The sequence below is a fragment of the Pseudomonadota bacterium genome, assembly GCA_039193195.1.
In the GTDB taxonomy this organism is placed as follows: Bacteria; Pseudomonadota; Gammaproteobacteria; order Steroidobacterales; family JBCBZW01; genus JBCBZW01.
On the sequence record JBCCWS010000014.1, the window covers coordinates 1 to 115,343 of the forward strand.

81 protein-coding genes and 2 riboswitches (1 of these 83 running past the window's edge) are annotated in these 115,343 nt (G+C 64.9%); of the genes, 43 read left to right on the forward strand and 38 right to left on the reverse strand.

Annotated features, from left to right (window positions below):
- Positions 1-196: 196 nt before the first annotated feature.
- Positions 197-1,906: a toll/interleukin-1 receptor domain-containing protein gene (locus AAGA68_13080; protein ID MEM9385991.1), complete on the forward strand. Its 1,710-nt coding sequence runs from the start codon at positions 197-199 to the stop codon at positions 1,904-1,906.
- Here AAGA68_13080 and AAGA68_13085 read toward each other — a convergent pair.
- The 3 genes from AAGA68_13085 to AAGA68_13095 all read right to left on the reverse strand — a co-directional run bounded on the left by AAGA68_13085 (position 1,898) and on the right by AAGA68_13095 (position 6,067).
- A complete protein-coding gene (locus tag AAGA68_13085; GenBank protein ID MEM9385992.1) occupies positions 1,898-2,599 on the reverse strand; it encodes an NUDIX domain-containing protein in 702 nt (233 codons plus the stop codon). The two genes, AAGA68_13080 and AAGA68_13085, sit on opposite strands and share 9 nt — an antisense overlap.
- Positions 2,600-3,361: 762 nt before the next feature.
- Positions 3,362-3,940 (reverse strand): hypothetical protein, encoded by a 579-nt coding sequence (locus AAGA68_13090; protein ID MEM9385993.1) that lies wholly within the window; start codon positions 3,938-3,940, stop codon positions 3,362-3,364.
- A gap of 24 nt (positions 3,941-3,964) precedes the next feature.
- Complete coding sequence (locus AAGA68_13095) at positions 3,965-6,067, reverse strand: winged helix-turn-helix domain-containing protein (GenBank protein MEM9385994.1); 2,103 nt, start codon at positions 6,065-6,067, stop codon at positions 3,965-3,967.
- 114 nt (positions 6,068-6,181) lie between these two features.
- Here AAGA68_13095 and AAGA68_13100 point away from each other — a divergent pair, with 114 nt between their 5' ends.
- Positions 6,182-7,858, forward strand: coding sequence for an amidohydrolase family protein (locus tag AAGA68_13100; protein MEM9385995.1), 1,677 nt, complete (start codon positions 6,182-6,184; stop codon positions 7,856-7,858).
- A gap of 561 nt (positions 7,859-8,419) precedes the next feature.
- Here AAGA68_13100 and AAGA68_13105 read toward each other — a convergent pair.
- The gene (locus tag AAGA68_13105) at positions 8,420-9,238 is read right to left on the reverse strand and encodes a phytanoyl-CoA dioxygenase family protein (protein MEM9385996.1); all 819 of its coding nucleotides are present in this window, start codon (positions 9,236-9,238) and stop codon (positions 8,420-8,422) included.
- A gap of 144 nt (positions 9,239-9,382) precedes the next feature.
- Here AAGA68_13105 and AAGA68_13110 point away from each other — a divergent pair, with 144 nt between their 5' ends.
- The 3 genes from AAGA68_13110 to AAGA68_13120 all read left to right on the forward strand — a co-directional run bounded on the left by AAGA68_13110 (position 9,383) and on the right by AAGA68_13120 (position 14,382).
- Positions 9,383-10,786 carry a mercuric reductase gene (locus AAGA68_13110; protein MEM9385997.1) on the forward strand — a complete coding sequence of 468 codons (1,404 nt, stop codon included), beginning with the start codon at positions 9,383-9,385 and terminating at the stop codon, positions 10,784-10,786.
- Positions 10,787-10,959: 173 nt separating this feature from the next.
- The gene (locus AAGA68_13115; protein MEM9385998.1) at positions 10,960-13,089 is read left to right on the forward strand and encodes a M13 family metallopeptidase; all 2,130 of its coding nucleotides are present in this window, start codon (positions 10,960-10,962) and stop codon (positions 13,087-13,089) included.
- 252 nt (positions 13,090-13,341) lie between these two features.
- Positions 13,342-14,382: a LacI family DNA-binding transcriptional regulator gene (locus tag AAGA68_13120; protein ID MEM9385999.1), complete on the forward strand. Its 1,041-nt coding sequence runs from the start codon at positions 13,342-13,344 to the stop codon at positions 14,380-14,382.
- Positions 14,383-14,391: 9 nt separating this feature from the next.
- On the opposite strand, the gene AAGA68_13125 is transcribed toward AAGA68_13120, so the two are convergent.
- A complete protein-coding gene (locus AAGA68_13125) occupies positions 14,392-15,972 on the reverse strand; it encodes a sodium:solute symporter (GenBank protein ID MEM9386000.1) in 1,581 nt (526 codons plus the stop codon).
- Between the two features lie 245 nt (positions 15,973-16,217).
- On the opposite strand from AAGA68_13125, the gene AAGA68_13130 reads away from it, so the two are divergent.
- From AAGA68_13130 to AAGA68_13150, 5 genes are all read left to right on the forward strand, one after another.
- Entirely contained in the window at positions 16,218-18,653 is a 2,436-nt protein-coding gene (locus AAGA68_13130; protein ID MEM9386001.1) for a TonB-dependent receptor, read from the forward strand.
- A 95-nt stretch (positions 18,654-18,748) separates the two neighbouring features.
- Positions 18,749-19,693, forward strand: a complete 945-nt coding sequence (locus AAGA68_13135) for a zinc-binding dehydrogenase (protein MEM9386002.1) — start codon at positions 18,749-18,751, stop codon at positions 19,691-19,693.
- Complete coding sequence (gene gtfA / locus AAGA68_13140) at positions 19,683-21,140, forward strand: sucrose phosphorylase (GenBank protein ID MEM9386003.1); 1,458 nt, start codon at positions 19,683-19,685, stop codon at positions 21,138-21,140. Before AAGA68_13135 ends, gtfA begins: the two co-directional genes overlap by 11 nt.
- On the forward strand, positions 21,137-22,147 hold the full coding sequence (locus tag AAGA68_13145) for a Gfo/Idh/MocA family oxidoreductase (GenBank protein ID MEM9386004.1): 1,011 nt from the start codon (positions 21,137-21,139) through the stop codon (positions 22,145-22,147). The genes gtfA and AAGA68_13145 overlap by 4 nt, the downstream gene beginning before the upstream one ends.
- On the forward strand, positions 22,144-23,097 hold the full coding sequence (locus tag AAGA68_13150) for a carbohydrate kinase (GenBank protein ID MEM9386005.1): 954 nt from the start codon (positions 22,144-22,146) through the stop codon (positions 23,095-23,097). Before AAGA68_13145 ends, AAGA68_13150 begins: the two co-directional genes overlap by 4 nt.
- Before the next feature lie 130 nt (positions 23,098-23,227).
- On the opposite strand, the gene AAGA68_13155 is transcribed toward AAGA68_13150, so the two are convergent.
- From AAGA68_13155 to AAGA68_13165, 3 genes are all read right to left on the reverse strand, one after another.
- A complete protein-coding gene (locus tag AAGA68_13155; GenBank protein MEM9386006.1) occupies positions 23,228-26,125 on the reverse strand; it encodes a S8 family serine peptidase in 2,898 nt (965 codons plus the stop codon).
- Between the two features lie 791 nt (positions 26,126-26,916).
- On the reverse strand, positions 26,917-27,513 hold the full coding sequence (locus AAGA68_13160; GenBank protein MEM9386007.1) for a hypothetical protein: 597 nt from the start codon (positions 27,511-27,513) through the stop codon (positions 26,917-26,919).
- Positions 27,514-27,595: 82 nt separating this feature from the next.
- Positions 27,596-28,465 (reverse strand): hypothetical protein, encoded by an 870-nt coding sequence (locus AAGA68_13165; protein ID MEM9386008.1) that lies wholly within the window; start codon positions 28,463-28,465, stop codon positions 27,596-27,598.
- A gap of 356 nt (positions 28,466-28,821) precedes the next feature.
- Between AAGA68_13165 and AAGA68_13170 the strand changes: the two genes are divergently transcribed.
- From AAGA68_13170 to AAGA68_13180, 3 genes are all read left to right on the forward strand, one after another.
- Positions 28,822-29,793 carry a hypothetical protein gene (locus AAGA68_13170; GenBank protein ID MEM9386009.1) on the forward strand — a complete coding sequence of 324 codons (972 nt, stop codon included), beginning with the start codon at positions 28,822-28,824 and terminating at the stop codon, positions 29,791-29,793.
- Between the two features lie 166 nt (positions 29,794-29,959).
- The gene (locus AAGA68_13175) at positions 29,960-32,614 is read left to right on the forward strand and encodes an ATP-binding protein (protein MEM9386010.1); all 2,655 of its coding nucleotides are present in this window, start codon (positions 29,960-29,962) and stop codon (positions 32,612-32,614) included.
- Entirely contained in the window at positions 32,589-33,020 is a 432-nt protein-coding gene (locus AAGA68_13180) for a response regulator (GenBank protein ID MEM9386011.1), read from the forward strand. Before AAGA68_13175 ends, AAGA68_13180 begins: the two co-directional genes overlap by 26 nt.
- A gap of 24 nt (positions 33,021-33,044) precedes the next feature.
- On the opposite strand, the gene AAGA68_13185 is transcribed toward AAGA68_13180, so the two are convergent.
- The 3 genes from AAGA68_13185 to AAGA68_13195 form a co-directional block, all read right to left on the reverse strand.
- Complete coding sequence (locus tag AAGA68_13185) at positions 33,045-33,572, reverse strand: DUF885 family protein (GenBank protein ID MEM9386012.1); 528 nt, start codon at positions 33,570-33,572, stop codon at positions 33,045-33,047.
- A gap of 173 nt (positions 33,573-33,745) precedes the next feature.
- Complete coding sequence (locus AAGA68_13190; GenBank protein ID MEM9386013.1) at positions 33,746-33,874, reverse strand: hypothetical protein; 129 nt, start codon at positions 33,872-33,874, stop codon at positions 33,746-33,748.
- 27 nt (positions 33,875-33,901) lie between these two features.
- The gene (locus tag AAGA68_13195) at positions 33,902-34,102 is read right to left on the reverse strand and encodes a hypothetical protein (protein ID MEM9386014.1); all 201 of its coding nucleotides are present in this window, start codon (positions 34,100-34,102) and stop codon (positions 33,902-33,904) included.
- Positions 34,103-34,243: 141 nt separating this feature from the next.
- Here AAGA68_13195 and AAGA68_13200 point away from each other — a divergent pair, with 141 nt between their 5' ends.
- The 4 genes from AAGA68_13200 (at position 34,244) to AAGA68_13215 (ending at position 39,763) form a co-directional block, all read left to right on the forward strand.
- Positions 34,244-34,918 (forward strand): response regulator transcription factor, encoded by a 675-nt coding sequence (locus AAGA68_13200; GenBank protein MEM9386015.1) that lies wholly within the window; start codon positions 34,244-34,246, stop codon positions 34,916-34,918.
- A complete protein-coding gene (locus tag AAGA68_13205) occupies positions 34,899-36,329 on the forward strand; it encodes a HAMP domain-containing sensor histidine kinase (GenBank protein ID MEM9386016.1) in 1,431 nt (476 codons plus the stop codon). The genes AAGA68_13200 and AAGA68_13205 overlap by 20 nt, the downstream gene beginning before the upstream one ends.
- Positions 36,330-36,478: 149 nt before the next feature.
- A complete protein-coding gene (locus tag AAGA68_13210) occupies positions 36,479-38,347 on the forward strand; it encodes a DUF1800 family protein (protein MEM9386017.1) in 1,869 nt (622 codons plus the stop codon).
- 27 nt (positions 38,348-38,374) lie between these two features.
- Entirely contained in the window at positions 38,375-39,763 is a 1,389-nt protein-coding gene (locus tag AAGA68_13215) for a DUF1501 domain-containing protein (protein MEM9386018.1), read from the forward strand.
- Between the two features lie 61 nt (positions 39,764-39,824).
- Here AAGA68_13215 and AAGA68_13220 read toward each other — a convergent pair whose 3' ends face one another.
- The 4 genes from AAGA68_13220 to AAGA68_13235 all read right to left on the reverse strand — a co-directional run bounded on the left by AAGA68_13220 (position 39,825) and on the right by AAGA68_13235 (position 44,202).
- Positions 39,825-40,310 carry a cupin domain-containing protein gene (locus AAGA68_13220; protein ID MEM9386019.1) on the reverse strand — a complete coding sequence of 162 codons (486 nt, stop codon included), beginning with the start codon at positions 40,308-40,310 and terminating at the stop codon, positions 39,825-39,827.
- Between the two features lie 60 nt (positions 40,311-40,370).
- Positions 40,371-40,847 (reverse strand): 2,4'-dihydroxyacetophenone dioxygenase family protein, encoded by a 477-nt coding sequence (locus tag AAGA68_13225; GenBank protein ID MEM9386020.1) that lies wholly within the window; start codon positions 40,845-40,847, stop codon positions 40,371-40,373.
- A gap of 31 nt (positions 40,848-40,878) precedes the next feature.
- Complete coding sequence (locus tag AAGA68_13230) at positions 40,879-41,664, reverse strand: SDR family oxidoreductase (protein MEM9386021.1); 786 nt, start codon at positions 41,662-41,664, stop codon at positions 40,879-40,881.
- Between the two features lie 258 nt (positions 41,665-41,922).
- Positions 41,923-44,202, reverse strand: coding sequence for a TonB-dependent receptor (locus AAGA68_13235; GenBank protein MEM9386022.1), 2,280 nt, complete (start codon positions 44,200-44,202; stop codon positions 41,923-41,925).
- 169 nt (positions 44,203-44,371) lie between these two features.
- On the opposite strand from AAGA68_13235, the gene AAGA68_13240 reads away from it, so the two are divergent.
- Entirely contained in the window at positions 44,372-44,857 is a 486-nt protein-coding gene (locus AAGA68_13240; protein ID MEM9386023.1) for a 2,4'-dihydroxyacetophenone dioxygenase family protein, read from the forward strand.
- A 101-nt stretch (positions 44,858-44,958) separates the two neighbouring features.
- Here the strand turns inward: AAGA68_13240 and AAGA68_13245 are convergent, their stop codons facing one another.
- On the reverse strand, positions 44,959-46,002 hold the full coding sequence (locus AAGA68_13245) for a LuxR C-terminal-related transcriptional regulator (protein MEM9386024.1): 1,044 nt from the start codon (positions 46,000-46,002) through the stop codon (positions 44,959-44,961).
- Positions 46,003-46,350: 348 nt separating this feature from the next.
- Here AAGA68_13245 and AAGA68_13250 point away from each other — a divergent pair, with 348 nt between their 5' ends.
- Together AAGA68_13250 and AAGA68_13255 are read left to right on the forward strand one after the other, a co-directional pair.
- Positions 46,351-47,208 carry a hypothetical protein gene (locus AAGA68_13250; protein ID MEM9386025.1) on the forward strand — a complete coding sequence of 286 codons (858 nt, stop codon included), beginning with the start codon at positions 46,351-46,353 and terminating at the stop codon, positions 47,206-47,208.
- Between the two features lie 48 nt (positions 47,209-47,256).
- Complete coding sequence (locus AAGA68_13255) at positions 47,257-47,469, forward strand: hypothetical protein (GenBank protein ID MEM9386026.1); 213 nt, start codon at positions 47,257-47,259, stop codon at positions 47,467-47,469.
- Positions 47,470-47,535: 66 nt separating this feature from the next.
- On the opposite strand, the gene AAGA68_13260 is transcribed toward AAGA68_13255, so the two are convergent.
- On the reverse strand, positions 47,536-50,286 hold the full coding sequence (locus AAGA68_13260) for an SUMF1/EgtB/PvdO family nonheme iron enzyme (protein MEM9386027.1): 2,751 nt from the start codon (positions 50,284-50,286) through the stop codon (positions 47,536-47,538).
- Between the two features lie 292 nt (positions 50,287-50,578).
- On the opposite strand from AAGA68_13260, the gene AAGA68_13265 reads away from it, so the two are divergent.
- From AAGA68_13265 to AAGA68_13305, 9 genes are all read left to right on the forward strand, one after another.
- The gene (locus tag AAGA68_13265) at positions 50,579-50,881 is read left to right on the forward strand and encodes a hypothetical protein (GenBank protein MEM9386028.1); all 303 of its coding nucleotides are present in this window, start codon (positions 50,579-50,581) and stop codon (positions 50,879-50,881) included.
- A 19-nt stretch (positions 50,882-50,900) separates the two neighbouring features.
- A complete protein-coding gene (locus AAGA68_13270; GenBank protein MEM9386029.1) occupies positions 50,901-51,938 on the forward strand; it encodes a hypothetical protein in 1,038 nt (345 codons plus the stop codon).
- Between the two features lie 296 nt (positions 51,939-52,234).
- A complete protein-coding gene (locus AAGA68_13275) occupies positions 52,235-55,108 on the forward strand; it encodes a serine/threonine-protein kinase (protein MEM9386030.1) in 2,874 nt (957 codons plus the stop codon).
- Positions 55,109-55,196: 88 nt separating this feature from the next.
- A riboswitch (glycine riboswitch) is annotated at positions 55,197-55,287 on the forward strand.
- 1 nt (position 55,288) lies between these two features.
- Positions 55,289-55,393: riboswitch (glycine riboswitch) on the forward strand.
- A 96-nt stretch (positions 55,394-55,489) separates the two neighbouring features.
- Positions 55,490-58,375, forward strand: a complete 2,886-nt coding sequence (gcvP, locus tag AAGA68_13280) for an aminomethyl-transferring glycine dehydrogenase (protein MEM9386031.1) — start codon at positions 55,490-55,492, stop codon at positions 58,373-58,375.
- 131 nt (positions 58,376-58,506) lie between these two features.
- On the forward strand, positions 58,507-60,594 hold the full coding sequence (locus AAGA68_13285) for a TonB-dependent receptor (GenBank protein MEM9386032.1): 2,088 nt from the start codon (positions 58,507-58,509) through the stop codon (positions 60,592-60,594).
- A gap of 30 nt (positions 60,595-60,624) precedes the next feature.
- On the forward strand, positions 60,625-61,197 hold the full coding sequence (locus AAGA68_13290; GenBank protein MEM9386033.1) for a YfiR family protein: 573 nt from the start codon (positions 60,625-60,627) through the stop codon (positions 61,195-61,197).
- On the forward strand, positions 61,194-64,022 hold the full coding sequence (locus tag AAGA68_13295; protein MEM9386034.1) for a response regulator: 2,829 nt from the start codon (positions 61,194-61,196) through the stop codon (positions 64,020-64,022). Before AAGA68_13290 ends, AAGA68_13295 begins: the two co-directional genes overlap by 4 nt.
- Complete coding sequence (locus AAGA68_13300) at positions 64,019-66,157, forward strand: EAL domain-containing protein (protein ID MEM9386035.1); 2,139 nt, start codon at positions 64,019-64,021, stop codon at positions 66,155-66,157. The genes AAGA68_13295 and AAGA68_13300 overlap by 4 nt, the downstream gene beginning before the upstream one ends.
- A gap of 137 nt (positions 66,158-66,294) precedes the next feature.
- Entirely contained in the window at positions 66,295-67,317 is a 1,023-nt protein-coding gene (locus AAGA68_13305) for a winged helix-turn-helix domain-containing protein (protein ID MEM9386036.1), read from the forward strand.
- On the opposite strand, the gene AAGA68_13310 is transcribed toward AAGA68_13305, so the two are convergent.
- On the reverse strand, positions 67,314-68,627 hold the full coding sequence (locus tag AAGA68_13310; protein MEM9386037.1) for a lipopolysaccharide biosynthesis protein: 1,314 nt from the start codon (positions 68,625-68,627) through the stop codon (positions 67,314-67,316). The genes AAGA68_13305 and AAGA68_13310 overlap by 4 nt on opposite strands.
- Before the next feature lie 258 nt (positions 68,628-68,885).
- Between AAGA68_13310 and AAGA68_13315 the strand changes: the two genes are divergently transcribed.
- Positions 68,886-69,602, forward strand: a complete 717-nt coding sequence (locus AAGA68_13315; GenBank protein MEM9386038.1) for a DsbC family protein — start codon at positions 68,886-68,888, stop codon at positions 69,600-69,602.
- Between the two features lie 15 nt (positions 69,603-69,617).
- Here the strand turns inward: AAGA68_13315 and AAGA68_13320 are convergent, their stop codons facing one another.
- The 7 genes from AAGA68_13320 to AAGA68_13350 all read right to left on the reverse strand — a co-directional run bounded on the left by AAGA68_13320 (position 69,618) and on the right by AAGA68_13350 (position 82,725).
- A complete protein-coding gene (locus AAGA68_13320) occupies positions 69,618-72,323 on the reverse strand; it encodes a DUF2339 domain-containing protein (protein MEM9386039.1) in 2,706 nt (901 codons plus the stop codon).
- A 46-nt stretch (positions 72,324-72,369) separates the two neighbouring features.
- On the reverse strand, positions 72,370-74,574 hold the full coding sequence (locus AAGA68_13325; GenBank protein ID MEM9386040.1) for a molybdopterin cofactor-binding domain-containing protein: 2,205 nt from the start codon (positions 74,572-74,574) through the stop codon (positions 72,370-72,372).
- Positions 74,571-75,038 (reverse strand): (2Fe-2S)-binding protein, encoded by a 468-nt coding sequence (locus AAGA68_13330; GenBank protein ID MEM9386041.1) that lies wholly within the window; start codon positions 75,036-75,038, stop codon positions 74,571-74,573. Before AAGA68_13330 ends, AAGA68_13325 begins: the two co-directional genes overlap by 4 nt.
- A gap of 174 nt (positions 75,039-75,212) precedes the next feature.
- Positions 75,213-77,693: a serine/threonine-protein kinase gene (locus AAGA68_13335; GenBank protein MEM9386042.1), complete on the reverse strand. Its 2,481-nt coding sequence runs from the start codon at positions 77,691-77,693 to the stop codon at positions 75,213-75,215.
- Between the two features lie 191 nt (positions 77,694-77,884).
- Positions 77,885-80,875, reverse strand: coding sequence for a hypothetical protein (locus AAGA68_13340; protein MEM9386043.1), 2,991 nt, complete (start codon positions 80,873-80,875; stop codon positions 77,885-77,887).
- 264 nt (positions 80,876-81,139) lie between these two features.
- Positions 81,140-81,289, reverse strand: a complete 150-nt coding sequence (locus AAGA68_13345; protein MEM9386044.1) for a hypothetical protein — start codon at positions 81,287-81,289, stop codon at positions 81,140-81,142.
- 224 nt (positions 81,290-81,513) lie between these two features.
- Positions 81,514-82,725 (reverse strand): PQQ-dependent sugar dehydrogenase, encoded by a 1,212-nt coding sequence (locus AAGA68_13350; GenBank protein MEM9386045.1) that lies wholly within the window; start codon positions 82,723-82,725, stop codon positions 81,514-81,516.
- Positions 82,726-83,021: 296 nt separating this feature from the next.
- Here AAGA68_13350 and AAGA68_13355 point away from each other — a divergent pair, with 296 nt between their 5' ends.
- Genes AAGA68_13355 through AAGA68_13365 form a run of 3 tightly spaced genes read left to right on the forward strand, consistent with a single transcriptional unit; the run spans position 83,022 to position 88,420 of the window.
- Positions 83,022-84,569 (forward strand): hypothetical protein, encoded by a 1,548-nt coding sequence (locus tag AAGA68_13355; GenBank protein MEM9386046.1) that lies wholly within the window; start codon positions 83,022-83,024, stop codon positions 84,567-84,569.
- The gene (locus AAGA68_13360; GenBank protein MEM9386047.1) at positions 84,570-87,437 is read left to right on the forward strand and encodes a hypothetical protein; all 2,868 of its coding nucleotides are present in this window, start codon (positions 84,570-84,572) and stop codon (positions 87,435-87,437) included.
- Positions 87,438-87,484: 47 nt separating this feature from the next.
- Complete coding sequence (locus AAGA68_13365) at positions 87,485-88,420, forward strand: hypothetical protein (protein ID MEM9386048.1); 936 nt, start codon at positions 87,485-87,487, stop codon at positions 88,418-88,420.
- A 49-nt stretch (positions 88,421-88,469) separates the two neighbouring features.
- On the opposite strand, the gene AAGA68_13370 is transcribed toward AAGA68_13365, so the two are convergent.
- From AAGA68_13370 to proC, 4 genes are all read right to left on the reverse strand, one after another.
- A complete protein-coding gene (locus AAGA68_13370) occupies positions 88,470-88,835 on the reverse strand; it encodes a hypothetical protein (protein MEM9386049.1) in 366 nt (121 codons plus the stop codon).
- Entirely contained in the window at positions 88,832-89,101 is a 270-nt protein-coding gene (locus AAGA68_13375) for a hypothetical protein (protein MEM9386050.1), read from the reverse strand. The genes AAGA68_13370 and AAGA68_13375 overlap by 4 nt, the downstream gene beginning before the upstream one ends.
- Positions 89,102-89,427: 326 nt before the next feature.
- On the reverse strand, positions 89,428-91,914 hold the full coding sequence (locus AAGA68_13380; GenBank protein MEM9386051.1) for a DUF305 domain-containing protein: 2,487 nt from the start codon (positions 91,912-91,914) through the stop codon (positions 89,428-89,430).
- A 192-nt stretch (positions 91,915-92,106) separates the two neighbouring features.
- A complete protein-coding gene (proC, locus tag AAGA68_13385; GenBank protein MEM9386052.1) occupies positions 92,107-92,928 on the reverse strand; it encodes a pyrroline-5-carboxylate reductase in 822 nt (273 codons plus the stop codon).
- A 75-nt stretch (positions 92,929-93,003) separates the two neighbouring features.
- On the opposite strand from proC, the gene AAGA68_13390 reads away from it, so the two are divergent.
- Positions 93,004-93,441, forward strand: coding sequence for a hypothetical protein (locus tag AAGA68_13390; protein MEM9386053.1), 438 nt, complete (start codon positions 93,004-93,006; stop codon positions 93,439-93,441).
- Between the two features lie 244 nt (positions 93,442-93,685).
- Here the strand turns inward: AAGA68_13390 and AAGA68_13395 are convergent, their stop codons facing one another.
- From AAGA68_13395 to AAGA68_13410, 4 genes are all read right to left on the reverse strand, one after another.
- On the reverse strand, positions 93,686-96,409 hold the full coding sequence (locus AAGA68_13395; protein MEM9386054.1) for a hypothetical protein: 2,724 nt from the start codon (positions 96,407-96,409) through the stop codon (positions 93,686-93,688).
- 125 nt (positions 96,410-96,534) lie between these two features.
- A complete protein-coding gene (locus AAGA68_13400) occupies positions 96,535-97,080 on the reverse strand; it encodes a TetR/AcrR family transcriptional regulator (protein ID MEM9386055.1) in 546 nt (181 codons plus the stop codon).
- 124 nt (positions 97,081-97,204) lie between these two features.
- Positions 97,205-97,459 (reverse strand): hypothetical protein, encoded by a 255-nt coding sequence (locus AAGA68_13405; protein ID MEM9386056.1) that lies wholly within the window; start codon positions 97,457-97,459, stop codon positions 97,205-97,207.
- Positions 97,460-97,480: 21 nt separating this feature from the next.
- Positions 97,481-99,085: a cation:proton antiporter gene (locus AAGA68_13410; GenBank protein ID MEM9386057.1), complete on the reverse strand. Its 1,605-nt coding sequence runs from the start codon at positions 99,083-99,085 to the stop codon at positions 97,481-97,483.
- A gap of 360 nt (positions 99,086-99,445) precedes the next feature.
- On the opposite strand from AAGA68_13410, the gene AAGA68_13415 reads away from it, so the two are divergent.
- Positions 99,446-100,087: a DUF6436 domain-containing protein gene (locus AAGA68_13415; protein MEM9386058.1), complete on the forward strand. Its 642-nt coding sequence runs from the start codon at positions 99,446-99,448 to the stop codon at positions 100,085-100,087.
- Positions 100,088-100,345: 258 nt separating this feature from the next.
- On the opposite strand, the gene AAGA68_13420 is transcribed toward AAGA68_13415, so the two are convergent.
- Positions 100,346-100,828, reverse strand: coding sequence for an LEA type 2 family protein (locus AAGA68_13420; GenBank protein MEM9386059.1), 483 nt, complete (start codon positions 100,826-100,828; stop codon positions 100,346-100,348).
- Positions 100,829-100,943: 115 nt separating this feature from the next.
- Here AAGA68_13420 and AAGA68_13425 point away from each other — a divergent pair, with 115 nt between their 5' ends.
- Entirely contained in the window at positions 100,944-101,096 is a 153-nt protein-coding gene (locus AAGA68_13425) for a hypothetical protein (GenBank protein ID MEM9386060.1), read from the forward strand.
- A 182-nt stretch (positions 101,097-101,278) separates the two neighbouring features.
- Positions 101,279-103,831: an ATP-binding protein gene (locus tag AAGA68_13430; protein ID MEM9386061.1), complete on the forward strand. Its 2,553-nt coding sequence runs from the start codon at positions 101,279-101,281 to the stop codon at positions 103,829-103,831.
- Here the strand turns inward: AAGA68_13430 and AAGA68_13435 are convergent.
- Positions 103,828-104,247, reverse strand: a complete 420-nt coding sequence (locus AAGA68_13435; GenBank protein MEM9386062.1) for a MarR family transcriptional regulator — start codon at positions 104,245-104,247, stop codon at positions 103,828-103,830. The genes AAGA68_13430 and AAGA68_13435 overlap by 4 nt on opposite strands.
- A gap of 603 nt (positions 104,248-104,850) precedes the next feature.
- Here AAGA68_13435 and AAGA68_13440 point away from each other — a divergent pair.
- The 3 genes from AAGA68_13440 (at position 104,851) to AAGA68_13450 (ending at position 110,767) form a co-directional block, all read left to right on the forward strand.
- Complete coding sequence (locus AAGA68_13440) at positions 104,851-107,430, forward strand: TonB-dependent receptor (GenBank protein MEM9386063.1); 2,580 nt, start codon at positions 104,851-104,853, stop codon at positions 107,428-107,430.
- Positions 107,431-107,451: 21 nt separating this feature from the next.
- Positions 107,452-109,443, forward strand: a complete 1,992-nt coding sequence (locus AAGA68_13445; protein ID MEM9386064.1) for a sulfotransferase — start codon at positions 107,452-107,454, stop codon at positions 109,441-109,443.
- Between the two features lie 157 nt (positions 109,444-109,600).
- Positions 109,601-110,767 (forward strand): alpha/beta hydrolase, encoded by a 1,167-nt coding sequence (locus AAGA68_13450; protein MEM9386065.1) that lies wholly within the window; start codon positions 109,601-109,603, stop codon positions 110,765-110,767.
- A gap of 54 nt (positions 110,768-110,821) precedes the next feature.
- Here AAGA68_13450 and AAGA68_13455 read toward each other — a convergent pair whose 3' ends face one another.
- Positions 110,822-111,337, reverse strand: coding sequence for a hypothetical protein (locus AAGA68_13455; protein ID MEM9386066.1), 516 nt, complete (start codon positions 111,335-111,337; stop codon positions 110,822-110,824).
- A gap of 381 nt (positions 111,338-111,718) precedes the next feature.
- A complete protein-coding gene (locus AAGA68_13460) occupies positions 111,719-112,255 on the reverse strand; it encodes a hypothetical protein (GenBank protein MEM9386067.1) in 537 nt (178 codons plus the stop codon).
- 170 nt (positions 112,256-112,425) lie between these two features.
- On the opposite strand from AAGA68_13460, the gene AAGA68_13465 reads away from it, so the two are divergent.
- Positions 112,426-112,650 carry a YheU family protein gene (locus tag AAGA68_13465; GenBank protein MEM9386068.1) on the forward strand — a complete coding sequence of 75 codons (225 nt, stop codon included), beginning with the start codon at positions 112,426-112,428 and terminating at the stop codon, positions 112,648-112,650.
- A gap of 5 nt (positions 112,651-112,655) precedes the next feature.
- Here AAGA68_13465 and AAGA68_13470 read toward each other — a convergent pair whose 3' ends face one another.
- Positions 112,656-113,102 carry a DUF4440 domain-containing protein gene (locus AAGA68_13470; protein MEM9386069.1) on the reverse strand — a complete coding sequence of 149 codons (447 nt, stop codon included), beginning with the start codon at positions 113,100-113,102 and terminating at the stop codon, positions 112,656-112,658.
- Positions 113,103-113,255: 153 nt separating this feature from the next.
- Between AAGA68_13470 and AAGA68_13475 the strand changes: the two genes are divergently transcribed.
- Together AAGA68_13475 and AAGA68_13480 are read left to right on the forward strand one after the other, a co-directional pair.
- Positions 113,256-114,209: a polysaccharide deacetylase family protein gene (locus AAGA68_13475; GenBank protein MEM9386070.1), complete on the forward strand. Its 954-nt coding sequence runs from the start codon at positions 113,256-113,258 to the stop codon at positions 114,207-114,209.
- A gap of 103 nt (positions 114,210-114,312) precedes the next feature.
- Positions 114,313-115,343: the 5' portion of a serine/threonine protein kinase gene (locus AAGA68_13480; GenBank protein ID MEM9386071.1), read on the forward strand. Its footprint extends 292 nt past the window's final position; only the first 1,031 of its 1,323 coding nucleotides appear in the window; its start codon is at positions 114,313-114,315; its stop codon lies beyond the right edge, outside the window.

Genomic DNA, 115,343 nt, shown 5'->3' on the forward strand with positions numbered 1-115,343 from the left:
TGGGACGTCACGTCCTGGTCCTCGCACTCCTTCAGACGCTGCCGTGCCGCGCCGACGTCATCGGAGAGCCCGCCCACCGGCGCTCACCGTGGTGTACGGGGGCACACCAAACACGGGAGCAACGTACTCAGGGGCAAAAGTACCCGCGTATTTTTCAACGAACTTCTGGGACAGCACACTAGCTACTGGAGATACTATGCGCCCTGCCCAAGTCTTCTTGAGTTACGCCCGCATAGACGACAGGCGTGCATTTGGGAGCCTTACCAAGACGGCCATTCGCCTCATCGAGGAAGTCAACACAACGCACCCCGCAGAGGTGTTCGTCGACTACGGTAACCTGCACGCTGGCGATCACTTCCCGGAAAAACTGGATCGCAGGGTACGCTCCGCAGACATATTCATTGCCTGCATCAGTCCCGCCTACGTGAAGTCTGCGTGGTGCCCGAAGGAACTCGCCCTGTTCCAGCGCGCACAGCTGGAGCGCAAGCGTACGCGGGCGGAACAGCGCGTGCTCATCATTCGCCTGCCCGGCACGGGCGACGGCGTAATGGAGCAGCTCAAGCTGGATCATCTGCACCGGTGGCTCCTGTGGGAGGAGGTGCCATGGCTGTATCGGGTGGGATTGCAGCGCTCACTGCCGGAAGTGCTCCGGCACGCGGCCAACGACCTTAGGCGCCGAATCGACCAAGTGCGTCCAAAACCTGTGGGCAAGCCGGCAACACCACTTCCTCGGTCTTTCCAATTCCACTCCGCCCTAGACTCGGTTCGTACCCAGCGCGGCAGCACCAACCAGCTGCCCTTTGTTAGCGCGCGAGTGAAGCTTGGCTATTTGCTCGGGTACACCGCGGTTCTGCCGGAAGCTCAGGCGTTCGATTCGCTGGGTGCGATTCAGTGCGTGAGCGAGGCTGCGAAGGGCTGGTCTGCAGCGGCAGTGCGCCGTGTTCCACCATTTCCACCCTTCGAGTGGATACACTACAACGCGCGTTCGCCTCACCTCACAGATCGGGCACGCGAGCGCCTAGCGACGGAGCACTTCGAGTCGTCGGCGTGGTACGAACACGCTGAGCATCGCATTGGCAATGGAAGGGCCTTATCGCTCGCCGAGGTGGAACGGCTGGCAGAGTATCCACGGTTCCTGGAAGCTGCCGAGTTCCTGACGTGGTTCTCTGGCCGCGAGCTTGCACAACGCCCGTCCCTGGACCTCCTCGACCGACTCCAGCACCTGCGCGAGCGTACGGTCATCGAGAAGAAGGAGGGACCGCTTGTTCGCGGGCTCAGTTTGCTGGTCGCAAGAGGGAAGGAGACGCGATCGGAAATGTACGCCCTCGCCGATCAGTTCGGCGCAGAAGATCCAACCATGCCGGTGGAATCGCTCAAGGACTTGGTGGATCTCGCCTACAACCGCACCATCGCGGAGAGCGTTCTCCACGCGGCGTCGCCCGAGTTCATGGCGCGCTCTTTCGTGCTCACCGACCCCACGCCCTCTAGCGAAGCGGATGATGAGTCTGATGAGCTGACGACACTGGCACGCTGGCTCGCCGAGCAGCGCGCTGCGGAAGAAAGCGAGGCGTTCCACAGGGAAGTGTTCGGCGCCGCTGAGGCGACTGACAGCGAATCGCCCGCGGGCAGCCTGTCTTGGAGCACCCTGTTTGAGATAGTGGCGGAACCTGACTGGGGAGAGCGCTACGAGAGGCTGGTGGCGGCTCGCCGCAAAGGCGATATCAGGCGGCAGGGTGATGCGCTGAGAGAGCTCGCGAGCTGGGTGCGAATACAACTCTCTAACACCCATGTGCACCTCGAAGAGGGTGCGGATGTGGGAGGCGTAGCGCTATCTGACAATGGCGCAATTGCGACGTTGGGTGACGAGGTGATGGGCGTAGCGGCTACGGGAGCTGCCCTATCCTGAGCGTTCCGTCCATGCCTTCAGGCGCGCCAAGCCCGCTAGAGCCAAGGCGTCGGCTGAAGCGACCACAGCATCCTCCCAGTCAAGGAAGAGGATTTGCTCGATCTCGGCGCCCGGCGGTGTCCACCAGCGACCGCTAACCTTGGGGCTTGACGGACTGGGTGCGAGGAGGTCGTCGTGCATCTTCCGGCCAGTGGTGTCGCGCTCGCTGACCAACTCGACCTGCGCTTGCGGAACCGCCACCGCAAAGAAGTGCACGCCTTTGCCCGCGGGGAGATCGGCGACGAAGAACGCGCGGTTGCTTAGCGCTGGGGTGCCGGGTAACGCGTGCACGGTTTCACTCGCCAGGCCCACCTCTTCGAGTGCTTCTCGTTGGGCCGCGCGCAGGTGACTCTCGTCCCCATCGACGAACCCACCGATGGCGCCCCACACCTTGCTACCGGCATTCGGGCGCTGCTCCGCTATGAGACCGACCAGCAAGCGACCTTCAACCTTTACGTAGGGCAGCACGATCGCCCCGCCCCCGGCGTGCTCCGCGAACCACCAGGTATCGTAGCCTCCTGGGTGCCACCCGTAGGACCATGCGCCGAACACAGACTCAAGCCGCGCCATCCGGCAGCGCATGGGCGTACCGTCGACGATCAGCGTCCAGTCCGGCTCTGCATCGGAGGGTAGCTCGGTGAGAGAGGTGTTCATGCCCTTCCGGTAAGTCGATTGACCCATGCGCGCGCAGCCCCGGGCGGGGCCGAGGCCGAGGCTCCTTTCGCACCGTAAGCTGACCTGCGCTGGGGATCAACTGGCTACTGGCCCCGAGGAGCACCTCACGCCAAAGTGGCATGGTGCGGGTCGGCGCGAGGACGCCGTGTGCGCCGTGGCGCGTCTCACCCCGTTTCCTGACTCTAGCGGGTCACCAGTTGCAGTTATTTCGGATCCGCGAGAACGCCGCTTCCATTCCCGTCATTTCAACCGAGCTGTGATCACTCCGCCTTGAGGCGGTAAAGCGCGAACGGCCATGCGCTTCACCGTTTGCAGCTCTCTTGCGAACAAGTAGGGTTTTCTGCGCAGCTAGGCGGGTCCCTTTCCAGCGTGTCCATGAGCCAGATACTCAACACCATCTCGAAACGGCTATTGATCGTGCAACTTCACCTCAGCGCCCGTAGTACTCCGAAACGCCCATGTAGTGCCCCCATTCAAGCCAACCCTGCGTGCCGTTGTCCTTGCAGTAGAACGCTAGACCAACAGGGTTGGTGTTGGCGGCCCTCGACGGAATTGGCTGCAACGATGGCCCAGTAGCCCTCTCCCATAAGAGTTCGTCCGTGGTCGTCCCCTTTTCCCACCTGGCAGTGGCTGGCGAAACAGTCACCAGGCACAACACCGCTAGAGATACAGCGCGTGCTCGGGGCCGCTGGTATGCAGGGTCTTGCTCACGCGCCGTGCCACAGCACCGGTCAGCGTCTTCTAGATTCCTCGTTCAAGCACTCCACCTGCTTCGAGACGGCCCGCAGCCACTGCGAATCCCCCTGACGCCAAAAGTACAACAGCGAGGAGGGCTAAGTTTGAATCCAAGGTCGCCGAAAGGCCTGCACCGCCGATTGCCCCCACGTAGAAAAGCGCAAACCCCAAGGCCGCCGCCAAGGCGTGACTCGTCACCTGTCGGACCGCAACACGATGGATCCACTCGCGCAGTTTCGAATCATGCGGGTCGTGGACTGCCACGATCGACGGAACGAAGAGACTCGCTAGCGGAAGCCAGAACACGGTGACGATTCCGAAGAGCAGCGCCCCGAGAGACTTGACCATGATCAGACCCGATAAGATGAGTGTGCACTCGCGCAGATCGCGGCGGGCGATGGCGCCGCGAACGCGCGTCAGGGGCCAAGTGCGGTCAAGCGCCTCGAGCTTCTTGCGGTGTGCTGACTCGGCGACTCGCCTGAGCGGGGTCCAACCGGCAAGCCGCTCGCCCACCTGCAGGAAGAACATCGAAGCGGCTTGCGTGAGGACCCACGAAAGCAGAAACAGACCAGTTATAGATTTCATTGGGCAGCGACCTAAGCAAGCGAGCTATGGATCGATGCGCAAGCGGATCAGATCGGCGCTGAGCTGGCTCCGACTTGCGTAGAATAGGGTTTTTCCATCCGGCGCTATCGACAGGTTTGTTGATTCACGCAAGACCGGTTGATCGAGTGCAACGATGGTGCGACGTGATCCCGTACCGATATCGACCGCAACCACCTCGGCGTCGCCTTGCTGATTCCGCGCGAAGTAGATCTGATCGTCGTGCACGGTCCAGTTGCCCCAGTGTTCCGATGAAAGATCCTCTACGATGCGCTCCGCTACTCCGCCAAAGGGCAGTTTCCACAAGCCGGGTTGATCGCGGCGGCTGAAAATCAGGCCACGGTCTGCACGTGTCCGGTACTCCCGTTGAGCATAGGCGCCACCTGAGGTCAGCCGCGTCGTATCAGAATCGGCAAGTCCGTAGCGCCACACTTCCCAATCCCCGCTCCTATTCGAGGAGAAGTAGAGCGATCTGCCGTCGAGCGCCCACGAAGGCGTCCGATTGTCTCCGGGCACCGTCAACCACTGCGTTGAATCCGTACCCAACGTGTACAAGGCGATCTGACTCGTGCCTTTTCGGCGCACTTCAAACGCGATCTGTCGCGAGTCCGGTGACCACCGTGGCGACTCCACAGCGACGCCCTTTGGCAACTGCACAGACCTCACAACGCGGCCGCTGTCGAGGGATCCGATCCACAGCAACGGTGGACCAGAACGACTCGACACCCACGCCAGGTAGGCACCGTCGGGCGCAGGCGCTGGAGCGAAATCGTACCGATTCGAAGAAAACAAGCGGTTCGCCGGGCCCGTGGCTTCCGCCAGCGCCCGCGAGTAGATATCAGCATCAGCGGTCCACTGTTCAGCGATCACGACGCCACTCGCCGATACCGCAGGTTGCCGCACAATGCCGGAAAAGCCGTGGTGGGTGACCTGGGGTTGACGGCCGGTCGGCAGGCGCCACAGCGAATAGCCGTTGCCCTTCGCGTTGGAAAAGAACACCAGATCCGCTTTGGAGCCCGTGCCGACCCAAACCAAACCGGTCACTTCCGCCGGCTCGGCGGTCAGTGTTCTTAACATCCGCGTCTCATCGCGATAGCCACCGTTGATGGGCGCGGCATAGACACGACCGATCCCAGGGGTGACGTAGGTCGATAGGGTGGATATCCGGTCCGCGCGAAAAAACGCAAGCGTGCGACCGTCTGGGGCCAGTGCCGGAAACAGATCTCCAACGGAGTGTACAGGCGGCCGCGTGACGGTGGAGATCGGGCCGCCCTCGGCAGGCACAGAACGGATCTCAAAGGGACCTGCGCCCGGACTGCCAAGGTCCGAATAGAACAGATGCCGACCGTCGACGGACCAGGCAAGGCTACCGTCGTTGCGACGATGGCACGGCGTCAGCAGATCGTGGGATCGGTCTTCTAAGTGGAAGACTCGAATTTCGCAGCCTGTCCCTTCAGTGGCCTGATAGGCGATCCGTTTGCCGTCCGGGTGTACCGCGACACCCTCGCCGCCGGCGGACAGCAGGACGTTGGACGTAAGGCTGTCCACGTCCTGAACACACAGGCCCGGTTGCTCGCTGTCCGCCGTACTGCAGCTAAAGAACACTCGTCGGCCGTCCGGGTGGAAGCTGGGGTGAGTATCGAAGCTTTGCTGCGTACTGAACGGCTGGATATCCACCAACGTCGCTTGAGGACCGGAGAGTCCAGTTCGCCCCAGTACCCACAACACAGCGAGTAGACCGACGCCTACAAACCGCAGCGCAATGCCAGGGAACCGCGGGCCGTCTCGAGTCTGATCGGCCGGGGGATCGACCAATCGGTACCCCACCTTTCGAATGGTCTCAATCGGTTCGAGGCCAGGTTGCAGCGTCCTGAGCGCCTTTCGCACATCGAATACGGTGCGGTTTAACGCGTCATCGGTCACTTCGGCGGAACGCCAGACTAAGTCAAAGATCTCGCGCCGGCTGACCACCGTGCCGCGCCGCTGAAGCAGCAAATGCAGAACCTGCATGGCACGGGGCTCCAGCGAGAGAGAGCGGGTGCCACACGTTAGCCGATTGGTCGACGGATCGATATCGATCTTGGCAAGTTGGAAGCGCTCAGTGGTCATCCCCAATGCATTCCCAAGCTGATCCTAAGGCTCCTGTCGTTGGATTAGGTTAGCGTCGATTCGTTCACAACGGAGGTGGCGAGACAAATGAGGCGGGGCTTTTCTATGAGCTCGATGGCGCTAGCCAGCTTCTGCCTCAACCCGAGCAGCGGGCCTATCGATGTCGAGCTCGTCGTGGAGAATGTCGCCATCGTGGATGTCCGCTCGGGAAAACACATCGAGCACCATGTGCTCGTGGTCGACGACGGGGTCATTCTCGATGTGGTGCCCGAAGCTTCGGCTGCAAGCTACGTTGCTGAGCGGATCATCGACGGCGCCGGGGGATATCTGATACCCGCCTTGGGCGATGTTCACGTCCACTTGCAAAGCTACGCGGAACTGAAAAGCTACCTTCGCTACGGGGTGACGGCCGTCTTCAATATGTCTGGGCGCCCGGAGCACCTGAGGATGAAGGCGTCGACTTCGAGGGGCGATGTACTCGGCCCACGGATTTTCAGTGTCGGGCCGACGCTCGATGGTCTAGAACCCACCAATCCTCTCTTTACTGCCGTCACTCCCGACACGGCCGACGAGATCGTCGCGTGGATTCAAGCGCAAGGCTATGACGCGATCAAGGTGTATCAACGGATCGAGCAGGATGCGCTCGCCGCTGTCGTGTCGAGCGCCACGGCGCGCGGTATGATCACGACAGGGCATGTATCTCGCCTCGCCGGCATCGATGGGTCCCTGGCAGCAGGTCTCAGGTACATCGCACACGGCGAAGAACTGGCCTTCCCTTACTACGACAGCGAGAGCCGTGGGTACGTGCCGATGGGGCTGCCAGCGCTCGCCCGATTGCTTCGCGTTGCCGGTGCTACCGTAACGCCAATGGTCGACTATCTGGAGAGCATTCCGCCGCAGGTGCTCGATCTCGATGGCTATCTCGACCAGGCACCCATGCAGCTCGTACCAGCCGCGGTGAAACTATCCTGGGGCGAGCGTCAAGGCTACTACTCGAACCGCCGCAATCCGGTGCAATACGTCGCACAGGTCAGGGCGCTGGCGGGGTTCGTTGGGGCCCTGACTCACGTCCTACAGGACGAGGGGGTCCCGTTGCTCTTGGGCACGGACGCGAGCTTCGGCGGCGCCATTCCCGGCTACAGTGTCCATCAGGAGCTGCTAAGCCTGGTCCGGGTGGGGCTTACGCCGTTGCAAGCGCTCCAGGCCGCGACAATCAACGTTGGCGTCTATCTCAACGATTCCGGCGTTCTGGATGTTGCCTGGGGCGAGATCAAGGCAGGTTACGCCGCCGACTTTGTGCTTCTGCGGCGCGATCCGCTGGCCGACATCTCGGCAACACAGGATATTGCGGGTGTCGCCAAAGCGGGGGCATGGCTCGGTCAACTCGAGCTGGCAAACATCGAATCGGCTCTGCGGGTGGAGCAGGACGAGCTGTACGACAAGACCCACGCCGTGGAGGCGCATATCGCGGAGGGGGACGCCGCCGCACTTCGAGCATTGGTCGATGCGTATCGAGCGCCTGGCGTTGTAGATCCACTGATCCACCCGGACAACTGCATCTTCCTCGGCTATCGGCACTACTACGGTGGCCGCCGTGCTCTGGCGGGCGAGCTGTACGAATCCTGCGCACTGATGAGCCCACGTCACGCGCCACTATGGATCCACGTGGCACGCGCGCGCGAGGCGAGTGGCGATGAGGCTGGGGCACTGGAGGCGTATCAGACAGCCGAGTCTCTAAACCCATGGTACGGCAGACCGCGCCAAGCCGTTAATCGTCTCGAACGGGAGTGAGGACCTGACATGTCTTCTGTTCGAACCAGATGTACCTAACTCTCGAGCGAGCAACTCCTATGGCCGAAGGAGCAGAGCGCTGGGGTGAAGAGACCATGGCACGTCCTCTCGAGGACTACCCTTACACTTAACCTTCCTCCTGGTCATTGAAAACCCAGGCCACGCTGAGCAAAGCGCCAGATCGACGTTGGATCTCTCCTTCCTCGTAGGAGAGCGGGCGGTCGAATGGACTTACGCACCGCGCACTGCGGTGAATGGAAGAACACTATCCGGATCGCTAGCTGGTGAGCGTGTACTCAACGAGCAGTACATCTTCTGCAATTACTTTTTCGCATGGGCGAACCGGGCGCCGATCATCGAACATGTCTACAACGTCGGTCCCGACGGCCGCGCCGGCACGGCCCCGCGCTCCCCCAAGTGCGTCAGGATTCGCTCGATCATGGTGAGCTCCTCGACCGCGGCGATCACCTTCATCAGTGGCACCGCAGACGGCGCCGTCGGTGTACCAGGCGCCGAGCGGCGTAGTGGCGGGGCAAGACCCCGACGCGAGGGGCCCGCCCCCTAAGGGCCCTTGGGGCGCGGCCAGACGATCGGGTAGCGAACACCGCGCAGAGCGGCGCCGTCGCTGAGGGCCGCGTCTTGCAGGTAGGGGCTGGTGCCCGGCCCGTCGTAGTAGGTGCAGTCTGACGCGCAGTAGCGCACGGCGTAGCCGCGACGGCGGGCCTCGCCCTGGTTGGCCCGCGCGCCGTGAACGGTGAGGGCGTGGAACGCGACGAGGTCGCCGGGGGCCATGTCCCACGCGATGAGGTCCTGCACCGGTACCATCGCCTCGATGTCAGGCATCGGTACGTAGTCCGGGTTGCGCGCGTAGGCGGAGCCGCCCGGGGCGAAGGGCTCGGGTTGGAACCAGCGCTGCCAACGGTGCGAGCCCCTCACGAAGCGAAGGCCTCCCGTCGCCGGCGTCACCGGATCGAGGGTGAGCCAGAGGGACAACACGTGCGCCCCGCGCATCGGCCAATAGGGCTGATCGTTATGCCACCGCGTGGGCGCGTCGGCACCCGGCTCCTTCACGAAGAGTTGATCGTAGTAGAGGCGAAGCTCCGCCACGCCCAGCAGTTGCACCGCCAGCGCAGGCAGGCACGAGTCGCGACAGAAGGTGGCGAGGGCATCGTCGTGCTCCCACAGTCGCATATTGCCGTGGAAGCGGCCCTGCCCCGACGATACCTGATAGCCGTGATAGCAAGGCCCGGGCGATTCGATGTCGCGCTCGATGGCAGCGGCCAGGGAGGCGAGCCAGCACGCGTCCACGGCGTTGCGCAACACCACGACGCCATCCTCGCGAAACGCATCGATGGTGGACGATTCCAGCGCCTGTTCCATGCGGGTAAACGACTCGGGCTTCCTGGGAAGCACACATCATAACGCTCGTGACGAAAGAAACTTCCGCCGCCCCCTCAACTTCCAAGGGCAGCTCCACTAGGCTTGAGCCTGCGCATCGTTACCATTCCCACCCCGGAGACCGCGATGGAAACCTTCGACTACCTGATCCTCGGCAGCGGCCAGGCCACCGGCACCCTGCTCGGCGACCTGCTCCCGCGCGGCGCCCGGGTCGCCGTGGTGGAGGGGAACCAGGTGGGCGGCAGCTGCGTGAACTACGGCTGCACCCCCACCAAAGCCCTCGTCGCCAGCGCCAAGGTGGCGCACCAGGCCCGGCGCAGCGACGACTTCGGCGTCAGCAGCGGTCCCGTCTCCGTCGACTACGAGGTGGTGAAGGCGCGCATGGATCGGATCCGCTTCGCGAGTCGAGACGGCCTGACCGAGTGGATGGAGGGCAGCGACCAGGTCAGCCTGGTGCGCGGCTGGGGCCGCTTCGAGGGCCCGAAGACCCTGCGCGTGGGCGATCGCCGGCTCACCGCACCTACCATCTTCATCAACACCGGCACCCGCCCCCGCACACCGACGCTGGAAGGCCTGGACATCGTCCCTTGGCTCGACAGCGCGCGCCTATTGGATCTCGAGGCCGTACCGGAACACTTGCTAGTGCTTGGCGGCGGCTACATCGGGCTGGAGTTCGCGCAGGTCTACCACCGCTTGGGGGCGAAGGTAACCGTGATTGCGAGCGGTGATCAGCTGATGCCGCGGGAAGACGCAGATGTGGCCGAGGCCCTGCAGCAGATCCTCACGGAAGAGGGGATACGGATTCACCTCAACGCCAGGGCCAACGCGGTCTCCCCGATCACCGATCGGGGCGTGACCCTGCAGTACCGCGAGGGCGATCGACCCGCCACCGCCGTCGGCTCGCACCTGCTCATCGCCACGGGGCGCGCGCCCAATACGGATCAACTTGAGCTCGACGCGACGGGCGTGACCGTCGATGCGCACGGTTACATCGAGGTGGACGACTGCCTGCGCACGCAGGCGGAGGGGATCTTCGCCCTAGGCGATGTCAACGGTCATGGCGCGTTCACCCACACCTCCGTCAACGATGCGGAGATCGCCCTCGATCACCTGTTCGAGCGGGGCGATCGACGCCTGTCGAGTCGCGTGATCACCTATGCCTTGTTCACTGACCCACCGCTCGGCCGCGTTGGCCTCACCGAGAAGGAAGCACTCAGCCAAGGCCATCGCGTGTTGAAGGCCACACGGCCCATGCGCAACATCAGCCGGGCGCGCGAGATGAGCGAGACCGACGGCTTCGTCAAGGTGCTGGTGGATGCGGACGCGGACCTGATCCTCGGCGCCTCCATCCTGGGGGTTCACGGCGATGAGGTGATCAACATGTTCGCCACGCTGATCGCCAGTCGCCTGCCCTGCCGCACCTTCCGCAAGACCGTGCTGGTGCACCCGACCGTGTCGGAGCTGATGCCCTGGACCTTGGATAATCTGTCGGAGATCGAGTCCGATCCCCCTGAGGAAAGCCGCATGTGAGCGCGCGTGCCCCTAGCCGGCGGCACCGGCCGATGCGTTCTCAACTGCCTGACGGCTGCGCGCGGCACGCACGCGACTCAGCAATCGGCTGGCGCATCAGGTAGGGTGCGCGTCTGCCAAGGGCGGTTCCAGCGCCGCCCACCACCCTACATTGAGTGCCCGTGAGGTCTTCTGTGACTACCGCCCTGCGTCCCCGCACCTCGACCCTACCGCGCCGCAGTGCCCTAGCACTGCTGCCCGCCTTCGCAGCCCTCCTCGTCGCCTGCGGGGCGAGCGATCCCGAGCCTGCCCCCATCGAACCCGCCGACGGCGGCGCGACCGAGGTCGCGTCCGCACCAGCTGCGCCTGCGGCTGAGCTGGGCGCCTGGGGCGTCGACCTCACCGCTCGCGACACGGCGCAGCACCCGGGCAATGACTTCAACCTGTACGTGAACGGGCACTGGCTAGACACCTTCGAAATCCCCGCCGATCGCGCCCGCTGGGGGATCTTTGACGCCTTGCGCGAGCGCTCTACCGAACAGGTACACGCCATCCTCACGGACCTCGCCGAAAGCTCCGCCAGCGCGGGCTCCCTGGAGCAGAAGGTGGGCGACTACTTCGCCACATGGATGAACGTCGAGCAGATCGACAGCCTCGGCGCCGACCCGCTGCGCCCGCATTTGGAGGCCATCGACGCCATCGCCGACAAGGACGCCCTGCTCGTGGCCATGTCGGACATCCACGCCACCGCGCCCTTCGGCGTCGGCATCATTCCTGACCCGGCTGACACGACGCGCTACTCCGTGTTCGCCAGCCAGGCCGGCCTCGGCCTCCCCGATCGCGACTACTACCTGCTCGATGACGAGCGTTTCGTCACCTTCCGGGCTGCTTATCGCGACTACATGATCAAGGTCCAGGAGCTCGCCGGCCTCGAACAGCCCGCCGCCCGCGCCGATGCCATCATCGCGTTGGAAACTCGCCTTGCAGAATCCCAATGGTCGCGCGCTGAGAGCCGCGACATCCAAAAGATCTACAACCCCATGACCGTGGCCGAGATGACCGAACTGGCCCCGCAGATCACCTGGGGCGTGGTGTTCGACACCTTAGGGTTGGGCGGTGTGGAACCGGTAGTGGTCGCTCAGCCAAGCGCAATGACCGCCGCCGCCGAACTCTTTTCTTCGGTGCCCCTAGAGACATGGAAGCAGTACCTCGCCTTCCACTTCATCCGCACCAACGCCCGGCTTCTGAGCAGCAACTTCGACCAGGCCCACTTCGACTTCTACGCCAAGACGCTGAACGGCATCGAAGCCCAGCGCGATCGCTGGAAGCGCGGCGCCGATCTGGTCAACGCCAACCTCGGGGAGGCCGTCGGCAAGCTCTACATCGATCGCCACTTCCCGCGCGAAGCCAAGGAACAGATGGACGAGCTTGTCGCCAACCTCGTCGCTGCCTTACAGGAACGCCTGGGCGAGAACGAATGGATGGACGATGAGACCCGCGACGCCGCCCTGGTCAAGCTCGGTACCTTCGAGCCGCGCATCGGCTATACCACGAAGTGGACCGACTACAGTGACCTCGAAATCGTCGCTGGCGACATGCTGGGCAACGCCCGTCGCATCGACGACTTTGCGTGGAAGCAACAGGTGGACCGCTTAGGCGGCGCCGTGGATCGCGAGATCTGGCCCTACCCACCTCAGACGGTCAACGCCTCCTATAATCCGCTCCTGAACCAGATCACGTTCCCCGCCGGCATTCTGCAGGCGCCGTTCTTCGATCCGAACGCCGACCCCGCGGTGAACTACGGCGCCATCGGCGCGGTGATCGGCCACGAGATCGGCCACGGCTTCGACGACCAGGGCCGACGCTTCGATGAGGTAGGCCGCATCCGCGACTGGTGGACCCTCGCCGCCGACGCCCGCTTCAAGACACGTTCCGATGCCCTGGTCGCCCAGTACGACGAGTACTCACCGATCGAGGACATGAATGTCAACGGCCGCCTCACCTTAGGCGAGAACATCGGTGATCTCGGCGGCGTCGAGATGGCCTACGCGGCCTACCAGCGCTACGTGGCGGAGCACGGCGAACTGCCCGTGCTGGACGGGTACACGGGCGAGCAGCGCTTCTTTCTCGGTTGGGCCCAGGTGTGGCGAGGCCTGATGCGCGAAGACGCGTTGCGTGAGCAATTGCTAACGGATCCGCACAGTCCTGCCGCGTACCGCATCAATGGCGTGGTGAGAAATGTGGATGCGTGGTACCGGGCCTTCGAGGTGAGCGAAGAAGACGATCTCTACCTGGCGCCGGATGCGCGCGTGTCCATCTGGTAGGAGCCGCCACTCCTGTTGGGTCGCTGTTCACGAGGCGGCGACCCACGCGCCCGCCGCCTCGGCGATACCCTTACGTTCAATGGGATCTCGCGTGAAAAGCGGCGCGCACGCGCCGGGCGCCCCATAGCACTGTCGCACAACTCAGCTGACCGCTACACTCCTCACACGACACCCTTGACCCGGCCCGGCAGCGCGTCAGGCGCATGCCTCGTTCCGCAGGGCACCGACAGGCCAGGCAGAGACGTATAGCGAATGGCGCGCAGACCCAGAAAGACCCAGGCGTCCGACATGCGGATGGAGGACATCGCCAAGATGGCGGGGGTCGCCAAGTCCACCGTCTCGCGCGCCCTCGCCGACAGCGACCAGGTGTCGGCGTCAACGAAGGCGCGCATCCGCCAGATCGCCAGCGAATACAACTACCGCCTAAACGTGGCAGCCCGCGATTTCCGCCTGCGCCAGACCCGCACCGTCAAGGTCATGGTGCCCCTCGGCGCCGCCGGCCTGCCGATGTTCACCGACCCGTTCGTGATGGAGCTGACCGCCTCGCTGGCCGACACGCTCAGCGAGCGCAACTACAACATGCTGCTCTCGAAGATCGCCCTCTCCTCTCCCGAGATGATTCGCGACGCCTTCGACACGCGCAACGTGGAAGGGCTGATCGTGATCGGCCAGCGCCGCTTCCACAACGATCTGAACGAGATGGCCCAGAGCAAGGTGCCGCTCGTAGTGTGGGGCGCTCAATTCGATGATCAGCTGTATTGCACGGTGGGCGGTGACAACGTGGCTGGCGCCCGCCGTGCCACCGAACACCTGCTGAAGCTCGGCCGGCGCCGCATCGCCTTCCTCGGCGACTGCAAGGACGCCGAGCCCAACCTACGCTTCGACGGCTATCGCTCGGCGCTCGAACGTGCCGGCGTGCCCTTCGACGAATCGCTAGTGATCCCGACGGCCTACGATCGCCTGGCTGGGCACGCCGCGGTGAGCCGTCACATCGAGGACGGCCCTCCGTTCGATGCCCTCTTCGGCACCACTGACCTGCTCGCGATGAGTGCCATCTCTGCCCTGCACGACCATGGCGCGAACGTGCCGTCCGACGTCGCCGTGGTGGGCTACGACGACATCACCCTCGCCAGCTACTTCAGCCCAGCGCTCACCACCATCCGTCAGGACATCTCGCGCGCCAGCCAACTCCTGGTGGATAAGGCCCTCAGCATGATCGCCGGGGAAAGCGCCGAGTCAGAAACGCTCCCGACCGAACTGGTGATTCGCAAGTCCTGCGGCGCCATGGGGTGAGCGAGGCGCTCACCACAACCACACCACCAGCGCCGCCGAGATCAGCACGATCGCGCCGGCCTGCAGGCGATAGTTCGCATACCACGGTACGCCCGCGAGTAAGGCGGACTCCTCGGCGAACTTCTTCCGCGTCCAGAGGTAGTCCTGGATAGCCCCCGGCGAAGGGGCTTGCGTTGCCAAGCTTACGAAAACCATGGGCACGCAGCAGATCGTGAAGATGATCGGCGCAACGAGCAGGAAGTGGATGTTCGTGACCGTCATAATCTCGTTCAACGCAAACAGCACGACCGCACTCACCAGCCCTGTGACGATTGCCGCGAATGCCCCCTGCGCATTCGCGCGGGCCCAGAAGGTGCCGAACAGAAATAGACACACTACCGGCGGCACCCCGTAGGCGAGCACCTTTTGCAGATACTTGAAGAGGGAGCCGAAGTTCTGGATCTGCGGCGCCCACAGCACGGCGAAGAGCATGAAGAGCACGGTCACGTAGCGGCCTACTCTAAGCAGCTGCTCGCCTGAGAGGTTTGGTCGATAGCGGCGCACGAAGTCCATCGTCACTAGCGTGGAGGCGGAGTTCAGGGTCGAGTCGATCTGCGACATCAAGGCAGCCAGGAACCCGGCGAGCACGAGGCCGAGAATGCCTACCGGCAGCAGATCGAACATCAGCACCGGGAACACGAGATCGGGTCGCTCTAGCTCCGGGTAAAGCACGATTGCCGCGGTCCCCGGCAACACCATGAGGAATAGGACGGGCAACTTCAAAAGGCCCGCGAACAGCGCTCCCCAACGCCCGTGGTTCACATCCTTGGCCCCTAACACCCGCTGCACCATGAACTGGTTGGTGCACCAGAAGTAGAACCCAAGCAGGGGGACCCCCAGCACCAGCCCCAGCCAGGGCATGCTCGGGTCGTCCATGGGTCGAATCAGGCTGAGGCGCTCAGGGTCGACCATCGCCGTGATGTTCTCCCACCCCCCAGCCTCAGCGAAGGCGAAGGTCGCGATCAGCAGCGAGCCGATGATCAGCAGCACCGCCTGAATCACGTCCGTGATCATTACCGCCGAGAGGCCACCCACGATCGTGTAGAGCCCCGCCACCAGGGCCAGGCCCGCAATCGTCTGCCAGATCGGCAGGTCCGGCCAGATCAGCTGCATGATGAGCGCCCCCGCGTACAGGCTGCCGGCCGTGTCCAGCACGATATTCAAGAACAGCGTGAGCAGGGCGAAGTAGGTGCGCGCCCGACCGTCGAAGCGCCGCTCGAGGTACTCGGGCATCGTGTAGACCTGGGACTTCAGGTACTGCGGCAACAAAAACACGGCGAAGAATGCCATTAGCACGGCGGACATCCACTCGTAGTTGTAGACCGAGATGCCCGTGGCGTAGGCGTCGCCCGCAAGGCCCACCAGGGTGGTGCTCGAGATCTGCGAGGCGAACAGGGAGAAGCCTACGAGGGGCCAGACCATGCGCCGACCGGCCAGGAAGTAGTCCTGGGCGTTCTCGTTCTTGCCGGCGAAGGCGAGACCCACCCCGATCATGAACACGAAGTACACGGCGATGATCACCAGATCGATCGTATGCAGTGCGAAATCCATAGCTCCCCCGTCAGCCTTTCCCCGTCCCTGTGGCGCCCCCAATCGGATGGCGAACAACCCCCACGATCCGGCCTCAAGGTAACACATCGACTCGCCGATGTCGCAACCGATTGCGTTATATAGAACAGTAAGTTATATAAGTTTTTGACAATCGTTGCGCAGATTGCAACAATTTCTCCCGCCCGGGGGAAGTTGCAAGGGCAACCAGGTCGCAGCGCGTCGACCGCAATCAAGTGGGGGAACTCATGTTCAACAAGCTAAGTCGGCGACTGCTCGGGTCGCTCGTGGTGCCAGCACTGCTGATCTCGCCCGCCGGGGCCCAGCAGGGCGGCGAGGAGGAGCCGGAATCGATCCTGGAAGAGGTGATCGTGACCGGTGTGGTGCGTCAGGCCGTCAAGCTCGAGACGAGCGTGTCCATCTCCAGCCTCGACGGCGATGAGATCGGCAAGTACTCGCCGCGCGGCATCGCCGAGCTCTATCGCAGCCTGCCCGGTATCCGCTCCGAACCTGCCACCGGTGAAGGTAACGGCAGCATCGCCGTGCGCGGGATCCCGCTCGCCACCGGCGGCTACAAGTACGTGCAGCTGCAGGAAGACGGCCTGCCCATCCTGCAGTTCGGCGACATCATCGTGGGCAACACTCCGAACTTCGTTCGCGCCGACTTCAACCTGGAGCGCATCGAGGCCATTCGTGGCGGCAGCGCCTCCACCCTCGCCAGTGATGCGCCCGGCGGCATCATCAACCACATTAGCCGAACGGGGCGTGACGAGGGCGGCTCCGCCGGCCTTAGCTTCGGCCTCGACTACGACGAGCTGCGCTTTGACTTCGGCTACGGCGGGCGCATCTCGGACAACTGGTACGGCTTCGTCGGCGGCTACTGGCGCGAGGGTGAAGGCGTTCGCGACGTCGGATACAACGCCACCACCGGCGGCCAGATCAAGGCCAACATCACCCGCGAGTTCGATCAGGGTTACATCCGCTTCTACTTCAAGCACCTCGACGAAAACCTGGCGACCTACCACAACTTCCCGTCCATCGCCCAACCGGGCGGCGGCTTCGAGCCCTTCGGCGATTGGGACGGCAGCAGCCAGTCGGCTGGCACCATCTTCCGCACCAGCAAGAGCGTGACCGACGCCAATGGCACGCCGATCGTGCGTCGCCCGCGCGACCAGATCGAATCGCGCGTGGATGCCTTGGGCGTGGAGTTCTCCTGGGACTTCACCGATCGCCTGTCCCTGATCAACCGCTTCCGCGTCTCCGACGTGAGCGGCGGCCAGATCTCCGCCCTGCCCTTCGGCGCCGGCGATCTCGGCGTGGCCACGGACCTGGCCGCAGCCATCTGCAACTGCGACAACCCCTCCGTCGTGCTGGCCGCAGGACCGAACGCCGGTGACGCCTACGACGGCCTCGCCCTGCAGTACCTCGAGCTCGACTTCCTCAACGAGAGCCTCAACTTCGTCGTCAACGACCTGCGCGCGAGCTTCGCTGCCACGGACGCCGTGACCCTGACCGGTGGCCTCTACTACTCCCAGCAGGAGATCCGCCAGAACTGGCCCAACTGGGACCGTTTCATCACCACCTTCGATGGCGACAACGCCGTGCCGCTGCTGATCACCGATGGCGACACGGGCGTGGAGTACTCCGACGCCAACGGCACCTTCAGCCGCGGTCTGCTTACGCGCCTGGTCGACCTCGAGTACACCACCATCGCCCCCTTCCTGGACCTCACCGTGGACCTCGACCGCGTCAGCTTCAACGCCAGCGTGCGCCGTGACGAGGTGGACGTGCGCGGCGTGGCCGCCGGCGCCGGCGGCTTCCTCGGCGACACCCTGCCCTGCGACAACAACGGCGACGGCGACACCACCGATCCCCTCGACGTCTGCAGCGTCTCGGACCTGAGCAACGGCACGGTGCACGACTACGACCCCGGCTACACCTCCTGGTCCATCGGCGGCAACTTCAACATCGGCGATAACCAGGCCGTGTTCGCCCGCGTGAGCGAAGGCGGTGTGATCGTGGCCGACCGCCTCTTCGACGGCGGCGCCGATCGCGTACTGGCTGCCAACGCCGGCATCAGCGACGGCATCGACGACGTGCTCCAGTACGAAATCGGCTACAAACTGAACCACAACCTATTCGATCTGTTCGTAACCTTCTTCCGCGCCGAGACCCAGGAGACCCAATCCGAGGTCACCACGGGCAACGTCTTCGTGCAGGAGTACGAGGCCAACGGTGCGGAGATCGAAACGGTGTTCAGCATCGCTGACGTGCTCGACGTTAACGCCAACTTCACCTGGACCGACGCGGAGATCGTCGACAGCGACACGGCGCCCGAGAACATCGGTAACCGCCCGAATCGCCAGGCCGACTACATCTACACGGTGAACGCCGGCTACAACAACGACCGCTTCTCCGGCGGCCTCACCTTCGTCGGCAGCGGTGACTTCTTCATCGGTGACACGGAGACGATCCAGCAGGACGCGTACACGCTGATCCACGCCTACGCCACGTTCTTCGTCACCGACAAGTTCTCCCTCTCCCTGAACGCCAACAACCTGACCGACGAGTACGTGGCCAGCTTCGGCGAAGGGGGCATCGTGGAGTTTCAGGGTCAGAGCCTCTACGGCGCCGAAGTGCTGAACGGCAGATCGATCAGCGCCTCCCTGCGCTACGACTTCTGACCGACCCCTGGCGGGAGCACCGCGCCTGCGAAAACCAACTTCCCCTGGACTGGTAGACGCGGTGTTCCTCCTTACAAGACCGACGGAGACTTTCGATGCAGGCAGCGATGCTCGGCAAGGGCGGCTTCACCCTAAATCAGCGCGACATCCCCCAGCCCGCCGCCGGCGAGGTGCTAGTGAAGACCATCGGCTGCGGCGTCTGCGGCGGTGACCTCTTCACCTACCGCTCCCGCGACCGACTGACCCAGGGCGAGACCCTGCTGGGCCACGAAGGCACCGGCACGATCGTCGCACTGGGCGCGGGCGTCACCGAATTCGCCGTCGGCGAGACGGTCACGGCGCTCGGCGGCGCCTACGCGGACTACTTCGTCGCTCCCATCGACCTGCTGGCGAAGGTGCCGGCGGAGATCGATCCGATCGCCGCGCTTGGCGAGCCCGTCGCGTGCTGCGTTCATGCCAGCGAGCGCTTCGGCGTGCGCGAGGGCGACCGCGTCGCCGTGGTGGGCTGCGGCTTCATGGGCTTGATCTGCCTGCAGCTCGCGCGCAACCAAGGGGCCGGCGAGATCACCGCCATCGATCCGATCCCCTACCGCCGCGACATGGCGGCTCGCCTCGGCGCCCACCGCACCTTGCACCCCGATGAGGTGGTGGTGGCAGATCGGGCTACCGGATTAGCGCAGGTGGTGATCGAAGCCGGTGGCGTGCCGGCGACGCTCGAGCTGTGCACGGATCTCGTCACCCAACACGGCCGTATCATCATTATCGGTTACCACGAGTCTAACGAGGGCATGCGCAACATCGACATGAAGCTGTGGAACTTCAAGTCGATCGACGTGGTGAACGGCCACGTGCGGCGCGACGAGGAAAAGCACACGGCGATGCTCGCCGGCCTTGAGATGCTGCGTGCCGGCACCCTGCAGACCACGCCGCTGATCACCTCCTACGCCTTGAACGAGGTAGAGCAAGCCTTCGCCGATTTCGGCGCCGCTAAGGAAGGGCTGTTCAAAGCAGTGTTGGTCACCGGTGACGATGTCACATGAGGTGCAGCTGATCGCCTACGGCGATCGCCTGGGTGACGGGACCCTAAAGGACCTGAAATCCCTCCTGGAAGGCCCGCTGGCGGGCCTCTTCGGCGGTCTGCACCTGCTTCCCTTCTACGATTCCATCAGCGGCGCGGACGCGGGCTTCGATCCCACGGACCACCTGGCGGTCGACCCCGTACTGGGGGACTGGGGTGACGTGCGTGCGCTCGCCGCGAAGACGAACCTGGTGGTCGATCTAATCGTCAACCACATCTCTTCTCACTCGGCGCAATTCCAGCACTACCTGACCCACGGCGCTCACTCACCCTACGCCGGCATGTTCCTCACCGAGCAGCAGGTGTTTCCAGGCGGGATGAGTGACCCTGATCGGCAGGCCCTATTCGTGATCGGCGCCGATGATCCGTTCGTCGAGTGTGAGCTTGGCGACGGCACGAGCGAACGTCTCTGGGCCACCTTCACGCAGCGGCAGATAGACCTAAACCCGGACCATCACCAAACCGAGGTCTACCTGGACGCAGTGCTTACCGCGCTGGCCAAGTCCGGCGCGCGGCGGGTGCGCCTGGACGCCGTCGGCTTCACCGTGAAAACCCGCGGCACCAGTTGCTTCCTCACCCCCGCCACCTTCGCCTACATCGATCGCCTGAGCCGCAAAGCCCACGCGCTGGGGCTCGAGGTGCTCGCCGAGACCCACACGCACTTCGAACGCCAAGGCGACGTCGCCCAACATGTTGATTGGGTGTACGATTTCGCCCTCGGCCCCCTGCTGCTGCACAGCTTGTTCGAGGGCAACAGCTTGAGTCTGAAGCGATGGCTCGCTGCACGTCCGCGCAACGCCATCACCGTGCTCGACACGCACGATGGCATCGACGTTGGCGACGTGGCCGCCGACAAGCTCCCGCCCCACCGCCCCGGGCTGCTGGACGACGCAGCCGTAGACGCGCTGGTCGCTAGGATTCATCGCCATAGCGGCGGGGTCAGTGCGCGCGCCTCCGGCGCCGCCGCCGGCAACGTCGACGTGCACCAGATCAATTGCACCTACTACGATGCGCTGGGGGCCGATGACGAGGCCTACCTGGCCGCTCGCCTCGTGCAGCTGTTCTCACCAGGCATCGCGCAAATCTACTATGTGGGATTGCTAGCAGGCAGCAACGATGTGGCGGGGTTCGCGCGCAGCGGCGTGGGGCGCGACGTGAATCGCCGCTACTACACGCAACCAGAAGTGGAGGCCGAGCTAGCGAGGCCCGTGGTGCGCAGACTCATGGGCATGATCCGCTTGCGCAATCACCACCCTGCCTTCCGCGGCACCTTCGAGGTGCGCCCCTCGCCTACTCATACGCTACTCTTGAGGCGAGCATGCGAGGCTTACTGGGCCGAGGCCCACGTCGACTTTCGCGCGCGGTCCTTCACCATTCGTTGCTCGCACCCAGAGACCTTCTCGCCATGACCCTGAGGATAGGACTGCTCGGCGCATCGCGCATCGCACCGCAAGCCATCCTGACGCCAGCCGCCACGATGGACGATGTGGTGGTCACGCGGGTGGCCGCGAGTTCGCCAGCACGCGCCGAACAGTTCGCCGCCGAGCATGGGATCGCCGACGTCGAGCGCGACTACGCCGCGTTGCTCCGCAGCGATCAGGTGGATTTGGTGTACAACGCCTTGCCCCCGCATGCGCACCTGGAACTGACCCTTGCTGCCGTCAGTGCGGGCAAGGCGGTACTGTGCGAGAAGCCCTTCGCCATGAACGCTGCGCAGGCCGTGCGCATGGTTCACGCCGGACAGAGCGCCTCGCAACCGGTGATCGAGGCCTTCCACTACCGCTTCCATCCCCTGATGGATCGCACGCTGGAGCTCCTGCGATCAGATACGATCGGCAGGCCCACCCAGCTCGAGGCGCACTTCAACGTCCCCATTCCCTATCGCGCAGGGGAGCTGCGCCATACGCTGGAGCTGGGTGGCGGGGCCCTAATGGATCTCGGCTGCTATCCCGTGCATTGGGTGCGTGCGGTCATGGGCACTGAACCCAGGGTGCATACCGCACACGCTGAGCAAGGCCAACCGGGCATCGACATCTCCATGCACGCGACGCTCCACTTCGACGGCGTCCCCGCCACGGTCTCCTGCTCTATGGACACGCGCCTTGCGCCGGGGATCAGCGCTCGCCTGCACGTGATGGGCACCCACGGTCATCTCAGCATCGACAACCCGATCGCCCCTCAGTCCGGACACGAGCTACGCTGGCAGGTAAGGAGCGGCCCGACGCAGACCGAGCGAGTGACCGGCAACTCGACCTACTGGCACCAGCTGCGCCACGTGAAGGCCGTGATGGACGGCACGGCATCTGCCATCACGGGCGGTCAAGACGCCATAGCAAACATGGCGGCCATCGATGCGATCTACAGGGCCGCCCGAATGCACCCGCGCGGTCGGACCCAGGAGCTGCCCGCGCCATGAGTATCGCCGTCGTGGGTGAGGCCCTCATCGATTTCATCGCGACAGGCGCTGGCAGCTACCAACCGCACCTGGGCGGCTCGCCCTTCAACGTGGCCATCGGCCTTGCACGCCAGGGCATGGACGTGAGCTATCTCTCGCCCTTGTCGGACGATGGCTTCGGCCAGCAGCTGCTGGAGGCCCTTCACCACGAAGGCGTAAAGGCAATCAATCCACGACGTTCGCCGTGGCCGACGTCACTGGCCTTGGTCACGGTGGCTGCGGACGGTATGCCGAGCTATCGCCTCTACCGAGAGGGCATCGCCGACAAGGACACCACCTTCGAAGCGCTACGCGACCTGCTCCCGGCGTCGCTTCAGATCTTTCACACGGGATCCCTGGCGATCACCCCGAGCCAACTGCCGAAGCTAAGGCGGCTGTTCGGCTTGCTCAGGGAGCGTGGGGTGCTGATCAGCGTGGACATCAACATTCGCCTCGGCGCAAGCGTCGACACCCAGGCTTACCTAAGCGGTGTGCGGTCCTTGTTTTCATGGTGCGACCTCATCAAAGCCAGCGACGAAGACCTCGACGCCATGGATCTCGCACCCACTGCCCGCGAGGCAGCGGTTCGCGTACACGAACGGATGCCTAACGGCGGTATGGTCGTGCTGACCGAAGGCTCCGGCGGCAGCGTCCTGATCGATGCTCAAGGGCAGCTCGAGTGCCCTGCCTACGCCGTTGCGCGGGTGGAGGACACGGTCGGGGCGGGAGACACCTTCCACTCGGCATTTCTCGCCGGTTTGGTGCGTGCAGACGCGCTGCCTGGAGGCCGAGTGCAGCTGAGCCGAGAGGCTCTCGCCGACCTCCTGGATGCTGCGTGCGCCGCCGCCGCAATCAACGTATCCCGGCGAGGATGCTCGCCGCCGACGGCGGACGAGGTGGCTCGCTACCAAGAACAAGCGCGCCGCGACTGAACTCGTCCGCTTGCCCAATCCCGCGGCCTCAGGTACAGCTGGCGATCACTCGTCGCCCGTACGCGCAGGCTTCGCGGCCGCGGGCGGGAACATCACTGCTGCCCACCCGCTGACCGCCGCAGTCGGTCACTCAGTCGTCCGCAAGACTACTCCCCATCGCGCCCGCTGAATTCAGCGGCACCAGGTCACGAACCGCATCGGACCACAGGTACCCATCGGACCACAGGTAGGCATCACTCCACAGATACCCGTCACTCCACAGGTAGGCATCGGACCACAGATAGCCATCGCTCCACAGGTACGCATCACTCCACAGGTACCCATCGCTCCACAGGTAAGCGTCGGACCAGAGGTAGCCGTCGCTCCACAGGTAGGCATTCGACCACGCTGGGTGTCCCCAAAGGGCGGCCGTGTTTTCGATCAGGGCCGTGGCACCATCGTTGCTGCGCGCAAGGCGCGGCGACAAGGCCTGGCCTGAGATCCAGCCGCTCTCGTCCATCGCACCCTCGATGTCGAGCACGCCAGCGCCGGTCTCGAGAATGGTGCCCTGCACCTTGCGCGCGGAGCGCATCAGCCGCGCCTTGACCGTGCCAGGGTTCAGCTGCGGATCCTTCGACAGCATGAGCACTACCGCACCGGAGGCCATCGCGGCCGCCATGCTGGTGCCTGACAGTTCCAGGTAATCAGACCCGTTGCGCCGATCGAGGTAGTCCACGTAAAGCTGCGAGTACGCACCGACGGAGGCGACCACTCGATTGCCCGGCGCCAGCAGATCAGGTTTCAGGTAGTGATCGACCAGCGTGGGCCCACGCGAGGAGTAGGTGGACACGTAATCATCGCCAAGCTCGGGGGTATTCTGATCGGTGATGGAGCCAACCGTGATCACCTTCGGCGAGTTGCCTGGGCTGGTGATCGTAAAGTTGCCGTCGCGACCGTAATTTCCTGCCGAGGCCACGACGACCAGGCCCGCATCCCAGGCGGCCTCTACCGCACGCACCAGTGGATCGGTAGACGCGCTCTCGAGCACGGCCTTGCCAAGGGATAGGTTAACCACGCGAATTTTCTCGTCATCGGCATTCGCCAGCACCCAGTCTAGTCCGGCGATGACGTCTGAGGTATAGCCACGTCCTTCGCCGTCGAGCACGCGAACGGAGACGATTCCCGCGCCAGGCGCGATGCCGCGATGGTCGAACAAGGTGGTCGGCGACGCGGCGACGATGCCTGCCACGTGCGTACCATGCCCCTTTTGATCGTAGCCATCGACGTCACTGGCCGTGACATGAATCTCCAAGTTGTCGATGCCCAGCATGCCTTCGCGATTGGGATTGCCTCCCGGCCCCTCAAGGCTCCCAGGCGCCAGCACACGGAAGCGCAGCTGGGTCTGCTCGCTGGCGTAGGGCAGCAGATCAACGCTGAGGGCCCTGTCGTGGACGACCCGGTCCATGACGAAGGTCTCGAGCGTTGACCAACCTGCGCCGCCGTCCGATGACGCCTCCAGCGCGATCGTGCCACCGAGCGTATGCGAGTAGGTGAAGCTCAGCTCCGCGCCGGCGGCGCCGGCAAGATTCATCTTGCGCACCACCGCATCGTTCGCATCGCCAGTCTCGACCTGGAGGCAATCACCGCTCAGACATAGACCGAAATCGTTGTCCACCTCTAGGAATCCGCGCAGAGCGCCATCACTCTCGCCCACCTCGATCCAGCCGGACGCGAAGCTAAGGGTTCCGTTGTTATTGCTAAACACGCGGGACGTGAAGATGTCGCGAAGGGTGCCGCTCTCGGCATCCTGCACACTAGCACCTGCGGCTACACAGGCTTCTTGGGGCAGCACCGCATCGATACGGAGGTTGTCGATGCCGAGCACGCCGAAGCCAGAACTCGCATCAGAAGACGAGCGCACGATACGGGCACGGACCGTCGTATCAGCGCTGGCAAAGCGCGAGATGTCCATGCTAACGCCGGTCACGCCATTGGCCTGCTCGAGGCGATAGCTCTCGAGAGTCTCGAAGGCGTTTCCATCCGCCGAGATCTCGACCACCACCTCACCCGTGCCAGCGGCGTTGCCCACCATGTAAGAGAGCGTGGCATCACCCGCCCCGGCGATATCAAAGCTGCGGCTGGCGCTTCTGCCCACCTGGCGAGCCTCTAGCTCCAGGCAGGCGCCCGCAAGACAGGCGCCGTAGTAGCTGTTGACTTCGATCGACCCGTTTCTGACGCCGTCGGACTCACCGCCCTCGACCCAAGCTCCGTTCCAGGCGTGATCACCGTTACTGCCGTCGAAGGCCCGCACGTCGAATCGGTCCTCGATCGAACGGGTGGCGCCGCGTGCGCCGGCGGTGCAGTCGGCTCGAGCCGTGACGTTGAGGTCTTGGTGATCGGAGACGCCGGTGTCGAGGACGGCGACACGCACATCATCAGCCGGACTGTAGTTATTGGGGGATAGCAAGCCCGGGCGACGCACCGCGTGACGTTTGATCCACGAAGCGCCGGCAACCGGCTCATCGAGGGCAAGCAGATCGATATCGCTGCGAAGGCTCAGCTGCGCAAGCGCACTCGCGGGCAACTCGAGTTCCGCGATGCCAACCGCGGGGAAGTCGCGCAGAACCCGCGCGTTGATAGCGGCGAGGGCCGCTTGTTGTGGCAGAGCATCGTAGGCACTGAGCACTCGGACCAACCCGTCGCCCCCCTGCCAAGCCAGCGCCGCCACCGCGTTGCTCATCTTGCTCGTCTCACCGGGCACGTCGGCACCGGTGGGCGGTCTTGGCAGCGCCGGCGACTCCGTATCGCTTGCCTGAGACCAGGGGAACCCTTGCGGCATTGGTACGGTCGTGACAGCCGTGGCCGCAAGGTGCGTATCGGCTTCCTCGTTGCTGGCCAGCACGCGGGTTGAATCAGGCGGCACCGCCGCTACCGGCACCGGGGCCGGGCGTGCGCGCTTTACCGAATAATTTTGATCGCTAGTCGCGAGCCATGTCGCGGGAACAGCAAGGGTTACCAGCACCAAGGTGGTGGCAGTGCGTATGCGCATCGTCTGTCTCCAATTCCGCTGGCTGCCACGGGCAGCTGTAAAGGCATGGAGAGTATTTGAGCAGCTCGTGCCCTGGACACGCTGGCGATCTAAGGTCGAGTTCGCGCGCGTCCACGTGAAGTAGCTCACATAGTTGTCGGGTTAAATTCGCCGGATCGACTAAACATGTGCGAGCGTCGAGGCGCGCGCGGTTACGCCCCAGTGAACATCAACCGCTGCTCCCCCGCCCACCTAGTGTGCTGCCCCAGAAGTCCGTTGAAAATACGCACGGGGCCTTTCGTTCCTGGGTGCGGCGCGACGACGAGCGTGGCAGGCCCCACGGGAGGAGGAGCAACGTACTCAGGGGCGAGAAGTACCCGCGTATTTTTCAACGAACTTCTGGGACAGCACACTAGCGCCAGCGGATCGAGTTGCTGACGCAGTGATGCGTCGATAGCGCAGCCGAAGATCGGCAGCGACTCAGTCCCATATCCGGTGGTTAACGTTGCCATGATCTGCTCACCACGCGCGACGCTTGCGGCAGGATGATCAAAATAGCCCCCCAGATAGAGCAGCTCGCCGCGCCTGTCTGTGACCAGCAAGGCGTACGGGGAACTGACACCCCGGACACTGGTCGGGCTGAGCGAGGTAAGCCGCCAGTGCCGGGGCACCACCGGGAAGAGGGGAGTACAACCCCGTCCCTGGGGGTGTGGATATTCTTCCCTCGCAGACGCACCGGCGCCCACGTATCGCTATAGGCGTGGGCCGCTTGAAAACCGGCTCACCGCAGGCGCGGATTCGCGCACCCACGGCTATTGAAGAAACTGCTCCCCGCCGTAGTCAGGGCATTGCTCCACCGGTGTCGGCAGGTCCGTCACCGACGCTGTGGGCGTCCAGCATTCATCGAAGACGGAGCAAAAGCACACGTCCACGTCGATCCGCTCGCGGTTGCCCAGGATGAGCTCAACCACCTCAGGATCGCGCGACTGGAACACCTCGATGAGCTCACCTGAGCGAACCAAGCGCCCAGCGATCTGGCTTTGACCGTAACGGTAATCCGCCTCGGCACCGAGCGCCGTCAGCATGGCTCCCCAGTCAGTCTGTGCCACCTCGTCTACCCGGACCCGCATCGCGCGCACTCGGGCTGGACCGATACCGTTATTCACCGCCAAAAAGGTGAAACGCGCATCCTCTCCCGCCTCGTTGTAGCTCTGGGCGAACACGAGATCAGGCAGTACGCTCGCCAACTGCTGCTTGCGCACGGCATCGGTTTCCGTCAACGCCGCCCACAGGGCGACCGCGCCGGTGAACAAGCCCGCTAGGGCGAGGATCGTTTGCAGCACGGAGATGCGCACGAAGATCCCTTCGGCGCGTGACAGGGTCTGCTCGGGCCTAGACTCGTTGACCATAAAGGTACCGTAAGGGCAGAGACGATGCTCGCCAGCTTACGGCAGTCCTTTCGCGGGCCCAACCCCGCCTAGGCACGGTGCATCAATGGTGGAAGTTGGTCGGGATCTGATCGCCATCCTGAGGCTCGAGGAAGGCGCTGAAGAACAGGTTCTGACCGCAGCCTGCCGGCACCCCGGCCCCGTAGTAGTCGTCTTGGTCGATGTCCACAGTGGTCGGAAACCACGGCTCCGGCCCGGCGTACATGAGATCCGAAGGACTATCGCCCACGTGCGAGGGCGCCGCCGCGTTGTAGCGCGGTGCACAGGGATCGACGAAGGCGAGGATGTGCAATACCTCGTGGGCGGCGACCCATTCCCAGAAGCCCGGCGTGTCATCGGCGCCAGCGAAGCGGCTGCTCTCGCAGCCGCGGGTGCCGCTTGGGGTCCCCTTGAGGTACAGGGCGGCGACAGGGTCACCGGTGCCCAAGGCGGGGCCGCTGCCGCACGCGGCGTTGTTGGCTCCCTCGTAGTACACCAGGTAGGCCTTTTGCGCGTCGGTGAAGCCGGCGCTGAGGACATCCGTCTCGAGCGCGTCGCGCGCGAAGACGCCCTGCTCCGCGTAGAACGCATCCTCCCGTGGCAGGGCCAGGTAGGTCACATCGAGTTCGCCTTCGAGATTGAGGTCATAGCGAATCGTCTTGCCGCCGCTGGCGTCCTCGAAGAAGCGGTTCGATGCGGCCGCGGTGCCGGCGATCGTGCCGTCGCGGTCGAGTTCCCGGTCAATGCCGTCGGCAGGCACGGCGTAGATCACGTGGACTTGATAAGCATCGACGATCAAGTCGGGCTGGTCGGCGGTTTGCCGAGCGGCAAGGACCGGCGGCGGCGGCGCAGGCGGCTCAGGTTCGTCCATGAGCGATGCGCTCGGTGCTGCACCGCCGCCGCACCCCACCAGCATGGAGGCGCAGATAAGCATCGTGACTGCGCGTAAGCCCCTGCCCCAAAGTGCATCGCCCGGGGGAGGGATAGCCGGCATGGTGGCGGCCAATGAGGTCGTATCGGCTCGAGTAACAGGTAGCAACACGCGCTTGCCTCTCTAATGGAAGTTCATAGGCCAGTCAGTGTGTTCTGGCGCGCATTCCTCTCACTCAACCATCGACATAGGCACCCATCAGCCACAGCAGCACGGGGCGCGACCGCCCAATCGGCTCTGGCGGTCACCCTCAGGGTTGCCGCGACGATCGCCGGAACCGTTACTATCCGAGCTGCTGGCCCGAAGAAGGGCATCTCACGCGGTCTCCGACATTACGGATAATCTAAGGAGTCAGTCTCATGAAGTACTACTCAGCCATCGTAGTTTCGCTCTCCGTCGCGCTAGGGCTCGCCCCTGCCCTCGCCCACGACATCGCCGCCGACGACCGCGGCTGGTATCGACGGGGCCTGCACAACCCCACCAATATGAACTACCTCACCGGGGATGCGGTCTCCGGAGACCCCACCTATAGCTTCTTCGTCTTCAACCTGGACGGCGTAAGCGAGGAGATCGTCGGCGCGAGCCTGCGCTTGCGTCTAGAGGACAACGGCCTGGTCAGCGATCAGGGCTTCGAAACCCTCGCCCTCAATGAGGTGACTACCGACATCGACGCACTCATCGGCGGCACCGGCGGCATGGCTGGGTTCGAGGACCTGGCAGACGGCCCGCAATTCGGCGGCGTCACGGCGAGCGGGCGCGATCGCGACGCCACCATCACGGTGCCCCTGAACGCCGCGGGCTTGGCCGCCCTAAACGCCAGTCGCGGTGAGCGGATCGCCATCGGCGCAAGCCTCGTAAGCGCAGATAACGAGGAGAGAATCGAGTTCCTGTTCGGTTTCTCAGGATCGGTGAGCTCGGACACGCGCCTGATACTCGAGACCGCCGACGCAAGCGTCGGCGGCAGCGTTGCGGGGGGCAATGCCCTAGTGGCTTTCTGCGAGAACCTCAGCGACCCGCAGTCCGTGGTCATCCCCCTGGCCGAGAACATGGCGGTTGAAGCGTTTGACTGCGAAGCCGCCGGGCTCAACGTGACCCCAGGGGATCAGCTGCGCATCCTCGTGCGCGCCAACGTGCCCGGCAACGAAGGCAACCGCTTGAACGGCACGGTGACGGGCCTCAGCGTGACCGACCCGGTCGTCTGCGCCAATGACACGCGCGACGAGGTGTCCGGTTGGGTGGTGACGGGCATCATCTGGGACTGCGTCCGTTCGGGAATCCCGCTCATCGGGAATGACTCAGTCCGACTGGTAATCACCGGCACGGCGAACTGAGCGGGCCCGAGCCCTGAGCTCCGAGCGCAGGCGGCCGCCACCACGGGCGCCGCCTGCGCTTGGCCCTCGTAGACACGGGACGGTCTGCTCGCCGATCATGGCGGGCTGATGCGTCGCGGCGCCGTTCGATGCCGCACGCGCTCGCGTTTACGAGGACCCCCCGACCGTGAGCCAAGACCCAGTCTCGGGCCAAGCCCTGACAGACGCCGAGCTTCGTGAGGCCATCGAGCGCTGCGATCGCGAACCCATACATATCCCCGGAACGATCCAGCCCCACGGATACCTCTTGGGGCTTGATGAGCAGCGTACGGTTCGCTTCGTCAGCGCCAACTGCGTAACGCTGTTCGAGCGTGAGCTAGCAGATCTCATCGGCCTTTCGGCATCGGTACTCTTCGCCGAGCAAGACCTGGAGGGCCTGGAACAGGCCCTGGCCGGCGCCCTCGCCCCCGTACGCTACCGGGAAGTCCAGCCGCGCAATGGGCGCGGCAGCTTTCACGCAGTTATGCACCGCAGCGGACCGGGTCTGATCCTCGAGCTGGAACCTGCGGGCGAGACCCAAGCCAGCGGCGCGCCAAGCCCGCAGGATCTGTTCGCGCGCGCCGCCCAGTTCGCCACCCGTCTGCAGCAAGTAGAGAGTCAACACCAGCTGCAGGCGTACGTGGTGAACGAAGTGCGCGCCCTGACCGGCTTTGACCGAGTCAAGCTGTATCGCTTCGATGAGGATTGGAACGGCGAGGTGATCGCCGAGAGTCGCGCCACCCACATGGTGAGCTACGAGGGTATGCGATTTCCCGCGTCGGACATCCCGCGCCAGGCCCGCACCCTGTATGCGAGGAACTTCCTGCGCCTGATCCCCAACGTGAGCTACGCGCCAGTCGCCTTGGTGCCAGGCGATCGCTGGCCGAGCGAGTCCGAGCAAGTCGATCTCACCCACTCGGTCCTACGCGCCGTCTCGCCGGTACACCTCGAGTACCTAGCCAACATGCAGGTGGCCGCCTCCATGTCGATCTCCGTGATGCAAAACGAGAAGCTGTGGGGGCTGATCGCTTGCCATCATTCGCAACCGCTACACGTGCCCTATCCCATGCGCATGGTGGCCGAACTGCTGGGCCATACCTTCTCCGCCGTGCTCAGCAATAGCGCCCGGCACGCTGCCCAGACCAGCACAAGCCATCGCGAAGCCACTGTCCGCGAGCTCACCGCCGCCCTGAGCCCAGACGAATCGCTGTTGAAGGCCATGAAGTCTCAGCACCAAAAGATGCTGGATGCGGTGGACGCGGACGGCATGATCCTGCGCGTGTCGGGCAAGTACCTTGCCTTCGGCCAGATTCCCGAGGTGTCCTTCACGCGCGAACTCATCGCGTGGCTCGAGGCCCACCACGACAAGCGGGTGTTCGTCACCGACTCGATTGCGCGCGATACGGCCCTCATCACCGCCGCGCAGCCCTTCGCCAGCGGCGTCCTCGCGGTGCCCGTTAGCGCCTCGATCGAGGACTACGTCATGTGGTTTCGCGAGGAACAATCCGAGCAGGTCAACTGGGCGGGGCGCCCGGAGAAGCGTATCAGCCGCGATGCCGCTGGCTTCCACCTCTCACCGCGGGCGTCCTTCGGTCGCTGGCGCCAGGTAATCCGCGGGCGGTCCCGGCCCTGGGAGCCAATGGACATTACCCTAGGCACGCGAATCGCTGACATCGTGCTCGGCAAGCGACAGGAAGCGTCCCTACGCCAAGCACGCTATGATTTCCGTTCGGTACTGGACAACGCCAACGCCTACATCTTGATCACTGACCCGCTGGGCAACATCATCAGCCTCAACAGCCGCACGGTGGAGGAGTTCGGCCTGGACGGACCCTCGATTACAGGCAAGCCGCTAGGTGAGGTACTGCCCGAGGAATTCGCCAGCGCCCTGGATGAGCACCGCGAGACCCTGCGGCGCGAGCCGCAAGCTGTGAGCTTCGCCGTGAGCTTCCGCTCACGCTCATGCAACGTTCACCTCATCGCCTCCCAATTCCCCCTCTACGATGCCTACGATGAGATCTACGCGATTTGCAGCATCGCCAACGACATCTCCGAGTTGCGAGCGACGCAGCTAGAACTGGAACACGCCAACACCGAGCTCGAGCAGTTCGCCTACATCGCCTCGCACGACCTACGCGCCCCCATGCGCAGCATCGACAGCCTCGCCGAATGGATCGCCGAGGACCTGCAGGGACAAACGCCTGAAGAGGCCACCGACAAGCTCGACATGCTGCGCGGTCGCGTCCAGCGGCTCGAGGCCCTGCTCGATGACATCCTGCTCTACTCGCGCGTCGGCAAGATGAAGGAAGCACCCCGGGAAGTTGATGTGGGTGCTCTGCTCCGCGAGGTGATCGCAGAGGTGGCTGCGCCTGAGGATTTCACGATTTCCGTAGCTCCGGAAATGCCCACGCTACAGACAGCTGCCACGCCGCTACGGCAGATCTTTGGCAATCTCATCTCCAACGCGGTCAAGCACCATGACAAGATCGCTGGCACCATCGAAATCGCCGCCGCTGACAGCACCAACGATGAGGTCACGTTCTCGGTCACCGACGATGGGCCTGGCATCGACCCTCGCTACCACGAGCGCGTGTTCAAGATGTTCCAGACGCTGAAGTCGCGCGATGTGGTGGAGGGCTCAGGCCTGGGACTTTCTATCGTACAGAAGCTCGTGCGATGGCAGGGTGGGCGCTGTTGGATCGACTCGCAAGCCGGACGACGCGGTACCGGCGTGCACTTCACGTGGCCGAGGCACTACCAAACGAAAGGAGCATCCGGTGGCACCGCAGGCAACAGGGAGTAAGGAGGTTCACATCCTCCTGGTGGAGGACGATCAGCTGGATGTAACGCTGCTCAAGCGCTCCTTCGAAAAGGAGAAAATCGCCAACCCTATCTCCGTCGCCGCCGATGGCATTGAAGCCCTGGAAATGCTGCGAGGAGGTCTCATTCCCAAGCCTTATCTCATCCTCCTCGACATCAACATGCCCCGCATGAACGGCCATGAGTTCCTGCAGGAGGTCCGTCAAGATTCCGATCTGCACGATGCCATCGTTTTCGTGCTGACCACCTCCAACGATGAGGAAGATCGCTTCCGTGCCTACGATCGCAACGTCGCCGGCTTCCTCGTCAAGCAACACTCGGGCCCGAGCTTCCTCAACGCAATCAGGATGATCGATGCCTACTGGCGCGTGGTGCAGTTCCCTAGCTAGGGCGAGCGGGCCTGGTACGCAGCGTCAGTTCCCGCCCCACGCACCAAGGCTGAGCAGCGCCCACCACATCGTCGCCACTTGGTTGTCACGGCCGGTCATCTCCCAGCGGATGAGCGAGATCGGAATCTGCTCCGATGCGCGAAAGCGATCGTGGAAGGCACCCAGATCGAAACGCCTACCGCGCTGCGACGCCACCTCGGCCAGCAACGCTTCCAGCTCAACCTTACCCATGTAATAGCCGATACCGTAGCCTGGCTGGCGCAAGTAAAGCTCTAGATCGAAGCGGGCGATCGCATCGTTCGGCCCCATCCAGTAGGGCGTTCGGGTGGTGAGGGAGTCGAGGGCCTGGGCGTAGGTCCACGCGTTCTTGTGCATCTGAAGCTCCGGCATCACGCGCGCGGCACGCTTGGCTTGCAAGATGTAGTGGATCTCGCGAGTCTTCGGCCGATCGCTGAGCAAGCCCGTCTGCAGGATCATCTCCTCAAGGTACATGGCCCAGCCTTCAGCCCGGATGCCGCTGATGAAGTACAGGCGGGGATCGCCACGGATCAGACGTTTGTCGCGGCGCTGCTCTAGTGTCCTGAGTTAGAAGTTCGTGGATGAATTCGCGGCACCCTTTCGCCCCTGAACGCGTTGCTCTTCCTCCCGTGGGGCCTGCCACGCTCGTCGTCGCGCCGCGCTCAGGGATAAAAACTCGCGTGCGAATTCATCCACGAACTTCCAACTCAGGATACTAGGGAATCGAATAGGTGCCCTGGCACGTTGTGGGCGCGCAGGGGAATCGGCCAATCCTGATCGTCGATCGCATCCAAGCCGGTGCGAAGCTCGATCAGTGCTTGGTGCTGAGCCCGCATCGCCGCCAGCGAGTAGTCCGCGACTCCCTAGTGCCATTCGCCCTGCGCCAGCGCGCGAAAACGCTCGTAGAGGGTGAGCAGCTGCCGATAACCCGCGTAGCTCTCACCGACATCGGCCGCAGCCGCTCGCGTGGGCAACCAAGGTGACTCCGGCTCTGCCCACACGGGCGACGAGCAAGCCCCCGCAACAAGCAACACAGCAAGCGTGCGGCCCCAGTTCCTTCGCATCGCGCCTGCCATCCCCGCATGATTGAACTCAAGCGGCAGTCTACGTGAGCACGCGGTCGCCATGCGCACCGGAGACCTCACAAAATCGTATGACACGCCCCTGGCGGCGGTGACTTACCATCTTCCCATGAGAGATGCGCCATGAATGTCCTGCTGATCGAAGACGACGACCAGACGGCTGCGTTCATCTGCCGCGCCCTAGAGGAGGTCGGCGAGAGCGTGACGCGATGCTCCAGCGCCCACGAGGGCTTGCTGAGCGCGGTGGATCCGGCGATCGACATCATCATCTTCGATCGCCTGCTGCCGGGCATGGATGGCCTGGACGCCGTGCGCGTGCTGCGCCAGTCGAACGTGAAGACCCCGATCCTCATGCTGACGGCCCTCTCGGGCATCGACGACCGCGTCGACGGTCTGAACGCTGGCGCCGACGACTACATGGTCAAGCCCTTCGCCTTCTCCGAGCTCCACGCGCGCCTGCGTGCACTCCTTCGCCGTCAACCCATGGTGGATACTCAACTGCAGCTGCGGGTGGGCGCGCTCACCCTCGATCGCACCACCCAGCAGGTGGCCCGAGACGGCACACCGATCGATCTGCCGCCCCGCGAGTACCGCATCCTTGAATACCTCATGGACCACGCCGGTCAGGTGGTCACGCGCACGATGCTGCTTGAGAAGATCTGGGGCTTTCGCTTCGACCCGAAGACCAGTCTGGTACAGACCCACGTGAGTCGTCTGCGGGCGAAGGTGGACAAGCCCTTCGGCCACGACCTCATCAAAACCGTCCGCGGCGCTGGCTATGTCATCTCCGACGCGTGAGCGGCTGCTGCACTCGGCCGTGTTGCGCCTCACGATGCAGGCGGTGGCGGCGTTCATCGTGGTGGCCATTGGCCTGGGCGCCCTGCTCGGGGCCTGGCGACTGGCCGCAGTCGATCGAGACGAACGCGAAGACCTGGAGGCTACCGCGCACTTCCTACGGGAGGTCTACGAGGAGGCGGGCGTCGCGGGCCTGATCGAGGAGCTGCGCGACGACGAGGGGCTCCTGTGGAGCGAATGGCACACCTTGCTGCGGGTGTGGGAGCACGAACCGATCGCCCTCCTCCTCGACGAGAACAGCCCCCGCGTCGGGTATGCAGAGCTCGATGACGTGGATGATTGGGCGTGGCAGACCCTGGCGCTAGAAGATGACGACGGCGGCGACAACACCGTGCGGGTGCGCACCCTCAACGTACCGCTGGCGCGAGATCTTCACGTCATCGTCGCGGCCGCGCGCGGATGGCACTACGAAGCCTATCGCGATGGCCTTAGGGCCGGCCTGTTCTGGCTACTCGGCATTGCGCTCCCCCTGTCCCTGATCACCGGCTACACGATCAGTCGCCTGGTGTTCGGTCGGCTCCAGGCACTCTCGGCGGTGGCCGCGCAGATCGGTGAGGGGCAGCTCCACCGGCGTGTTCCCCTGCGCGAACCAGCTGATGAATTCGATCGCTTGGGGGCGAGCTTCAATCTCATGCTCGACCGCCTCGAGGCCTTGCATCGGAACATCCAGGACGTGTCCGTCGGCATCGCTCATGACCTCAAGACCCCGGTTACCCACTTGGATCAACGCTTGCGCCTGCTCGAACACGATCTAGACGAGCGTGATCTGGCGCTCGAGCATCTGGAGCAAGCGCACTCGGAGATCGCCAGCCTCCTGCGCACCTTCGAGGGGCTCTTGCGCCTAGGTGAGATCGAATCGGGCCGGCGGCGTACAGCGTTCACGCGTGTCGATCTCTCCCAACTGCTGATCGACCTTAGCGAGAGCTTCGAGCCGGTCTTCACCGAACACGAGCGAGCCCTCGAGCACTCGATCATCCCCGGCATCACGATCCAGGGCGATGTGGACCTGCTCACGCAGATGGTCACCAACCTCCTGGAGAACTCCGTGGAGCACGGCCGCCCCGGCGGCCGCAGCTGGCTACGCCTGCAGACCTCTGCCCGAGGCGCCGTGTTGCAGGTGGGTGATGATGGCCCAGGCATTGCGCAGGAACATCACGCGCAGCTATTCGACCGTTTCTATCGCGCGGACAAGAGTCGTTCCACGCCGGGCAACGGGCTGGGGCTGAGCATCGCCCGCGCCGTCTGCACGCTGCACGGCGCGCACATCGAGGTGCAGCCGGGGCAGCCAGGCGCGGTGTTCGATATCCACTTCATCGAACCGGGATCGCCCACGCCGCATGCGCGTGTCGCCTAGCGCTCTACGGTTCGCGCCAGCGCGTAATCCATACGATTCCGTAAGCTCGCTGCCGCCGCTTCGTAAACCAATCTCTCCGCGCTTGTTGCTAGAAATACTCCAGACGAGTCGCTGACCGCACCGGTCGCCCCTGAAGGAGTACAACAGCCATGTCCACGGCAAGCGTTCCACGCCCCCGCTGGCGCTCTCTCATTCCCACCCTACTGCTAACGGCAGGCTTGGGTGCCTGCGGCGGCGAGGACTCGCCACTGGCCGAAGCGCAGGTGAGCGCGCCTGATTCGCTCGACACCGCGGCAGTGACCCTCGACGTATCCAATACCGATACGCAGGAGATCGACGATTTCGGGCCGGCCGGACCACCGGACGGCGTGTTTGCCAACGAAGCGCTCACCGCACGCTTTTTCACCCAAGCTACCTTCGGACCCTCAGCGCAGGAGGTCGCGCGCTGGACGAACCAGAGCGCCTCGCGGTGGCTGCGCGGGGAATTCGCCCGCCCGCCAAGCTTAGTACTGCCCCAGCTGCGCCGCTTCCTCGCCCTGAGTGGCGCCGAAGACGAACTCACTCTGTGGGGTTCTCAGACCAACAACTTTCCCTTCTGGACCAACGCCATCAGCGGCCGCGATCAGCTCCGCCAGCGCATGGCCTTCGCTCTGTCTCAGATCCTAGTGGTCTCAAACGGCGGCGGCGAGGTGCTCACGGATATCCCAGACGCCGTTGGCTACTACATGGACATCCTCAACACCCACGCCTTCGGCAACTACCGGGAGCTCCTGGAGGCAGTGACCTACTCGCCCGCCATGGGCCACTACGTCACTTACATGGGCAACCGAAAGGCGGACCCACAGACAGGCCGCATGCCCGATGAGAACTACGCCCGGGAGATTCTGCAGCTGTTCACGGTGGGCCTCGTGCAGCTGAACCCGGACGGCACCGCGGCCCTAGATGCCCAGGGGCAGCCGATCGAACTGTACGGCAACGCCGACATCACAGGACTGGCTCGCGTTTTCACCGGCATCGATATCGATGCAGAGGTCATCGATCCCGTGGACGCAGAGAACACAGACTGGGCCAAGCCCATGATCACCCGCGCGGAGGAACACTCGCGGGAGGAGAAGCGCTTCCTCGGCACGGTCATCCCCGAGGATACGGGACCGAAACAAAGCGTAAGCCTCGCCCTAGACGCGATCTTCGCCCATCCCAACGTCGGCCCCTTTATCGGTCGACAGCTGATCCAACGCTTCGTGACTAGCAATCCCCAGCCCGCCTACGTGGCGCGCGTTGCCCAAGCCTTCGGCGCGGGCACCTTCGAGCTACCCGACGGCACGAGCGTCGGCACGGGTCGACGGGGCGATTTAAAGGCGACGATCGCCGCGGTGCTCTTCGACGCCGAAGCTCGGGAGGCCGCCAACCTCACCAAAGCCGACTTCGGTAAGCTACGCGAGCCCGTCCTGCGCTTCACCCACTGGGCCCGGGCCTTCAACGCCAGCGCCGTGACCCCCGAGTACACCTTGGAGCTGTGGGAGGCGGAGTCTAGCGAAGCGCTCAACCAACACCCCTACCGCGCCCGCTCCGTGTTCAACTTCTACCGACCCGGCTACATCGCCCCAGGCACGCAGTCCGGCGAGGCAGGCATGACCGTGCCGGAGCTGCAGATCGTCAACGCGGCCAGCGTACCAGGCTACGCCAACTTCATGACCTTCTTCGTGAGCGGCGAGGCCCGCTACGCCGACTTCCGCGAGCTTCGCGATCTGTTCGAAGAGGCGGACGTGGACCTGGACGCGCGCAACGCCAGGCGCAGCTTCGTGCCGGACTACTCGCGTGAGCTCGCCCTAGCAGGCGACCCCGACGCGCTCGTGGATCACCTCGACCGACAGCTGCTCTACCGCTCGATGAGCCCCACCACGCGACGATCCATCGTCAACACTGTGAGTGCGATCGACGATGAGGATCCCGAGGACCGGGTGAACATCGCGGTTCTGCTCACCATGACCTGCACCGACTACCTCATCCAACGCTGATCCCGACGAGCCAAGGAGACCCCGCTCATGACCACACGACGAGACTTCCTGCGCAGCGTCGGCAGCACCGCCCTAGTCGCTAGCACGACAGGCCTGGCCAGCACCCTCGCCGCCTTCCCCACGCGCGCCGCCAGCCTCAGCGGCGAGTACCGCGCCATGGTGTGCGTGTTCCTCTTCGGCGGCCTCGACAACCACGACGTGGTGCTGCCCTACGACCAGGCGTCCTACGGCCAATTCATCGCCGCGCGCCCCACGCTGATCGCTGCCCAAGGCAGCCAACGCCAGCGAGAGAACCTGCTAGCCATCTCGCCCCTCAACGGCGAAGACTACGGTACGCGTCAGTTCGCCCTGCCGCCGGAGATGCCGGGGCTGCACGGCTTGTTTAACCAGGGCGATGCGGCCATCGTGGGAAACGTCGGCCCCCTTATCCAACCCACCACCTTCGAGGACTTCGAGAACGAGTCCGTGCCCCTGCCACCGCGCCTGTTCTCCCACAACGATCAGCAGTCCACTTGGCAGGCGAGCGTCCCGGAGGGGGCGCAGTTCGGGTGGGGTGGGAAGTTCGCCGACGCCGTGTTGGCCGGGGGTGCCAACGGCGCGGCGCAGTTCACCGCCATCAGCAGCGCCAACGCCGATCTGTTCCTCACCGGGCAGGTCGCCCAGCCCTACCAGGTGAGCGTGAGCGGGGCGGCCACCATCGACTTGCTCGACGACCTGGCCGAGGAGGACCCCGCTCTCGCCACGGCCCTGAAGGCGCACTTCCGCGCGGAAGCTTATGCAGGCACCAACCTCATCGGCCAGGACATCGCCGCCAAGCAGCGCCAAGCGCTCGACTCGAACGAGATGTTCAACCAGGCCAAGCAGGCGGCTATCCCCTTGGGCACGGAATTTCCCGAGTCCGAACTCGGCGCACAGCTGCGCGCCGTTGCCGAGGCCATCTCCGTGCGAGACCTGCTGCAAGCGCAGCGCCAGATCTACTTCGTCGGTCTCGGTGGCTTCGACACCCACTCGGAGCAAGCCCCACAGCTACCGGCTCTGCTGGGTCAGATCGACGGCGCCGTCTCCGCCTTCTGCACCGCGATGGGCGAGTTAGGCCTGGGCGACAAGGTCACCCTGTTCACGGCGTCGGACTTCGGCCGCACGCTCGCGGTGAACGGCGACGGTACGGATCACGGCTGGGGCGGCCATCACTTCGTAGTGGGGCAGGCCGTGAATGGGAATCGGATCTTCGGTGATATCCCGCCGCCGGTCTTTGGCCATGCGCAAGACTCGGGCTCTGGCCGGCTGATTCCGACCGTGGCCGTGGAACAGTACGCCGCTGCCCTAGGCAGCTGGTTTGGCCTAAGCGAGGGAGAGCTCCTCGCCTCCCTGCCGAATCTGCCCAACTTCTCGGGTCGACCCAGCCTGTTCGGGTAATGCCGAGTGCACCCGTGACCCCCTGCCCCGTCCGTATGGGGCAGGGAGCCACGCATTCGCGTTAGGCGCGCTGGGCGCCGGCGAGATGGTCGAAGGCGTTGTTCGCTTTCGCCGCGTCTACCATCCAATCGACGTCTACAATCCCGGCGATGCGTCCGTCCTCGTCGTAGCCTGCCACCGCGCCGTGACTGAAGCCGAGCAGTACGCAGCCATCCGGGTCGACCTCTGGCGCGTGGTCTATCCCACCGGCTTCGACGAAGAAGTCACCGGCACGAACGCCGCCCTTCTCATAGCTGAAGCCCCCTTGCAGGATGTACGCGTTGGCGGCACCGATGTGCTTGTGTGCGGCTTTCGGTGCCTGCGGCGTGATCTTCAGCAGGAACACCCAGTACGCGTGGTTTTGGCTGTAGTCGAGTAGCTTGAAGTACGTGCCCTCGAGCGCCCACCGCGTCCAGGGGATGCGCTCCGCGCGGACGACGAGCGATCCGTCGTCCCACACTTCGTGTGCCTGACGCTTGGGATAGCACCCTTCATCTTGCGCTAGCACTGGAAGCTCCTTCGTCAATCGAGGCCGCGCGATTCATGTTCATGACCGCCCTAGACCGCACTACTGCCGCACGTGCGCTGCCACGCCATGCTCATTCGCCATCTGCAGCATGAGCTTGGCGTCGACAACTCCAACCATTGCGCCCGCGTCGTCCAGCCCCGCGATCGGCCCGTAGAACACGCAAAACAGCTCGCAGCCATTGGGAGACTTAGGTTCGTGGATATCCCCGGCGGGCTCGAAGATGTAATCGCCCGCGCCGCCCATGTCCTCGGGCGTGTAGCAGATGTCGCCCGACACCACGAAAACTTCGATGCCCCCCATGTGATGGTGCACCGGGGCCTTGACCTCGGCAGCCACCCGCAGCATGCAGGTGAACCCGCCGCTACGCTTGTCCACGCTCATCAACTTGTACTCAACCCCTTCCATCACCCAGGGGCGGTAGGGAATCTGGGCGAGCTTGGTGAACGTGGGATACGGCTGGGTGATCAACGCCTGAACGGGGGCGTCATCTGTGGTGAGGCTGAGCGTGCTTACCATCGTAGTATCCTCTTCTTCAGTGGGCCAAAAACTAGTGGGCTAGGGTGAACCCGCCGTCCACAGCGAGCGACTGACCGGTGATGTAGCGCGATTCATCGCTGGCCAGAAACATCACCGCATTAGCGATATCGATTGGCTCCTGGAACTCGTCCAGGGGAATTTCACCGCGGAACTTGGCGGCGAAGTCATCGAGACTCGTGCCCGCCGCCTGCGCCATACGCTCGAACAGCCCGTCGAGCATCGGCGTACGGACCTGCCCTGGATGAACGGAATTGCAGCGGATCCGGTAGCCCGCGCGGGCGGCGTACAGGGCGATGGACTTACTCAGATGCTCTACGGCCGCCTTGGATGCGCCGTAGGCCGTGATGAAGGGCGTAGGGACGAGGGAGGCCACGGAGGACAGATTGATGATGGCGCCGCCTCCGGAGCGAGCGATCAGCGGCAGGCAGGCCTTGCAGCCGAGGAAGGTGCCCGTCACGTTCACGTCGAAGATCTCCTGCCAGTCCGACAGCGGCGCGTGTTCCGGGTCCTTCGGCGCGTCACCGGCGCCCTCGATCCCCGCATTGTTGACCAACAGATGCAGCGCCTGTGCGGAGGTCTCGATACTCTCCACCACCTGGCACCAGTCGGACTCATAGGCGACGTTCTGGACGAGAAAGCTGGCGCCAATCTGCCGCGCGAGCGCTTCACCTGCCTCGCGTTTCACGTCGGTGATGAAGACGGTGGCTCCGGCTTCGCGAAAGCGGCCCGCAATCGCCGCGCCAAGCCCCTGGGCGGCACCGGTGATCAGGGCCACGCGCCCATCGAGGCTCGTCATGATCTGCCCGAACGGGTGCGACCGCGCACCGCTAGTCCGGGTGCAGCGCCAGGCTGCGTAGCGACAGCCGCCCGCTGCCAAGGGCCAGGGGACACCACTAGTGCCCTGCCCTGTTAGTTCGTTGAAGAAGTCGCACGGGGCCTTTTGCTCCTAGGCGCGGCGCGAGGACGAGCGTGGCGGGCGCCACGGGCGGAGGAGCAACGTGCCCAGGGGCAAAAGGTACCGGCGAATTCTTCAACGAACTAACCTGACAGGGCACTAGAAGTTCACCCTCAGCTGCACGCCCGTCACCCGCGGGTTAGCGAAGACCTGCTCCACCAGACCGTTGCCAGGGAAGGTGATGTCGAAGGCGTACTGCAGCTGCTCGTCGTTCAGCAGGTTGCGGCTGAAGACGGCGAGGTCCCACTTGCCGCTACCGGGGGTGAAAGCAACCCGAGCGTTGACGTTCCAGTAGTCGCCCGCGGCGGTAACCGGCGCGTTGGTGAGCTGGGAGAAATAGTCGCCCACGTACGTCGTATCGGTACCGAAGCGCAGCTCGCCACCGGCGACGCGGACGCCTTGCGAGAGCCCGACATTGAGTTCCACATCCGGAGTTTGCGGCGCCTCGCGGTCGAGGGGCGTACCGCCGATATCGATGTCTTTCACATCGGTCTCAAGCAGCGTGAGGCCCACGCGGCCCGCGAAGCCGCTGTCGAGGCTCACGGTGAGTTCGCCTTCGAAGCCGTAGATCGTGGCATCCGTGTTGGACAGTATGAAGCTGACCCCGCGCTGATCGAAGGCTTGGTAGTCGTTGTAGTCGTAGTAGAAACCGGCGACGTTGAGCCGCGCCCGGTTGCCGAAGAACTCAAGCTTGCTGCCGAGCTCGTAAGCGTTTAGCTGCTCGCCGTCGAAGCGCACGAACTCGACCTGGGCGGCGCCGGCGAAGCCGGCGTTGTAGTTGAAGGCCTTGTAGCCGCGGTTGTAGCTGCCGTAGAGCAGCCAGTTGTCCGTGGCGCGATAGTCGAGCTGCAGGCGAGCAGAGATCCCGTCTTCATCGTGATTGTCCGTCACCACGCCCGCGCCCGCGAGGGTCTCAGGGTCCGCGGGCGGACAGGCCAGGGGCGAGCCGACCAAGCTCTCGCAGAAGTTCTGGTACCGGTAGTCCTTCTCATCGTGGGTGAATCGCAGGCCCGCAGTCAGCGTGAGCGGTTCACTCACATCGAAGGCCGCCTGGGCGTACACGGACCAGGACTCCGTCTCCACCGCGTAGTCGGCGAACTGGTTCTGACCAAGGGGAATCAGGATCGCCCCCGGCGTGCCGCCCGGGAGGGCCTCGCTGGGCGCACCTAAGGCCTCATCGAAGTTCCCGAGATTGTTGATCTGGAAACCCTGCACGTAATCGCCGTCGATATTGAGGTAGTAGAGCCCCGAGGTGATCCGTACGCCGTCGAGATCGACGCTCGCGCGCAACTCCTGCGAGAACGTCTGCTGCGCCGTGGTCTGGTAGAACTCGGTGACATCGAAGGGTGAGAGGTCGTTGTCTTCGAAGTAGTCAAAGTCGATGTCGTTGAAGGCGCTGATCGACTTCAGCTGCCAGCTGTCGGCGTCGTAGGTGAACTCGGCGGCGAGATTGAGCTCTTCGCGCTGAAACGACCCGTCTTGGTTGAAGGAGCCGCTGAACACATCCCCGTCTGCGTCGATGTAGCCGGTATCCGTATTGCCCGACGGGCGGAACTGGCCGAGGGTGTCAGGCCCCGCGAAACCGCCCGTGGGGAAGGTGCCGCCGATGGCGTCGGACTCGTTATCGGCAAACTCGCCGGTCAAGCGCAGGCTCAGCTTATCGCTGAGGTCGAGGTGCAGCTTGGCGCGCAGGCCGTAGGCGTCCATCTCGCCGGAATCGGCGCCGATGTCGTTGGTGACGTAGCCGTCGTTGTGGCTGCTGTAGCCGGCTAGGCGGAAGCGGGCGTTCTCGGTCAGCGGCAGGTTGACCGCGCCTTCGGCAATCACCGTGTTGAAGGCAGAGATCTGAAGATCGGCGTAGCCGTCGAGCTCGTCACCGGGATCGTTGGTGATCACGTGGATGAGGCCGCCGGTGGCGTTGCGGCCGAACAGGGTACCTTGCGGCCCCTTTAGCACTTCGACCCGCTGGACGTCGTACAGACGGGTGAGGTTGCCGCCGTTGGACGGTCGGTACACATCATCCGTGTAGAAGATGTTGGCGGATTCTAGGTGTGAGGCGAAGTCGTTCTGAGCGACGCCACGAATGGCCACCAGCCCCGCGAGGGGCGAGCCGGGGCGGATCAAGGACAGGCCCGGTGTAGTGTTCGACAGGTCGTCGGTAAGCACCACGTTGGCGTCGCGCAGCTGCTCGCCGCTCAGCGCGCTCACGGAGACGCCTATGTCCTGCACGCTCTCGGCGCGTCGGGTCGCCGTGACGATGACCTCTTCGAGGCTACTGCTCGAGTCGCTTTGCGCTAGCGAGGAAGCCGCCGCCCCGAATGCCAACGACCCGACGGCACCCGCTCGAACAAACCTGAAAATCCCTTCCGTGATCTGCATCCGGCCCCCAACGTTTCCTGACTTGAGATCGATGTCACGCAGGCTAGGGCGATGGGCACGACGCGGACAATAGTGATTTTTTACTAGTGCGGCCGAGGCGGTGCAGCGTTAGCGTTGTGCTCGCGTGGCACCCACGCCTTTGTTCCGCCACACGAGGAAGGGCGATTCCATGTCGACTCAACCATCACACGCCATACCCGTTCACATCACCCGACCGTATCGTTCAGCGTTCATCGATCCCGACACCCTCGAGTGGGTGCCCTGGGTGATGGAAGGCACTTGGTTCAAGCTGCTGAACGTGGATTCGAAGACCGGCGGCTTCTCCATGTTGCTGAAGGTAAGCCCGAACAACGAAGCCCCGATTCACGGCCACCTTGGCGATGTGGAAGGCATCATTCTGAGCGGCGGCTTCGGCTACGTGGACGACGATGGCCACGCAGGGTGCTACGTGCTCGAACACGGTGGGATCAACCACAAACCGCACACGGGACCAGATGGCATGGAGATGTTGGCGATTGCCCACTCTCCGCTGGTGGGCTACGACGATGACGGATCCGTCGCCCTCATCGTGGACGCCAAGATGATGTACCGCCTAGCGCGCGACGGCGGCGGTGCGGATCACCTGCACCCACCTGCCCAGTGGACGGACCTCTAACGCAGCGCCCGTCATAGGGCGCGCTACCCGAGCAGTGTACGTGATCGTTTGGCGCGGGCTGCAGGCCGCCGGAAGCGGCGCGGGGTGATCGCGGGCGCGCGCTACGCGGCCGGGGGACTGCGGTTCCAGCCCGCGGCGAGCGCCGTGCGACTGTTGACGCCGAGCTTGTGGTAGATCGTGCTCAGGTGATTGACCACGGTGTTCTCAGACACGCCTAGGCGATCCGCCACCTGGCAGTTTCGCGCCCCATTCGCCACGAGCCGCGCCACCTCGAGTTGCCTGGGCGTCAGGCATTCCCAGGCCAGCGCATGGTCCTCCTCAGGACGCAGCAAGGTCACCAGCACATACTGATTGAAAGCCTCGATCTGCCGTAAGCGTAAGGGGATCGAATGCTCACCATCCTCGAGCACGAGTTCCTGTAGGCGCGCCTCGCCGAGCAGGAACTCGTCTATCGCACGGCGAAACGCCGCGGTCCGTGCGCTAAGCTTACGGAACATCTCATGGTCTCGCGCCGACTGGCTGGCATCGAGGACATTGGCCTCCTTATCGACCAACAGGAGCGACTGCCGGGAGACCTTGCTGATAAAGGTGTTGGTGACATCCAGCACCGCCCGCTCGTCCTGCTTGAAGTGCATCCCGCGGAACGACTGACGTAATACAGGCGCTAGGTATTCCCCAACCTGGCACTCATCGGGGGTGAAGTCTTTGAACGAGGCGTCGCGGTGCATCGCGATCAGCAGCCGCTCTTGCGCCGCGCCGCCGAGGGGAATGGACATGACCATCATGTGCTCGACGTTGGCCCAGCGCAGGAAGTCCACGAAGTCCGTGTCGATCGGATCAGAGAGATCTGACAGGCGGAACACGCCGCAACGATCGAGCACGTTGGTTCGCCAGTGCATCAACACCGGATCGTTCTGGCGGTAGTGAGCGAAGTAACGCTGCAGGGTGTTTTCCGGTTGGTTCACCACCACCATCGCCTCCTGCCAACCTTCGTTCTCCATCTGGTTCTGCGACAGCATGAGCAGGCTGCTCGCCTCGAAGGCGTGCATGAGCGGCGTCACCGAACTCGGGCCAAGTTCGGTAAGGGCCTCACATCCGCAAATCGTCGAAACTGAACGAACCACATTGAGTGCATCGACCGACATGATCCCTCCCCACCAAGGTCAGCGGATTTCGAGGCGCCATTATGCAGGGCCGACGCCGGCGTTGTGACGACCACGCTGCCACTCACCATCATGCGCGTGCGGGTGGCGGCGTCGCCAGGCCCCAAGCGGTGTTTCGCGGTGGTGCTTTGCAGCAGCGTACTCGCCCCTACCGCTTACAGCCCAAGGGTCCGTGGTCTCGGCGGCCCTGTGTCGCGCCTGGCGTCGAGCCATGTCGGGATTCCTCCACGCTTTCCGTAACACCCAGTAGGCGCGGGCAACAGCCGCGATTCTCCCTCCGCGAAACATCTACGGCGACGCGGCGCCCACGGAAGCCAAGGAGATAGGGAAGTGCTCAACCACCCCATGCTGATAACGCCCCATACCTCGTTTGCCGTCCTCGCCCTCATCGCCCTGAGCAGCCACGGAGCGAACGCCGAGGAGGCCTCTCCACGCAACTGCGACACCCCCTGGGCCAACCACGGCGTGTCCGAAGCCACCATCGTGTACGGCGCAGACGAGCTGATCCCCCCGGGAGAAGGCCCCTTTCTGCCGATGGACGAGGTGCGCAACACGCCCGCGTATCGCGCCCTCGCCTTCGACTTCTTCGAAGCGCGCTTCGGCGTGGCCTTCGACGTCAACAACCCCGGCATCCAGATCGCCGTCGACGCCTCGGGACGCGTCGCCGAGATGCAGCCCATCAAGTTCGGCCTAGGATCCACCCACCAGGTGTACGCCATCGATGCGCAGCGCATCCCTCGCTGGCGCCACCGCATGCCGATGACCAACGTGGCCCTGCGCGATGACGGCTACTTCGTGTTCATCGGCGCGGACGGCTTCGAGGTGAACGGCACCTACGGCGGCGAGGCGGGCGTCACCTTGCCCGCGGGCACGGTGGTGCTGCTGGGTGAGTATCGGATGTTCGACGAGAACGATGAGCTGATGGATACGCTGCGCTACTTCTCGGATCAGCCGGCCTTTGCCGTGGTCGATCCGGGGGCGCCGCTGCCGACGACGCTGTTTACGATCACCTGCAAGGTGCAGAGTGAGATCTTTGGGGAGGGCCAAGTGGGCGCGCTAGGTCAGCTCGTTGCGCTCGAGGATGGGTCAACGGATTTGGACTTTCGCTACACGCTGCGGTTTCCGGCGCGGATTAGGGATTCGGGCTTGATTCGGCCGCGGTGTAAACCGGCGCGGGCGTTGGAGTAGAGATCGCTCCGTTGGCTAGGCTTCGTTGTGTTCCCGAGCCACCGGCGGGTGAAGGCGCGCAAGGTCCGCGCCAGTCACCGCCACCTCCGAGCGCGCCTGTCGGACTATCACGCGGGGAAAATCAGCTTCGCGGAGTTCGATGCAAGCGTGAAGGGCTGGGTCAATCACGTGAGCCAGGCAGAGACCTGGGGCCTGCGGCGGCGTGTGTTGGACTCGCTCGTCATGGAGCCGCCCCGAGATGAGAAGGAAGTCGAGCGGTAGCGTGCCGCCGCGAATCCAAAATCCGCGTAAGGCGGCGCTGGCGCGCCGCCTGTCAGGGGGCAGAGGTCAAGATGGGGACGCTAAACACAAACGAAAACCCACGACGTAGCTACGGTGGAACGGATCGCTGGGGACGCGGTCCTCGGACAGCGCGAGGTTCCGGTTGTTGTACCAGGACCCACCGCGCAGCACGCCAACCGAGCGGTCCTCATCGGGGCCTGGCGCGCACCATTCGAGAACATTACCCGTCATGTCGTGTACCGCGTACTCGGTGCAACGGGCGCGGGGAAAGATCCCAACCGCGCTGGGTTGCCCCAAGCCCGCCTCAGAAGTGTTGCAAATGCCTGATTCCCAATCGTCGCCCCAGGCGTACGCGCCTCCTCTCGCGCCACGTGCAACAGCCTCCCACTCCGTTTCGACGAGTAGCCGACCCCCTGCCCACGCCGCACATGCTTCGGCTTCGAAGTAGCTCACGCCAACCACAGGTTGATTGGGCGAATTGAAGCGAGACGCCGCTACATACCGAGGCGATTCCAGCTTAGTGCGCTCCAGCCAAGCCCACCCTGGTTCCGACCACCACTTGCGCTCGCGATACCCCCCCTCCTCAATGAACTCCGCAAACTGGCGGTTCGTTACGGGATAGCGCGCTACCCGAAGCGGCTGATGCAGCGACTTGATCTTCTTGACGACTGCCTTGGGCAGGTTGACCACCGGTATCTCCACGTACGCAGCAGGGTCCCCCAAGGAAAGGACACGAGGATCCCCCATGCGCCCCATGGTCAGCGCCAATGCCTGTCGGCTCGATAGGGCAATCTCACCCTCTATCGCTTGCAGCGCAAGCTGGACGAACGGCGCCTTGATCGCCTCACTCACCGCGCGCCCCTTCGCCAACATCAAGTCGAGCATCTCCGCCAGTAGGTGCGCCCGCGCTGGATTCTCCTCTACTTCCTTACGTTGCAGCTCACCCAGCCGTTTCTGAAAAAAGCGCACGACCCAGTCCGGCCGCTTTATCTCCAGCAGTGCAGCAAAGAGAAACACTAGCGTAGGTCGCCACTCGGCGACTGCGCCCCAACGCGCAAAGGCCTCGTGGGGCTCGTCGCTGCGGCAAAGGTGCTCCGCTGCCAGGTACTCCTGGAAGCTGAGGTGGTAGAAGGCGACGTCGGCGCCACGGGGCAGCAGCAGCCCGGACTTCTCGAGCAGCGTCTCGCAGCGCTCGCTCGGTTCCACCCGCGCATCCTCTTGGCTCCATCCCTGGTTGCCCATGTCGAGGAGCACTCGCTCGGCCTCGCGACGCGGCACCTCCGGCGCCGGCACCTGCCGCGGCTCATCCTCCGTGCCCTCATGCATCCCCAAGGCAATGGCTTCCAGGCGCGCGTTGATCGGGTCCGTCTCACGCTTGCCGCCGGGGAAACGGTTGAACAGCACGTTCTCCACAAGCCGCTTGTAGAGATGATAGCGATCCTCCGGCAAGCGTCCCCCGCCGTCGTAAAGGATGCATACGGAGGTGAGCAGCATGGGGTTCTCAACCAGCGGCTCCAGCTCGGCACGCTCATCAATAGCCTGTATCGATTCGTCGGCGAGATGCTCCTTGCGTAGCGTGTGGAACCAACGCTTGACGAATAGCTGCTGTAACTCTCGCGGTAACGGGGACAGGGTGACTTCAGGCAAGCCCAAGCGGTGCAGCCGGGCGCGTTCCATGCCGCCCGGGCGCCCCGTGAGCAGCACCCGATTGCCGACGCCCAGCCAGCGCGGCATCGCGTCTGCGAGGCCGGTCAACACTAGCTCACGCGGATACGCGGTGGAGCCCTTTCCCTGGGCGGATTCGGGCAGCTCGTCGAGGCCGTCGATGAGTAGTATTGCCGTGCCCGCGCCTAGGTGCTGGCGCAGCTGATCGCCACCGAGGCTCGAGATGGCCTCGTCCACGTAGGCCGCTAGCGCAGCCTCCAGTTCTTCCATGCACCACTCCCGGGCACCAGGGGGGAAGTGCGTGCGCGGGCCGAACTCGCGCAGCGGCACGAGCACCGGCAAGTGCCCCGCGAGCGACTCGGGGATCGACTCGCGGCACTCATCGGGCGTCGGAACCGGGTGGTCGAGGGCCTCATCGCCCAGGCACTGCAGCATGACCCACCGACAGAAGGTGGACTTTCCCGTGCCCGCCTGCGCCAAGATGTAGCAGGAAGACTCGCCCAGGCGGTTGAGCAGGGGCTCGAAACGTGGCCCCTCTTGCTTGTCCTCGCGGCCTCGCGCCAACGCCATCTCGTCCTGGCGCGCCGCCGTGAGGGCGGGCACGTAGACGTTGTCGAGCTGGAAGGCGTGGCTCTTTTCGGCCTGTTGGCCGAGGAGATCGACGTTGGTGTACTTGTCCTTCACCCACTTGACGTACTCAGGGGGCACTTCGGGGGCAGCTGGCGTCGGATCGCCGGCCAGCGCCCGAACGGACGCGACCAACACGTCGTAACCGTCGTGCTGCTTCGTCGGCGTCCACCCAAACAGGTCCGTGTAGTTCAGCAGATCGTGTTGCACGGGCGTCGTCACGTCCTGCAGCTTGACCGGCACGAGTTTCTTCGCCCGCAGCGCACGGCTCGCCTCGGCGGGCACCCAATCGCTCTGCAGGGCAGCGTCCGACCAGAGCACGACGACACACGTCGCGCTATCGAGCTCCTTGTCGATGACTTTATCGACACGTTGGCCGGCCAGCATGGTGACGTCTCGGAACACGCTCCACCCAAGCGCCTTGAGCGCTTTATGGAGCTTGTCGGCGATGCCGTCGTCTTCTCGCGCGTAGGAGATGAAGATGTCGTGTGGTTTGTCGCTCATCAAATGCCTTTCTTCTTCCCCGAAGGACGGGTGCGGTCGACGCTGGCGTACCTCGCGCGAGGGCCCCACCCGGTGATTCCTCCCCGAGCAAGCTTACCCATTCTCAAGGCGACCTAGCCAACTCCCCGCGGGCGTCCAGCCACGAGAGATCGTCCTTGCCGTGAAGCCGCCTCGACCGGACATTCGCCCGCGCGCTGCAAGGTCCTATCGGTGCCTATGTCAGATGCGCCGCGCTCCCCACGAACTCCTCCGCATGGTCCTTGTAAAGTGCGACACTGAAGGAGAACATCGCATGGCCTCGCCGTACCCGCCAGCACGTCCGTTCCAAACCTTCTGCAGTGGATTGACCATCGCCGCCATCCTCCTCCTCGGAGCCGCACTACCTGACGACACCGAGGCGCACGACAGCCAAAGCACCTCGGTGCGTACGGATCGCCCCGTGTTCCTGCAGCACGGCGGCGAGGGCCGATTTGACGGGGATCAGGCCTTCGCACTCGATCTGAAGCCACCCTCCTCGCGGACACCCCAGAGCCGTCGGCGCAGGCCGCATCCCTATGTGCCCGGCGCAACGTTCGCCGATCACGCGACACGTTAGGCCACGCTATAGGCACTCCATGCGCTTACCTCACATTTGCCCCCTCGTCGCCGCCGGCCTTGCCGCCACGGCAGCGGGCTGCATCAGCATCCATAGCGCCGATCTCGACATTCCCACCCGCGGTCCGGAGGCGGAGGTCACACTCGCTGTGGTGGCAGAGCGCGACGCCAATACGGCCGCTGACTGGCCAAACGTCTCCGTGGAGGCCACGCTCTCTTACACCGCCTTCCGTACCTGGCCCGAGCCCGCTGACCGGACCGTCGAGCTGCAGTTCGTGCGTCCCGAGGCGGGTGGGCGGCGCGGCCTGTTCGTGATGAATGCGGACGATAGGCGGGTTTCAGACACCTGCCTTCGACACGTAAGCGCAGAGGTCACGACGAGGTCATCGGGAATCTTCACTATCCCTCAACGGACCACAGTGACCACGGACGTAAGCTTGCCTGAGCAGGAAGTGGACAACCCGCGCTTCGCGGGTACACCGCAGACCTTGGTGCTGGCGATGACAGGGGCGATTTCCGCTCCCGATTGGATCGACCACAGACTGAGCGGCTTCTACAGCTACGCGGTGAGCACCGACTCGGACTATACGTTGACGATGACCGTGCCCTGCCCGTTCCCGCAGGACACGCCAATCACCCTCGCCGCCACCGTGGATGTGGCCGCCTGCCCACCGAGAGATCCTATCGCTGATCTGAACTTCTGCGAGGCCCTGGCGATCGACGTCGACGTGGACCGCTCCGGCATTCAGACTGCCCGCACCGTCGTCCTGCCCGCCGGGACGACGTTCCTCGACCTGCCAATCGAGATCCCTACTCGACGAGAGGTGTACGACAGAACGTTCTGGGACGATAACGCACACCTGATCACATCCCTTCGCGCGACGATGCTCCATCGCGATCAGCTCGTCGAGGAAGACATCGTGATCTGCCCCATCGACGCGGGTACGCGCGTCCTACCGGATTTCTGCCCTCTCTACACCCCGCCGGCGGTCGACTCCTTCGAGTGCCGCCCGATCCAGTGTGGTGTGCAGACCCTACCGCCGCCTCCGGAATCGTGATTTAACTCACCAAAAACTCAGCAGCTCGCCAATCGCCTTCGCGACCCGCTCGAAGGCTGATACAGCGTCGCGTGTTCATACGCCATGGATGAGTGGGACTGAGAACACCTCGCAGTTGGCTACGGACCCGTTTGCCTAGCTCCCGCGGCGCCAAGCGTTCGCCACACGAACGCGGATGACGACCCTAAAGTCTATTAGCGCCTGAGCCGAGTGGGCGCGACCGATGATGTGGCCGTGTCCGGTCAGCCATCCACCTGCCGCCCGCGCGAGGCACCACCATCCAGCGGGAGGGCGTTGTGACGTCGTCTGCGAATACCGATTACGCCGAAGTCGAATCCACCGTCGAAGCCCTGCTCGCGCTCTGCGCAGCGGAACGGGTGGCCCGTCTCGCCGCGCTGGCCGAAGAGGCACCCGCATTGGCGGCGCGCGTCGACGCCCTGCTCAAGGCTGACGCGCGCCTGGGCGATGCATCCTTCCTGGCAGAACCGCTAGTCAATCCCCTGGCTAACGATGACGTCCGCACAGACGAGCCGATACCCACCCCGCTGCCGGAGTCTATCGATCGCTACCGCATCCTCAAGCACCTCGGCAGCGGTGGGATGGGGGCGGTGTACCTGGCGGAACAATCCGAACCGGTGCAGCGTCAAGTGGCGATCAAAGTGACCCATGCGTTCCAGTCGCAACGCGATCGCACCCGCTTCAGCCTAGAGGCGCAGGCGCTCGCGAGCATGCAGCATCCGAACATCGCGGCACTTCACGACAGCGGCACCACTGAAGACGGCATGCCCTTCGTGGTGATGGAGCTGGTCGAAGATGCGATGACCATCCTCGAGTGGTGTGACCACACGCAGGCCTCCCTGGAAGAACGCTTAGCCTTGTTTCTCCAGGTGTGCGCTGGCGTCGCCCACGCCCATGAGAAGGGTCTGCTTCACCGCGACATCAAGCCCGCGAACGTGCTGGTCACGCGCGTCGGCGGCAAACCCCTGGTCAAGGTGATCGACTTCGGCATCGCGCGGACATTCGTCGATGAAGACGGACGCGCCATCTCTGAGGCCTCGGTGGCAGGCTCGCCGGTCTACATGAGCCCAGAGGCGATCGGGGGCGATGGCAAGGCGGGCTTGGATACGCGCAGCGATGTCTACTCGCTCGGCCTGTTGCTGTGCGAGCTGATCAGCGGCGACCTGCCCTTCCCACCCGACGCATCGCTCGGCGCCCTCGTCGAGCGCATTCGCAGCGAGCGGGTGACGGCGCCCGCCGAGCGCCTCGCGAGCCAAGCGTTGGACCGCCTGGAGGCGATCGCGGGCGCCCGGTCCCTCTCCGTAGCTGGCCTGCGGCGGGCCGTCTCCGGCGATCTGGACGCGATCGTGATGAAGGCGATCGCGTTCGATAGGGAGCTTCGCTACGCTTCACCGCGCGACCTAGCGCGCGACGTGGAACGCCACCTCCAGCACCAACCGATCGAGGCACGCCCCCCGCATTGGACCTACCACTTGCGCCGGTTCATCCGCCGCAACCGCGCCGCCGCAGCCGCCGCTACGCTCGTGTTCGGCACGATGGTGGCCTTCACGATAACCACCTCGGTACAAGCCGAACGCATTGCGGCAGAGCGCGACCGCGCCAACCGGGAAGCGCAGGCCAAGGGGTTCGTCGCCAACTTCCTCACCGAGCTGTTCTCCAAGGCCGACCCTTACTCGACATCGGGTGAAGCGGTCACCGCACGAGAGCTCCTGGACCGCGGAGCCGAGTCCATCGGCACCGCCTTCGACGCCCAGCCCGACGTCAAGGCAGCGCTCCTCGACAGTATGGGTACCGCCTACCGCATGCTCGGCATCTTCCCGCAGTCCGAAGCGCTATTGCAGCAGGCGCTAGCCACACGAAGGGAGCTGTTCGGTGAGCAGCACCTGCTGACGCTGGAGTCCATGGGCGCGCTGGGCGCACTCTACTACGAGAATGCTCGCGTGGAAGAGGCGGAATCGCTACAACTCGCTGCCGTGGAGGGATTCGAGAGCGCGCTGCGAGGCGATGACCTTCGCGCCGCCCAGGCCCAGGGTCGACTGGCGCGGGTCTACGCCCGCCAGGGCCGCTACGAGCTGGCGGAGCCGCGCTACATCGCCTCGATAGCACAGTACGAACGGCTCCTCGGCGCTAGCGCGGAGGAAACGCTGGTGGCCAAGGCTGCCCTCGGTGCCGCCTACATGCGCCAGCAGCGCCTCGACGAGGCGGAGCCCCTCGTGCGCGCGTCAGCCGAAGGACTGGAGCGGGTGAGCGGCAAAGGCGATCCGCGCACTCTGGACTCCCTGAATCTGCTCGCGGTGCTGTCCGCCATGCGGGGCGACTACAAGAGCACCGAGCCCCTGTTCGTCGAGCTCCTGGCGCGCTACGAGGAGGTTGCGGGGCGGGACCACTTTGCCACCCAGGCGGCGCGCAACAACCTGGGCGTGTTGTACAAGGACACGGAGCGCTACGAGTCGGCAGAGACGCTGTTTCTGGAGAACCTGGAGAGCCGCCGTCGCTCCTTGGGCGACGAACATCCGGAAACGCTCAACGGCCTGCTCAACATCGCCCACATCTACCAGAGCACCGGCCGTCGCGACCTCGCCATCGAGACCTACCGCAACGTGTTGACCGCGCAGCGGCGAGTGCAAGGTGCGGACCACCCTGAGACGATGGAGGTGGTGATGGCGCTTGGCGACGCGCTGTTCGCTCAACAGGAGACTGCGCCCGCGGCAGCGCTCTACCAGGAAGCGGCGAAGGTGTACACCGCCTCCGTCGGTCAGGACAACCCCCTGACGATCAAACCCGTTTACCGAGTGGCCTTGTCACAATGGCGCCAGGGCAACGCCGCACTTGCCGCCCCCCTGTATCGTGATGTCATCGCGCGGGCGAAACGCACCTACGGCGAGAAGCACCTGTACACCGCACACATGCTATTCGACTACGCCTGCGTATTGGCAATGCTAGGCGAGCAGGAGCAGGCTACCGCCGTGTTGACAGAAGCGGTCGACGCAGGGTTCTTCGACGTACCGCGCATGCGTGAGCAACCCGAACTTGCAGTCCTTAGGGGTGATCGCTTCGATCAACTCGTGGCCGAGGCAGCGGCCAATCCAGACGAGCTGCCCCCGGATTGGCGCTACGGGCCGTTGGTGATCCACGAGGCCGCAGCCCCGTGACGCGGCAGATCGCAGGTGCGCCCACGCACACGTTGCGCACCGCTCGCGTAACAACGCTTGACCGGCTCCCCCATTCGTAAGAGCATCATCGCGCGTCGTGGGAGAGACCGGCCCTGCGGCCGGCGCCGAAGGAGCAACCGCCCCGGAAACTCTCAGGTACCGAGGACCGCGACGCACGAACACTCTGGAGAGCGGTGAGCCCGCGGCTCACCCACCGAAGGGGCCAAGGTGCAGCCCGCACGCTGCGGCGCCACACCCGAATCTTTCAGGTCACGTGACAGAGGGGGCAAGACACCCGGCGGGCGCTCACAAGGTGCTGGCCGGCTCTCTTGGCTAGCCGCATCCTCTGGAGCCCACGTGAGCACGACGCGCCCCATCGACATCGACCTCACCGCCAACCCCGCGGACGAGAGCACGACGCCCCATTACAAGCCCTACGACTTCGCCAACCGCCGCCACATCGGCCCGTCTCAACCCGAGATGGACGCGATGCTCGACGCGCTGGGGGTCGATAGCCTCGAGGGGCTGATCGATCAAACGATCCCCGCCAACCTGCGCCTGCAGGATCCCCTGGACTTCGGCCCCGGCATGGCGGAGGGCGATGCCCTGAACTACGTGCGCGAGACCGCGCGCAAGAACCAGGTGCTGCACTCGATGATCGGCCAGGGCTACCACGGCACCACCCTGCCCCCGGCTATCCAACGCAACATCCTCGAAAACCCTGCGTGGTACACAGCCTACACGCCCTACCAGCCGGAGATCAGCCAGGGCCGCTTGGAAGCGCTGCTCAACTTCCAGACCCTCGCCTCGGACCTCACGGGGCTGGACGTTGCCAACGCGTCGCTCCTCGACGAGGCCACCGCCGCCGCCGAGGCAATGGGCGTGGCACGGCGAACCAACCGGGCCAAAGTGAACGCCTTCTTCGTCGACCAGGACTGCCTGGCGCAGACCATCGCCGTGCTGCGCACCCGCGCCGAACCTCTGGGCCTGCGAATCGTGGTGGGCGATCCGTACAAAGACCTCGACCCCACGCAGGTGTTCGGCGCCCTCTTCCAGTACCCCGGCGTTAACGGCCTGATCCACGACTTTGCGGCGCCCATTGCTGCCTTGCACGAGCACAAGGCGCTGGCTGTGGTGGCGGCCGACCCGATGGCTCTGTGTCTGCTCAAGCCACCCGGCGAGATGGGCGCTGACATTGCCGTGGGCTCCATGCAGCGCTTCGGCATGCCCATGGGCGCTGGTGGACCGCACGCGGCCTATATCGCTGTGCGCGACAAGCTCAAGCGCGCCCTGCCCGGACGCCTGGTGGGCGTCTCGCGCGATGCGCGCGGCAACCGCGCCTACCGCCTGGCCCTGCAGACGCGCGAGCAGCACATCCGCCGCCAGCAGGCCACCTCCAACATCTGCACCGCGCAGGTGCTACCAGCGGTGATCGCCTCCATGTACGCGGTCTTCCACGGCCCGCAAGGCCTTCGCGCCATCGCCCGCTCCATCCACAAGCGTGCGGTAGTGATCGCCGAGGGCCTGGAGCAGATCGGCTTTGAGGTGCTGCCGGAAGCATTCTTCGACACGCTGACGGTTCAGGTCGACGCTTACCAGGGCCTCATCGTACGCAACGCTCTGCAGGAAGGCATCAACGTGCGCCGCGTGGGCCACGATCGCATCGCCCTCACGGTGGATGAGACCACCCGTCGCCCGCACATCGAGGGCATCTGGCGCGCCTTCGGCGGCTCGCGCGTGAAGGTGGAGGAAGGCTCTGGTCTGGATCGGTTGCCGGAGGATATGCGCCGCACCAGCGAGTACCTCAAGCATCCGGTGTTCCACATGAACCGCGCCGAGGCGGAGATGACGCGCTACATGCGCCGCCTCGCCGATCGTGACCTTGCCCTCGATCGCGCAATGATTCCCTTAGGCTCGTGCACGATGAAGCTCAACGCCACGGCACAGATGCTACCCATCACCTGGCCCGAATTCTCGAATGTCCACCCCTTCGCACCCGCCGACCAGCGCGCTGGCTACGCGGAGCTAATCGAGGACCTCTCCGAGAAGCTCTGCACGATCACCGGCTTCGACGGCCTCTCCATGCAGCCAAACTCCGGCGCCCAGGGCGAGTACGCGGGGCTCCTGACGATCCGCGGCTACCATCACGGCCGCGGCGATAAGCAGCGCGACGTCTGCCTCATCCCCTCCTCCGCACACGGCACCAACCCTGCCTCGGCCGCCATGTGCGGCATGCAGGTGGTGGTGGTGAAGACCGACGACGCCGGCAACATTGACATGGATGATTTCCGCGCCAAGGCGGAGACTCACGCCGACCACCTCGCAGCGGCGATGATCACCTACCCCTCCACCCACGGTGTGTTCGAAGAGACGATCAGCGAGGTGTGCAACATCGTCCACGCACACGGTGGCCAGGTGTACATGGACGGCGCAAACTTGAACGCCCAGGTAGGCCTCGCCCGCCCCGGCGACTTCGGCGCCGACGTCTGCCACCTAAACCTACACAAGACGTTCTGCATCCCCCACGGCGGCGGCGGCCCGGGCATGGGCCCGATCGGCGTGAAGGCACACCTCGTGCCCTACCTGCCCGATCACCCGGCCAACGGCGGCGCCGAGGGCAGCCCGACCGTCTCGGCCGCGCCCTACGGCTCACCGGGGATCCTGCCGATCTCGTGGATCTACTGCCTGCTGATGGGCGGCGACGGCCTCACCCAGGCCACCCGCGTGGCGATCTTAAACGCAAACTATATCGCCCAACGACTCTCTAAGGCTTACGACATTCTCTACACGGGCAGCGATGGGCGAGTCGCCCACGAGTGCATCGTGGATACGCGCCCCTTGAACGACAAGGCCGGCGTGACCGTCGACGACATCGCCAAGCGCCTGATCGACTGCGGTTTCCACCCGCCCACCATGAGTTGGCCCGTGGCGGGTACCTTCATGATCGAGCCCACCGAGTCGGAGTCGAAGGCGGAGCTCGATCGCTTCTGCGACGCCATGCTGGCGATCGCAGAGGAGGCCGCGGCCATCGAACGGGGCGAGGTCGACCGGGAAATCAATGCCCTCAAGAACGCCCCGCACACGGTGGAAGACCTGGTGGGCGACTGGGATCGACCCTACTCGCGAGAGACCGCCTGCTTCCCCGCCGGCGCCTTCCGCATCGACAAGTACTGGCCACCCGTGAACCGGGTCGACAACGTGTACGGCGACCGAAATCTGGTCTGTGCGTGCCCGCCCCTCGAGGACTACGCCAGCGACGAGGAGTAGCCGCCCCCCCCCACCGGCCGGCGTGCGTCCCTTGCCACGCCGGCCCTATGTCCAATCCTCGACTGTGACTCAGTTCCCGAGGTGTTCAGCCCCCCCTAAACCCCACGAGGTCCGTGCCGACATGACCCTGGATGACAGCCATCCAGGACGACCTCCGCATGACCTCGTGTCGCTGGCAGCTCGCCGCCTTCGCCAGACGCCAAGCCAGCTTGGTGCGGGCCGGGCTCCTCGGTTTCGCCATGGCGCTGAGTTCGACGGCACACGCCGGCGATGACCTGTTCGACCTCAGTCTCGAAGAGCTGGTCAATCTGGAGGTCACCTCCGTGTCGCGCAAGAGTGAGCGACTCAGCGACGTCAGCGCCGCTGTCTTCGTGATCACCCAAGCGGACCTTCAGCGCCACGGAATCCGCAGCATCCCCGAAGCGCTACGCCTGGCCCCCGGCCTGGCCGTCCTGCAGATCGACGGCAACAAATGGTCCATCAGCAGCCGCGGCTTCGGCGGACGCTTCGCCAACAAACTGCTTGTACTAATGGATGGACGCGTGCTGTACACACCGCTCTTCTCCGGTGTGTTCTGGGACGTGCAGGATACCTTGATAGAGGAAATCGAGCGCATCGAGGTGATTCGAGGCCCGGGCGCTGCCAGCTGGGGGACCAACGCAGTTAACGGTGTCATCAACATCATCACGCGAAAGGCTAGCGCCAGCGACAAGCCAATGTTGATCGGTGGCCTAGAGCCGCAGCAGGCACAGTTTGCTGCCGGGCGCTTCAGTGGGCAGCTAGGCGACCGCGGCGCCTTCCGCGCCTTTGCGCAGTATCGCAACGGGGAAGGCAATGTCGACCTTGCGGGCGACCCTACGGGCGATGAGTGGGAGCAGCTGCGCGCCGGCGTACGTGCCGACTGGTCGACGAACCGCTTGGCACTGCAGGCCACGCTCGAGGGCTACGAGGGGCGCAGCGGACAGACCCAGCCCATCTTTCAGAGTGCGCCACCGTTGCAGCGACTGGAGGAGACCAGCGCCGAGGTCGGCGGTCTGTTCGCCATCGTCGGACTCTCTCGCAGCAGCGGGGTGAACAACACCAGCGCTCAGCTCACCTTCGACTACACCGATCGCGAGACCGTCGACTACGTTGATCAACGCACGATGGTCAGCCTCGAGCTCCAGCATAGACGTGGCTTAGGTCGCCACACGTTGGTCACAGGTGGCCTAGCGCGAGCGGACGTTTTCCGCCTCGCCGCCTCGGGCGTGATCGAGTTCTCAGATGCCTCGAGCACTTACGCCGTGGCCAGCGCCTTCATCCAAGACGATATCTCCCTGACTGAAGATAACCTAACGCTTACGCTCGGTGCGCGCATAGAGTCCAACGAACTCTCTCCTCGTGATCTGGAGTGGATGCCGACGGCGCGGCTCGCCTGGAAAATCAACCCGCGCCACACGGCCTGGGCCGCGCTGACGCGGGCGGTACGCACACCGTCGCTCGGTGACCTGACCTCGCGCGTGCTTGACGTACTGCCGCCCACCCCAGTGGGCGATCCGACCAACCCCTTCCCGGTGCCCTTCCGCGTCGCCACCGCACCCAACCCGGAATTTCGCTCTGAAACGCTGCTGGCGAGCGAACTCGGCTTGCGGGGGCAGCTGTCCCCACGCTTGACCTACGATCTCGCGCTGTACCGCATGGATTACGACCGGCTGCGCGATCTCGACATGGTCGGGGAGACCGTGTGCCTCCCGTCAGGCGTGTCCCTTGCGGCCGACCCGACTTGCCTCGCCCTCGCCGACAGCGTTGCCACCAGCTTCCCCTTCACCAATGGCGCACAGGGCACGGTCACGGGCGGTGAGCTGGTCCTCGACTGGCAAGCCCAGGAGAACTGGCGCCTTCGCGGGTCCGTGTCCTACGCGGACGAGTCCATCGACGATGTCCTGGCCCGTAGCTACCCCCTTTGGCAGGCTAGCTTGCGTACCGAGTGGTCGCCGCTGGACAGCATCGATCTGGCGATGTGGTGGCGCTACGTGGGAGAGGTCGAGGCGACGAACACCAGTGCCTTCACCCAAGCCAACCTGCACCTGCGCTGGCGCTACGGGGACCACTGGTCGATGTCCTTGGGCGTGAGAAACTTGCTGCGATCGCAGACCCTAGAGTCCGTATCCGAGTTCAGCGATGTGGTGCCGACAGCGATTCAACGAACGGCGTTCATCAATGTGCGCCACGCGTTTTAGCCGAGCGCCTCAGCGGTTCCGCTGCTCCCTATGCACCTATTTGCGAAAACGAGCGGCGCATTCGCCACCGTAGCAGCACCGCTGATGGTGCTCATCGCCCTCTTATCTCGCGATGTGCTCGGCGCTACGGCCTCCGCGGAGGAGATCCAGCTGGCGGTGGTGTACCGGTTGGCCAAGTTCGTCACCTGGCCAGCCTCGCAGGCACACGGCGGACACACGGGTTTCACCCTTTGCATCGATGACAGGAACACCTTCGAGGTAGCACGAAGGCGCCTGCAGGGCCGATCGATTCGAGAGCAGACGCTGCGCTTTACGCTCATCGATCCCGCCTCGCCGCTACCCCACTGCGACCTGCTCTACATCACCGAGCGTCGCATCAATCGCGCCAGCGATCTACTCGACCAAGTAAAGGGCCTCCCGGTACTCACGGTCGGTGACTCGCCCGAGTTCACTAAGTACGGCGGCATCGTCCAGCTGCTGAATCGAGATAAGCGCATCCGTATGCAGATCAACGTGGAAGCGGCGCGACGGGTAGAGCTCGACTTCAGCTCTCAGCTCCTGTCCCTAGCTGAGCTGGTCGATGACCAAGGGAGCCGTCTGTGATCGCCCTGTTCTCCCAGCTGAAGCTTGAGCGCAAGGTGCAAGTGCTCATCGTGAGCGCGGCCTCGCTCGCCTTGCTGTGCGCGTGCTTACTGGTGCTCGTCGGCCAGACGATGGAGGCACGCAGCGAACTCACCGACCGCCTAGACACCCTTTCGGAGGTGATCGCCAGCAACAGCGTCGGCGCTCTGAGCTTCGAGGACGACGAGCAGGCTGAACGGGTGCTCAGCTCTTTGCTGGCGCAGTCCAGCGTCACCTTCGCTGCCCTGTACACGAACGAGACGAAAGCGCTCGCCGAGTACGTTCGGTCCGCCAACCGCTCCGAAGCCATCGCTGATCCTGGGGGCTGGTTGCACAGGCTCCTCGCCGACCCTAGCCCCGGGGAAAACACCACGCGCTACAGCTGGCACGCGGTGGAACTGGTACATCCGGTCGTCTTCGACGGAGAACACATCGGCACGCTTTACCTACGCTCTACCCTCGCCCCGATCATCCAGGGCGTGCTGCGATCGACGGTGTTGATTGCGCTGGCCCTGACCGCCGGCACCGTGGCCGCGCTGTTCCTCGCCTCGGTCCTCTCGCCCGCTCTCATCGCACCGCTCATGCAGCTCTCGCAGATGGCGCAGTCCGTCTCGCGGGACAACGACTTCTCCCTGAGGGCACAGGTCAAAGGCAACGATGAAATCGCCGCCCTCGCCCATGCGGTCAATGAGATGCTGCGCCAGCTAGAGCTCCGCGATCAGCGGCTCGCCGCCCACCGCGAACGCCTAGAAGCGGAGGTAGTAGAACGCACGCAGCGCCTCGCCGATACCAACGGCCGTCTCGAGTCGCTGGTGGAGGAACTGCGCGCTGCACGCGATCGTGCGCAAGCCGCCAGCACGGCCAAGAGCGATTTCCTTGCCCGCATGAGTCACGAGATTCGCACCCCCATGAATGGCGTTCTCGGCATGACCGAGCTACTGCTGTCCTCGGAACTCGAGCCACGCCAGCGCCGCTACGCCGACAGCATCCACCACTCGGCCGAAGCGCTGCTCAGCATCATCAACGACATCCTCGACTTCTCGAAGATCGAAGCCGGCAAGATGGAACTCGACCATGCCCCCTTCGACCTGCGCGAGGCCATCGAGGACGTCGCTGAACTGCTCTGCGAGCGCGCCGACAGCAAGGGCGTGGAACTGCTCTGTGATATCCCTACGGACCTGCGGGTGCAGCGCGTCGGCGATGCGGCGCGCATTCGACAGGTGTTGATCAACCTGGTGGGTAACGCCGTCAAGTTCACCGAACAAGGTGAAGTGGTGGTTCGCGTATTTGCCATTCAGCACGAAGGCGATGAGCAGCTGCGGATCGAGGTGAGCGATACCGGCATCGGCATCTCCAGCGAGAGCCTGACCAAGGTATTCGACTCGTTCTCCCAGGAAGATGGAACGGTGACGCGCCGCTTTGGTGGTACGGGGCTTGGCCTCACCATCTCACGACAACTGGTGGAACTGATGGGGGGCGAAATCGGCTGTCGAAGTCAGGTGGGCCGAGGCTCCACCTTCTGGTTCCACATCCCCCTCGCGTGCGCCACGCAGAGCACTGAGCTGCAGCGCGATCGCCTCACGGGCGCGCGGGCGCTGATCGTCGACGACAACGCCAGCAACCGGGAGATCCTGCATCGCCAGCTGAGCGCCTGGGGCATGGAGGTGCTCAGCGCCCGCGACGGCGAAGGCGCGCTCAGCGCGGTTCGCAAGGCCAGCGATGATCCCTTCGACATCGTGCTGATGGACCTGCAGCTGCCGGACCGAAACGGCATCGACATCACCGAGTCGCTTCGCGTCGTCCCCGGCGGGGATATCCCGTCCGTGATCCTGCTGAGCTCGATCTCCGGACACGTGCGCGCCGAGGACCGTCTGCGCGTGGGCATCGAAGCCACGCTCACCAAGCCGCTGCGCCAACATCAGCTTCTCGATTGCCTGGTGGGCCTGCTGCAGGGCAACGAGGGAAGCGCCCGCTATCGCGCCAGTAGCGCGCGACAGGACGCTCGGGCTATCGGTGAGATCGGGGCACGGGTGCTGCTGGTGGAAGACAACGAGGTCAACCAAGCGGTCGCTCTGGGCATGCTGGCGCAAATCGGATGCACTGCCCAATGCGCCAACAACGGCCGCGAGGCCGTGGAGATGCTGGAGGCGTCCTGGGACAGCGTCGATGTCGTGTTGATGGATTGCCAGATGCCGATCATGGACGGCTTCAGCGCCACCCAGGCGCTTCGCAACATCGAGGCGCTCGAGTCTCGCACGCCCCTGCCGATCATCGCCCTCACCGCCAACGCCATGGAAGGTGATCGCGAGAAGTGTGCGGCGGCAGGTATGTCTGATTACCTATCTAAACCTTTTACCCTGAATCAGCTTCGTGAGGTACTGCTGCGCCAACGCAAGACACCCACGACCGAAGGGCTGCCCCAGCCGGCCCTCGACGCCCGCGCCACCCTCGACACCTCGGTGCTCGCGGCGCTGAGCGCCCTCCCGGTAAGCGGCGCCGAGGGCACGCTCATGGAGCGGGTGGTGAAGCTGTACGCAGAGAGCTCTCCAGCGCTCCTAGAGCGCCTCATCAACGCCAATAGCTTCGACGAGGCCCGCAGCACTGCCCACGCCCTACGTTCGAGCAGCGCCAACGTGGGAGCACAGCGCGTCAGCGCCCTGTGCGAGCAACTCGAAGCGCTCCCAGCAGAAGCTGAGTCGGACGCTCAATGGCGTGCGATGGTCGAACAGATATCGAGAGAGCATGGCGAGGCGCTGCGGTCGCTCAACGCGTTCCTGCTGCCCCGAGATCAGCGGGACAGCGCATGAGCGTGCAAGAGCAGCCTCTCGTACTGGTCGCCGACGATGATCCGACCACCCGCCTTCTGGCAGAGGAGGTGCTGAGCAGCGGTGGCTTTCGCGTCGTCGTTGCCGAAGATGGTGATCAGGCACTGGCCCTGTTCCGTCAACAGCCCATCGACGCGGTTTTGCTAGACGCCCAGATGCCGAAGATCGACGGATTAGAGGCGTGTCGGCGGCTACGCGCAGCGCAGGGCCAGGCCCTTCCGATCATCATCATGACGAGCACGGACGACGCTGAGCGTGTGCGCGCCGCGTATGCCGCCGGCGGCAGTGACTTCATCACCAAACCGATCCAGTGGCTCACGCTACCGCAGCGTGTCAAGCACTGCATCGAGGCCAGCCGCATGGCCAACGATTTGGCAATCAATCGCTCGCGCCTGCAAACCGTGCTCGCGGCCATGCCCGATGCCCTGTACCTGATCGATCATCGTGGCCTGCTTCTCGAGCACCTCAACAAGCGCCCTGACAGTGCGCCGGACCAAGATCCGATCGGCCTCGAAGATCTATTGCCGGAAGCGGCCTACCGGACCGCTCGCAAACACCTGACCGACGCCCTGGAGAACGGTCAGGCACGGGGATTTGAGTACCGCTCAGCGCGCGGCGATCGCGTGTTCGAGGCGCGCTTGGTGCCCGAGGATGCGCAGCAGGTGCTACTAATCGTCAGGGACATCACGCAGCGCCATGAGTCCGAACAGCAAATCCGGCGCCTCGCCTACTTCGACTCGGTCACGGAGCTGCCCAATCGCCAGCTGTTCGTGCGAGAGCTTCGTCGGGCCATGCGCCACAGCAAGCGCACCTGTCAAAGCGCCGCCATCCTCTACATCGATCTCGATCGATTCAAACGCATCAACGATACGCTGGGGCACAGCGTAGGTGACTCGCTGCTGCGCTCGGTCGCCCGGCGCCTCGAAGCGTGCCTACGCCCAATGGACTTCATCGCTGTGCATCAGGAGGCGGGAATCGACAGCGGCAGGGACCCGTCAGAGCCTGAGCGCTCACGCCAGCTCGCCCGCTTCGGCGGCGATGAGTTCGTGGTGCTGCTGAACGAGCTCGATGTGCGCGAGAAGGCGGGCATCATCGCCACCCGCGTACGCAAAGCACTTGCCGAACCCTTCACCTATCAGAACCGACAGTTCGTCGTGACACCGAGCATCGGCATCGCCACCTACCCGGAGGACGGCCAGGACGTGGAGACCCTCCTGCGCCGTGCCGACACGGCGATGTACCAGGCCAAGAGCGCCGGGCGAAACGCCGTGCGCTTCTACGAGAAGACGATGGACGACAGCGCCCTCGATCGCCTGGAGCTCGAGGAGGAGTTACGCGGCGCGATCGCTCGCGACGAACTCCAGCTGCACTATCAGCCGAAGGTGCGCCTGGCCGACGGCAACGTGGTGGGCGTCGAAGCGCTCCTGCGCTGGCAGCACGCTAGCCGCGGCTGGATCAGCCCCGGACAGTTCATTCCCCTGGCGGAGGAAACGGGACTCATCGTCGACCTCGGAAGCTGGGTGCTCGACCGAGCCTGCCGCCAACTCGGCGCTTGGCAACGGGCGGGACTCGAGGTGTCCATGTCCGTGAATGTATCGGCGGAGCAGGTCTCGCGAACGGACGTGGCCGACACCGTGTTGCGCTCGATCTGGGAACACGGCGTCAGGCCCCAGGGACTGGAAGTGGAGATCACCGAGAGCATCCTGATGCAGAGAGCGGAGACGGTGCAGGCCATGTTCCAACGGCTTAAGGAATCGGGCATTCAGATCAGTATGGATGACTTCGGTACGGGCTATTCGTCGCTCAGCTACCTCCAACGCTATCCCTTGGATGCGCTGAAGATCGACCGGAGCTTCGTTCACGATCTGCACACGAACCCGGACAGTGCCGCGATCTGCTCGGCCATCATCGCCATGGCCAGCCGCCTCGAACTTCGCGTGGTGGCCGAGGGCATCGAGCTGGAAGAGCAGCGAGACTTCCTCGCCAGCATGGATTGCGATGAAGGACAAGGCTTCCTGTTCGCCCGCCCCCTGCCCGCCGAGGAGTGCGAGCAGCTGTTGCGAGACGGTGTGTCCAACGGACGATCCACACAGCATGCCAGCGACCGCCGCGCCTGAGCGGCCCGAGCGGTGCAGCGTTGGCTTGCGCCTTCGTTGACCGCATCGCCAGGATCCCCCACTGGCGCGTCCACGGAACGTTGAGTCGACAGATGACTCAAACGGGGAGCAAGCCATGCAACCTGGGGAGAGTTGCCGTGAGGGAGTATCGATTCGCCGAGTGGCGCTTCGACGCGCTGCGCCTCGAACTGCGTAGGGGCGATGAACTGGTTGCCTTACGCCCGAAAACCGCCGTGCTTATGGGCGTGCTGCTCGCGCACACGGGGCAAGCGGTGAGCAAAGCGGACCTGATCGAACGGGTCTGGCAGCGCAGCCACGTGCAAGACCAGAGTCTGTTTCAGGCGATCTCGGAGCTCCGCGCAGCCCTCAAACCGCTCGACGCCATTCGCACCCACCCGAACCTGGGCTACGCCTGGGTGCACCCGCTCAACCAGGAGGTCGGCCCCACGGTGAGGCCGCGGCTGGCCTACGCGGCCGGCCTGGCGCTGATGGTGCTGGCCAACGCTGCGGCGTGGCTCGGCCTCGTCGCCCGCCCTGTGGCGTCGACGCCAATCGCGGGGCACGTCGAGGCCACTCCCATGCTGCCCGCGCTGCAGGCCTTTTCGATCGGCATGGAGCACCTGGAGCAGGATCGCTTCAGCGCCGCCAGCGAGTTCTTCGCCCTCGCCAGCCAAGAGCACCCGGCCTTCCTGGAAGCCCAGCTGATGGCGGCAGAGGCATCCCTTGCCGAAGGCAATATCGCCGCGGCCCGCGAACAGGCCAACACGCTCATGCAGCTGGCGCAGTCCCAGGACGACGGCTACCTGCTGGTCGCCGCCCTAGATGTGCTCAGCCGAGCAGCCCTGGCGCAGGGGCGCCAGGGCTGGGCTCTGGACTTGGCGAGGAGCGCCGCAGGGAACGCTAGAGAGGCGGGTTACGCGTGCGCAGCGATGGCGATAGAGGCGCGTGTGGAGTCCATCGCCATGGAGCTGGGGCTTGAGGCTCCCGGCGAAGCGAGCGCTGTAGGTCGTCCTAACCCTCCGGCGCTCGCGGACGATACGGTGCCGACGCACTGCGCAGCGATCACTCCTCGCACGAGCCAACTTGGGCGCGATGACCTGTGCCTGGATCCCATCCTGCTGCCGACCCCGTATCGCCGGCGCGAGGACTGGCTGGCCTAGGCGATTTCCTGCTGCCTGAGGGCACGTAGCGCCGCGCTCCACAGCAGTATGCTGGCGGAGACGGCGTAGGCGAGCATCGCCAGGCCCACGCCTTCCGCGCCTCGCTGGCCTGCCATGGTGGCGATACCCACCACCAGGATCGCGGTGGCCGCCGCGCGGCACAGGAACACCTCGCGCGGGCGACTGAGGGCGAACAGGGTAGACTCACAACACAGCCCGAGCGCCAACACGCCACCGGCGATCAAGAACATCGTGAGCACCATGGCAGCTTCGCGATACTCGGCGCCGAACAAGCCACCGAGAATCTGCTCCGAACCCAAGGACCCCACGAGCACGACGGCGCCGATGATCGCCGCGGCCGTGGCCGTCAAGCGGAACAGCATTGCGCGCAGGCGCGCCACGTCGCCGTCCGCTCGAATTCTCACCGCCTCCGGATAGATCACATCACCGAGCAGCTGCGCCGGCTTGGCCAATACATTCGCTAGCTCTTGACTCACCTTGACGTAGGCAGCGGCAGAGGACGACACGAGGCCCCCGCTCAAGATTACCGGCGCATTGAGGGCGATCGCCGCCACCGTCGACTGCAGGTTGGCCCAGGCGATGAAGGGCCAGATGCCCTCGTGGTCCTTGCGGCGTTCACCGCTCATCCAGTTCAGGTTGGGCATTCGGCGGTTGAGCTCCCGCCAGCCGAGAGCGATCAGCACGAGGGACGCGGTCGCATCGCTCACCAGCCACACGCCGATGAAGTAGAGCAGGGGCCAATCGAAGTACCAACCCACGGCCACGCCGATCGTGCGCATCACCGGCACCACCAGCGCTTGGCGAGCGAGAATATCGAAGCGGTCGAAGGTGCGTAAGAGCCCGATCGGCGTCCAGCGCAGGGCGATCAGGGACGTGACGCAGTAGATGAGGGCCATGCGCTGGTACTCGGCCTCGATGCCGAGAACGCCAGCGAACAGCAGGATGGCCACCACGCCGGCCGCAGCTCCGAGCACCGCGCCCACCATATCGAGCGCGCTGGTCAGGCGCAGCAGGTGGCGCAAGCGCGGAAGGTCGTCGGCCTTCAGGTAGGTGGCGCCGTAGTTGATCAGCACCTGCCAGGAGCGGAAGGAGGCAATCTCGCGGATCGTCACCACCACGCTGTGGGTGAGCAGTACGATGCCGAGATCGGCCGCACCGAGGGCACGCGCCGCCAGGGACAGGTACAACAGCCCAAACACGGCGCCCGCACCTTTCGCACTCACCAGGAACCCGGCGTTGCGGCCGATGCGCCCAAGTACGGAGCCTTCGCGGGGGCTTGTCTCGCTCACCGGCGGTTTAGCTCCTGAAGCGGATTGAGGGGACGCGGCGCCTTCCAATCAGGCCGCGCCGCAGCGGGCGCACCTGGGCGAGGCGCACAGTGTAGTGACCGCGTCCCATATGTCCAGCCGAGACGCGTGAAGGCGAGAGGCCATCCCCACAATGCGTGGAATTGAGATCTTTTTAGGTCCTTTTCGCGTGAATTTAGCTGCTACAGCGACGGGTTTAGCTGGATACTCAGGCCACAACAAACGGCTCAGGAGCCCACGATGAAACACCTCCTCACCCTGCTACTCGCCTTCAGCGCCCTCGCCAGCGTGGCCCGCGCAGCCCCCGATCCGCAGGCCCTGGAGGCCGCCCTCGCCGAGCTGTTTCCCAACTACCCCGCGCCCGTGATCACGCCGTCCGCCGTCGACGGCATGAGCGAGGTCGCCTTCGGCACGCAGGTCTTCTACGTCTCCAACGACGGTCGATACCTCCTGGGCGGCCCGCTGATCTCCGTCGCCGACCGGGAGAATCTCACGGAGGCGCGCATGGCAGTGGCTCGCCGCGACATCCTAGAAGACACCGCCGAGGCGTCGCTGTACCGCTACCCGGCCGCGCCCGCGAAGCACCGGGTGACGGTGGTCACAGACATCGACTGCCCCTACTGCCGGCGCCTGCATCAGGACCTCGCCAGCTACCGAGAGGCCGGCATCGACGTGAGCTACGTGATGCTGCCGCGCTCGGGCAAGGGCTCAGGGTCTTACCGCAAAGCTGTCGCTGCCGCCTGCAGCAAGGATCCAGAAGCGTCGATCACGGCCGCCATGAACGGCGAGGAGTTCGCGGATGCAGACGCCAGCTGTGAGCATCCCATCGATGAGCACATCGCCCTGGCACGACGCCTCGGCGCATCGAATACGCCCACGCTTTATCTAGAGGACGGGCGCATGCTGTTGGGAGCTAAGCCCGTCGAGGAGGTGCTGGCAGCGATCGCGCAGGAATAGCGTTGCTGGGTGGCATCAGCTGGTCGTGCTTGCCACCCCCTCTCCCAGGCGCTGATGCAGGTAAGCGACCCCCAGCAGGCTCAGACCGAGGCCCATGAAGGACGCCACCCGCAGCAGCCCGTCGAGGTCGGACAGGTCAATCAGGAACACCTTGGCGATCACCAGACCTAGCAACCCCAGGCCAGCGCGATACGCCTGCGGCCCCAGGCGCCAGCGCCCTCCTAGCAATAGCGCTAGGGCCATTGCTAGCCACACCACCGAGTAGGTGTACAGCTCGGCACCTTCGATCTGAGGTCGCGACGGATGCACGGTCCCGGTGAAGAGGTGACGGATCTCCACGGTCACGAACGCTAGCGCGGAGACGCCGGTAAAGGCGGTGGCCGGCTCGCGCCAGGGCGGCGCGTACCAGCGCCGGTAGGCGAGCCCCAGCAGGACGGGCACCCCGAACAGCAACAGCAGCAGATTGATCACCCGGGTCTGGCCGATGCTCTCGTACACCCAAGGCACGCCCAGCACAGTGCACAGCGCGGTGACTGCATAGAGCACGAGCGCCACCGCCACCAGCACGTGCCCGTAGGCACGGAAGACCCGAGCGAGCGTCTCGCTGCGCTTAGCGCGATGGTGGTAGACGAGCCCCATCGCCCCAGCGAACACCATGGCGAGGGCCGCCTCCGTTAGTTCGAAGCGCGGGGCGTAGACGAGCCCGTCGTAGAGCTGGTAGCGAATCTCGCTCCACACCGTGAGCACGCCAAGGTGCAGGGCCGCCCCCTCCGCCCAACGCCCGAGCGCCGGTTGGGAACGCAGCCAATGGGCCGCAAAGGCTGCGCACAGGGCCGCGCCCCCGTAGGTCCATAGGGACCAGTGCATATCCACGGGGTAGCTCGCCAACCAGGGGTTGAAGGTCAAGCGTACGATCACAAACGAGATCACCAGCTTGTACAGCCACCCGAGGCCGGGCAGCGCGAAGCGACGAATTACCCAGGCCAAGGAGATCAGCTGCGCGGCTATCGCGAGCGTGAGACTGGCGGCATCGAAGATCATGGTGGCCGCCACGCCCAAGGCGAAGTGTCCGGCGATGAACAGCCACACGGCGAGGGAATCGACGCGGGGCTTTCGCACAACCGACGAGCCGCTCGCCAGGTAGACCAGCCCGAGCATCAGCGTCAGGACGCCCCATTGGGTGTTGCCATCGGGCCGGGCGAGCAGCAGGTAGGCCAGGGTGATGAGGAGCACCGGGGAGAGGGTCGCCAGGGAGGCCCAGGCCGCCGTGCGCGAGGTCTTCACAACGAACAACCACAGCCCCATCCCCACGCTGAGCAGCGCATAGAGCGCCAGGTAGACAAGGAACGTATTGGCTGATTCGGGCCCGATCGCACGCAGGGTGAACACCTCGTTCTCAGCGTCGACGAAGGCGAGCAGCCAGGCGCCTAAGATCACCAGCAGCGTGACCCAAGGGACCAGGAACACGGCGTCGCGATGGCGCGCGAGCCAGAGCGTGAAGGCGAAGAAAGGCAACCCGAGCCACCAAGGCGACGCAACGCTCGGGTTAGCCAGGATGGACAGCCCCGTGGCGAGCGCGGCGAGGGCGTGGGTGAGCACCGCGTCGCGCTCCTTCGTATCGAGGCTTCGCAGCGCCTTCAGCGGGTGGTGGCTGCCTTCGGGCTGTGGGTAGTCTCGATGCAATCGCCAGTCGCCCGTGGGCGCGGCGGCCACCAAATAGGCGAAGGCAGTGAGGTACGCCGTGCGCAGGCCGTCTGCACCGCTGGCGCCCAACGACAGAAGCCACCACCCCAGCGCTCCCGCCACCGCCCCCCACCAGAGCCAGGGGCGATAGACGTAGCGCAGCAGGAGCAAGGCACTGGCTGAAATGATGAGCGCGTAGATCAACACGATGCGCACATCGCCCGTGCCCGTAGAGACGAAGATCGGCACCAGGTACGCGCCCAGCATGCCGAAGGCGGCCAGCACCGGACCGTGCAACAGGGCCAGGCCCATCGTGCCCAGGGCCACGAGGGCCATCGCGCCAAAGGCCGCACCGGGACCGATCAAATCGTATAGGCGCATCGCCGCCAGGAGGGCGCCGTAGAGGGTGATACAGCCGGCGCCGGCAAGGGCCGCCAGGGCGGGCTGAGCGCCGCCCTGGCGGCGGCGTAGATACTCGGCTACGCCGAGCAGCGCACCGCCGGTCGCGAGCGCCGCCACGATCCGCGCGAGCGGGCCCAACCAACCGCGGTCCATCGAGTAGCGCACGAGGAAGATGCCGGCGAGGGCGACACAGGCCCCGCCGAGCCAGGTCATCCAGTGTTGCTGCAGGTGCAGGCCCCAGCGCTCGTCCAAGATGGGCCTGCCGGCCTCGCCCGCCGCCGCATCGTCCGCCTGCCGCTGCCGCTGCCGCAAGGCGTCGAGGCGGGCCTGCACCGACGCCGCATGAGTCGGCGACGCCTTTGGCGCCGTGGGCAGAAGGTCCGGCGTGGGCGTCGGCCCCGTGGGCGCGGGACTCGCAGCGCTCGGCGCTGGTGCCGCTGCGGGTGGTGACGCCGGGGATGGCGCTTCCTCGCGCCCCATCGACTCTACCGCACGCGCGAGCCATTGCCCGTGGGCTCGGAGTGACGTGACCTCTCGCTGCAGGCGTCCGATCCGCGCGTTCGCGACGAAACCGGCGATCGCCCCCACCAAGACCATTAGCAGCAGGAGCGCCGCTAGTATCTCCGCGATTTCCATGCCGCGGAGTATATCGGGTCGTGCAACGGACGCAGGGCCCGGCAGACTATACGAAGCGGAAGTGGCGGCTGAGGGGCAGTTCGCGCAGGCGTTGTCCAGTGGCAGCGAAGATCGCATTGGCGAGGGCTGGCGCGGCGGACGGCACGCCGATTTCTCCGACGCCGTAGAGGCGCTCTGCACTCTCGTGCACGCGCACCTCGAGCGTCTTTGGCGCCTGCGCAAAGCGCAGCAGCGGGTAGTCGTGGTAGTTCGCCTTGCTCACCCGTCCCCCATCGATCGTGACCTCACCGAAGATGGCGGCGCTCAGACCGAACAACATCGCACCCTGCACCTGGCCCTCGATGTTACGCCTGTCGAGTGCGACTCCCACCTCGACAGCTGCGTAGGCCTTATGCAGGCGCACGACATCTTGCTCAACGCTGATCTCGATCACCTCGGCGACAGGCGCCCCGGTGGAAGGGGCAAAGGCCAGCCCGCGCGCATGCCCAGGCGGCAGGGGACTGCCCCAGTTCGACATCTCCGCCACGCTCTCGAGCACCTGGCGGCTGGGCGCGTGTTCCAGCATCGACAGGCGCATATCGAGCGGATCTCGACCCAGCGCTTGGGCAATCTCGTCCATGAAGGACTCGACGAAGAAACTGTTCTGCGATTCGCCAACGGAGCGCCACCACCCCACGGGCAGTAGCTTATCAGGGCGATAGGTAGTCACTCGCAGGTTCGCAATTCGATAGCGAGCGCCCTTAGCCCCCATCGCCATGGACTGATCCCGCTCGGCGACCCCCTTGGATGGATCGCCCGCGATGAGATGACGGCGCTCGTTGCCCGAGGTAAACAGCGAGGGCACGGAGAGGTGCACATCGATGGCGTTAGGCTTGCCGTCGACTACGGCGGCGCGCAGACGTGCCGAGGCCATCGGGCGGTAGGTATCGTGACTGATGTCCTCCTCCCGCTTGTAGGTCACCCGCACCGGCGTACCGGGGACGGCGCGCGCCGCGATCACCGCCGCTTGCACATCGTCCATCTCGAAGCGCCGCCCAAACCCACCGCCCAGGTAGGGCGTGTGCACGTTCACGGCCTTCTCACGAAGCCCAGTGAGATGGGCGCCCACCTGCACGGCGAGGGTCGGGAACTGATTGCCCGCCCAGATGTCGAGACGGTCATCACTCAGCAACGCGGTCGCGTTTAGCGGCTCCATCGTCATGTGCGCGAGGTAGGGCACGCGATAAGCGCTCTCGAGCACGTCCCCCTCGGCGCTGGCGAGGGCTCCGTCCACATCCCCAGTGTCGCGTGGTCGAGCGTACGGCTCGCCGTCGAAGGCCGCTTCCACGCGCGCGCGGTGACCCTGCGTCGAGTCCGGATGCGAGGCGGGGGCCCAATCGAAATCGACCGCCTCGATCGCCTGCATCGCGTACCAGGTGTTGCTGGCGATGACGATGAGCCCATTGTCCATCGGAATAATGCGACGAACACCGCGCATGCCCTGGGCGCGGCTCGCATCGAAGGCGAGCATGCGCCCGCCTAGGTGAGGGTTGCGCTTCACCGTGGCGAAAAGCATGTCCGGCAGCATCACGTCGATGCCGTACTGCGCGGTGCCCGTACACTTGGACACCATGTCCACCCTAGGCAGGGAGGTGCCGAGCAGTCGCCACTCAGCCGGCGCTTTGAGAGGCGGATCGGCGGGCGGCGTGAAGGCGGCCGCTTCCTGGGCGAGCTCGACGTAGGTCGACGAGTTGCCGTGTCCGTCGCGCACGACACCCGCCGCGGTGGAGAGGCCACCCACAGGCACTCCCCAACGCGCCGCCGCCGCTTCCAACAACACCGCCCGTGCTGCCGCGCCCGCCTTGCGCATCTTGATGAAGGCATCGCGGGAGGAGGACTGGGCTCCCGTCGCCTGGGTTGGGCCGCTGTGGGCCCACCCGGCGATCCGCGGCTCGCCGTAAAGCGCGTTGTTCGAGTAGTGCTCGGACGCCTGCCCGTGCGCCACGCGCACCTGCTCGAGGGTGACGTCGAGCTCCTCGGCCACCAGCGCGGCCAGGGTGGTGTGAATACCCTGCCCCATCTCCGCTCGCGGCGCGATCAGGGTGATCCCCTCGCGGTCAATGATGACGTAAGGCGAGAGGGCGGTCTCGCCGGGGGCTAGGGACAGGGGGCGCAGGGGGCGCGGTAAGCGATCGCGCCAGTGGTAGCCAACCGCGACACCGCCGACCACCGCCGCCGAGCCGAGCAGGAATACCCGCCGGGTAGTGTTCATGCGTGCGCTTCCCGAAGCTTGGCCGCTGCCGACTTGACCGCCTCGCGGATGCGCACGTAGGTGCCACAGCGGCATAGGTTGCCCGAGAGGGCCGCGTCGATGTCGGCGTCGCTGGGATCACGGTTGCGCGAGAGCAGGGAAACGGCGGACACCACCATACCGGGCTGGCAGTAGCCACACTGGGCGACCTGGTGCTCGATCCAAGCGGCCTGCACGGCGTGCTGCGCGGCGGGCGTGCCGATCCCCTCTATGGTGGTGACCTTGCCGCGCAGGCCAGCGATTGGGATTGCGCAAGCACGCGTTGCCTGCCCGTCGAGGAGCACGCTGCACGCGCCGCACAAGCCGACGCCGCAGCCGTACTTTGTGCCCACGAGGCCAAGCTCCTCTCGCAGCACCCAGAGCAAGGGCATCTCACCGGCGACGTCGACTTCGTGATCGACGCCATTGACATTCAGGGTAAACACAGGCGGTGCGTCCGAACAGGCGTGAACCAACGATAGGGTACCGCCCGAGACTTCGCAAAGGACAGACGATCCGCATGACTCACGAACGCCAAAGAACCTTGCGCCTCGGGCGTCCCAGCACTAGGGCGAACACGATGAAGTGGTGGATGGATACTGCCAGCGAAAGACTGCTCGCTACTCCGCCGGCAGCGTTGGCATGCTCAGCGCGTATCGATCGACCAGAAATGAGTTCTCGAGCGTGTGCTTGGCGACCAGACGCTGTAGGGTTTCGGTCACCTCAGCGAGCCGCGCTTCTTGCTCGCCAAAGGCGGCACGGTACAGGCTTAGATAGGTGCCGTAGAGGTACCAGGGTGCTTCGTCGATCGGCTGCTCGGCCAGGGCCTTGAGGGTGCTTCGGGCATCCTCTGCGGCACCCAGGTTGAGCTGCTGGACGGTCTGCGCCAGGGTCAGGCAGAGCTGGTACAGGAGATCGCCGGTGGCGGCGGCGGGATCTCGCGCAAGCGCGCCCTCTTGCGCATCCGCCTCCTCGTGCATGCCGAGCTGACGATAGAACAGCACGGAGAGCGCGCGGCTGCGGTACTCGCCGACACCGTCCGAATAATCCCGATCGCTCACGGACAGGGTGCGCTCGATCACCTCTTGCGCCTTGCCGTACTCGCCGCGCGCCATCTCGAGCATGGCGAGGTAGGGGTAGGTGATCGTCCACTCGGCGATGGGCGTACCCGCGAGCACCTCATACACTTCGTAGGATTCCTCGAGCGCTGCGTGCGCCTTCTCCAAGTCGTTCACTTGCAGGGCGGAGAAGCCGAGCAAGCCCAAGGCCAGGGCGCGCAAGGGATGCACGTCCGCACCGCCCGATGCCTCCCAGTACTCGAAACCTTGCTCGTAGTACGCGATGGCAGCGGCGTGATCACCCAACTTCGATCTGTTATAGCCAAGGTCGCCTACGGAGGACGCTAAGCGCGCGTAGTTGGTGGGATCGTAAGTCTCCAACCAGTCGATCGAGGCTTGCGCGAACTTGGGCGCCTCCGCTAACGCTTCGGGGCTGCCGTGGATGTTGGAGACGATCGACATGTTGATGTAGCTCAGCTCCCGCATTGGGTGACTCGCCGGTAACTCGGCATCGGCGAGCACGGTGGCGGCGCGGGCCTGTGCCACGGCCTGCTCTCCCAGGGCCCAGATGCTGAGCGACTCACTCAGCGCCACCATCAGCTCCACGCGGGTGGCGACGGGCAGGTCACGACTATCTTCGAGGTGCACCGAAGCAGCCAACAGCGCCTCGCGCATCGTGGCGTTTACGCCCAGGCGCAAGGTGCTGCTCCAACGATTGCTCGGCGCCTTGAAGATGTCGCTCATAAAAGCGGCCACGGCGTTGGCCCGCGCCAGCTGCTGTTGCGCTTGGCGAACCTGATCGAGCACGACCAAGAACGAGGCGAAGACCACGCCGATGACGAGCGCGCTCGCCAGTGCGCCCACCTTGTGGCGCCCCACGAAGCGGCGCAGGCGGTAGGACACGGAGGATGGCCGCGCGCTCACCGGCTCGCCCTTTAGAAAGCGTTCCAGATCCGCGGTCATCGCGTCGATGGATGTGTAACGGCGCGTGTCGTCACTGGCCAGAGCGCGATGGACGATGGCGTTTAGATCGGAGTTCAGCAAGCGACGCAGCCCCGCTTGCGTGGTGCCGCGGGCGGCGGCGATCGCCGCACGCCTGGCAGGTGCCTCACCGTCGAATCGCTGCGAGAGGGCGGGCGCCTCTTCCTGCATCACCTTGTCCAGCAGCGCCATCATGTTTGAGGAGGCACGTTGGAACGGCCTGATGCCTGCCACCAACTCGTAGAGCAGCACCGCCAGCGCATACTGATCCTCGCCAGTGGACGTGTCACCTTGACTGATGCGTTCGGGGCTCGCGTAGTCCAGCGTCAGCTGCGCGCCGAAGGCGCTGGTCAACTCCGAGTCCTGCTCCTCCAAGTTCTTCGCCACGCCGAAGTCGATCAGCTTGGGCACGCCGTTCTCAGTGACTAGCACGTTGCTCGGCTTGATATCCCGATGGATGATCAGCTTGCGATGGGAGGAACGCACGGCGTCGCTGACCTTCAACCACAGCTCAATGCGTTCGCTCACGCTAAGCTGCTGCCGATAGCAGTAGGTGCAGATATCCTCACCTTCCACGTACTCCATGGCGAAGTAGTTGAGGCCATCTGCCGAGACCCCCACGTCGACGAAGGCAGCAATGTAGGGGTGATGCAGACGCGCCAAGGCCTGCTGCTCGACTAGGAAGCGCTGCTCATTGGCGTGAGAGAAGCTCTGGTTCAGCAGCTTGAGTGCCACCCGCTGGAACACTGCCTCGTGCTGGCGATAGGCCAGGTAGACCGAGCCCATACCCCCTCGGCCCAATAGGCCTTCGATCGTATAGTCACCAATCTGCGTGCCAGGAGGCGCCGACACGCCGTGGGCAATCCGCGGCGGGCGCTCATCCTGCGGCGCGAGGGCTGACACGCGCGCTAGTAGATCCAACGCTCGACGCCGTACGGCATCCGGCAATGGTTGACTCTCCAACCACTGCCGCTGACCGACCACGTCCCGCTCAAGGGCAAGTTCCACCGCTCGTACGGCTTCCCGCTCTTGTTCCAGTGCTTCTGGGGTTTGCGCCGTCATCCTCTCGCTTATGGGTCATCGGCCCTGCGTCCAGAGCATACCGGATTGACCTCAGGCAGCGTATGCGCCAGCACACGGTAGCGACCGCGTTCTTAACCTAATCGGGCCGAGCGGTATCAGAACGCGCGAAACGACAAGGCGCGGGCGCCCTGAGGATGCCCGCGCCACGTGGGTCAACCAACGTCGATCCGTCAGTCGGTGAGACGCGTTACCGTCGACGCCACGTCCGTGACCGCCTGCGGCACAGCGGCGCCCAGGCTGTGCACCGCCGGCGTGACCACGAAGGGCACTACCGGGTCGGCGAAGTCGCCGCCGTCGAAGTCCGGCAGACCGGCGGTGCGGAACACCAGCGGCTGCAGGTAGCGCGATGTCGCGTTGCTCACGCCAGCGGTGTAGTCGATGAGACCTTCGCGCGGCAGCTTGGCCACGTAGAGCGCATCGTCACCGCCCGTGCCCAGGGGCACGAAGGAGCGCGAAGGGCCGGCGACCACGAGGCCGTCGTCCATCCAGATGGCCGCGTGCAGCTCATCGCCAAGGCTGCCATCGTAGGTGGTCATCCAGTTCACGCCGAGGCTCGGGTTCAGGCTCGCCACCCACATGGCGGTGCCGTCGCCAAGGCCCGTGGAGCCCGCCAGCACCACGCCGCCGGGCACAGCCGTGACCGAGTGGGCCAGGTCGTGAGGCGTGTTACCGCCACTGGTGGGGACCCAGCCGGGCATGGTCGCATCGGAGGTGCTGTCGATGAACACTTCCCACTCGTAGTCCTGAGCCAGCATCACGTTGGCGATGGCCCCGCCGTACTGGGGCTCGATGTTGACCACCCACAGGGCAGGGTAAAGATCGACCACCGTGCCCAGCAGGCCGCCGACAGCGATCAGCGTGCCGTTCTCGAGCTCGGTGACGCTCTCGAACTCAGAGGATGCCTTGGAGCCGAAGGCGGTGGCCCACAGCAGGGCACCGTGCGGATCGATCTTCATCGCGAGGGCGTTCTGCGAGCGCAGGGTGCCGACGTCGTGCTCCGTGTTGCCTACCATGACGAAGTGGCCATCGCTGGTGGCGGTAACGGCTTCCACCCAGTCCGCCCCGGAGCTAGCGTAGGTGTTAGCCCACACGACGCTGCCCGTGTGGTCGAGACGGTAGGCGCACGGGTCGCGGTTGGTGATCGGTCCGTCCGTGTCTCGGCCCACCATGAGGTACGCGGGGTGGCCAAGGTCGTCCTCGAACACCGCCATGTCGAAGACAAAGCACTTCGTGGCGACGTCGTGGCTCACGGTCCACTCGCGGTTGCCGGCGGCGTCGTGGCGCATCAGCCACGAGTCGTTCTGACCGTTGGCCGCGACCATTAGGCCGCCGTCGTCGAGCTCCACCACGCGCACCGGCTCGATGCCGTCCAGCTCCTTCTCCCAGGCCACGTCACCGGAGGCCAAGACCTTGGTGAGGAAGCCGGCGGTGGCGCGGTTGCCCGCGATCACCGTGGCGCCGTCCGCCAAGGGGGCGACGGTAGTGTTCTCCACGGCACCCGTGCCGGGACCGGTGGTGAGGGCCTGGGCCCAGCGCACGTTAGTGCCGGAGGTGGGCGCAGTCGGGCTCATGGTGTGCGCGTCGACGGGCGGACGCACGCCCGTCAGGTTCCCTAGGCGCTGCAGATCGATCGGAGCTTCCCAGTTCGCCAGGTCAATGCCGAGCAGGGAGATCTGGAAGCCAGCGGACTGCTCCAGTCCACCGCCGAGCACCCACCAGGGGTCGTTCACGGGGCTGACGAACAGATCGCCGAAGAGCGAGGCGCGCAGGTAGGGGCCAGCGGCGCCGTTGATGGTCAGGCCCGCATCGAGCGCCGCCCACACCTTGGCATTAGCACCCGTGTCGGAGGTTAGGGTGGGCGTGGCGAAGGTGATGGGCTCGGCCTCGGCGATGGGCTCGGCGAAGTACTGGCCGTCGTTCCAGCCGATCTCCACGCCCACTTCGGTGGCCTGGGAGACGGAGAACACGGTGCCGGCCGTGAGGTTGGCTTCGGCGCCGAGGTAGAGGTCGAGGTCCGGCGCAATGGTGATCGGGAAACCACCAAGGAGCACGGTGTAGGCCGGCAGGGTGAGGCCCCACAGGCGCTGCTCTTGAGCGGCGATGGCCGCATCGCCGGTGGCCTTCACCTGGGCGTTGATCACGTAGCCGAAGGTCATGCGGGTGGCGATGCGGTGCAGCTCACCGTCGCGCAGGCGCACTTCGAGGTTGATGCCGCTGGCGCGCAGGAGGATCTCACCGCTCACGGTAACGCCGGCGCCGAAGTCCACGTCGTTGAAGCGAATCGGCAGGGCCGCGTAGGTGCACGCGACGGGCTCCTCCAGACCGCCGTCGTCCGGCTCGTGGGTCTCGTCCACGCAGCCGTTCATGAGCGTGAGGTAGGTATCCTTGCCGATCGTGCTCTCGATACCGGGGGTGAAGTCGACGCCCGCGTTGATCGTGCCGCTACCCAACACGTCGAACAGGTTCACTGGCGCCAGCTCCACCAGGGTGCTGTTGCCCGACTCGCGCACGTCCACCACCTCGCCGGGCAGCAACGAGGAGGGAATCTCCACCACGTGGTAGCCGCCCGGGGTGATGTCCTCCATGAACACCATGCCGGGCGCGAGGCTCTCCAGGAGCGGCGTCGAGGCGGTGAACTCCAACACGAAGTTGTCGCCGACCGGCTCGCCGAGGAGGAACACCAAATCCGTGTCGCGGTCGACGAAGGCGACGGGCACGGAGAACTCGAGCGTGTCGTAGCCGTTCACATTGAAGGGCACGGTGCCGGCGCGCAGCTGCTGCACCAGGGCGCCGATGGCGCCGCGCGGCAGCTGGACGACGATGTCGTCGTTGGCCGGCGTGGTGGCGAAGGGCGGGATGGGGCCGAAGTCGAGGCGGTTGTCGATCACCTCGGCGTAGCCAGGGATGAAGTCGCTGGTGGCGACGGCGTTAGTCCACTCGCCCGAGCCCACGTTGGTGAGCGAGGCGGTGAGGGAGAGTTCCACGGTCTGCCCGTCGATGGGGGTGGCGCCCGTCACCCGCCAGTTGCCGAGCTGCAGCTCATCGCTCTCATCGAGGGCGTAAACCGGACCCGCGACGAGGCCACTCAGCAGGGCAGCACAAAGCATTGAGGCGGCCGCGAAGGGGCGTGAGAGACGGGGGAGCAGGTCGAGCAGGCACATGGTCGTTTCCTCAGGTGAGAGTGAATGTGCCCTGGTCTTCGCAGCCCTCCTCGCAAACCTGACGTTACATGTGAAACTTTTTTTCGTGCCCCTGCGCCAGCGCCACTGACGAGGCGCCGGCGCAGGGCGGAAACGGCGGGAGGGTCAGCTGATTTGGCTACCCCCGTGGGGTCCACTAGTTGGCGATCAGCGCCCTGACGAGGGCGTCCGACGTAGTACCCACGCTGGCCTCGGCCTGCGCGGGGACTTCGATCAATCGGGCGATCATGGCCGTGTCCTCAGCGGTGGCAAAGCCGGTGATGCGGTGACCTCCTGGCCAGGAGCCGCGCTGATGATCTCCTCGAAGTTGTTCGCCGGGTCAAACATCACGGCGCTGATGTTGAGGGTGATGTCGGCGCCGCGACGGGGGTCCACCGGCGATCATCGGCCCGAGATCTCGTTCCATGGGCCGAGTAGGCCCTACCCTCTTAGGCGTTAAGGTCGAGGAATTCGGCTGAATAATGTTGCTCCATCAACTAATCCCTAGTGGGCCGCGGATCACACCCGTCTTGCCGACGGGTTCGCGCGGGTGGGCTACTAGGCACAGTAGGGAGTAGCGCTGAAGAGGGCGTAGGCTGCGCGCTAAACGCGTCGAGACCTCAGCGCGAATCAACCCCTGGCACAATGCGAATGAGCTGGCCGTCTGGCGCACCCGTGTACTGCAGGGCCCCATCGTCGCTCACGGTGAACACCGTATCCGTGAGCAAGTAGAGCGTGCCGCCGGGGCTGACGGCCACCTTGCGTGCGCGCACGCGATCCTCAGCAAACAGCGCGGTCGCGCTCACTACGCGCGTCCCATCGACATGCAGGCGCCATAGGCTCCCCCGGGACAAGCCGGGCACCAACAGATCGCCCGTCCACTCGGGGAAATCACGGCCGAAGTAAAAGCTGAGGCCAGTAGGGGCCACGGTCTGCACGAATGACCAGGCAGGAGCGGTGAAGGTGAGTCCATCGCTGTTGATCGCTGGGGGCACGTAGTCACGGTCGCGGTAGGTGCCTGCCGTGCGCACGGGCCACCCGTAGTTGGCGCCACGCGCGAGTACATTGATCTCATCGCCCTGGCGCGAGCCGTGCTCGGAGAACCACAGCGCACCCGTGCGCGGATGACGGGCGATGCCCTGGGCAGCGCGCAGGCCGAGGGCGTACAGGCCAGGCGCGCCTTCCACGCCGAAGTCGGGGTTGTCTTCGGGCACGCTGCCGTCGTCGTTCAGACGCAGCACCTTGCCGCGCAGATCGGTAACGTCCTGAGCGATCGGCACTGGCGGCTCGTCCGACTCGCGGAACACTCGCTCGCCAGCGGTGATGTAGAGCTTGCCGTCCGCCCCGAACGCCAAACCACCACCATAGTGATGATATTCGTTAGCTGTGTAAGGACTCACTTTCGCAATGGTGCGCACGTCGGTGAGTCCCCCAGAGCTCAGCTCGCCTCGCACGACCTTGAGACCTCGCGTGTCTCCCTTGCGGGCCGCGTAGGAGAGGTACAGCCAACGATTCTCGGCAAAGTTCGGGTGCAGCACGACATCGAACAAGCCGCTGTTGTCGCCAGGGGTGCCCTCGACGGTCTCGCGGATGCGGTCCGCCGGCACCCCCGGAACGCGGGTCGCCTTCCCAGCTTCGAGGTCGACGCGAAGCAAATCGCCTTGCTTCTCGGTCACCAGCGCTTGGCTCTCGCTCAGGAAGGCTATGCTCCAAGGGCTTGCGAGGCCATCGATCACGACCTCTTTGGTCGGCTCAGACGGCTGCGCCGCTCCGGCCTGCGTGGCCACAGCCACAGTCCACGCCGCACACGCCACTGCTAGTAGTTCCTTCATCGCCTGCCTCCGCCATCGCCCAAGCTCAAGTCTAGCGAGTCGGCGTTGGCGCTTGACCAAGAACGACGTGAGCTCGGCTCGCTTCGTCGCATCGGGCGCGCTTAGGGCAACGACACGCACTCGCTACCGCTTGCGTCGGCGGGTCCCACCTAACCGTCCGCCCATCTGTCGGCATGTCCCGCTCACCCAACACCCTTGAGGTCGTAGAACCTCAATCAGCGCTAGGGGCTACTGATAGACTCAAGCCGTCGCGCTAGCCAGGGCGACGCGCGCTCAATCGCTCGAGGACATCGCCAATGGATGGGTTCCTGCCGCTGATCGAGGCGTTTCTCGCCTTCGCCCTGACCATGCTGGGGCTAGCCACTGCAGTTGCCGCGCTCACAGGCATTTGGCAGCGCGCCTTCCGATGGCGCGCCGCAATACTCCGCGAGTCCCTGGTCACTCTGTACACGAGCAAGATCGCCCCGCTGCTCGGTGGCGGATCGGACAGCGCCACGAGAGAGAACGCTCTGGCCGAGTTCATCGTCGAGATGACGATGCTGCCGGTGGCCTACCACGAGGCGCTACCGAGGGCGCAAGATGAGGTGAGCCCCGCATCCACCAGCGGGGCAAACGACACCCAACTGCGCCCACCCCTAGATGCGCAGACCGGTTTACGGGCACGGCGCATCGACCGAGTCCAGCGCTGCCTCGGGGTGCCCCGAAGCCGGTTCCTGCTAATCCGCCAGTTCTTTCGACTGCAACGGGCCTGGCGCGGCTGGCTGGCCTCACGCTACGCGGTGGAGAGCCTACCCGAGCCACAGTTCGCGCGCCGTTTCGCCGACTCGACCATTGGCCGGGCCGTTGCGCACACGATCGGGCCCGGGCGATGGGATGCCTTCGTAGAAGACCTCACGGACAGCTACAGCGCCATCGGCGTTGGCGCCACGGAGGAATTCACCCGGCGCTGCCGCGTGTACACCGTCGCTACGTCCTTCGCCCTGGTCTTCGGCGTCAACGTCGATGCCTTCGATCTCCTGAACCGCTACCTCACCGATTCGGACGTGCGGGCCAGCGTGCTCGACCAGGAAGAGACACTGCTCGCCAACGCTACGGTAAACCCGGCGGCCGACACGGACGGAGCTCGGCAGGCCCGAAAGCCGCCCGCCGCTCAACGAATGCAATCGGTCATTCAATCGCTTCGCGAGGTCGCGCCCACCGAGGACGCACGCAAGCTGGTCGACGAGCTCGAGGGCCTTCGAGGAGAAGCCGCCCAGGAGTTCTCAAGGGCCAGTGATGCAAGCCGCCGCGTGGCGAGCGAGCTCGTCGACAACTTTCCCATCGGCTGGAACCGCTACCCCTACTGCGATGATGGCTACCTGACCGATCCGCGCTGCCTGCGCGTGGTCGCCAACGCGGCTCGGCGGACGAGCACGCTGGCCGACGCCGAGCCGGTAAACAGGGTCGACCCGGCCACCAATGCCCCATCCTCGCAATGGCAGGTGTTCCGCACGGTCGTCGGCCGCACCTGGCGAGTCGACGCCGGCGGCATGGTGAAGTGGTTCCTCGGCGTGATCTTGGCCGGGCTGATGGCAGGGCTCGGCGCACCCTTCTGGGTGCGCGTGGTCAACCGAGCCCTCGAGGTGCGCAGCGTCGTGCGGTCGCGGGGTAGCGATGCAGACAGGACCAAAGCCAGCGCCGAGACCAGGGGCGAACCCGCCGCGCCCACCCCCCCTCGACCCGCCGACCTGGTGCTTGGCACGGCCGCTGGCGTCGACCTCGCAGACGCCGCCGCCATCGCCCGTCAAGCCGCCGATGAAGCCCTGGGGAAAGCGACGCGCGACGCTCGCGCGGGGAGCCGATAGATGACTGTCTCGATGAACGTTGTCGCCGCGGCCCTGTCCGTCGCTCGCGGTCTCGCGCGCCTCACCGATCGGGTGGACAACCTGCGCGCAGAGAGCGCCGCCCTGCGCGCAGACCTCGCTCTGCGCGACGCCGCCCTACTGCTACCGCCGTCAGCGCCGAGCATGGTCGGCTCACTCCTCACGCACCTGCGCGATACGGCTAATGCGCAGCCAGACCCCCTAGGCGATGAGCGTGCGGCGCTGGATGCGCTCGTTCGCCGCGCCGATGCCACCGAACCCGAACTGCTGGCGGCTATGCAGGCGCACCTACCGGACGCGATCACCTGGACCGTGTCTGATCCCGACGGTTCCTTCCGCCAGCGCCTACACGCCCAGCGCAGCGCCTGGAACCTGGACGATGCGGACATCCTGCGCGCCGCTTACTACCTCGAGCCCGGACAGGACGAACGGCAGCGATCCACCCCGTGGCGCATCGCCGTGGCCGTGATCGAGGTGGCCGCCGAGCTCGCCCTGGAGAACGCCGACGTCCTCCTGCACGATGCCGCCCTGCGGCCGGTAATCGAGGCGACGCTCGCACGCTTCGCCGACCCTGAGGGCGGCCTGGACGCCACCAGTGGCCCCGGCAAGCTCCTGCGCTACGTGCTGCGCGCCACTCTGAACGGCGCCCTCGACCACACGGAGTTGCTCGGTGAGCGGATCGATGGCGGCTGGGTACCGGGCCTGCTCGCCGTGCTGGCGAACGTGCGTGACCAGCAGGGCGAAGACTTCGTGACCGGCCTCGTGCGCGGCGAGGGTTACCCGCAACTGGTCGCCTCGCTGCTCGATCGTCGCGTCGCTCGCCTGAGTGACGACGATGCCTCCGCCTTTGAGCAACTCGCTGGCGACGTGCTGCGCAGCGCCGCCGACACGATCGGCACCCAGGCGAGCTTCGAGGGCTTCCTGCAAGCGCACTGGAGCGGCCTGCTCGAAGGCACCCTCGATGCCGTGCAGGCCAACGGCGCCGTGCTCTTGAGCGACGCGCGACCGGCCGCCCGCGTCACCCTGCTGGCGGCCATCGACACGCTGGCCGGCCTCGACGGCCGCGACGTGCTGCAGGTCTCCACCCTCACCGCTGCAGTGGAGACCGCGATCGGGGCCGTGGCCGCCGATCCCGTGCTGCTCCAGGACGAGAGCAAACGCTCCGCGTGGCTCAACGAACTCCTGCGCTCGCTCGCCGATATCGCCGCCGACGCAGGACTCGCCCAGGTGCTCACCCCCGGTGGTGTGCAGTCGCTCCTGCAGAGCACCCTAGGGTCGCTCGCCACCCATCCCACGCTCGCCGGGCGCGAAGATCGCTTCATCTCCCAGGCGCTCACCCACATCCTTAGCGAGCTCGCCGTTGCCCCGACCCTCGGTCGCGACATGCTCACGCAAGTGGCTGTGGATGGCGTGCTCGGCACGATGGCGCAGCAGCCCGACCTCCTCGGCACCGACTATCCCGTGCTGATCGGCCGCCTCGCCGCAAGCCTGGCGGACGCCTTACAAGACGGTAAGCTCAGCCGCGAAGACAGCCGCGCCCTGCTCGTGGTGGCGGTGGAGCGGGCGGCCGAACAGGGCAGCACGCTCGGCGGTCGTCACACGGATGTGGTCAACGCCTCCCTGCAAGCCTTGCTGGACGCCCTACGCTTGCCGCAGACCCGCTTGCTCGACAGCGCAAGCCTGCGTCGGGTCGCCGGCGCTGCCCTGGATAGCGTGCTCGCCCGACCGGATCTCTTCGCTGGCCAACCGGCCCTGCTGGCCGCCGCCGCCGAGGCGGTGGTCGAACAGGTGCTCGGGCGAGATCTCGCGCGCCCGAGCTTGCGCTCCCTGGCGGGAGCCGCCGTGGAGCGCGTCCTCGTCACCTTCGCCGCACGACCGGAACTGCTGGCCCACGGTCGCCACGGCCCGATCATCGCCACCGCCGCGGGCGCCCTGGGCCGCGCGATGGAAGACTTCTCCCTCTCCCTGGACGAAGCGCGCGCCATCCTCGATGAGCTGATGACGCTCGCACTCGAGACGCCATGGAACTTCGGCGATGACGACGACAGTACCCTCGCCCAGGCGCTGAGCGCCTTCCTAAGGGTATTGCTCGCCGAGCACCGCGACCTGATCAGCCGCGATACCGTGGTGGACGCGGTGCGCGCGGCGCTCGCCGTGGTGATCGCCGATCCCGAGCTGTTCCGTCACCGACCGCAGCTCCTCGCGGACGGGGCGCGCGCCATCCTCGCCGAGGTGTTGGTCGATACGCGTCGCATTCCCCCCTTTGCGGACCTGGCGAGCGCCGGTGTGCTCGCCCTGCTCGAAGGCGTGCAGGAAGCGCCCGGCCTGCTGGACACGCGCCATCCGCGCATCGTCGCCACCCTGGCGGGAGGACTCGCCGAGGCCCTCGCCTCGCGACAGCTGACCGGGGAACAGGCCCGCAGCCTGCTCATCGCACTCACCTTTGCCCTTCGCGAGGATGTGGCCGTGTTCGCCGATCGCGAATCCCTTGCGAGCAAGCTGCTCGCGCGCTTGCTCGACCGACTGGTCACCGGCGCCGAGGGCGAGCTGCAATTCAGCGGTGAGACCCTGGTCGAGCTGATCGAGGCCCTCATGAGTGCGGTGGCCGCCCATGGCCTGGCGATCCTCGGCGCTGACCCCTTGGATACCCTGCTCGAGCGCTTCGACATGGCCCTAGAGGCCGCCCTGCGCGAGGCCAAACCCTTGCTTGGCCGCCTCCTGGAGCTGCGCGAGGCTGCCGTGCTGGTGGCGCAGGTGGTGCGACGCTGGGCCCAGGGCGGCGTGCACACCTTCGACAATCCGGAATTCGCTCGCCTGGTGGGCGAGATCGCTCAAGAACTGACCCAGTAGTCACGCGACACAAGCCGCGGTGCGCCGCATCGCGCGAGGGAATCGACATGTTTCAGGAAAACGCCCATCTCGTGTGCCTCGCCGGCGCCTGCATCCTCGCCGGCAGCCTCAGCGGCTGCGTGACCACCGAGCAGGTGGAGGCCATCGTCGAGAGCTCGAACGCCTCCGTCCTCAGCCTCGTCGAGAGCTCGAACGCCTCGTTGGATACGCTGGTGGCCAACGCGGACCGCGACGCGATCGACGCGGTGAGCACGGACGCCACCTTGCTCCCGGAGGGCAGCGACGGCGACGACGCCTGGCTGGCGAGCGTTGAACGCATCGATCGCTTCATCGCCGATCACCCCCAGGCGCAGGTGGTGAACAACACCTTACGGATACGTCAGGCGTCGATCCTGATGATGGCGAAGCAGCTGAACCTGGCCGCCGCCGTGTTCGATGAGGTGAATCCGGACATCGCCCTCAACCCGCGCGATCGCGCCGTGTACGACGCCCGCGAGCCCCTGCTGTTTTGGTACAACCTGTCGGGATCCTTAGATCGCAGCCAGGCCAATGCCATTCCCGGCCACCTGGCGACCCTCGCCGGCGTGGCCGATGGGTTGCCCGCGGACCTCGCGGCCCGACGCTACCTGGAGCAGGTGCGCGTGCGCATGGCCCTGCGCCTAGGGCGGTCGATCACCCGCGCCCAGCCGCTGATCGACGTGCTGGAGGCTCCCTTGGCCCGCTATGGAGACACCTTCGACGGTGCGCGGGACACGGTGCTCGCCTGGCATACGGACAGCCTCGACGGTAGCGCCGCCGTGAGCCAGCTGGCAAGCCTGCGCTGGTACGACTACGTCCCCTGCGCCTACGAGCGGGCGAACCGCTTGCTGGCCGAGACCTGCGGCCTGGAAGCGCAGCTGGGAGAGACGCCCCCCGCGGCATGCGCCTCGTCGTTTACGCCCGACTGGCTGGCGTCGGTCGACGCGACCGGATGCGCTGACTGAGCGCCCGGCTCCAACACGAGTGCGAGGCCAATAGCAGGCCACTTCACGCTCATGGCGGCACCACTTCGAAGGACACGATCTGTGTTCCCGCTTCGCCGCTGATGCCGTTATAGGTGAGCGTGTCGACCCCCTGCCCGCCGTCGAAGAGCACTGCGCCCTCGGTATCGACCCGCGTTCCGCTGGCCACGTCTTCGCCGGCGCCCAAGCGCAAGTTGATGTCGCCTAGCCCCAAAATATCGGTCATCGCCACGACATCGTTCCCATCTGCGACACTTACCTGCAGCACGTCCGTGGCAGCGAGAAACTCGACGCGAACAGCATCAGCACCCACGCCGGTGCCGAGCGTAAGCGTTGCTAACGCCAACACATCGCTCATGGTGACATTATCGTCACCGTCGAGGGTGAGCACGCTCAACGCGAGACATTCACCTCGCGTAGCGTAATGGAGTCGTTGCCCGATGATCCGACGATGCGCACGTTTTCCCCAGCGAAGAAATCGCTGACCGTCGCGTCGAGGGAGCCTTCACCGCTGATGATCTCAAGGTCGGTGCCAACCCTCCCACCGATCGACACGCTATCGTCGCCTGCACCCGTATCGACGAGCAAACTAGTAGCGATCCCCTGGGAATCGTCGGAGAGCACGAACAGATCATCGCCCGGCCCCATCTCGACCATGATCAAGTTCAGAGCCTGCGGGACCAGTCTAAGCTAGTCGGCCCTCTCACCCATATCGGCCCGCAGCACTCTTACCGGCCCCGGCGGTATCAGCGCGGAACGTCCGTTGATGCTCGTGACTGCGAAGCCGAAGATGAAGTCCCTGCGGGCTGTATCTCCACGAACACGAGCGCATTGCTGTCACCATCGCCTAGCAGAGTTAGCTTTCCCTGCGAGTAGACTGCGCTGACGTCGTTAGCAAGCAGGGGCAGAGGTAGTGCGAGCAGCACACTCGCGGCGACGGCCGCCTTGCTGTCGTCTCTATGCCGAACAACAGGTGCTCACAAGCTGACCTAGTCGGTGCCGATAGCGGCCGACCGCTGCGCTAGCAGCGCGGCCAACTCGCCCAAGGTACGCGACAGGCTCGCCAGGCGCTCGGCATCTAGGCCGGTCAGCTCATCCTCTTCCGGAAAGCGGCTCACGAGATCACTCAGCTCACTCGCAAGCGCTGGGTTCCCCCCACTCGCCAGCGCCGCCTCGGCCTTGATCAACAAGTCCGTCACATCGCCGGGCAACACCCCGGTGGGCTCGAGCTGCTCCACGTAGGCCTGCGCCACCACCGGGACCGGCGGCCACGTTACGGGCATCTGCTGCTGGGGATTGAAGAGGCGGCGCGGGCCGAAGGCGGGGCGTGCCAAGGCGGCCGCGGAGATCTCCGCTTCACTAAGATAATCACTAGGCGTGAGCTTGAGCACGTCGAGGCCGCGGATGATCTCTGTGCCGTAGATGTACCCCTCGTAGAAGTACACCGACCAAAAGCCGCCCGTTACCAACTCATCGGCGATGATCGGCCCGCGGTCAAAGTAGGCGATCTCGACGGGGTTTGCCGAGTCGGTGAAGTCGATCACGGAGATGCCGCCCTGGTACCAGGCCTGCACGAAGATGTCGCGACCCGGCACGGGCACGATGGAGCCGTTGTGGGCCACACAGTTCTCCGACTCCACCTGCGGTGCCGGCATCTTGTAGTGGCTGCGGTACTCGAGCTTGCCGCCGACGATGTCGTAGATAGCGTCGGCGCCCCAGTCCAGGGGATCCCAGGCGCGGCAGCGCGGGCGAGAGCCGCCGCCCCACTCGTCCGTGAACAGCACCTTGGTGCCGTCGTTGTTGAAGGTGGCGGAGTGCCAGTAGGCGAAGCCTTCATCGGTGACCACGTCGAGGCGCTTTGGATTGATCGGATCGCTAATGTCGAACAGGATGCCGTTACCGGAACAGGCACCCGCCGCGAGCCGCTTGGCGGGGAAGACGGTGATGTCATGGCATTGGTCCGTGCGACGGGTCTCCTGCGTGTCATCGCCGTGATCCCCGCCACGCCACAGGCCCGCGAGCACGCCCGTTTCTGGATCAGCGAAGACCGTGGGGCTGGCGACGATGCGCGACGCGGACGGATCTGCCACGGGAATCTCGATCACGTCGATGCGGAACAGGGCCGTGCGGTCATCGCCGGGAATGTCATCGACGCAGCCTTCCAGCTCGTCTTCCTCACGCACGGAGGAGGTGCCCGAGTTGTAAACGATGATCTTGCCGTCCGGTTCGGGACCCGTGACCACCGAATGGGTGTGTGAGCCGCGGCAGGTTTGCACCGCGCCCACTTGCACGGGACGGGTGAGGTCGGAGATGTCGAAGATGCGAAGGCCTCGAAAGCGCTCATCGCTTGGCTCCGTGCCGACGCCCTGAAGGCCGCAGTCGAGGCGCCCGCGCGTTTGCTCGACGGACATGATCAGCAAATCGCCCACGATGGACACATCGCCCTGACCGCCGGGGCAGACGATCGAGGACAGGAGCCCGGGCACACCGCCCTCACCGATCCGATAGACATTGAACCCGTGGTAGCTGCCGGCGACGAGCACATCCTCGCGGAAAGCCATGTCCGTGTTGGAGAAGCTGAGCATGGGGTAGCGACGATCTTTAGCCGCTTTCTCCACTGGCTTGCCGACCTCCTCTTCTTCCTCCGTGGCTTGATCGCCAGCTTCAGCTGCACCGCCTTTGGTCTCCTCTTCGTCCTCCGGCTTCTCTGACCCCCGGCCAGCGGGATTTGCAGGGTCAAGGAAGCCGACAGGCTTACGTAGCGAAGCCACCATCTCGAGATTGAAGATCGCTTCGCCCGCATCGGTCAATCCGGCCGATAGGCCGGCCCGCGGGTCGTCCGACAACCCGATGAGCAGGGCGTTCATGCGCTCGATCTCGACGCTCTGGTCGTTCGTGATGTCCGAGGTGTACTCGTAGAGCACGGGATCGTAGGCAGCACCTGGCTGCTCCAACAGCTCCTCAACCATCTTCACGGCGCCGTCGTGGTGGGGAATCATCAGCTGTAGGAACAGGCGATCGAAGGCCGTCGCCTTCGATGCGGCCAACTCCGCCATCTGCTCAGGCGAGGCCATGCCGGCCATGTCGTGGTGCGTGTGCATGGCGGCGTGGGCGCTCGGGTCCGGAGCGTCTTCGCCACGCTCGGCGAGCCAGGACTGCATGAAGGCGATCTCATCGGCCTGGGAGCCGTCGATGCGACCGGCAAGATCGAGGATGTCTGGGTTGTTGGTGCGCTCGGGCGCTAGACGCGACATCACCAGGGCCTGGTGGTGGTGCGGGATCATGTCCTGCATGAAGCGCACGTCGGCCGTGGAATAGGAGGAGTTGGCGATGGCGACGGCGGCATCCGGCGTCAGATTCTGGGTAGCGTCGCCGGGGGCGCCCGGCTGCAGAATCGGTGGCTCCGCCGCGAATGCCTCAGCGTAGAGCGAAATAAGGGCGGCCAGGGTCACCGAGCGAAGCAACTTACGTGTCATGAGAATCCATGCCTTAGGTAGAAAGAGAGTACGCGGGCGAGGAGCTGGCAATAAAGCACATTTCCCCAGCGGGCTGAAGGCACGGGCGACTATCGTTCCTGGCACACGCCAGTGAAGGCGTCACGTATCGGAGAGTTGGCGCAGGGCGCCTCCGGCGCTGCGCCCCGCGGCCCCCGCCCCGTCAGCCGTTGCCTAACGGCCTAACTCCCGACTGCGCTGTGCTGCCGCCGCCACGGTCGCGCGCACGAGCGGCGGTAGACCGGTTGCCCCATCCATGAGCACCTTGAGCCCTGCTTCGGTAGTGCCCTTGGGACTGGTCACGTTGATGCGAAGCTGCGAAGCCGTCTCCTCCGAGTGCTCGAGCAGAGCGCCGGCACCGGACACGGTGGCTCGCGCGAGTTGCATGGCGAGCGCTGACGATAGACCTTGCGCCTCGCCAGCGGCAGCCATCGCCTCCACCATATGGAAAACATAGGCAGGACCGGACCCGGACAGGGCCGTCACCGCGTCCATCTGCTCCTCCGCCTCCAGACGAATCACCTCGCCGATTGCCGACAGCAAGGACTGGGCCAGGGCGAGGTGATGCTCACCCGCAGCGCCATTGCCGATAATGGCGGTGATGCCCTTGCCGATCGCCGCCGGCGTATTCGGCATGGCACGCACGATAGGCGTGCCCGCACCGAGCCCTAGCTCAAAGCGAGCGAGCGGTGTGCCCGCTGCCACCGAGAGCATCAGCGTGTCACCGCCGCCGAGAGAGGCCAATCCGGGAAGCGCCTCGTCCATCATCTGCGGCTTGACAGCTAGCAAGGCCACGGCGGGCGACGGCGGGATGCGGTCATTGAGGTGCAGGCCTTGCTTGACCAGGCTGTCCAGCCAAGGCGACGGGTGAGGATCCGTTACCCACACTGCCGTGGCGGGCAGTCCGCCCTCCAACCAGCCAGATAGCATGGCCAAGCCCATCTTGCCGCACCCAAGAAGGTAGAGGCCCCGTTGGGCGATGTCTTGCATGCTCACTGAGCGCTCCTTTGCGTGCGGAATGAAGGGATCAGGATACCCTGTCCCCTCTCACTGCCGGCAAAGGAGATCTCGATGCGCCTGACACTTTCGCTGCCGATACTTGTTTTGTGCGCCCTTACCGTCGCCGCGCCGAGCCGTAGCGCGCAGCCCACCCCCCATGATGCCGACACCACCTGGACCTACACTTACCTCAAGGCGGCACCTGGCAAGCGCGCGGCCTTGCGCCAGTTCGTGGAGCAGAACTGGTTCGCCATGGATCACGTGGCGGTATCACAGGGCCTCTTCAAGGCTTACCGGCTAGGTGAGAACGCGGCCGCGGATGGGCAGGAGGACACGTGGGATCTCGTGGTCGCCGTCGAGTACTTCGCCGATCAGGGATATCCGGATATCGCCAAAGCCTTCGAGGGAATTCGCGCGACGCACAACACTCGCCTGGTGGACGGCCTCGGCTTTCGTGAACTCGGCACGGTGGTGCGCTCGGAGCGGTTGCGATTCCAAGCAGCCCCATAGGCCACGGACCACAGCGCCGCAAGGCGAAGCCATCACCCCGCCTGTCCCCGGCATCCACCACTCCCACCGGCAGGTGTCGTCGCCCGGAAGCACATGTGCCTTACAGAAAAATAGGCAATTTAGTGGACTTACAAGCCACTGACGATCGGCCGTCGGCGCGCAGCAGAAGGGGCTCCTGTCGGAGACAGCGCACGGGGGAAGGCGGCCCAGGGAAAATGCCCTGGGCCTGCGGTTCAAGCAAGCCCTAGAGGGCTTGAGCCGGCGTATCGTCGCCGTCGTATACCCCGTCTTCATCCCGATCGATACCGATGCGGGTACCGGTGCCGTTGGCGACCACGGTCAGGGTTAGCGGCGTGGTCGGGCTGGCGCGAGAGAGCAACTCGCCGAGCGTGAGCACTTCGCCCTCGCGATCCGCCTGGAAACGGCCCGCACCGTCGAAGAGATAGCCCCGCAGCTCATCCTCAAACAAGCCCTTTGCGGTGAGTTCCACAGCTCCTTCACGCGCCAGGCGCAAGAGCAGCACGAGTCGTTGGCGGCCGCCAGCCCCGAGCTGCCCAACGCGTGCAATCGTGAGCTGCTGGCCGACCGCTGCATGGCTGTCTTGGCTCATCGGGCCCATGGGCTCGTCCGTGTTGTCGCTGGCCGCCGGCAGCTCGGAACCGCTGAAGGCCAGCATAAAGGCGATCATGTCGGCAAGGTCCTGAGCATCCGCGATGCCCGGGAACCCGAGGCGGAAGAACTTCGATAGGGAATCGAAGCTGCCATCGTGGTGGAAGCCGAATCCTGCGTTGTTCTCTGGCTGCGTCGTGTCGAAGCCGATGCGCTCGTAGAGGTTTCGCAGATGGGGCACCTTGAGCGTGCGCTGGAAGTCACCGTCGATCGAGACGAAGCCGATGTGCGCCTCGCCGTTCGGTCCCGGGGGTATCTCGACGAGCTCACCGTTGTCCAGCTCGAGGTTGGGCCCGAGTCCAGTGGGCAAGGTATGACAGGTGGAGCAGGCGAAGGGCGCATCAGCACGGTTCGGCAAGATGAAGTTCTCCAGGCCGCGCTGGGCGTTGCCATTGGGCACGGGCTCGCCCTTCGGTAGCTGGTTACCGGCACCGAAGAAACCGTCTAGGGGCAGGTTGGTCGGCAGGGAGTTGTCCAACTCGCGATACGGGTTGGGCGGGAAGTGAATGGTGGCGAGGAAGTCTTCGAGGTCTTGCATCTCCTGGGCGTTGAGCGCCTCATCGTCGCCTTGCAAATTGACGAAGGTGGCGTTGAACACCTCGATCCCCGCACGATCACCGCGCCAGTGATGCGGCTCCTTACCGATCACATCTTGTAGGGTCTGGGTGACCATGGGTCCCTTCATGGGATGCCACTGGTCATCGAATCCGAAGCGCAGGCCGTTGTTCCAAGCGCCCTTGTTGGCGTCGGCCGTCGACTTCATGATGCCCGTCGGGTCACCGAGGTCCCACGCGAGGCGGTCCATGCGCGCATCGGTGTGACAGGAGGCGCACGCAGCTTGACCCAAGCCGGAGGTCTGGCGCGTGTTGTACAGATGCCGACGCCCGGCCCGGATCGCGGCGGGGGTGGGGTCGAAGAAAGCGGTGCGGGCGGTCTCCGTGAGCGCCGTAGTGTTGACGGTGGAGACGCTGGCATCGAACTGGTTCAGCACGTAGAGCTGCTCGCGCGCATCGTCCACCACGACGCCCGTTGGACCCTCGCCCACGTCAATGGGCTCGGCCAGCACGCGATCGCCATCACCGTCGAGCACCACCACGTTGTTGGAGCCGCGTCCGACGACGTAGAGGCGCGTTCCCTGCGCATTCCACGCAGCACCGCGAGGATCGCCCACGGAGAGATCACGCGTAGCCTGATCCACGGTGGAGCTCTCGTAGTCGAGGTGCGGATTGAGGTCCGTGACGGTGGCCTCGAGCGCCTGCGGATCGACCTGCGCGCGCAGCACGCGGATGAAAGTGCCGTTCAGATTTGGCTCGAAGCGAATCTCGTTAGTGCCGTCCGTGCCAACCACGGTGATCAGGCCGCTCTGCGGGTTCACGGTCATCGCCATATTGTGATTCATGAGACGGCGCACGTAGCGCACCTCAAGCGTGTCCGTGTCGATGACGGCGAGGTCGCGATCGGGCATGTCCCAGCCTTCGACGCGCTCGGAACGGCGCGAGAGGCTGCCGCTGACGAACTCGGTCCAGTCACCGTCGTTATCGTCCATCCAGCGCCCGTCCACGGCCTTCTTCACCAACAGGCTAGTACGCGGCGGCGCGGGATTATCGGGATTCATCGCCGGGCTGATCTGCATGCCATCATTCGGCACGGGTTCTTGGCCGCCGTAGGGCCCATCGTTATCGTTCAGTGGCAAGGCCAGCGCCGTGTGGCTGCCGGCGATGATCGTGGACGCGTTGCCGGACTCAAACACGGCCAAGTACACCTCACTACCGTCCGGGCTCACGCTGAGCGCACGGGGATCTTCGCCGTTAATCGGCACCTCAAGCGGGGGCGCCGCCAGGTTGCTTGGGTCGAACACTTGGACGAGGTTCGCTTGCGAACAGGACACGTAGGCGCGCACCGGGTCGCCTGCGAAGACGAGATCCGTGGGCTCATCACCGGTCTGCAAGGTGGCGACGACGCTGAGGCTGTTCAGGTCGACGATGCTGATGGAATCGGAAACGTGGTTTACCACCCATGCTCGGGAGTTGCCGCGCGTTCGGACGGTGACAGGGTCGATGCCGACGGGCACTTCACCGGCCAGGACCGGCGTGCCGGACTCAAGGCTGAAGACCTCCAAGCGACCGTCGGCCGTGTTTACTGCCAGCAGTCGCTCACCGTTCGGTGTCATCGTCAGCGGCGCGACCTGCGGCGTCTCGAAGTTGATAAAGCTTTGCGCCGATGCCAGCGACGCGGCGGTTAGCAGTGCCGCGAGCAGAGTGAAGCCGGCGCCCCGCCGCGTTCGGTAGTAACCCATCATGTTTGCCCCCCAGCATGTGTGTCGATGAATTCGTCGCCACGGTACGAATGCCGCAGCGTTCAGGACAGACGATACGCCTGGGAGACATCTTGAGTCAATGATGTCTCAAAAGAATCTAAAGTGTTTCATTGGGTGGGCGCGAGGCCCTGTGTGAGGGTGCGAGCTACGCGGCTGGCCGCGTCGTTCCGGGCCACATCGCCCGTGCCCACCGCGTGCCACCCCGCCCAGATGAGGGCATCGAAGGCGGTCGAGATCCAGCGATCGGGCACCAGGGGATCGAAGACGCCTTCCTCCTTCAGGCGTACTACCAGACTGTGCAAGCGCTCGGTCTGGTTGGCGTAGGCGGCGGCCACCTCAGGGTCACCCTCAAGGCCGACCGCACTCAGATAGTAGTAGCGATCCCCCAGAGGAATCACCGCTTCTAGCACGGCCTGCAGCAGGTCGTGGCCGCGCAGCTCGTCCACGTTCAAGTCCGCCACTGCCTCGTCACAAGCGCGGATGGCGTCCAAAGACACCTCTCGGAGCAGGGCATCTCGGCAGCTGAAGTGGCGGTGCAGGGTTGCCCTGCCGACCTGGGCTGCCTTAGCAACATCACCCAGGCTGGCGCCAGGGTTGGCGGCGAAGACTGAGATGGCGGCCTCGATGATGGCGGTACGGGTGCGGGCAGGCATGTCGGCTAGTGGGCGTCAGGTGGAATACAATTAGACTCGGATGATACAACGATGACTCATTTGAGCGGCCTCACGCAAGTGTGCCGCCGACCAGGCCGATACACACGAAGCGCGCGTCGGCCGATCACACAAAGATGTCCGCCAAAAACCAAAGCGACAAGCCGCCCCAGGTCAGCGTTGCTGCCCAGAACAAGACCGGCTGTACGGTGCGCCGAATGGGCGTCAGCAGGTAGCTCTCAGCGCGCAACAGCCCCGACACCATCCAGTAGGCGAAGAGCAAGCCCCATACCCAATGCCATTGTAAGGCTGTCGCCATGATCAGCAGCGCGAGCGTCGCCACCGACAAGACGGGAACTAGCACATCCGGGGCTCGCTTCACCTTAACGGTCCTCCCTGCGCACTATTGCGCCATCTCTTCCTCAGTCTCCACCAGCGCTGCAAACCCCGCGCCCGCCTCCGTCGACAGGTTGAAGACCATCGATGCGCCCGCCTCGGCGATCGCATCCACCTCATCCTCGAACTTGGCGGTGGCGGCGATCTCTCCGGTGAAGGCGTCCGCACGCATGCGCTCGATCACAGCCACGGTCGCTGCGCGGTTGGGCAAGGCGACCATGATTCTAAGGGGCACCGACGGCAGCACGAGTCGCTCCCAGAAGTCCGTATCGCTCGGATCCCCGGTGATGACCTCGCGCCCGGCACGACGGTGAAGCGCTTCGGTGACCGGATCGATGTCCACGCCGATCACCGTAGCGCCTTCACGGGCACGCATCGCATCGTAGGCCCCCGCCCCAACGCCGCCCATGCCGATGACCATCGTGCGGTAGGCGGACAGATCGATTCGATCGTCCTCCGGAATCCGTGAGCTGCGCTGCATGGCCTTGAAGTGCCCCGCGTGCCTCGCATAGAGCGGCTTGGCAAACGCACCGACGCCCGCGGCGACCACGAACGAGAGGGCCAGAGCGACCGCTAGGGCGACCAACCAGTCGGACGCGAGCCACCCATTGCCGACGGCGATGGCGGTGACGATGAGCCCAAACTCGCTGAAGTTGGTCAGGTTTGCCGAGGCGATCAGCGCCGTGCGTGCGCGCAGGCGGAACGCTAGCATCAGGGCGAAGAACAAGCCCCCTTTCAGCAAGATCAGCGGCGTCAACGCTGCCCCCAGCAGCAGCGTATCCACGGCCCACTCAGTGTTCAGACCGATCGACAGAAAGAAGCCCAGCAAGAACAGGTCCTTGAAGCCGAACAGGGTCTTGCCTACCTCATCCGCCTTGGCATGGGTGCCGATAAGCACGCCGAGGATGAGCGCGCCAAGATCGCCCTTCAACCCCGCCCATTCGAACACCTCGGCGCCACCGAGCGCGAGCAGCAACCCGTAGAGCACGAGCAACTCGCCATGACCGGCGCGCTCGAGCAGGGCGTGCAGCACCGAACGCAGGGGAACCAGCAGCAGCAGCGCAGCGGCCCAGGGAGAGGGTAACTTGCCCATGGACGCGGCTAGAAACATCACCGCGAATACGTCTTGGACGATTAGGATGCCGATCGCCACGCGCCCATGAAGGGCGGTCACCTCGCCGCTGTCCTCCAGTACCTTCACCACGAAGACCGTGCTCGAGAAGCTCATGGCGAAGGCCAGCAAGGTCGTCTGCTGCCAGCTTAACCCGGCCAATGCGCCGAGGCCGAAGCCGCCAAGCCAGAGGAACAGTAGCGCACCGAACAGTATCGTAAGGCTGGTATGGGCGAGGGTGACACCCCATACATGGGGACGCAGGAGCGTGCCCAGGTTGAGCTTTAAGCCGACGGTAAACAGCAGCAAGGTGATGCCAAGGTCCGACAGCTTCGCCAGCACTTCGCCGGAGGCACCGCCGTTGGCCTTGAGCAGAAAGCCCGCCGCGAGAAAGCCGACCAGCGGCGGCACGCCGACAGCACGGGCCGCCAGGCCGCACGCGAAGGCCAGCGCGATCCACACGATATCGCCGAAGGCGATTGCTACCCAGTCGAATTCCATTGCGGCGCCGGTCCGTCGGGCGAGTCGCCAGGACACATGCTACGCCAAGCTCGAGCGCTACTCCCAGCGCGAAGACTGCCTATTGACGAAGATCATCGGACCCTTGGCCCTGAGTCGGCACCCGCCTGCGGTACCCGCGACGCCACGGCGCGATGGTCCCACTGATGCCGAAGGCGGGCGGGAGGCAGGTCAGTGCCCGCCTCGTCATGCTCCTTATTTCGAGTAGTTGCCAATTAGCGCAGCAACAAACCTAAGCGTCGGACGCCGGGTATCGACCGGTCCACAAACGCGTGATTTCGTCTCAAGGCGGGTGCCAGCAACGCCGTTAATCGCAAAGGACCCGGTACGAGTTTGCCCCCTATGGCCGCCAACCCCGACACACTGCTCGACCCGCTGGCTACGCCTCCTGCGCGAAGCACCCAGCCCCTCGCCTGGATTCTGGCCCTGGGCTGGCTCCTGGTCGCGAGCGCGCTGCTGTGGGAGGTGGGCCCGGGCTCTGGGACGATATGGGCGTTCGACTCGAAGGAAGATCGGCAAGCGTTCGTGTTCGATCGCGACGCCGTCGCCCGCGCCCTCGCCACGCGAGCGGCCCTGCTGGTGCCGGCTTCCTACGAGGCGACGGTCTTGCATATCGCCGCTGAGAGCTGTCGCTGTGGTGCCCGCGGCAAGCCGCACCGCCAGCGCATCGAGGCTGCCTTCGCCGATCGCGGGGTGCGCTTTGTGACCATCGCGCCCGACACGCCCTTCTCCGCCGCCCTACGCGAGGCAGTACCTGCCGCCCCAGCAGCGGTGGTGCTAGATCGCACGGGGCGCGTGCTGTACGCCGGCTCATATTCGAACGACGACATGTGCCTGCCGCGTCGCGGCGAAGGGGCCGTCGAGCGCAGTTTGCACGCGCTCCTCGACGGCGAGACAGCGCCCATCTTCAACCCCCTAGGCGTTGGCTGCCTATGCCCGCTCCCTGGGGCCCAATCAAAATCATCAATGCACTGGACGCGGTAGATGCTCCATAAAAGACAGGGCAGGTGAAGACGATGATCTCGCGATGTGGATGCTGTCCGAGGCGGCGTCGGCCTAGGAGAGTGCAGACCTAGTGGGCCGCTTGGTAAATAAGGTGACGCTCAGTCTGCGTAGGGGCAGCGTCAGCAAGGCGCGTCGCGCAGCCAATGGCATCGCCATTGGCAAGCGATGCAACGCCGCGAACGCTGCCCCCTGGGCAGACCCGAAGGGCGAGTAGCACCTTATTTACCAAGCGGCCCACTAAGGAGCGCGCATCGCATCGAGCTCCAGCACGCCCTCCTCCTCGATCCGAATCGCCGGCAGTAGGGCGCTCACGTCCAGCCGCGCGGCCAGGCGCCAGCGGACATCCGTGTCCTCGCCTCGCAACATCCCGCTGACAAAGCGCACGCTGTCGACAACGTTCAGGGTGGCCGGCAGCACGATGTTCGCTTCGCCGTAGCCCTCCACCTCGGGCAAGTTGTTTGCCACGCCCTCCACCACCTCGAGATCATTCAGGAACAGGCGGTAGCTCATGCCACGCATGGAGAGCGATGACGCGTTCGGATTGACCACGAGCAGGTCGATCTCGAAACGCGGCACCAGCTGATTGCCCTGCGACGACAGGGGCCGCACGCCGAGCACCCGCACGGAAGGCGCTTCGAACTGAGGATTTAGGCTGGAGCAGCCGCTGGCCAGCGACACTAGGATGCCGAGCGTAAGAACCGAAAGTAGTGCGCATCTCATGCGCCGAGTATAGCCGCGCCTTCGTACTCAGCGCTGCCTTTGCAGGGATATCGTCGGCGGTAGCCTCCCATCGCTGGACACTGGCGGATGAGAGGATGCGGGCGCGGCCGGGCGCATGATTCCGACCTACTCGCAAGATCATAGCGCCGCCACCTTGGCGCGTTGGATGGGCATGGGCGAATCGAGCCTCGATGCGATGTTCCCGTACCTCACCAACTTCGAGGCGCGGGACCTCGACTTCATGGGCGCACAACTCGATAACACCTGACGCGTACGAGGCGCGCGTCTGCCGTAGACTAGGGGTATCGCTCGTCGACGGGGAACTCGATGCTCTCAGGATGTCCAGCGGTCCGAGGACGGACTCTCGGCCGCACCATCGCCCGGGCAGCGGTAAGCACGTTCGCACTTGTCTCGTTTGCGCTGCTCAGCCCCTGCGCGGGTGCTCAGTCCTTGCGTGAGCAGATCGATCTAACCCTCAATGGGCAGCTGGCCGTTGCGCAACGTTTGGAGGTGCTGGAAGAGGTCTTCGAGGCGCTCGAGGCGATCCCTGAGGTAGATCTGCAGCTGCTAGCCCACGCATACGGCGCGCGCGGCTACGCCTTCCTCGAGGCGGGCCGCCTCGATGAGGGCATGGCGATACTCGACGAAGGGCTCGCGCGCGTCCCTGCAAACCAAGCGCCTGACCAGCACATTAATCTGCGCTCCATGCGCGCGGCCATGCTGCTCGCGGCGGGACAGACGGAGCGGTCGGTTGGCGAGTATGAATCGATCTTCGAGAACTTGCCCGACACGGTGGACCCCGGCGTTGAGCTGCGCGCGCGCTCCAACTACGCAAACGCTCTGTTCGAGGCTGGTCGTATCCTGGCGGCCTCAGAAGTGTTACGCGAACTGATACCCATGGCCGAGGCCCAGGGCGATGACCGCGTGGCTCTCGCCCTCGGCAACAACCTGCTTGTGATCCTGATCCAACGTGGCTTGTACGACGATGCCCAAGAGTGGCTCGATCGTCTAAGCCACCTGCGCCAACGGCCAAACGACATCTCCCTAATAGGCTCCCTTCATCTACATGAGCTCGAGCTTCGGCGCATCTTCGGAGATCCAGAAGGAGCTGCCGAGGGCCTAAGGGAATTCGTGAGCAGCGACGCACCTGGCAACGCCTCGATCATCGGCAACGCCTACGAGTACCTCGGCGACGCGGAACGCGAGCTCGGCCGCCTAGACGCGGCGCAAGCGGCCGGTCGCCGCGCGATAGAGCTCCTGCAGAAGGTGCCGTGGGAGCTGCCGGAAGCCCGTATCTCCCTCGCCCGCACGCTCCTCGCCATGGGACAACCCGCGCAGGCCGAAGCGGTTCTCGATAACATCTCGAAGGCCGCGCAGCTCTCCCCCGCCCGCAGCAGCACCGTGTCCAGCCTGCGCCTGGAGGCACAGATCCGTCGGGCGGGGCTCGAGCGGTCTGCGACGGAACTGCAGAAGCTGCTGCAGGCGCTAGAAGACGATCGTCAGATCGACTCCCTTGACTACACGCGATACTACGACGCACGCCTGGAGGCCCAACGCCAGCAGTCGCAGATCGCCCATATGCACGAAGCGGAAGCGCTGCTGGCCGCCGAGGCTGGCGCTGCCGAGGCGCGTGCACGCGAGCTAGAAACCCGTCAGGCCGCCCTGCGCGATCATCGCAACCTGGTGATCGCCCTCATGCTGCTCAGTTGTATCGGTGTGCTCGCGGCGCTCTACAGCGTCAATCGTCGCGAGTTTCAGCGCAGGCTTTTGGAGGGGGAGCAACGGCGCAATCGTGCACTGAGCGTTGCGGTGGAAGAGCAAGCCGTGCAGCTGAAACAGCAGCTGCGCGAACAAGCGGAGATGGAACGCGCTCTGAACGACAAAAAGCACACAGAGCAGATCGGTCAGATCGCAGGCAACGTGGCCCATGACTTCAACAACCTGCTGCAGGTGATCTACTCAGCCAACGAAACGCTTGATCGCCAGCTCACCGACCCAGGCGCACGCGACATGCTGCGCGTGTCCAATCAGTCCGTAGGCTACGCGCGCGCCATGACGCATCAGCTGCTGGCCTACGCTCGCCAGCAGGAACTGGTGCCAAGACCCGTGGACGTAGTGGCCCTGCTGCGCGACAGTCGAACCTTGCTCCGCTCAGCGGTCGGCGAGGAGGTGTCGATCGAGTTCGATCTGCCCAAACGGGCGGTGGCGATGCTGGATGCCTCCAAGCTCACCACCGCGGTGTTGAACTTGCTGACGAACGCCGCGGACGCGATGCCCGCCGGCGGCTTGGTGCGGGTCACGGTCAGCCAACAGGCGTGCAGCGAGGGCAGCACCGAGGAATGGTCTTCCCTGGCGCCCGGGCAATACGTAATCATTCGCGTGTCCGACACGGGTACGGGGATGGACACCTCCACCCTAGAGCGGGCCTGCGAACCGTTCTACAGCACTAAGGCTGAGCACGCGGGCACGGGCCTCGGGCTAAGTTCAGTGTACGGCTTCGTCCGCCAAACCGGCGGTGATCTGCGCATCGCGAGCGCGCCGACCTTCGGCACTACGATCAGCCTCGCCCTGCCCGCTGCCTCCGGTGCGCCCGAGGACTGCGAAGCAGGTGAGGTGAGCGTTGAGTCCTCATTGACCGGGATGGGCGAACGGGTGCTCGTGGTGGAGGACAACGATCTGGTAGCCAGCTCCGTGTGCGCCGTGCTAGAGGGCATGTTCGCCTCGGTTCGGCGCTTGAGTTCAGCAGATGAGGCGATCGCACATCTGGCCGAGGGGCACGACTACGACGTAGTGCTGTCGGACGTTAGGATGCCGGGCGAGCACGATGGCTACGACCTTGCCCGTTGGCTGGAAGAGCATCGCCCGTCCCTGTCGACGATCCTCATGAGCGGCTTCAGCGACCACCTCGACGACGACTGCACTTTCCGCCTGATCCACAAGCCGTTCTCGCGCAACGAGCTGCGCGCAGCCCTACGTGCAAGGGAGCCACTAGCGCCGTCTTAGCCGATGTCCGTATCCACGTGCAGCATCGGTGCGGCATCGATACCTTCCGCGTCCATGAGCACGGCAAGGCGCTGCAGAGCGGAGACGATCATCGACTTCTCCCAGTCCTCAAGGGCCGCAAAGCGCTCCACGAACTCCTCCTGCAACAGGGCTGGCGCATCATCGAGCACCTTCTCCCCGGCATCGGTGAGTTCGGCGTGCACCACGCGCTTGTCTACATCGCTGCGCCTGCGCCGCACGAGGCTATTCTTCTCCAGCCGGTCGATGATCGTCGTCATCGTTGCCTGACTCAGGCTCATCTGGGTGGCGAGTCGGGAAATCGACACACCCTCCAGCTCCTTGATCGTCTGCAGCGTCAGCACCTGCGGGGACGTGAGCCCCGAGCCCTTGCGCAAGCGCCGTGAGTGCAGGGTCATCGCTCTGATGATCTTGCGCAGCGCGATCAAGACCGTGTTTTCGTCCGTCAAGCCAATCGCTCCTGAACTGGCGGTATGGAGATGCGGGCACTATACGACCGCACTCCGGAGAGGGGAACGAGCGGACACATCGCACCGCGCGCCCCAATCAACAGGCGAATGCCGGGCAGTTGGGCCTGAATGCGCAACCGAAAAATTCCTTCGGACCGAAATCTTTTTCCAACTCCGCCCGCCACAATGACCTTATCTTACGTAAACAACTACATGTTTTTGCGTATTATTCTATTCTTCTCGCGCAAAGTGTAAACTCCGACTATCGGATGAAATACTCACGACTCTAAACATCTCCCCCCCGGGACGGGAAAGGGCGCCCTTGAAGGACGGTTGGCAGTCGACCCTACACACGGACGATCACCTGGCAGGCGCCCACTCGGGGCCGCATGAGGGCGACCAGGCCCCTGCTCAAAGCACTGCGCCAAAACCTACGCTCCCCCTTACGCCGACCTACGCCACGCGGTGCCGACATCGATTCGACTCGCCCAGGCATCCATCGCGCCCGCGCCCTATGGCTCTACGCATCTAGTTGAGGAAACGAGGCAACTCATGAATAAGCGAATCTGTCTGAGCGCGGCTGTGCTAGCTGCCATTTCGGCGGGACCACAGGCGTCAGCAGAGATCGAGGAAGTGGTGGTGACCGCCACCAAGCGCGTCTCGACCACTCAAGATGTGGCGGTGGCGGTGCAAGCGCTCGGCGAAGAGGCGCTCAACCAGCTAGGCGTGGCGAACTTCGAGGACTATCTGATCCAGCTACCCGGGGTGACTGCCGGCGGCAGCGGCCCCGGCCAGAACACGATCTACATCCGCGGCCTCGCCTCCACCACGCCGAACCTGACCACTGCGGGCGTCGCGGGCCTGGCACCCAACGTCGCCTTCTACCTGGACGACCAGCCGTTGGCACAACCGGGACGCAATCTCGACGTTTACGCGGCGGACATCGCGCGCGTGGAGGTGCTCTCCGGCCCCCAAGGCACCCTGTTCGGCGCCAGCTCCCAGGCCGGCACCGTGCGCCTGATCACCAACAAGCCCGACCCGACCGCCACCTACGGCAACGTTAGACTGGGCACGGGCTTTACCGTTGGCGGCGAGCCCAGCACCAACGTGGAGGCGATGCTGAACGTGCCGGTGACGGAGAAGTTCACCCTGCGCGGTGTCGCCTTCGTCGACAACCAGGGCGGCTACATCGATAACGTTGCCGGCACCCGCAACGTCTCCGAGAGCGCACGCTTCCGCCCGGCCGGCACCGTGCGTTCGAACGGCGTGCCCGTCTCCGCCAACCGCGAGGGCTTCCAGGCCGGCGCCGACCTCAGCGGTGTGACCTTCATCGATGCGGACAACGCGACGCGCGTGGAGGACAACTTCAATGAGACGACCTACGCGGGTGCTCGCATCGCCGGCCGCTTGGATCTGACCGACAACTGGAGCCTGCTCGTCAGCCACATGCAGCAGCAGCTCGACTCCGAAGGGGTGTTCTTCTCCGACCCGACCCTCGATGACGACTACGAGATCCAGCGCTACCAGGACGACACCCTAGAGGATGAGTTCGGTAACACGAGCTGGACCCTCGAAGGCCGCGTCGGCGAACTAGAGCTCCTCTACACAGGCGCCTTCACCGATCGCGACACGGACCAGGTGGTGGACTACGCCGACTACCTCTTCGTTGGCCAGTACCTGCCGTACTACATCTGCGACGGCTCCGTGAGCTACCCGGGCGATGCGGCCCCCTCCGGCACCTGCCAGGCCCCAGACCTGTTCGTGACCTCCGCCACCAACACCAAGGTGATGACCCACGAGATCCGCCTGAACACGCCCGTCGACCGCCGCGTCCGCGCCACAGTCGGTGCCTTCTACAGCGATCTGGAACTCGAAGAGCGCAACGACTTCACCTACCCGGGCGCGGTCGCCGCAGCCCCCTTCGGCGCCTTCGCCCCGAACTTCCCTTTCCCCACCGGCTTCACCTCCGACGCCGGCCCCTTCCCGGCGGGAGTGATCTTCCGCAACGATATCCAGCGTACGGACGAGCAGTACGGCGTGTTCGGCGAGCTGACCTTCGACATCTCCGATCAGTTCGCCCTCACCGTCGGCGCCCGCTGGTACGACATCGAGGTGGACTTCGAAGGCAGCGCCAACGCCTCCTTCTGCAACTCGGGCGCCGCCGAGGACATCAACGGCTTCGGCACGGACATCTCCGACCTCTACAACGGCGACGGCCAGATCACCTTCCGCGGCAGCTGCAACCCGGACAACCAGATCACCTACACGCTCGACAACATCGATGGGAATACGCCGGCCCAGGTGATCGCGGCGCTGAACAACGCACCGGACGCGGCCACCACCGACGGCGTCATCGGCAAGGTCACCCTGTCCTGGACACCGAACGACAATCTGTTGTTCTACGGCACCTGGTCCGAAGGCTTCCGCCCGGGCTTGCTCAACCGCCCGGGGGGCGCGGCCGGCCCGAACGGCTTCACCGTGCCCTTCGCCCTCGACACGGACGATGTGGTCAACACGGAGATCGGCTGGAAGCTCGACCTCCTCGACCGCTCCCTGCGCTTCAACGGCAGCGCGTTCCTAGTCGACATCGAGAACCTACAAACCACCATCTTCGATCCGAGCATTACCAACCTGTTCTTCTCCGACAACGCGGCAGACGCGGAGATCTTCGGCATCGAAGGGGACTTCATCTGGGCGCCGCCTGGGGCGGATGGGCTGACCATCAGCGGCGGCTTCTCTTTCCTAGACACGGAGATCACCGAGGTCCTCACGCCGACCAATGACGTGCGCGAGGGCGACGAGCTGGCCTTCGCCCCGGAGTTCCAGGCCACCCTGCGCGCCCGCTACGAATGGCAGACCAACAACGGCTGGACGGCGCACATCATGCCCAACATGTCCTACTCCAGCGAGGCCTTCAGCGACATCATCACAATCAACCGCGACGAGATGGACAGCTGGGTGCTATTCGGCATCACGGCCGGCGTCACCACCGATCGCTGGGGGGCTGAGCTCTACGTTGACAACCTCTTCAACGAGCAGGCCGAACTAGCGCGCAACTTTATCAACGACCGGGAACGCATCACCTACGCACGCCCCCTCACCGGCGGCGTGCGCGTCAGCTTCGGCTTCTAGCAAGCCTCCTGAGCGCACGCCGTGGCGAACGCTGAGCCGTCGCTAACGGCACAGGTGCAAGCGCTGATGCGGTCCGGCCAACTCGGGCCCGCACGCAGCGCCCTCGAGGAGAGGCTCAGCGACGCAGACCGCGACGTCGAGGCGCTCTACCTACTCGCGGTGGTACAGCGCTACCAGGGTGAGCACGAGGCTGCCCACGAGACGCTGGCAGGCCTGTTCGAGATTGAACCGCAAAACGGCCGCGCCCATCAGGAGCGCGGCCACCTGATGAAAGCGATCGGTCGCCACGAAGCCGCGATCGACTCCTACGCTGCTGCCTGTCGCCACAATCCAGCGCTCCTCGCCAGCTGGCGCGCCCTCGAGGGGCTTCTGCTCGCCACTCAGCAGTCCGATCGTGCCCGAAAGGTGGCGGCGCAACGGCGGCAGCTCGAGCAGCTACCAAAGCCTCTGTTGGCCGTTCACGAGCTCATCGCCCAGGGTCGCTTACTGCAAGCCGAAGAGCGCTGCCGCTCGTTTCTGCGCCGCGCCCCGCGCCACGTTGAGGGGATGCGCCTGCTCGCACAGATCGCCATGCAGCTGGGTGTACTCGACGACGCGGAGTTCCTCCTGGAAAGCGCCGTGGCCTTGCGCCCAGACCACATCCCGGCCCAGATCGACTACATCACTGCCCTGCGCAAGCGCCAGCAATTCCAGAAGGCCCAAACCCAGGCGCGAGCCCTCCTAGAACGCGATCCGCAGAACGTGCAGTTCCAGTCCATCTTCGCGGTGGAGTCCATGCAGCGTGGTGACTACGAAACGGCCTTGGCGCAGTTCGAGCGAATCCTCGCCCAACTGCCTGATGATCCGGTCACCCTTACCTCCAAGGGCCACGCCCTGAAGACCTGCGGGCGCTACGACGACGCGGTGAGTGCCTACGGACGCGCCCTGGATGCACAGCCACGCCACGGCGAGGCGTGGTACTCCCTCGCCAATCTGAAGACCTATCGATTCACATCGGCCCAACTTGCCCAGATGGAGGCTCAGCTAGCTGCGCGCGACCTTCCTCACCAGGATCGGGTCTACCTGTGCTTCGCCATGGGCAAGGCGCAGGAGGACAGGAACGCCTACGAGGCCAGCTTCGCCCACTACGCCGAGGGCAATGAGATCAAGCGTCGCCAGAGTCGCTACGACGCGCAACGCATGCACGCCGAGCTCATGGCCCAGCAAAGGGTATGCACACCGGCGTTCTTCGAGGCCCGTGCGCACCACGGTCATCCCGCAGCAGACCCGATCTTCGTGGTGGGTCTGCCGCGCGCCGGCTCCACCCTTCTAGAGCAGATCCTCTCATCCCATAGCCAGGTGGACGGCACCCTGGAGCTCCCGAACGTCCTGACACTCTCCCAGCAGTTGCGCCGCCGGCCCCGTCCCGAGGGCGCAGGCGACGAATCGGCCGTCGCCGGCGCCTACCCCGCGATCCTCACCGACCTGAGTGCGCACGACTGTGCACGCTTCGGCGAGCAGTACATCGAACAGACGCAGATCCATCGGCACGGCGCCCCGCGGTTCGTCGATAAGATGCCGAACAACTTCCGCCACATCGGCCTGATCCATCTGATGCTGCCAAACGCCAAGATCATCGATGCGCGGCGCGAGGCGATGGCCTGCTGCTTCAGCGCCTTCAAGCAGCTGTTCGCCGAAGGACAGGAGTTCTCCTACTCCCTGCGCGACGTCGCCCGCTACTACGCCGACTACGAGCGCCTGATGGAGCACTGGGATAAGGCGCTGCCCGGCAGGGTGCTACGCGTACGCCACGAGGAGGTGGTGCAAGATCTCGAGGGGCAGGTGCGCCGCCTTCTGGATTTTTGCGAGCTGCCCTTCGAGGCCCAGTGCCTACGGTACTGGGAGACTGCCCGCGCGGTCCGAACGCCCAGCTCCGAGCAGGTGCGTCGGCCGATCGATAGGCAGAGCACCGAGCAGTGGCGCGCCTTCGCTCCTTGGCTCGGGCCCTTACGCGAAGCACTCGACCAACCCTAATGCACAAGTCGCGCTGGATCCGCTGGGCGCACCGGCGGTCGCGATGCGTCTGGCGCGCCGTCCCCCCTTCGGCTGAAATGGCGCTAGCCTGAATCGGATACTGGCTCGGGATCGACCAGCATGCGCTACGGCCCCGCGTCACGGACTAGGAGCTGACATGACCTCGCGCCAATTGATGAGCATCCTGTGCACGGCCGCGCTCGCCTTGGGCCTTAACCCCGGCCTTCGCGCCGCGCCGTGCCCCGCGGACTGGACGCCAGCGTTCTCGGTAGACCCCGTAAGCTATCCCTTCACGCACCAGTGCATCACCCTGAGCGAGGGCACGGTTCACTACTTCGACGAGCAAGCGACTGACGACTCGCTCGCCACGGTGCTGATGCTCCACGGCAACCCAACCTGGTCGTACCTCTACCGCGACATCGCCCAGGGCCTGCACGATGCGGGCTACCGTGTGGTCGCGCCGGACCTGTACGGTTTCGGCCTCTCGGACAAGCCGCCGCTAGCTGACTTTGCCTACCGCCCGCGCGATCATGCGGGAGTTGTTGCCGCCTTCGTAACGGCACTCGATCTGCGCGAGGTGATCCTCGTAGTGCAAGACTGGGGCGCCCCTGTAGGCATCAGCGCTGCGGCCGGCGCACCGGACCGCTACGGCGCCTTTCTGATCATGAACACTTTCCTTCAACCGATGAGTTTCGTTAACCCAGGGGTCAGCCACCTGGGAGTGGACTTCTCTGCGGACAACATCGTGAATCAGGAGGACTGGAGGAGCAGCGGTCGCATGCCTCGCGATGTCGGCATCAGCCTGGGATCATTGTACGGCGAGGTGGGAAGCGAGGAGTTTATGGCCGTGCGAGATGCGTACTGGGGACCGTTTCTCGACCCCGATACCGAGCTCCCCCTTAGCCCAGAGATCGTGGCACCAACCAATGTCTTCGCCCAGAACCTCCTTCTGAGCGCCCCGCTGCTGGCACGCAGTCGTGCCGCGCTGCGCAACCAGTTCAGCGACCGCCCCATGTATCTTCTGTGGGGTCACGACGATCGCATGTGGGGTGCCTTGCGCTGCGACGTCGACGCCGACCCTGCATGCCCGCTTGAAAGCACGTGCCGCTTCCGCGACGGCGCTCGCTACTGCATCGACAGCAACGATGCGTTCATCTACCCCCAAGTAGATAACGTGCGCGAGGCATGGGACGGGGGCAACATCGTCGGTGAGATCATCAGCCGGGAGGGCATCCACTTCGTGCAAGAAGTGGAGCAGGAAGCGATCATCGAAGCCGTGCAACAGCTTCAGTCAGCCATGACCCGGGACCAACCTGACCACTAGCGAGCGCGCGTCGCCTACAGGCAAATCACCTGTCCACTTAAGCTAATAGATTCACTAGTGCGCGTGCAGAGGATGAAAACGCACGAGCTGTCCCCGAGCACCACTAGGCGGCACGCTCCCCGCGAGCACCCGCGCCAGAAAGCGCTCCGCACAGTGGATGCGCTGGTCGGTCATCTGGTGCAAGGAGAGCACGAACGCGAGGTGGGGGAAGTCTGCGGAAAGGGCCATCTGGGCCACCCACTTCCCATCATCCGGCGCTTCCAAGCGCAAACTGCTGGTGAGCGAAGGCGCGCGATCCACGGACTCACCCTCGGCCCCCGAAAAGGACGCGGGCACGCCGTAGTGCAAAAGGAGCTCGGCTCGGTGCGGACCCTCGACGCCATCGACCTCGATCGCGAGCCGTAGGCGGTCCTCATCGAGGCGATCGTAGCGAACATCGGCCACGAAGCCATCACCCGGAAACCCGGCCGTGCTGACAGCACAGGCCTCTTCAGCACTCGCCGGCCCGTAGCAGAGGCTAGCGCTCAGCAGCGCGAACGGCATCAGCGCGTGCAACGGTGAATATCGCACGGGGTCTTCTCCTCACCTGCGGTCCTTGCCGGTACGGCGCCGGGTGGTCGAATCCTGTTCGTCACCCGTGGCGCTGCCCTATGATGGACGCGCTGCCCCCAGGGTTCACGCCGTCGCACTGTGGCTTTGAGGAGAAAGCGGCACTTCCTTAGCGGCAGGCGCCACAGTGATGCGCAGCAAACGGGCTGAGCGCTAGGACACCACGCCGACACGCCGTACCCCCTCGCCCGCACGGCCCGCCTAGGCCTTGGCCGCGTAGGCGCTGCACCACCCCGTCGACTTCACGCGCCCCCCTGCGAAGATCGGACAGGCGCCCCACGGATCGCTGCCACCCTGGCGGAGCTAGCAGTTCGTACACTGCTGGCCGACGGCGGAACGCGGCTAAGCGCCCGCATCAACCGTGGTGGCGTCGTGCTTGTAGCCGAGGCTCCTCGCCTGGGGGCTGTTCTCGTCCACCTTGTTATGGTCAACCATGTCGCCGACCGCATCCTTCGCGTCTTCAACACGCTCTCCAGCAGCGTCCATGGCGTCGTTCAGGGCACCTTCGGCCTTGTCTATCACCGATTGAGCCTCGTCTGCCACCGTGTCGACAGCGTCCGCAGCGGCATCCATCGCATCGTCAGCCACGTCCGCTGCCGTATCCATCGCACCGCTGGCAGTTTGCTCGATGGCGGCCGCCGCATCGCTGGCAGTCTGCTCCGCCGCTGTAGCCGCGTCGTTCGCCATCGTGGCAGCATCGTCAGCCGCCTGCTCAACTGCCCGCGCCGCGTCTGCGGCGACCTCGCTCGCGGCGCCACCACCAGCAGACTTGCTGCCCCCGCCGCACCCGATGAGGCCCAAAACCGAAAGCGCGGCCGCGCCGGTTCCGAGCAACTTGATGACTTCTCTACGATCCCGCTGTGCGTCTCGCTCGCTCATGTAGCTCTCCAGGGGTTGCGCCGTTGATCCCCACAAACAACTGCGGAGTGCGATCATAGTGCCGCAAGGTGGAGAAGATCAGTAGCGTCGCTATTTTTCTCTGCGATTCCTATCACCTTTGAAACGCGATAACTGTGCCACCTACCTCAAGAGCTTGGTAAAATGCGAATGTGATTAAGATCGATTCGCAACTGCTTTCGGATGACGCCCTCCTAGGCGTGATCGACGATTTCATCCTGCGCGAGGGTACGGACTACGGCGAGCACGAGCGAACGCTCGAGGCCAAGCGCGACCAAGTACGCGCACAGCTTGATGCGGGTACCGCAGAGATCTGGTTCGATCCTGATTCGCAAACCGTAACCCTGCGACGAGCGGACGATCCCCCGCCAACCTAGTGGGCCTAGGGCACCTGGGTGAAGTGGCCGTGGATGCAGAGCCACTTGCCACGCTCACGCACGAAGATGCGAGTCGATTTGCCGCGGCTGGTAAACCGTTGATCGCCGATCACGCCCGCGTCAGTCCAGTAGTAGGTGATCCAAGCCGTATCGCCGCGCACGGTGACCTCGGGGTGGTGCATCTGCGTGTGCACCTGAGTAGCGCGCGAGGTCCAGTCCGCCATTGCACGCAACTCGACTGCCTTACCCTCGGCCAGGTACAGGTCACCTTCGCCGAAGAGCGTGTAGTCCGGATGCACGTGCTGCGCGTAGGCGTCGACGTCACCGCGCTCCAGCGCGGCCCACATGGCCACCAGCGTAGCCTTGATGTCGTCCGCATCGTCTGCATACGAGGGAGCCGCAAACACCGCGCTCACCAACAGCATCCATCCTACGCACAACCATGTCTTCATCTTCGGTCTCCCCTTTGAATGTGCTCTACGCCTCATCGGGCAGGTCCACCCGTGCGGCGCCAAGTCGATGTCATGGTACTTCGCGCCACTCGATGGCGGGCAATGGCGACCCGGCGCATACTCGATCCGCAGACCCGCCTCCTTGGAGCACCCATGCCCCCTAGCCGCTCTCCCCTCACCCTCGCCCTGCTCATCTGCACCCTCGCCCAACTGCCCAATGCCGCACATGCCGACAAGCGAATCGCGTTGACCTTCGACGACGCCCCCCGCGCTGACGGGCTCGTGTTCTCGGGTGAAGAGCGGGCGAGTGTCCTAATCGATGCGTTGGCAAGCACGCAGACCGGCCCCGTTGCCTTCTTCGCCACCACCGCCGGCATCGAGCGCGAGCCGGACGGCCGCGAGCGCCTCGAACGCTACGCCACCGCCGGCCACCGCATCGCCAACCACACGCACTCCCATCCATGGGCTTACCGCACGGAGGTGACGAAGTATTTGGCCGACATCGACAAGGCCGAGCAGTACCTCCGCGATCTACCCAACTACCGCCCTTGGTTCCGATTCCCATACCTGGACGAGGGCCGCGAGCCCAAGCGTATCGCACAGATTGCCGAGGGCCTGCGCCAACGCCAGCTGACGAACGGCTACGTCACCGTAGACAACTACGATTGGTACCTCGACCAGGCCCTGCAAAACGCCCTCGCGGAGGGCCATCCAGTGGACTACGAGGCCTTCGGCCGCTTGTACGTCCGTATGCTGACCTACGCGGCCGAGTACTACGACGCTGTCGCCGTACAGATGCTCGGCGAGTCGCCCGTGCACGTGCTGTTGCTGCACGAGAACGACCTGGCCGCAATGTTCGTCGACGACCTGGTGCAGGCGCTACGCGACGGCGGCTGGACAATCGTCAGCCCTGATGTCGCCTACGATGACCCGCTGCCCACGCCAAAGACCCGCTTCACCAGCCAGGGCCGTGTATTCGCTCTGGCTGCGGACGCCGGTCGCCCGCGCAACACGATGTGGACCTGGGCTATCGATGAGGCGATGCTGGATGTGATGCTGGCCCGCAGTGGCGCCTTGCCATCTGCGAGGCCAGCTCAAGACCAGTAGCACGCGGCTAGCAGCAGGCCCTATCCGCTGCTTGGGCAACTCGGTTCGGCGAGGGCCGTGCGCTATGATGCACGCCCCTTCGGCCATCAAGCGGACAGTCGAAATGCTCAAACGGCTCTTTCTGGGTGCGTTCCTCATATTGCTCCTGACCCTCGTGGTCACCGTCGGCGCGCTGCAGTTCAGTGCGCTGGGGGCTATCCAGCAGACCCTGCGTGAGCCACCACCCGCCGCCACGGTGAGCATTGCGAGCGGCACCGCCGAAGGCGCTAGCCCGCGAGCGGTCATCTTCGTCGGCAACAACTGGCAGGGCTCAATCACGGTCATCGATGCCCTGGACTACACCGTGCTCGGCACGATCAATGGCATACCCGACAAGCGCGAGCGCCTAAACGCGATCAGGGAGGATTTCTTCGATCGCATGCTGTTCTTCGGCATTCGCCATCTGATCGGCGAGGGCAACGATCAGTACGTCGACGACATGTACAGCACCTTGGACGGGCGACGACTGATCGTGTCGCGCCCGAGTTTCGCGGACGTGGTGGCAATCGACATCAACTCCGGTCGCATCGACTGGCGCTTCGAAGTGGATGGCGTGCGCGCCGATCACATGGCTCTGTCACCGGACGGCCGTCGCGTTGCCGTCTCCGCATCCACCGGTAACGTGGTGCATGTGATCGACGTGCAGACGGGCGAAGAGTTCGGTCGCTTTCCCACCGGGGACTCACCACACGAAAACGTGTTCTCTAAAGATGGCAAGCGCATCTTCCACGCCAGCATCGGGCGCGTGTTCTCCCCCTTCGATTCGCTGGGCGGCGGCTTTGCCAAGGGAGAGCGGCGCTTCCAGGTGGTGGACGCCGACAGCATGGAGATACTCGAACGCGTGGACATGCGCGAGAAGCTCGATGCATTCGGTCTGACGGATGTCAGCCCCTCGATTCGTCCAATGGCACACACCTCGGACGAACGCCTGTTCTACTTTCAGCTATCGTTCCTGCACGGCTTCGTGGAGTACGATCTGGAGCAAGCCCGCATCCTACGCAAGGCGGATCTCCCCAAGGTCACCACCGCCGCGCGCACCGAATACATTAACGATTCGGCTCACCATGGAATCGCCATCAGCGGCGATGATCGAAC

Excerpts from the sequence above, each read along its gene's own strand:
- AAGA68_13190 (MEM9386013.1), bottom strand. The coding sequence starts at position 33,874 with ATGCGGGCTCAGCACCAAGCACTGATCGAGCTTCGCACCGGCTTGGAT.
- AAGA68_13285 (MEM9386032.1), top strand. The coding sequence starts at position 58,507 with ATGACAGCCATCCAGGACGACCTCCGCATGACCTCGTGTCGCTGGCAG.
- AAGA68_13270 (MEM9386029.1), top strand. The coding sequence starts at position 50,901 with ATGCGCTTACCTCACATTTGCCCCCTCGTCGCCGCCGGCCTTGCCGCC.
- AAGA68_13400 (MEM9386055.1), bottom strand. The coding sequence starts at position 97,080 with ATGCCTGCCCGCACCCGTACCGCCATCATCGAGGCCGCCATCTCAGTC.
- AAGA68_13415 (MEM9386058.1), top strand. The coding sequence starts at position 99,446 with ATGGCCGCCAACCCCGACACACTGCTCGACCCGCTGGCTACGCCTCCT.
- AAGA68_13160 (MEM9386007.1), bottom strand. The coding sequence starts at position 27,513 with ATGGTCAACGAGTCTAGGCCCGAGCAGACCCTGTCACGCGCCGAAGGG.
- AAGA68_13265 (MEM9386028.1), top strand. The coding sequence starts at position 50,579 with ATGGCCTCGCCGTACCCGCCAGCACGTCCGTTCCAAACCTTCTGCAGT.
- AAGA68_13210 (MEM9386017.1), top strand. The coding sequence starts at position 36,479 with ATGTCCACGGCAAGCGTTCCACGCCCCCGCTGGCGCTCTCTCATTCCC.
- AAGA68_13090 (MEM9385993.1), bottom strand. The coding sequence starts at position 3,940 with ATGAAATCTATAACTGGTCTGTTTCTGCTTTCGTGGGTCCTCACGCAA.
- AAGA68_13315 (MEM9386038.1), top strand. The coding sequence starts at position 68,886 with ATGAAACACCTCCTCACCCTGCTACTCGCCTTCAGCGCCCTCGCCAGC.
- AAGA68_13395 (MEM9386054.1), bottom strand. The coding sequence starts at position 96,409 with ATGATGGGTTACTACCGAACGCGGCGGGGCGCCGGCTTCACTCTGCTC.
- AAGA68_13230 (MEM9386021.1), bottom strand. The coding sequence starts at position 41,664 with ATGACGAGCCTCGATGGGCGCGTGGCCCTGATCACCGGTGCCGCCCAG.
- AAGA68_13085 (MEM9385992.1), bottom strand. The coding sequence starts at position 2,599 with ATGAACACCTCTCTCACCGAGCTACCCTCCGATGCAGAGCCGGACTGG.
- AAGA68_13260 (MEM9386027.1), bottom strand. The coding sequence starts at position 50,286 with ATGAGCGACAAACCACACGACATCTTCATCTCCTACGCGCGAGAAGAC.
- AAGA68_13225 (MEM9386020.1), bottom strand. The coding sequence starts at position 40,847 with ATGGTAAGCACGCTCAGCCTCACCACAGATGACGCCCCCGTTCAGGCG.
- AAGA68_13200 (MEM9386015.1), top strand. The coding sequence starts at position 34,244 with ATGAATGTCCTGCTGATCGAAGACGACGACCAGACGGCTGCGTTCATC.
- AAGA68_13245 (MEM9386024.1), bottom strand. The coding sequence starts at position 46,002 with ATGTCGGTCGATGCACTCAATGTGGTTCGTTCAGTTTCGACGATTTGC.
- AAGA68_13080 (MEM9385991.1), top strand. The coding sequence starts at position 197 with ATGCGCCCTGCCCAAGTCTTCTTGAGTTACGCCCGCATAGACGACAGG.
- AAGA68_13150 (MEM9386005.1), top strand. The coding sequence starts at position 22,144 with ATGAGTATCGCCGTCGTGGGTGAGGCCCTCATCGATTTCATCGCGACA.
- AAGA68_13425 (MEM9386060.1), top strand. The coding sequence starts at position 100,944 with ATGATTCCGACCTACTCGCAAGATCATAGCGCCGCCACCTTGGCGCGT.
- AAGA68_13365 (MEM9386048.1), top strand. The coding sequence starts at position 87,485 with ATGTTTCAGGAAAACGCCCATCTCGTGTGCCTCGCCGGCGCCTGCATC.
- AAGA68_13155 (MEM9386006.1), bottom strand. The coding sequence starts at position 26,125 with ATGCGCATACGCACTGCCACCACCTTGGTGCTGGTAACCCTTGCTGTT.
- AAGA68_13130 (MEM9386001.1), top strand. The coding sequence starts at position 16,218 with ATGTTCAACAAGCTAAGTCGGCGACTGCTCGGGTCGCTCGTGGTGCCA.
- AAGA68_13320 (MEM9386039.1), bottom strand. The coding sequence starts at position 72,323 with ATGGAAATCGCGGAGATACTAGCGGCGCTCCTGCTGCTAATGGTCTTG.
- AAGA68_13095 (MEM9385994.1), bottom strand. The coding sequence starts at position 6,067 with ATGACCACTGAGCGCTTCCAACTTGCCAAGATCGATATCGATCCGTCG.
- AAGA68_13215 (MEM9386018.1), top strand. The coding sequence starts at position 38,375 with ATGACCACACGACGAGACTTCCTGCGCAGCGTCGGCAGCACCGCCCTA.
- AAGA68_13290 (MEM9386033.1), top strand. The coding sequence starts at position 60,625 with ATGCACCTATTTGCGAAAACGAGCGGCGCATTCGCCACCGTAGCAGCA.
- gtfA (MEM9386003.1), top strand. The coding sequence starts at position 19,683 with ATGTCACATGAGGTGCAGCTGATCGCCTACGGCGATCGCCTGGGTGAC.
- AAGA68_13100 (MEM9385995.1), top strand. The coding sequence starts at position 6,182 with ATGGCGCTAGCCAGCTTCTGCCTCAACCCGAGCAGCGGGCCTATCGAT.
- AAGA68_13440 (MEM9386063.1), top strand. The coding sequence starts at position 104,851 with ATGAATAAGCGAATCTGTCTGAGCGCGGCTGTGCTAGCTGCCATTTCG.
- AAGA68_13360 (MEM9386047.1), top strand. The coding sequence starts at position 84,570 with ATGACTGTCTCGATGAACGTTGTCGCCGCGGCCCTGTCCGTCGCTCGC.
- AAGA68_13120 (MEM9385999.1), top strand. The coding sequence starts at position 13,342 with ATGGCGCGCAGACCCAGAAAGACCCAGGCGTCCGACATGCGGATGGAG.
- AAGA68_13420 (MEM9386059.1), bottom strand. The coding sequence starts at position 100,828 with ATGAGATGCGCACTACTTTCGGTTCTTACGCTCGGCATCCTAGTGTCG.
- AAGA68_13240 (MEM9386023.1), top strand. The coding sequence starts at position 44,372 with ATGTCGACTCAACCATCACACGCCATACCCGTTCACATCACCCGACCG.
- AAGA68_13205 (MEM9386016.1), top strand. The coding sequence starts at position 34,899 with ATGTCATCTCCGACGCGTGAGCGGCTGCTGCACTCGGCCGTGTTGCGC.
- AAGA68_13125 (MEM9386000.1), bottom strand. The coding sequence starts at position 15,972 with ATGGATTTCGCACTGCATACGATCGATCTGGTGATCATCGCCGTGTAC.
- AAGA68_13135 (MEM9386002.1), top strand. The coding sequence starts at position 18,749 with ATGCAGGCAGCGATGCTCGGCAAGGGCGGCTTCACCCTAAATCAGCGC.
- AAGA68_13300 (MEM9386035.1), top strand. The coding sequence starts at position 64,019 with ATGAGCGTGCAAGAGCAGCCTCTCGTACTGGTCGCCGACGATGATCCG.
- AAGA68_13110 (MEM9385997.1), top strand. The coding sequence starts at position 9,383 with ATGGAAACCTTCGACTACCTGATCCTCGGCAGCGGCCAGGCCACCGGC.
- AAGA68_13475 (MEM9386070.1), top strand. The coding sequence starts at position 113,256 with ATGCCCCCTAGCCGCTCTCCCCTCACCCTCGCCCTGCTCATCTGCACC.
- AAGA68_13235 (MEM9386022.1), bottom strand. The coding sequence starts at position 44,202 with ATGCAGATCACGGAAGGGATTTTCAGGTTTGTTCGAGCGGGTGCCGTC.
- AAGA68_13340 (MEM9386043.1), bottom strand. The coding sequence starts at position 80,875 with ATGTGCCTGCTCGACCTGCTCCCCCGTCTCTCACGCCCCTTCGCGGCC.
- AAGA68_13335 (MEM9386042.1), bottom strand. The coding sequence starts at position 77,693 with ATGACGGCGCAAACCCCAGAAGCACTGGAACAAGAGCGGGAAGCCGTA.
- AAGA68_13435 (MEM9386062.1), bottom strand. The coding sequence starts at position 104,247 with ATGACCCTGCACTCACGGCGCTTGCGCAAGGGCTCGGGGCTCACGTCC.
- AAGA68_13460 (MEM9386067.1), bottom strand. The coding sequence starts at position 112,255 with ATGAGCGAGCGAGACGCACAGCGGGATCGTAGAGAAGTCATCAAGTTG.
- AAGA68_13165 (MEM9386008.1), bottom strand. The coding sequence starts at position 28,465 with ATGCTTATCTGCGCCTCCATGCTGGTGGGGTGCGGCGGCGGTGCAGCA.
- AAGA68_13195 (MEM9386014.1), bottom strand. The coding sequence starts at position 34,102 with ATGCGAAGGAACTGGGGCCGCACGCTTGCTGTGTTGCTTGTTGCGGGG.
- AAGA68_13350 (MEM9386045.1), bottom strand. The coding sequence starts at position 82,725 with ATGAAGGAACTACTAGCAGTGGCGTGTGCGGCGTGGACTGTGGCTGTG.
- AAGA68_13170 (MEM9386009.1), top strand. The coding sequence starts at position 28,822 with ATGAAGTACTACTCAGCCATCGTAGTTTCGCTCTCCGTCGCGCTAGGG.
- AAGA68_13410 (MEM9386057.1), bottom strand. The coding sequence starts at position 99,085 with ATGGAATTCGACTGGGTAGCAATCGCCTTCGGCGATATCGTGTGGATC.
- AAGA68_13390 (MEM9386053.1), top strand. The coding sequence starts at position 93,004 with ATGCGCCTGACACTTTCGCTGCCGATACTTGTTTTGTGCGCCCTTACC.
- AAGA68_13325 (MEM9386040.1), bottom strand. The coding sequence starts at position 74,574 with ATGAACACTACCCGGCGGGTATTCCTGCTCGGCTCGGCGGCGGTGGTC.
- AAGA68_13355 (MEM9386046.1), top strand. The coding sequence starts at position 83,022 with ATGGATGGGTTCCTGCCGCTGATCGAGGCGTTTCTCGCCTTCGCCCTG.
- AAGA68_13145 (MEM9386004.1), top strand. The coding sequence starts at position 21,137 with ATGACCCTGAGGATAGGACTGCTCGGCGCATCGCGCATCGCACCGCAA.
- AAGA68_13105 (MEM9385996.1), bottom strand. The coding sequence starts at position 9,238 with ATGGAACAGGCGCTGGAATCGTCCACCATCGATGCGTTTCGCGAGGAT.
- AAGA68_13470 (MEM9386069.1), bottom strand. The coding sequence starts at position 113,102 with ATGAAGACATGGTTGTGCGTAGGATGGATGCTGTTGGTGAGCGCGGTG.
- AAGA68_13450 (MEM9386065.1), top strand. The coding sequence starts at position 109,601 with ATGACCTCGCGCCAATTGATGAGCATCCTGTGCACGGCCGCGCTCGCC.
- AAGA68_13380 (MEM9386051.1), bottom strand. The coding sequence starts at position 91,914 with ATGACACGTAAGTTGCTTCGCTCGGTGACCCTGGCCGCCCTTATTTCG.